Annotated in this window: 94 protein-coding genes (1 of these 94 only partly in view); 43 read left to right on the top strand and 51 right to left on the bottom strand. The window is 71.6% G+C overall.

Annotated elements, in window-relative coordinates:
- A partial coding sequence (locus K4G59_RS13955) for a helix-turn-helix domain-containing protein (protein WP_231251672.1) occupies positions 1-469 on the bottom strand: 469 nt, incomplete at its 3' end.
- Between the two features lie 137 nt (positions 470-606).
- Here K4G59_RS13955 and K4G59_RS13950 point away from each other — a divergent pair.
- Positions 607-1,347 carry a DsbA family protein gene (locus tag K4G59_RS13950; protein ID WP_231251671.1) on the top strand — a complete coding sequence of 247 codons (741 nt, stop codon included), beginning with the start codon at positions 607-609 and terminating at the stop codon, positions 1,345-1,347.
- Positions 1,344-1,856 (top strand): SRPBCC family protein, encoded by a 513-nt coding sequence (locus K4G59_RS13945; RefSeq protein ID WP_231251670.1) that lies wholly within the window; start codon positions 1,344-1,346, stop codon positions 1,854-1,856. The genes K4G59_RS13950 and K4G59_RS13945 overlap by 4 nt, the downstream gene beginning before the upstream one ends.
- Here the strand turns inward: K4G59_RS13945 and K4G59_RS13940 are convergent.
- Positions 1,798-2,088, bottom strand: coding sequence for a hypothetical protein (locus K4G59_RS13940; protein WP_231251669.1), 291 nt, complete (start codon positions 2,086-2,088; stop codon positions 1,798-1,800). The two genes, K4G59_RS13945 and K4G59_RS13940, sit on opposite strands and share 59 nt — an antisense overlap.
- A 38-nt stretch (positions 2,089-2,126) precedes the next feature.
- Between K4G59_RS13940 and K4G59_RS13935 the strand changes: the two genes are divergently transcribed.
- From K4G59_RS13935 to K4G59_RS13920, 4 genes are all read left to right on the top strand, one after another.
- Positions 2,127-2,975 (top strand): hypothetical protein, encoded by an 849-nt coding sequence (locus tag K4G59_RS13935; RefSeq protein ID WP_231251668.1) that lies wholly within the window; start codon positions 2,127-2,129, stop codon positions 2,973-2,975.
- Positions 2,976-3,020: 45 nt separating this feature from the next.
- Positions 3,021-3,293 (top strand): hypothetical protein, encoded by a 273-nt coding sequence (locus K4G59_RS13930; protein WP_231251667.1) that lies wholly within the window; start codon positions 3,021-3,023, stop codon positions 3,291-3,293.
- A gap of 28 nt (positions 3,294-3,321) precedes the next feature.
- Positions 3,322-4,470 (top strand): hypothetical protein, encoded by a 1,149-nt coding sequence (locus K4G59_RS13925; RefSeq protein WP_231251666.1) that lies wholly within the window; start codon positions 3,322-3,324, stop codon positions 4,468-4,470.
- Between the two features lie 256 nt (positions 4,471-4,726).
- Positions 4,727-5,821 (top strand): hypothetical protein, encoded by a 1,095-nt coding sequence (locus K4G59_RS13920; protein ID WP_231251665.1) that lies wholly within the window; start codon positions 4,727-4,729, stop codon positions 5,819-5,821.
- Positions 5,822-5,954: 133 nt separating this feature from the next.
- Here the strand turns inward: K4G59_RS13920 and K4G59_RS13915 are convergent, their stop codons facing one another.
- Both K4G59_RS13915 and K4G59_RS13910 read right to left on the bottom strand, forming a co-directional pair.
- On the bottom strand, positions 5,955-6,758 hold the full coding sequence (locus K4G59_RS13915) for an ABC transporter permease subunit (RefSeq protein ID WP_231251664.1): 804 nt from the start codon (positions 6,756-6,758) through the stop codon (positions 5,955-5,957).
- Complete coding sequence (locus tag K4G59_RS13910) at positions 6,755-7,654, bottom strand: ABC transporter ATP-binding protein (RefSeq protein WP_231251663.1); 900 nt, start codon at positions 7,652-7,654, stop codon at positions 6,755-6,757. The genes K4G59_RS13915 and K4G59_RS13910 overlap by 4 nt, the downstream gene beginning before the upstream one ends.
- Before the next feature lie 107 nt (positions 7,655-7,761).
- Here K4G59_RS13910 and K4G59_RS13905 point away from each other — a divergent pair, with 107 nt between their 5' ends.
- Both K4G59_RS13905 and K4G59_RS13900 read left to right on the top strand, forming a co-directional pair.
- Positions 7,762-8,901 carry a sensor histidine kinase gene (locus tag K4G59_RS13905; RefSeq protein ID WP_231251662.1) on the top strand — a complete coding sequence of 380 codons (1,140 nt, stop codon included), beginning with the start codon at positions 7,762-7,764 and terminating at the stop codon, positions 8,899-8,901.
- Complete coding sequence (locus K4G59_RS13900; RefSeq protein WP_231251661.1) at positions 8,898-9,560, top strand: response regulator; 663 nt, start codon at positions 8,898-8,900, stop codon at positions 9,558-9,560. The genes K4G59_RS13905 and K4G59_RS13900 overlap by 4 nt, the downstream gene beginning before the upstream one ends.
- Here the strand turns inward: K4G59_RS13900 and K4G59_RS13895 are convergent.
- Positions 9,557-9,775, bottom strand: coding sequence for a hypothetical protein (locus K4G59_RS13895; RefSeq protein ID WP_231251660.1), 219 nt, complete (start codon positions 9,773-9,775; stop codon positions 9,557-9,559). The two genes, K4G59_RS13900 and K4G59_RS13895, sit on opposite strands and share 4 nt — an antisense overlap.
- Before the next feature lie 136 nt (positions 9,776-9,911).
- Here K4G59_RS13895 and K4G59_RS13890 point away from each other — a divergent pair, with 136 nt between their 5' ends.
- Both K4G59_RS13890 and K4G59_RS13885 read left to right on the top strand, forming a co-directional pair.
- On the top strand, positions 9,912-14,450 hold the full coding sequence (locus tag K4G59_RS13890; RefSeq protein ID WP_231251659.1) for an ATP-dependent helicase: 4,539 nt from the start codon (positions 9,912-9,914) through the stop codon (positions 14,448-14,450).
- Positions 14,443-15,237, top strand: coding sequence for a DNA-formamidopyrimidine glycosylase family protein (locus K4G59_RS13885; RefSeq protein ID WP_231251658.1), 795 nt, complete (start codon positions 14,443-14,445; stop codon positions 15,235-15,237). Before K4G59_RS13890 ends, K4G59_RS13885 begins: the two co-directional genes overlap by 8 nt.
- A 19-nt stretch (positions 15,238-15,256) precedes the next feature.
- Here the strand turns inward: K4G59_RS13885 and K4G59_RS13880 are convergent, their stop codons facing one another.
- Both K4G59_RS13880 and K4G59_RS13875 read right to left on the bottom strand, forming a co-directional pair.
- Positions 15,257-15,565: a helix-turn-helix domain-containing protein gene (locus tag K4G59_RS13880; protein ID WP_231251657.1), complete on the bottom strand. Its 309-nt coding sequence runs from the start codon at positions 15,563-15,565 to the stop codon at positions 15,257-15,259.
- Positions 15,566-15,609: 44 nt separating this feature from the next.
- Positions 15,610-16,101 carry a CinA family protein gene (locus tag K4G59_RS13875; protein WP_231251656.1) on the bottom strand — a complete coding sequence of 164 codons (492 nt, stop codon included), beginning with the start codon at positions 16,099-16,101 and terminating at the stop codon, positions 15,610-15,612.
- 18 nt (positions 16,102-16,119) lie between these two features.
- On the opposite strand from K4G59_RS13875, the gene K4G59_RS13870 reads away from it, so the two are divergent.
- Positions 16,120-17,886 (top strand): glycoside hydrolase family 15 protein, encoded by a 1,767-nt coding sequence (locus K4G59_RS13870; RefSeq protein WP_231251655.1) that lies wholly within the window; start codon positions 16,120-16,122, stop codon positions 17,884-17,886.
- A gap of 69 nt (positions 17,887-17,955) precedes the next feature.
- On the opposite strand, the gene K4G59_RS13865 is transcribed toward K4G59_RS13870, so the two are convergent.
- The 4 genes from K4G59_RS13865 to rimO form a co-directional block, all read right to left on the bottom strand.
- Positions 17,956-20,286 (bottom strand): bifunctional metallophosphatase/5'-nucleotidase, encoded by a 2,331-nt coding sequence (locus K4G59_RS13865; RefSeq protein ID WP_231251654.1) that lies wholly within the window; start codon positions 20,284-20,286, stop codon positions 17,956-17,958.
- A gap of 149 nt (positions 20,287-20,435) precedes the next feature.
- Positions 20,436-25,898: an ExeM/NucH family extracellular endonuclease gene (locus tag K4G59_RS13860; protein ID WP_231251653.1), complete on the bottom strand. Its 5,463-nt coding sequence runs from the start codon at positions 25,896-25,898 to the stop codon at positions 20,436-20,438.
- 141 nt (positions 25,899-26,039) lie between these two features.
- Complete coding sequence (pgsA, locus tag K4G59_RS13855) at positions 26,040-26,663, bottom strand: CDP-diacylglycerol--glycerol-3-phosphate 3-phosphatidyltransferase (protein WP_231251652.1); 624 nt, start codon at positions 26,661-26,663, stop codon at positions 26,040-26,042.
- On the bottom strand, positions 26,660-28,108 hold the full coding sequence (rimO, locus tag K4G59_RS13850; protein WP_231251679.1) for a 30S ribosomal protein S12 methylthiotransferase RimO: 1,449 nt from the start codon (positions 28,106-28,108) through the stop codon (positions 26,660-26,662). The genes pgsA and rimO overlap by 4 nt, the downstream gene beginning before the upstream one ends.
- 276 nt (positions 28,109-28,384) lie before the next feature.
- On the opposite strand from rimO, the gene K4G59_RS13845 reads away from it, so the two are divergent.
- The 3 genes from K4G59_RS13845 (at position 28,385) to K4G59_RS13835 (ending at position 30,524) form a co-directional block, all read left to right on the top strand.
- Positions 28,385-29,845, top strand: coding sequence for an HNH endonuclease signature motif containing protein (locus K4G59_RS13845; RefSeq protein WP_231251651.1), 1,461 nt, complete (start codon positions 28,385-28,387; stop codon positions 29,843-29,845).
- Positions 29,846-29,955: 110 nt separating this feature from the next.
- Positions 29,956-30,417, top strand: a complete 462-nt coding sequence (locus K4G59_RS20675) for an NUDIX domain-containing protein (protein ID WP_372461817.1) — start codon at positions 29,956-29,958, stop codon at positions 30,415-30,417.
- Positions 30,369-30,524 carry a hypothetical protein gene (locus tag K4G59_RS13835; protein WP_231251649.1) on the top strand — a complete coding sequence of 52 codons (156 nt, stop codon included), beginning with the start codon at positions 30,369-30,371 and terminating at the stop codon, positions 30,522-30,524. Before K4G59_RS20675 ends, K4G59_RS13835 begins: the two co-directional genes overlap by 49 nt.
- Positions 30,525-30,553: 29 nt before the next feature.
- On the opposite strand, the gene K4G59_RS13830 is transcribed toward K4G59_RS13835, so the two are convergent.
- The 3 genes from K4G59_RS13830 to K4G59_RS13820 form a co-directional block, all read right to left on the bottom strand.
- Positions 30,554-30,808 (bottom strand): immunity protein Imm33 domain-containing protein, encoded by a 255-nt coding sequence (locus K4G59_RS13830; RefSeq protein WP_231251648.1) that lies wholly within the window; start codon positions 30,806-30,808, stop codon positions 30,554-30,556.
- A 142-nt stretch (positions 30,809-30,950) separates the two neighbouring features.
- On the bottom strand, positions 30,951-32,588 hold the full coding sequence (locus K4G59_RS13825; protein ID WP_231251647.1) for a helix-turn-helix domain-containing protein: 1,638 nt from the start codon (positions 32,586-32,588) through the stop codon (positions 30,951-30,953).
- Positions 32,588-35,212 (bottom strand): FtsK/SpoIIIE family DNA translocase, encoded by a 2,625-nt coding sequence (locus K4G59_RS13820; RefSeq protein ID WP_231251646.1) that lies wholly within the window; start codon positions 35,210-35,212, stop codon positions 32,588-32,590. The genes K4G59_RS13825 and K4G59_RS13820 overlap by 1 nt, the downstream gene beginning before the upstream one ends.
- A gap of 369 nt (positions 35,213-35,581) precedes the next feature.
- Between K4G59_RS13820 and K4G59_RS13815 the strand changes: the two genes are divergently transcribed.
- Positions 35,582-38,677: a M4 family metallopeptidase gene (locus K4G59_RS13815; protein WP_231251645.1), complete on the top strand. Its 3,096-nt coding sequence runs from the start codon at positions 35,582-35,584 to the stop codon at positions 38,675-38,677.
- Between the two features lie 71 nt (positions 38,678-38,748).
- On the opposite strand, the gene K4G59_RS13810 is transcribed toward K4G59_RS13815, so the two are convergent.
- Together K4G59_RS13810 and K4G59_RS13805 are read right to left on the bottom strand one after the other, a co-directional pair.
- Positions 38,749-39,612, bottom strand: coding sequence for a M56 family metallopeptidase (locus K4G59_RS13810; RefSeq protein ID WP_231251644.1), 864 nt, complete (start codon positions 39,610-39,612; stop codon positions 38,749-38,751).
- A gap of 13 nt (positions 39,613-39,625) precedes the next feature.
- A complete protein-coding gene (locus K4G59_RS13805; RefSeq protein ID WP_231251643.1) occupies positions 39,626-39,988 on the bottom strand; it encodes a BlaI/MecI/CopY family transcriptional regulator in 363 nt (120 codons plus the stop codon).
- Positions 39,989-40,097: 109 nt separating this feature from the next.
- Between K4G59_RS13805 and K4G59_RS13800 the strand changes: the two genes are divergently transcribed.
- From K4G59_RS13800 to cydD, 3 genes are read left to right on the top strand one after another with little or no spacing between them, the layout of a single operon-like run.
- Positions 40,098-41,543 carry a cytochrome ubiquinol oxidase subunit I gene (locus tag K4G59_RS13800; protein WP_231251642.1) on the top strand — a complete coding sequence of 482 codons (1,446 nt, stop codon included), beginning with the start codon at positions 40,098-40,100 and terminating at the stop codon, positions 41,541-41,543.
- 31 nt (positions 41,544-41,574) lie between these two features.
- Entirely contained in the window at positions 41,575-42,603 is a 1,029-nt protein-coding gene (cydB, locus tag K4G59_RS13795; RefSeq protein WP_231251641.1) for a cytochrome d ubiquinol oxidase subunit II, read from the top strand.
- A complete protein-coding gene (cydD, locus tag K4G59_RS13790) occupies positions 42,600-45,977 on the top strand; it encodes a thiol reductant ABC exporter subunit CydD (protein ID WP_231251640.1) in 3,378 nt (1,125 codons plus the stop codon). The genes cydB and cydD overlap by 4 nt, the downstream gene beginning before the upstream one ends.
- Here cydD and K4G59_RS13785 read toward each other — a convergent pair.
- From K4G59_RS13785 to dapA, 3 genes are read right to left on the bottom strand one after another with little or no spacing between them, the layout of a single operon-like run.
- A complete protein-coding gene (locus K4G59_RS13785) occupies positions 45,940-47,724 on the bottom strand; it encodes a GAF domain-containing sensor histidine kinase (RefSeq protein ID WP_231251639.1) in 1,785 nt (594 codons plus the stop codon). The genes cydD and K4G59_RS13785 overlap by 38 nt on opposite strands.
- Positions 47,725-47,783: 59 nt before the next feature.
- Complete coding sequence (locus K4G59_RS13780) at positions 47,784-49,469, bottom strand: ribonuclease J (RefSeq protein WP_231251638.1); 1,686 nt, start codon at positions 49,467-49,469, stop codon at positions 47,784-47,786.
- Between the two features lie 31 nt (positions 49,470-49,500).
- Positions 49,501-50,391: a 4-hydroxy-tetrahydrodipicolinate synthase gene (gene dapA, locus K4G59_RS13775; RefSeq protein WP_231251637.1), complete on the bottom strand. Its 891-nt coding sequence runs from the start codon at positions 50,389-50,391 to the stop codon at positions 49,501-49,503.
- Positions 50,392-50,472: 81 nt separating this feature from the next.
- Here dapA and K4G59_RS13770 point away from each other — a divergent pair, with 81 nt between their 5' ends.
- Positions 50,473-51,273, top strand: coding sequence for a nucleotidyltransferase domain-containing protein (locus K4G59_RS13770; protein ID WP_231251636.1), 801 nt, complete (start codon positions 50,473-50,475; stop codon positions 51,271-51,273).
- Between the two features lie 31 nt (positions 51,274-51,304).
- Here the strand turns inward: K4G59_RS13770 and K4G59_RS13765 are convergent, their stop codons facing one another.
- The 5 genes from K4G59_RS13765 to K4G59_RS13745 all read right to left on the bottom strand — a co-directional run bounded on the left by K4G59_RS13765 (position 51,305) and on the right by K4G59_RS13745 (position 54,451).
- Positions 51,305-51,709 (bottom strand): NUDIX hydrolase, encoded by a 405-nt coding sequence (locus K4G59_RS13765; RefSeq protein WP_231251635.1) that lies wholly within the window; start codon positions 51,707-51,709, stop codon positions 51,305-51,307.
- 264 nt (positions 51,710-51,973) lie between these two features.
- Positions 51,974-52,327 (bottom strand): GntR family transcriptional regulator, encoded by a 354-nt coding sequence (locus tag K4G59_RS13760; RefSeq protein ID WP_231251634.1) that lies wholly within the window; start codon positions 52,325-52,327, stop codon positions 51,974-51,976.
- Positions 52,324-52,824, bottom strand: coding sequence for a dihydrofolate reductase (locus K4G59_RS13755; RefSeq protein WP_231251633.1), 501 nt, complete (start codon positions 52,822-52,824; stop codon positions 52,324-52,326). Before K4G59_RS13755 ends, K4G59_RS13760 begins: the two co-directional genes overlap by 4 nt.
- 9 nt (positions 52,825-52,833) lie before the next feature.
- The gene (locus K4G59_RS13750; protein ID WP_231251632.1) at positions 52,834-53,628 is read right to left on the bottom strand and encodes a thymidylate synthase; all 795 of its coding nucleotides are present in this window, start codon (positions 53,626-53,628) and stop codon (positions 52,834-52,836) included.
- A 31-nt stretch (positions 53,629-53,659) separates the two neighbouring features.
- Positions 53,660-54,451, bottom strand: a complete 792-nt coding sequence (locus K4G59_RS13745) for a class I SAM-dependent methyltransferase (RefSeq protein WP_231251631.1) — start codon at positions 54,449-54,451, stop codon at positions 53,660-53,662.
- Between the two features lie 206 nt (positions 54,452-54,657).
- Here K4G59_RS13745 and K4G59_RS13740 point away from each other — a divergent pair, with 206 nt between their 5' ends.
- Entirely contained in the window at positions 54,658-55,641 is a 984-nt protein-coding gene (locus K4G59_RS13740) for a glycosyltransferase family 2 protein (RefSeq protein ID WP_231251630.1), read from the top strand.
- 14 nt (positions 55,642-55,655) lie between these two features.
- Here the strand turns inward: K4G59_RS13740 and K4G59_RS13735 are convergent, their stop codons facing one another.
- Genes K4G59_RS13735 through gcvT form a run of 3 tightly spaced genes read right to left on the bottom strand, consistent with a single transcriptional unit; the run spans position 55,656 to position 57,916 of the window.
- A complete protein-coding gene (locus K4G59_RS13735; RefSeq protein ID WP_231251629.1) occupies positions 55,656-56,516 on the bottom strand; it encodes a hypothetical protein in 861 nt (286 codons plus the stop codon).
- Between the two features lie 37 nt (positions 56,517-56,553).
- Positions 56,554-56,805, bottom strand: a complete 252-nt coding sequence (locus K4G59_RS13730; protein ID WP_231251628.1) for a hypothetical protein — start codon at positions 56,803-56,805, stop codon at positions 56,554-56,556.
- A 1-nt stretch (position 56,806) separates the two neighbouring features.
- Positions 56,807-57,916: a glycine cleavage system aminomethyltransferase GcvT gene (gene gcvT / locus K4G59_RS13725; RefSeq protein ID WP_231251627.1), complete on the bottom strand. Its 1,110-nt coding sequence runs from the start codon at positions 57,914-57,916 to the stop codon at positions 56,807-56,809.
- Between the two features lie 54 nt (positions 57,917-57,970).
- On the opposite strand from gcvT, the gene K4G59_RS13720 reads away from it, so the two are divergent.
- Entirely contained in the window at positions 57,971-59,479 is a 1,509-nt protein-coding gene (locus K4G59_RS13720) for a leucyl aminopeptidase (RefSeq protein WP_231251626.1), read from the top strand.
- 18 nt (positions 59,480-59,497) lie between these two features.
- Here the strand turns inward: K4G59_RS13720 and K4G59_RS13715 are convergent, their stop codons facing one another.
- On the bottom strand, positions 59,498-59,869 hold the full coding sequence (locus K4G59_RS13715; protein WP_231251625.1) for a hypothetical protein: 372 nt from the start codon (positions 59,867-59,869) through the stop codon (positions 59,498-59,500).
- Between the two features lie 97 nt (positions 59,870-59,966).
- Between K4G59_RS13715 and lpdA the strand changes: the two genes are divergently transcribed.
- The 4 genes from lpdA to K4G59_RS13695 all read left to right on the top strand — a co-directional run bounded on the left by lpdA (position 59,967) and on the right by K4G59_RS13695 (position 67,873).
- Entirely contained in the window at positions 59,967-61,394 is a 1,428-nt protein-coding gene (gene lpdA, locus K4G59_RS13710; RefSeq protein ID WP_425572358.1) for a dihydrolipoyl dehydrogenase, read from the top strand.
- A gap of 57 nt (positions 61,395-61,451) precedes the next feature.
- Positions 61,452-63,329 (top strand): 2-oxoglutarate dehydrogenase, E2 component, dihydrolipoamide succinyltransferase, encoded by a 1,878-nt coding sequence (sucB, locus tag K4G59_RS13705; protein WP_231251624.1) that lies wholly within the window; start codon positions 61,452-61,454, stop codon positions 63,327-63,329.
- A gap of 112 nt (positions 63,330-63,441) precedes the next feature.
- Positions 63,442-66,951: an ATP-binding cassette domain-containing protein gene (locus K4G59_RS13700; RefSeq protein WP_231251623.1), complete on the top strand. Its 3,510-nt coding sequence runs from the start codon at positions 63,442-63,444 to the stop codon at positions 66,949-66,951.
- A 31-nt stretch (positions 66,952-66,982) separates the two neighbouring features.
- Positions 66,983-67,873: a TIGR01777 family oxidoreductase gene (locus K4G59_RS13695; RefSeq protein ID WP_231251622.1), complete on the top strand. Its 891-nt coding sequence runs from the start codon at positions 66,983-66,985 to the stop codon at positions 67,871-67,873.
- On the opposite strand, the gene K4G59_RS13690 is transcribed toward K4G59_RS13695, so the two are convergent.
- Positions 67,819-68,409: a hypothetical protein gene (locus K4G59_RS13690; RefSeq protein WP_231251621.1), complete on the bottom strand. Its 591-nt coding sequence runs from the start codon at positions 68,407-68,409 to the stop codon at positions 67,819-67,821. The genes K4G59_RS13695 and K4G59_RS13690 overlap by 55 nt on opposite strands.
- A 113-nt stretch (positions 68,410-68,522) precedes the next feature.
- Here K4G59_RS13690 and lipB point away from each other — a divergent pair, with 113 nt between their 5' ends.
- A complete protein-coding gene (gene lipB / locus K4G59_RS13685; protein ID WP_231251620.1) occupies positions 68,523-69,251 on the top strand; it encodes a lipoyl(octanoyl) transferase LipB in 729 nt (242 codons plus the stop codon).
- A gap of 201 nt (positions 69,252-69,452) precedes the next feature.
- Here lipB and K4G59_RS13680 read toward each other — a convergent pair whose 3' ends face one another.
- Complete coding sequence (locus K4G59_RS13680) at positions 69,453-70,397, bottom strand: SPFH domain-containing protein (protein WP_231251677.1); 945 nt, start codon at positions 70,395-70,397, stop codon at positions 69,453-69,455.
- Between the two features lie 5 nt (positions 70,398-70,402).
- On the bottom strand, positions 70,403-70,873 hold the full coding sequence (locus K4G59_RS13675) for an NfeD family protein (protein ID WP_231251619.1): 471 nt from the start codon (positions 70,871-70,873) through the stop codon (positions 70,403-70,405).
- Positions 70,874-71,015: 142 nt separating this feature from the next.
- Here K4G59_RS13675 and K4G59_RS13670 point away from each other — a divergent pair, with 142 nt between their 5' ends.
- The 6 genes from K4G59_RS13670 (at position 71,016) to K4G59_RS13645 (ending at position 74,992) form a co-directional block, all read left to right on the top strand.
- Positions 71,016-71,438, top strand: coding sequence for an SRPBCC domain-containing protein (locus K4G59_RS13670; RefSeq protein ID WP_231251618.1), 423 nt, complete (start codon positions 71,016-71,018; stop codon positions 71,436-71,438).
- 195 nt (positions 71,439-71,633) lie between these two features.
- On the top strand, positions 71,634-72,113 hold the full coding sequence (locus K4G59_RS13665) for a hypothetical protein (protein ID WP_231251617.1): 480 nt from the start codon (positions 71,634-71,636) through the stop codon (positions 72,111-72,113).
- A 24-nt stretch (positions 72,114-72,137) separates the two neighbouring features.
- The gene (locus tag K4G59_RS13660; protein ID WP_231251616.1) at positions 72,138-72,800 is read left to right on the top strand and encodes a nitroreductase family protein; all 663 of its coding nucleotides are present in this window, start codon (positions 72,138-72,140) and stop codon (positions 72,798-72,800) included.
- A 118-nt stretch (positions 72,801-72,918) separates the two neighbouring features.
- A complete protein-coding gene (locus tag K4G59_RS13655; RefSeq protein ID WP_231251615.1) occupies positions 72,919-73,128 on the top strand; it encodes a hypothetical protein in 210 nt (69 codons plus the stop codon).
- A 160-nt stretch (positions 73,129-73,288) separates the two neighbouring features.
- Complete coding sequence (gene lipA / locus K4G59_RS13650) at positions 73,289-74,230, top strand: lipoyl synthase (protein ID WP_231251614.1); 942 nt, start codon at positions 73,289-73,291, stop codon at positions 74,228-74,230.
- 54 nt (positions 74,231-74,284) lie between these two features.
- Positions 74,285-74,992 carry a DUF4191 domain-containing protein gene (locus tag K4G59_RS13645; RefSeq protein WP_231251613.1) on the top strand — a complete coding sequence of 236 codons (708 nt, stop codon included), beginning with the start codon at positions 74,285-74,287 and terminating at the stop codon, positions 74,990-74,992.
- Between the two features lie 91 nt (positions 74,993-75,083).
- Here the strand turns inward: K4G59_RS13645 and K4G59_RS13640 are convergent, their stop codons facing one another.
- Positions 75,084-75,461, bottom strand: coding sequence for an RDD family protein (locus tag K4G59_RS13640; protein WP_231251612.1), 378 nt, complete (start codon positions 75,459-75,461; stop codon positions 75,084-75,086).
- Between the two features lie 181 nt (positions 75,462-75,642).
- Between K4G59_RS13640 and glnA the strand changes: the two genes are divergently transcribed.
- Entirely contained in the window at positions 75,643-77,064 is a 1,422-nt protein-coding gene (glnA, locus tag K4G59_RS13635; RefSeq protein WP_231251611.1) for a type I glutamate--ammonia ligase, read from the top strand.
- Between the two features lie 335 nt (positions 77,065-77,399).
- The gene (locus K4G59_RS13630) at positions 77,400-78,251 is read left to right on the top strand and encodes a universal stress protein (RefSeq protein WP_231251610.1); all 852 of its coding nucleotides are present in this window, start codon (positions 77,400-77,402) and stop codon (positions 78,249-78,251) included.
- 20 nt (positions 78,252-78,271) lie between these two features.
- Here K4G59_RS13630 and K4G59_RS13625 read toward each other — a convergent pair whose 3' ends face one another.
- The 9 genes from K4G59_RS13625 to K4G59_RS13585 form a co-directional block, all read right to left on the bottom strand.
- Positions 78,272-79,213 (bottom strand): sodium:calcium antiporter, encoded by a 942-nt coding sequence (locus K4G59_RS13625; protein ID WP_231251609.1) that lies wholly within the window; start codon positions 79,211-79,213, stop codon positions 78,272-78,274.
- A 43-nt stretch (positions 79,214-79,256) separates the two neighbouring features.
- Positions 79,257-81,947, bottom strand: a complete 2,691-nt coding sequence (locus K4G59_RS13620; protein WP_231251608.1) for a cation-translocating P-type ATPase — start codon at positions 81,945-81,947, stop codon at positions 79,257-79,259.
- Positions 81,948-82,205: 258 nt separating this feature from the next.
- Entirely contained in the window at positions 82,206-82,877 is a 672-nt protein-coding gene (locus K4G59_RS13615; RefSeq protein WP_231251607.1) for a universal stress protein, read from the bottom strand.
- 183 nt (positions 82,878-83,060) lie between these two features.
- Positions 83,061-84,200: an acetate/propionate family kinase gene (locus K4G59_RS13610; RefSeq protein WP_231251606.1), complete on the bottom strand. Its 1,140-nt coding sequence runs from the start codon at positions 84,198-84,200 to the stop codon at positions 83,061-83,063.
- Between the two features lie 4 nt (positions 84,201-84,204).
- Positions 84,205-86,658 (bottom strand): phosphoketolase family protein, encoded by a 2,454-nt coding sequence (locus K4G59_RS13605; RefSeq protein WP_231251605.1) that lies wholly within the window; start codon positions 86,656-86,658, stop codon positions 84,205-84,207.
- 66 nt (positions 86,659-86,724) lie between these two features.
- Positions 86,725-87,876, bottom strand: a complete 1,152-nt coding sequence (locus K4G59_RS13600) for an ABC transporter ATP-binding protein (RefSeq protein ID WP_231251604.1) — start codon at positions 87,874-87,876, stop codon at positions 86,725-86,727.
- Positions 87,876-88,703 carry an ABC transporter permease gene (locus K4G59_RS13595; RefSeq protein ID WP_231251603.1) on the bottom strand — a complete coding sequence of 276 codons (828 nt, stop codon included), beginning with the start codon at positions 88,701-88,703 and terminating at the stop codon, positions 87,876-87,878. The genes K4G59_RS13600 and K4G59_RS13595 overlap by 1 nt, the downstream gene beginning before the upstream one ends.
- Positions 88,700-89,536, bottom strand: a complete 837-nt coding sequence (locus K4G59_RS13590) for an ABC transporter permease family protein (protein WP_231251602.1) — start codon at positions 89,534-89,536, stop codon at positions 88,700-88,702. Before K4G59_RS13590 ends, K4G59_RS13595 begins: the two co-directional genes overlap by 4 nt.
- An 11-nt stretch (positions 89,537-89,547) precedes the next feature.
- Positions 89,548-90,786, bottom strand: coding sequence for an ABC transporter substrate-binding protein (locus tag K4G59_RS13585; RefSeq protein WP_231251601.1), 1,239 nt, complete (start codon positions 90,784-90,786; stop codon positions 89,548-89,550).
- A gap of 96 nt (positions 90,787-90,882) precedes the next feature.
- Here K4G59_RS13585 and K4G59_RS13580 point away from each other — a divergent pair, with 96 nt between their 5' ends.
- From K4G59_RS13580 to K4G59_RS13570, 3 genes are read left to right on the top strand one after another with little or no spacing between them, the layout of a single operon-like run.
- Positions 90,883-91,569 (top strand): TVP38/TMEM64 family protein, encoded by a 687-nt coding sequence (locus K4G59_RS13580; protein WP_231251600.1) that lies wholly within the window; start codon positions 90,883-90,885, stop codon positions 91,567-91,569.
- Positions 91,566-92,210, top strand: coding sequence for a CDP-alcohol phosphatidyltransferase family protein (locus K4G59_RS13575; RefSeq protein WP_231251599.1), 645 nt, complete (start codon positions 91,566-91,568; stop codon positions 92,208-92,210). The genes K4G59_RS13580 and K4G59_RS13575 overlap by 4 nt, the downstream gene beginning before the upstream one ends.
- A gap of 48 nt (positions 92,211-92,258) precedes the next feature.
- Entirely contained in the window at positions 92,259-93,002 is a 744-nt protein-coding gene (locus K4G59_RS13570) for a TVP38/TMEM64 family protein (RefSeq protein ID WP_231251598.1), read from the top strand.
- On the opposite strand, the gene K4G59_RS13565 is transcribed toward K4G59_RS13570, so the two are convergent.
- The 5 genes from K4G59_RS13565 to K4G59_RS13545 form a co-directional block, all read right to left on the bottom strand.
- Complete coding sequence (locus K4G59_RS13565) at positions 92,990-94,081, bottom strand: NAD(P)/FAD-dependent oxidoreductase (protein ID WP_231251597.1); 1,092 nt, start codon at positions 94,079-94,081, stop codon at positions 92,990-92,992. The two genes, K4G59_RS13570 and K4G59_RS13565, sit on opposite strands and share 13 nt — an antisense overlap.
- On the bottom strand, positions 94,071-95,513 hold the full coding sequence (locus tag K4G59_RS13560) for a dihydrolipoyl dehydrogenase family protein (protein ID WP_231251596.1): 1,443 nt from the start codon (positions 95,511-95,513) through the stop codon (positions 94,071-94,073). Before K4G59_RS13560 ends, K4G59_RS13565 begins: the two co-directional genes overlap by 11 nt.
- Positions 95,510-95,788, bottom strand: coding sequence for a zf-HC2 domain-containing protein (locus tag K4G59_RS13555; protein WP_231251595.1), 279 nt, complete (start codon positions 95,786-95,788; stop codon positions 95,510-95,512). Before K4G59_RS13555 ends, K4G59_RS13560 begins: the two co-directional genes overlap by 4 nt.
- A complete protein-coding gene (locus K4G59_RS13550; RefSeq protein WP_231251594.1) occupies positions 95,785-96,351 on the bottom strand; it encodes an RNA polymerase sigma factor in 567 nt (188 codons plus the stop codon). The genes K4G59_RS13555 and K4G59_RS13550 overlap by 4 nt, the downstream gene beginning before the upstream one ends.
- 188 nt (positions 96,352-96,539) lie before the next feature.
- Positions 96,540-97,082 (bottom strand): carboxymuconolactone decarboxylase family protein, encoded by a 543-nt coding sequence (locus tag K4G59_RS13545; protein ID WP_231251593.1) that lies wholly within the window; start codon positions 97,080-97,082, stop codon positions 96,540-96,542.
- A gap of 180 nt (positions 97,083-97,262) precedes the next feature.
- Here K4G59_RS13545 and K4G59_RS13540 point away from each other — a divergent pair, with 180 nt between their 5' ends.
- Positions 97,263-97,820: a TlpA family protein disulfide reductase gene (locus K4G59_RS13540; protein ID WP_231251592.1), complete on the top strand. Its 558-nt coding sequence runs from the start codon at positions 97,263-97,265 to the stop codon at positions 97,818-97,820.
- Positions 97,820-99,064 (top strand): DUF3179 domain-containing protein, encoded by a 1,245-nt coding sequence (locus K4G59_RS13535; RefSeq protein ID WP_231251591.1) that lies wholly within the window; start codon positions 97,820-97,822, stop codon positions 99,062-99,064. The genes K4G59_RS13540 and K4G59_RS13535 overlap by 1 nt, the downstream gene beginning before the upstream one ends.
- Here the strand turns inward: K4G59_RS13535 and K4G59_RS13530 are convergent.
- Both K4G59_RS13530 and K4G59_RS13525 read right to left on the bottom strand, forming a co-directional pair.
- On the bottom strand, positions 99,032-99,748 hold the full coding sequence (locus tag K4G59_RS13530; protein WP_231251590.1) for a haloacid dehalogenase type II: 717 nt from the start codon (positions 99,746-99,748) through the stop codon (positions 99,032-99,034). The two genes, K4G59_RS13535 and K4G59_RS13530, sit on opposite strands and share 33 nt — an antisense overlap.
- Positions 99,749-99,904: 156 nt before the next feature.
- Entirely contained in the window at positions 99,905-100,315 is a 411-nt protein-coding gene (locus K4G59_RS13525; RefSeq protein ID WP_231251589.1) for a PRC-barrel domain-containing protein, read from the bottom strand.
- Between the two features lie 136 nt (positions 100,316-100,451).
- Between K4G59_RS13525 and K4G59_RS13520 the strand changes: the two genes are divergently transcribed.
- The 3 genes from K4G59_RS13520 to K4G59_RS13510 are packed head-to-tail and all read left to right on the top strand — an operon-like array spanning position 100,452 to position 103,254.
- Positions 100,452-101,198 (top strand): response regulator transcription factor, encoded by a 747-nt coding sequence (locus K4G59_RS13520; RefSeq protein WP_231251588.1) that lies wholly within the window; start codon positions 100,452-100,454, stop codon positions 101,196-101,198.
- An 8-nt stretch (positions 101,199-101,206) separates the two neighbouring features.
- Positions 101,207-102,580, top strand: coding sequence for a HAMP domain-containing sensor histidine kinase (locus tag K4G59_RS13515; protein WP_231251587.1), 1,374 nt, complete (start codon positions 101,207-101,209; stop codon positions 102,578-102,580).
- Positions 102,577-103,254 carry a GerMN domain-containing protein gene (locus tag K4G59_RS13510; RefSeq protein ID WP_231251586.1) on the top strand — a complete coding sequence of 226 codons (678 nt, stop codon included), beginning with the start codon at positions 102,577-102,579 and terminating at the stop codon, positions 103,252-103,254. Before K4G59_RS13515 ends, K4G59_RS13510 begins: the two co-directional genes overlap by 4 nt.
- Before the next feature lie 66 nt (positions 103,255-103,320).
- On the opposite strand, the gene K4G59_RS13505 is transcribed toward K4G59_RS13510, so the two are convergent.
- Positions 103,321-103,770, bottom strand: coding sequence for an SRPBCC family protein (locus K4G59_RS13505; RefSeq protein ID WP_231251585.1), 450 nt, complete (start codon positions 103,768-103,770; stop codon positions 103,321-103,323).
- 139 nt (positions 103,771-103,909) lie between these two features.
- Between K4G59_RS13505 and K4G59_RS13500 the strand changes: the two genes are divergently transcribed.
- Positions 103,910-104,674: a SigB/SigF/SigG family RNA polymerase sigma factor gene (locus tag K4G59_RS13500; RefSeq protein WP_231251584.1), complete on the top strand. Its 765-nt coding sequence runs from the start codon at positions 103,910-103,912 to the stop codon at positions 104,672-104,674.
- 10 nt (positions 104,675-104,684) lie between these two features.
- On the opposite strand, the gene K4G59_RS13495 is transcribed toward K4G59_RS13500, so the two are convergent.
- Both K4G59_RS13495 and K4G59_RS13490 read right to left on the bottom strand, forming a co-directional pair.
- The gene (locus K4G59_RS13495) at positions 104,685-106,304 is read right to left on the bottom strand and encodes an alpha-amylase family glycosyl hydrolase (protein ID WP_231251583.1); all 1,620 of its coding nucleotides are present in this window, start codon (positions 106,302-106,304) and stop codon (positions 104,685-104,687) included.
- Position 106,305: 1 nt separating this feature from the next.
- Positions 106,306-107,571, bottom strand: partial view of a phospholipase D-like domain-containing protein gene (locus K4G59_RS13490; protein WP_231251582.1) — the 3' portion only. Its footprint extends 204 nt past the window's final position; 1,266 of the gene's 1,470 nt are visible here — the last part of the coding sequence; its start codon lies beyond the right edge, outside the window; it ends in the stop codon at positions 106,306-106,308.

Genomic DNA, 107,571 nt, shown 5'->3' with positions numbered 1-107,571 from the left:
TGTAGCGCCAGCCGCCGCCGTCGGGGATGTTGCCGAACTTGGTGACGTCGACATGGATCAGCTCGCCGGGCCGCTCGCGCTCGTAGCGGCGTGCTGGCTCGCCAGTGACCCGGTCGATGTGAGTGAGCCGATTGAGCCGACACCGAACGAGCACCGCGTGCACGGTCGAGGCCGGCATGCCCAGCTTGGCTGCGATCGGGGCCGGTCCGAGTCGTTGCTTCCAGCGCAGGTGCACGATCTTGCGCACTACCGGCCGTGGTGTCTTCGCGTGCTGGATGTGGCGGGCCGAGGATCGGTCGTTCATCCCGGCGGGTCCTTCGTCGCGGTAGCGCTGAGCCCACTTGTCCGCGGTGCGCCAGGTGACGTTGAAGAACTCGGCCGCTCGAGCCGGAGTCCAGCCGTCATCGACGATGAGCCGTGCCAGGCGGAGTCGGTGCTTCGGGGTCAAAGCCGCGTTAACGTGGGCCATGAAGGCCTCCCTCTGGAAGTGAAGTCCTAGACAGCTCCACTCCACACCGGGAGGCCTTCACCTATCTACGGCTCGCCGTGCCCGATCGCACAACGTGACTGGGCATCACAGCTAGGGGTGGGCCCTAGTCTCGATCCATGGCATCTGACATCCACTTCTACTTCGACCCGGTGTGCCCCTTCTGCTGGCTGACCAGCAAGTGGGTCCGGATGGTGCAGGCCGAGCGCGACCTGACGGTGGACTGGCGCTTCATCTCGCTGCGCCTGATCAACGAACACATCGACTACGACGCGCACTTCCCGCCGGAGTACGAGGCGGGTCACACCGCCGGCCTGCGCCTGCTGCGCGTCGCCGCACGGGCTCGTCACGAGCACGGAGCCGAGGCGCTGGACGCGCTGCAGGCCTCGCTGGGCGCCCACATCTTCGACGCCCCGCCCGCCGAGGACGCGGACGACGAGACCGATCGCCACCGGCACGGTACGCGGGAGTTCCTCGAGCCCGTCCTCATCGAGGTCGGCCTGCCCACCGACCTGGTCGACGCCCTCGACGACACCTCCTGGGACGACGCGATCCGTGCGGACGGCGACGAGGCGCGCGCGCTGACCGGCAAGGACGTCGGGACCCCGATCATCCACTTCGAGCCGCCGGACGGCGTGGCGTTCTTCGGCCCCGTGATCAGCCGGCTCCCCGAGCCCGAGCAGGCCGGCGAGCTGTGGGACCACGTGGTCGGCCTGGCCCGCTTCCCCGGCTTCGCCGAGCTCAAGCGCAGCCTGCGCGAGCGCCCGCAGCTGATCGGCTTCGGTGTGGACCCCGACACCATCGGCAAGCAGGAGGACTGGCACGGCGGCAGCCGTCGGCAGCGCAGTGAGCGCGGATGACGCAAGCACCACAGTCACGGACCCACCAGGACGGCGTGGTCATCGCGGCCTCCCCCGAGGCGGTCTACGACCTCGTCAGCGACATCACCCGCACCGGCGAGTGGAGTCCCGTCTGCACCGGCTGCTGGTGGGACGACGAGACGGAGGCGGGTCGCGTCGGGGCGTGGTTCACCGGGCGCAACGAGCTCCCGGACCGCACGTGGGAGACCCGGTCGCGGGTCGTGGCAGCCGACCCCGGCCGCGAGTTCGCCTGGGTCGTGGGCCAGGGCTTCGTGCGGTGGGGCTTCCTCCTCGAGGCTGAGGGAGCGGGCACGCGCCTGACCGAGACGTGGGAGTTCCTCCCCGCAGGTCAGTCGATGTTCGCCGAGAAGTACGGCGACAGCGCCGCGGACGAGATCGAGGACCGCACCCGGCAGGCCCACGCCGGGATCCCCCGGACGCTCGCCGCGATCAAGCAGCTCGCCGAGACCGGCGCTGGCCGAGCCGGAAGCCCACTCCCCCGGCGATGACCACCAGCCCCAGGGCCACGACCGCTGAGCCGGCCACCTGCCACGGCGTCACGATGAGCGCAGACCCGTTGCTCATGGGGTCGCTCCAGCCCATGTGCCAGTCGGGGTCGTCGCTGAGCGGGGTGTAGGCGAACCACCCGAAGTCGTCGGGACCGGCCTGGGCGGACAGCATGATCACGACGCCGCTGCACACCAGTACGAGGCCCAGGACCCACCACAGATGACGACGCATGCGGCGAGTATCGCCGACTGCCGTGGAATGCTGCGGACATGCGCCGCGTCGCCACGTTGCTCCTGCTCCTGGGTGCCACCGTGCTCGGGTGCGGTGCCACCGACGAGCCTGACGAGGCGCGGACGACGCCCTTCCCTGAGGGCCTCGCGGCGTACGTCGACCAGTCGCGGTTGCAGCGCGAGGGACGCACCCTCTTCGTACGCCTGGTGAACGACGCTGAGCGGCGCGTCACCGTCACCCACGCCGACATCGAGTCGCCGCGGTTCGGCACGATCACGTGGGCCGGCGAGAAGTCGTTCGAGAACGAGGCGGACCTCGAGTTCGAGCTGCCGACGTCAGGGTGCGGCACCGGGTCGGACGTTGAGGTCCGGTTGACCTACCGCATCGACGACGGACCCGAGCTGCAGTCGACCACCACGGCGACCGACCGCTACGGCGCCGTCGCCCTCTTCATGGACCGCGACTGCGCGGAGGAACGGCTGGGCGAGGCGGCGACCCTCGAGCTCGGGACCGTACGCATCGCCGGCGAGGGCAGGAACTCCGTCTACGAGCTGCCGGTGACCCTGACTCCCACCGGCGCGCAGGACGAGGTCGCGTTCGCGGGCTTCGAGGACACGGTGCTGTTCCGACAGGTCCCCGGCTCGGCCCACGTCGACGAGGGAGTCACATATCCCCTCGGTCCTGACGACCCTCCGGTGGAGGTCGTCCTGCGACTGATCCCCAGTCGGTGCGACCCGCACGCGCTGGCCGACGACAAGGTCGGCACCCTTGTTCCGGTACGCGTGACCGGACCCGACCTGCCGCCGGGCGCGGCGTTCTACCTGCCCATCGGTGACGAGCGTCGGGCCGCGCTGCGCGGGTTCGTGCCGACGTACTGCGGATGGTGACACGCGGCCCTTCCCACCGGGCGCGACGAGGCGCACCATGGAGGCATGGCCTTCATGTGGCTGCTCCTGGCGATCGCGCTGGGTCTGTGCGTCGGGACCGTCCGGGCCCTGTTCAACGACGGGAGGCCGTTGCGGCCCCCCGCCTCGCACCTGCAGGACCCGCTCTTCGTGGCTCCCGGCCGCCAGATCGAGCAGCCTCCCCGCGGCGCAGTCCTCTACTCCGACGCCTGGTTGCCGACGCAGAGGCCGGTGAGCTCGGTCGGTCCCCCGCCGGAGATCCTGCAGATCGGGCGGCACGGCCGGCGTGCGGCCCAGTGATCGTCGGGACCTCTTGATGGGGATGCGCGTGAGCGCGCTGGCGCTCGCGGTGCTCATCAGCGGGGCGGCACTGGGTTCCTGTGGCGCGGACCGACACCCGCCCGGGGCAGCAGAACCGAGCGGACGGCTCACGCCACCTGCGTTGGCGTGGCTGGTCGACGAGCACATCGAGGGTGAGGCCAGCAGCGCCGAGCCGATGACCGCCTCGACCCTTGGCCGGCTCGGGGAGGACGCCGTGGGCGTGCGGGTGAGGTTCCGTCCCTCCGAGGGCGACGACGGCGACCTCGTGGAGGTCTTCACGGCCCCGTGGGCCTCGCCGGGAATGCGTGAGTACCGCCCTCTGCGCTCCTGCGCATCCGCAGCCCTCAGCTGCGCCAGGATCCAGGGCGTCTCGCTCCGATGGGACACCGGCCATCCCGGGGAGGATCCCGGGAGCGTCATGGCGCTGCACCGATCGGGGTCCACTGCCGTGGTTGCGTCGTTCGCCGGCCCGATGATCACCGGCGACCCGCGCGAGCTCGATCTGCCGGTCTCTGTGGACGAGCTCGTCGGGCTGGTCACCGATCCAAGGGTCGCGCCAGTCACGACGACCGAGGCCTTGGCGCAGGGTGCTCGGTTCGAGGTGTACGACGACCCGGCCACCCCGGGCCGCGATCTGCCCGGCCCAGTCCTGAGCGATCCCGCCACGCCAGCCACGCTCGCTCTGCTCACGCAGGACCACACTGCCTGGGACGCCGCGACGGCCGGTCCCGACCCGCGGACGACTCCGCCGGAGGTCGGCATCATCATGCAGTTCCCGCCTCAGGGTGGTTGGGCAGCGACGACGCTGCGGGTCGCGTTGCGGCCGGCGCAGCGGGAGCTCCGGGGGGCAAGCCTTCGACGTGAAGCGCGCTGCGCCGAGAGCGACGGCTGCGCGCCCTCCGGCGGTGCACTGGTCGCCTGGACACATGCCGACGGCGCCGACCCCGGGAGCATCACTGTGACTCGCTGGCGCGCGGGCGTGATGGTGCGTGCATCCTGGACCGGGCACCCGGTCACGGGCGACCCTCGTCAGCTCGACGGACCTGTGCTGGTCGAGGAGATGGTGTCACTGGCCGGTGACCCCGGTCTCGGCATCGGCGCTCCCGCCGACCTCACCCAGCGAGCCGAAGACATGCCGGCCTGGTGGCAGTACTGACCCGATCCGGGCGGCGCCAGGGCAACCTCGTCGCCGGCTGAAGCGTCTCACGGCTATGGACGCACCACTTCGCTCGCGCCACGTACTTCTCGTGCTGGCTCTGTCCGTCGCCCTCGCAACCGGCTGCGCCGGCAGGGAGGGCGTAGACAGCATCAACGAGGATGGGGAGGCAAGAAGCTCGACACCGCCCACGTCCGCGAAGCCGAACGCCCCCAGCGACCCCGGACCGCAAAGGGCCCAGGTTCCCGCGGGCGCCGTGATTCCGTCCGACTTCGCGCTCGCCGAAGGTTGGCCCGGACCAGGCGAGGACGAGGGCGGACCGAACGGGCTCGAGGGGCCCTCACGGAAGCTCCCACCCCTGACCCTGACCGCCTGCGGAACCACGATCTTCGTCCCGAACGGCAGCGACCGGTTGTCAGCCGTGTGGACCAACCCCGAGGACCACCGCTCGCGAATGCTCCTCACCTTTGGCTCAGCGGTCACCGCACGCGAGTACGCAGCGTCGGTGACGGACCTCTACCGGAGCTGCCCGACGCAGGACACCGGCGACGGGTACACCACCCTGGCCGAAGTCGTGACGACCGATCTGACCGAGGACTCGGCGGCGGTAGTGCTCCACTACCTGATGGGCACCGAACCGGCCGTCGGTCTCGGTCTGGTGCAGGTCGTCCGGTCGGGCACAGCCGTGCTGGTCGAGACGGGCAGCAACGAGGGCGGGAGCGGGTCTCGTCCCGAGGAGCAACGCAGGCAGTACCTGCGCGAGAGCACCGCAGCGCTGCACGACGTGGTCGACGCGATGAGCGCATTCGGATCGACCGCGAACCGCAACGACCGTGCGGCCGCAGGGTTGCCCTCCTGGTCCCCCGCTGCTCCGGAGGGTCCGGACGGTGCACCCCTCGAGCTCGGCAACATCGTGCTCGGCGGCATCGAGCCGGTCGAGGTCGGCAGGCAGGTCTCCGGATACATCCGACAGGGCTACCTGGTGGCCGACCAGGACCCACCGTGCGAGGGCAACGACTGGCTGTGGCGCGGAGAGCTCTCCGACGGGTTGTACGTCTCCGCCGACCAGGACGGCACCATCAGCGCGCTCGGAACCGACGAGGACGGCTTGGAGACCGCCGACGGCATCGGCGTCGGCAGCAGCCACCGGGCCCTCATGGCGACCTACGGCGAGCTCTTGGCCCAGGTCCGGGCCGACGACCAGGGCGTGGGCTGGGTCTTCGTCAAGGAGGGCGCGGACTGGATCGCCTTCTCACTGGGGCCCGTCGAGCAGGTCACTGACACGAGTCGCGTGGACTTCATCGAGGTGGGCAGGGGCGAGGTCCTGCACCACTTCAGCGACGCCTGCTGAGCGCCCGGATCCGCCGACCCAGGTGTCCGCCTCGACAACGGGAACACCCCCACGACCGGCCCGGGTGGCCCGTCCGGCGAGCGCCCCGGGACAGGGGTTCCTACGGCACGCGGTGCCCGACGCCGAGCGCGCCCTACTTCACCTCTGACCGCCGCAGCGAGAGCAGCCCGATGACGAGGGGGACGACGATCCAGATCGTCGTGGTGGAGCCGAGCATCGCCCACTCCTCGCCGGTGTCCGTGGTGCCCTCGAAGAGCTTCACCTGGGTGTAGTTCCAGTCGATCCACGGCTGCAGGTCCAGGAACCAGTCTCGCACCAGCGCGAGCAGCTCGAGGATGCCGGGCAGCACGAGCGAGACCACGAAGTAGCCGACGATCGCCGCGGCCGAGGCACGCAGCACGACGCCGAGCGTGAAGCCGATCGCCATGCCGACCAGGTTGCCGAGCACGATCTGGGGTGCGGTGGACAGCGACATGTCCCAGACCGTGTCGACGCCGGCGAGAGCGGAGCCGGCCAGGTTGCCGACGGCGCCGACCGCGAAGGCGACGGCCATCGAGCCGAGGCCCACCAGGCCGGTCGCGATCGCCTTGGCGCCGATGACCCGTCCGCGGCTGGGCACGAGCGTGAACGTCGTGAGCCCACTGCGTTGGCTCCACTCGCTCGTGACGGCCAGGATCGCGACCACCGGCAGGATGACCGACATCGGCAGGCCGATCGCCGTCGCGAAGCTCTCGTAGGTGATGGCGCTGTCAGGGGCGAAGACGATGACGGCCCCGGTCGCGAGCACCGACAGGACGCCGATGCTGACGAGCATCCAGAACCCTGAGCGGGTGTCGAACATCTTGCGCAGCTCGACGCGGACGAGTCGCGCGAACGGGACGGGCCGCGCTGTCCGACGGACCGAGATGGAGGTCGGGGGGACGATCGTGGCGGTCATGCCGCGACTCCTTCGCGCTGGGTGTCGGCAGTGAGCGACAGGAACATGTCCTCGAGCCCGGCGCCCTCGGCGGACCGGAGCTCGGTGAGGGCGATGCCGGCCGTCAGCGCGACCGATCCCACCCGGGCGGGATCGGCGTCGGTCCGCACGGATCCGTCCCCGGCGAGCGTGCTGGGGATCCCGGCCTGCTCGAGCGCGTGGGCGAGGTCTCGCGGTGAGGTCGAGCGGGCCAGTGTCCCGGCGGCTGCGAGGAGCTCCTCCTTGGTGCCGGACGCGACGATCGCCCCGTTGCCGATCACAACGAGGTCGTCGGCGATGACCTCGATCTCGTGCAGCAGGTGCGAGGACAGCAGCACTGTGCCGCCCCGGCCGGCGAAGTCCGTCAGCAGGTCCCGCATCCACCGGATCCCCGCGGGGTCGAGCCCGTTGGCGGGCTCGTCGAGGATCAGCACCCTCGGGTCGCCGAGCAGGGCGGTGGCGATGCCGAGGCGCTGGCGCATCCCGAGGGAGTAGTTGCGCACGCGACGCCTCGCCTCGGTGGGGGTCAGGCTCACCAGCTCGATCATCTCGTCGACCCGGGTGCGGGGCAGGCCCATCGTGTCGGCGGCGATGGTGAGGATCTCGCGCCCGGTGCGACCGGCGTGCTGGGCGGAGGCGTCCAGGAGGACGCCGACCTCGAGGCCGGGGTTGGGCAGGTCGGCGAAACGTACGCCGTCGATGGTGGCCGAGCCGGACGTCGGAACGGTCAGACCGACCATGACGCGCATCGTGGTGGACTTGCCGGCTCCGTTCGGGCCGAGGAAGCCGGTCACGCGACCGGGCCGGGCGGTGAAGGAGACGTGGTCGACGGCGGTGAACCCGCCGTACCTCCGGGTCAGGGACTCAACTGTGATCATGCGTCCACCCTCGCGGTCCCGGGCCGCGGGCGTATCGGCTCGACGGCCGGTCCTGTCCTGGCCGAAAGTACGGCCCCCGCGCGGCGCTGCGTCCCTAGGCTGAGGGGGTGAGCAACCCACTGCGGTCCCTGCTGGAGGAGCCCCGGCCCTCGCCCCCGCCGGCGCGGGTCTGGCGCGACTGGGCGCTCCTCGGGCTCGTGACGGTCCTGGCGCTGCTGGAGTGGTCGCTGCGCGACGACCTGCCGCTGCCGGGGCTGTCGATGGCGCTGGCCATGGGACTGGCACCGCTGCTGCTGTGGCGGCGTACGCACCCGCTCGCCGTGGTCGTGGCCGCCTTCGGTGCGGTCACGGTCGTCGACCTCGGTGTGATCGCGTCCGGTGCGCAGACGCTCGACATCTACACGATGATCTACCTCCTGGTGCTGCCCTACGCGCTCGTCCGGTGGGGGTCAGGACGAGAGGCGGTGGCGGGACTGGCCGTCATCGCGGTCCCCGCCGTGCTGAGCATCGTCGTCAGCTGGAGCGGGGTGGGCGACGCGATCGGTGGGATCGCGGTCCTGATGGCCGCCTGCGCCCTGGGCTGGGCCGTGCGCTCCCAGGACGGCGCCCGGCACCGCAGGCTGGAGCAGGTGAAGTCGGAGGAGCGGGTCCTGCTCGCGCGCGAGCTGCACGACACGGTGGCCCACCACGTCTCCGCCATCGCCGTCCACGCCCAGGCCGGGCGCGCCCTCGCCTCCTCCAGCTCCTCGGCGCCGCTCGAGGCGCTGGAGGTCATCGAGGTGGAGGCATCGCGCACGCTCGCGGAGATGCGGGCGATGGTGCGCGTGCTGCGCAACGGGTCGCCCGCCGACTACTCCCCGCAGCCCGGCGTGGCCGACCTCGAGCGAATGGCTGGCGCGTCGCCCGTCGGGCCGCGGGTGGAGGTCGGGGTGTCCGGTGACCTCGCCGCACTCCCGACCGCGATCGACGCCGCCGTCTACCGGATCGCGCAGGAGGCGGTCACCAACGCCCTGCGCCACGCCCGCAACGCCACGCTGGTCGACGTACGCGTCGCCGGCGACCGGTCCACGGTCAGCCTCGTGGTCCGCGACGACGGCGACCCGGACCAGGCCGCCCACGAGGCGGGCTTCGGCATCACCGGGATGGTCGAGCGCGCACTGCTGCTGGGCGGCACCTGCCAGGCGGGTCCCTCCCCCGGTCGCGGCTGGGCCGTCACCGCGACGCTGCCGCGGCAGGTGCCGGCATGAGCATCCGGGTGCTGGTCGCCGACGACCAGGACCTCGTGCGGACCGGGCTGCGGCTGATCCTCGGCACCCTGGACGGCATCGAGGTCGTGGGAGAGGCGCGCGACGGGCAGGAGGCGGTGCGGCTGGTCCGCGAGCTGCGTCCCGACGTGTGCCTGATGGACATCCGGATGCCCGTCCTCGACGGCGTGGAGGCGACCCGCCTGCTGGCCGGCCCGGGCGTCGCGGACCCGGTCGCGGTCGTGGTCATCACCACCTTCGACCTCGACGAGCACGTCCACGGTGCGCTCGCGGCCGGGGCCACCGGCTTCCTGCTGAAGGACGCCGGGCCCGCGCTGCTCGGCGAGGCGATCCGGGCGGCCGTCCGGGGTGACTCGCTGATCTCGCCCAGCATCACCCGCCGGCTGCTGTCGACGTTCGCGCGCACCGGCCGGACAGCTCCTCCCGTCCAACCCGTCGACCCGCTCACCGAGCGCGAGGAGCAGGTGCTGCTGACCCTCGCGCGGGGACGTACGAACGCGGAGATCGCCGCCGAGCTGCACATCAGCCTCAGCACGGTGAAGACCCACATCGGCAGCCTGATGACCAAGCTCGGCGCCCGCAACCGGGTGGAGGTCGCGATGTGGGGCTACGAGACCGGGCGGGTCAGGGACCAGTGCTAGGCCCCGAGCCCCAGCTCACCGATCCGCGCCCGCAGGCTGCCCTCCGCCGAGCGCCAGAGCGTGGCGGAGTGCGCGTGGTGGTGGTGGACCATCGTCCCGGGACGCGCGCGGTCGCGCAGCACCTCCTGCTCGTGGGCGCGGGCCGCGAAGGCATCGGCGGCCTCGGCCAACGCGCTGACCACCGCCGTCCGTTCCTCACCCGCCAGCGCCGTCATGGACAGACCTTGCCCAACGGCGCTGTCGAGAAGGCCGCGGCGACGTGGGATTGACCCAAATTGGAGGCCGCTCGCCCCCACTGGTCCAGCCTTCGGGGCGGGGCGGGTGTCGTACCCCAGTGTCAGACTGCAACGCATGACCGCCCTCGATCGCTTCAGTGCGCCCACGCGTGCCTGGTTCGAGGCGTCGTTCGCCGGGCCCACACCCGCGCAGGAGGGCGCCTGGTCGAGCATCGCCGAGGGACACCACGCGCTCGTCGTCGCGCCCACCGGCAGCGGCAAGACGCTGAGCGCCTTCCTCCACGCCATCGACCGGCTGCTCAGCACCGATCGTCCCGACGACAAGTCCCGACGCACCCGCGTGCTCTACATCTCCCCCCTCAAGGCGCTCGGCGTCGACGTCGAGCGCAACCTCCGCGCGCCCCTCACCGGCATCCGCAACACCGCCGAGCGGCTCGAGACCGCCGTCCCCGAGGTCACGGTCGGGCTTCGCTCCGGTGACACCAGCCCCGCCGACCGCCGCAGGCTCGGCACCACGCCGCCCGACATCCTCATCACGACGCCCGAGTCGCTCTTCCTGATGCTGACCAGCCAGGCGCGCGAGACGCTGCGCGGGGTCGACACGATCATCATCGACGAGGTCCACGCCGTGGCCGGCACCAAGCGCGGCGCCCACCTCGGCATCAGCCTCGAGCGCCTCGACGGCCTGCTCGACAAGCCCGCCCAGCGCATCGGTCTCAGCGCCACCGTGCGCCCGCTCGACGAGGTCGCGCGCTTCCTCGGCGGCACCCAGCCGGTCGAGATCGTCTCCCCGCCCAGCACCAAGGAGTGGGACCTCCGCGTCGTGGTGCCGGTCGAGGACATGACGATGCCCGGCGACTACGACGAGGAGTCCGAGGACCCCGGTCGCGCCACCAGCATCTGGCCCCACGTCGAGGAGCACGTCGTCGACCTCGTCGAGCAGCACCGCTCGACCATCGTCTTCGCCAACTCCCGGCGCCTCGCCGAGCGCCTCACCGCCCGGCTCAACGAGATCGCCACCGAGCGCGCCGAGGAGCGCGACGCCGGCGACGGAGCGGAGGGCGGGCCGACGGGGCCGCCGGCTGAGGTGATGGCCCAGTCCGGCCAGAGCAGCGGCGCCGGCACGATCATCGCCAAGGCCCATCACGGCTCGGTCTCCAAGGAGCAGCGCGCGGTCATCGAGGACGACCTCAAGCGCGGGCGCCTGCCCTGCGTGGTCGCCACCAGCAGCCTCGAGCTCGGCATCGACATGGGCTCGGTCGACCTGGTCGTCCAGATCGAGTCGCCACCGAGCGTCGCGAGCGCGCTCCAGCGCGTCGGCCGCGCGGGTCACCAGGTCGGCGAGGTCAGCCGCGGCGTCCTCTTCCCCAAGCACCGCGGCGACCTCGCCCAGACGGCCGTGTCGGTCGAGCGGATGCGCAGCGGAGCCATCGAGAAGCTCTCCGTGCCCACCAACCCCCTCGACGTGCTCGCCCAGCAGGTCGTGGCGATGCTGGCGATGGACGAGTGGGACGTCGACGAGATGTACGCCCTCATGACCCGCGCCGCGTCCTACTCCCAGCTCCCCCGCTCCGCCTTCGACGCCACCCTCGACCTGCTCAGCGGCCGCTACCCCAGCGACGAGTTCGCGGAGCTGCGCCCCCGCATCGTCTGGGACCGTGTCACCGGCACCCTCAGCGGCCGTCCCGGCGCCCAGCGCCTCGCGGTCACCAGCGGCGGCACCATCCCCGACCGCGGCCTCTTCGGCGTCTTCCTCGTCGGTGAGAAGGCCAGCCGCGTCGGCGAGCTCGACGAGGAGATGGTCTACGAGTCGCGCGTCGGCGACATCTTCGCCCTCGGTGCGACCAGCTGGCGCATCGAGGACATCACCCACGACCGCGTGCTCGTCACCCCCGCCCCCGGCATCCCCGGCCGCCTCCCGTTCTGGAAGGGCGACGCCCTCGGCCGTCCCGCCGAGCTCGGTGCCGCCGTCGGCGCCTTCACCCGCGAGCTCGCCGCCATGCCAGCGGCGAAGGCGATCGCCAGCGTGCGCGAGCGCGGTCTCGACCTCAACGCCGCCACCAACCTCGTCACCTACCTCGGCGAGCAGCGCGAGGCCACCCAGGTCGTCCCCCACGACACCCAGGTCCTCGTCGAGCGCTTCCGCGACGAGCTCGGCGACTGGCGCCTGGTCGTCCACTCCCCCTACGGCACCCCCGTCCACGCCCCGTGGGCGCTGGCGATCAACGCGCGCCTGCGCGAGCGCTACGACGTCGACGGGCAGGCGGTGGCCTCCGACGACGGAATCGTGATCCGCATCCCCGACACCGACGCCGAGCCGCCCACCGGGGAGGTGATCGTCTTCGAGCCCGAGGAGATCGAGCAGCTCGTCACCCAGGAGGTCGGCGGGTCCGCGCTCTTCGCCAGCCGCTTCCGCGAGTGCGCCGCCCGCGCGCTCCTGCTGCCGCGCCGCGACCCCGGTCGTCGCAGCCCGCTGTGGCAGCAGCGCCAGCGCAGCGCCCAGCTCCTCGAGGTCGCCTCGAAGTACCCCGCCTTCCCGATCGTCCTCGAGGCGGTGCGCGAGTGCCTCCAGGACGTCTACGACCTCCCCGCGCTGGTCACCCTCCTGGGTCGCGTCCAGCGCCGCGAAGTCTCCGTCGTCGACGTCGCCACCACCTCGCCGAGCCCCTTCGCCCGCAGCCTGCTCTTCGGCTACGTCGCCCAGTTCGTCTACGAGGGCGACTCCCCCATCGCCGAGCGCCGCGCCGCCGCGCTGTCGCTCGACCAGGGCCTGCTCGCCGAGCTCCTCGGACGTGCCGAGCTGCGCGAGCTGCTGGACCCCGAGGTGCTCGCCGAGGTGGAGTCCGAGCTGCAGTGGCTGGCCGACGAGCGCCGCGCCCGCGACGCCGAGGCCGTCGCCGACCTGCTGCGCCTCGTCGGCCCGCTGTCCACCGAGGAGATCCGCGCCCGCTCGGTCGAGGGAGCCGACGTCGAGGGCTGGATGGCCTCCCTCGCCGACGTACGCCGTGTCGTGCAGGTCCGGATGGCCGGGGACGACCGTTGGACCGCCATCGAGGACATCGGGCGGCTGCGCGACGGGCTCGGCGTGCCGGTCCCCGTCGGCACCCCCGACGCCTTCCTCCAGCTGCCCGAGGACCCGCTCGGCGACCTCGTGTCGCGCTACGCCCGCAGCCACGGGCCCTTCACCACGTCCGAGGTCGCCACCCGGCTCGGCCTCGGTGAGGCCGTCGCCCGCCAGACCCTCCAGCGCCTGGCCCACCGCGGTCGGGTCCTCGACGGCGAGTTCCGACCCTCCGGCTCCGGCACCGAGTGGTGTGACGCCGAGGTGCTGCGCAAGCTGCGCCGACGCTCCCTGGCCCGGCTGCGCCAGGAGATCGAGCCGGTCGCCCACGACGCGGTCGCCCGCTTCCTGCCCGCGTGGCAACGCGTCGGAGGGTCCTTGCGGGGCGTGGACGGGGTCGTCGCGGCCATCGACCAGCTCGCCGGCTGCCCGGTGCCGGCCAGCGCGCTCGAGCCGCTGGTGCTCGCCGCGCGGGTCCGCGACTACGAGCCCTCCATGCTCGACGAGCTCACCGCCGCCGGTGAGGTCATCTGGACCGGGCACGCGCCCCTGCCCGGCAGCGACGGCTGGGTCAGCCTCCACCTCGCCGACCAGGCCCACCTCACCCTCCCCGAGGTCGAGGGCGACGAGCCCACCGGCGTGCAGCGCGCGGTGCTCGACCTGCTCGACGGTGGCGGCGCGTGGTTCTTCCGCCAGCTCGCCGACCGCGTCGGGTCCACCAGCGACGCCGAGCTCTCCACCGCCCTGTGGGACCTGGTCTGGCGTGGGCTGGTCACCAACGACACCCTCACCCCGCTGCGGGCCCTGGTCCGCACCGGCACGCCCTCGCACCGCACCCGGCGTACGCCGCCCCGGCTGGGGCGCACCACGGGCGGTCGGATGCCTGCGCGCACCGGACCACCCGAGACCGCCGGACGCTGGGCGTTGCTGCCGGAGCGGGACACCGACCCCACGCGCCGCGCCAAGGCCCGTGCCGAGCACCTCCTCGAGCGCCACGGCGTCGTCACCCGCGGCGCGGTCGTCAGCGAGCGCGTCGCCGGCGGGTTCGCCGGCGTCTACAAGGTCCTCAGCGCCTTCGAGGACACCGGACGCTGCCGCCGCGGCTACTTCATCGAGGGCCTCGGTGCCGCCCAGTTCGGCAGCGCCGGGGCGATCGACCGGCTGCGCACCTTCGCCGAGCCCGCCAGCGCCACGGGCGGCGCCAAGCCCGCGGTGGTCGCGCTCGCCGCGACCGACCCAGCCAACGTCTTCGGCGCCGCGCTCCCCTGGCCCGAGCCCCTCGATCCGGATCGCGCCGGCCACCGGCCCGGGCGCAAGGCAGGAGCCCTCGTCGTCACCGTCGACGGCGCCCTCGCGGTCTACGTCGAGCGCGGCGGACGCACCCTGCTGACGTGGAGCGACGACCCCGAGGTGCTCACCCCTGCGATGGCCGCGCTGGCCGACGCCGCTCGCCGCGGAGCCCTCGGAAAGCTCACCGTCGAGAAGGTCGACGGGCAGGCGCTGATCGGAAACGGTGGCGAGACGCCGATCCGTGTGGCACTGTCAGCGGCCGGGTTCATCGCAACACCGAAGGGGTTGAGACTGCGTGCCTGAGGGTGACACCGTCTGGCGCGCTGCCGCCAAGCTCGACCGCGCCCTCACCGGCCACCGGCTGACGATCTCGGACTTCCGGGTGCCGGGCTACGCCACATGGGACCTCACCGGCGGCACCGTGATCCGCACCCTCGCGCGCGGCAAGCACCTGCTCACCCGCATCGACGCGGACCGCGCCTGGACGCTCCACACGCACCTCAAGATGGAGGGCTCGTGGCACGTCTACCCCGAGGGCGAGAAGTGGCGCCGTCCCGCCGAGCAGGTCCGCGTGGTGCTCGGCATCGAGTCCCGCAAGGCCGTCGGGTTCTCCCTCGGGATCGTCGAGATCGTGCCCCGCCACGACGAGGCCGCGCTGGTCGCCCACCTCGGCCCGGACCTCCTCGGCCCGGACTGGGACGAGGACCTCGCGCTGCGCAACCTGCGCGCCGAGCCCGCCCGCCCGGTCGGCCAGGCCCTGCTCGACCAGCGCAACCTCGCCGGCGTCGGCAACATGTACATGGCCGAGCTGTGCTTCACCAGCGGCATCCACCCGGCGACGCCGCTGCACCTCGTGGGCGACCTGCCCCGCCTGGTGCGACGCGCCAAGCAGATGCTCGAGGTCAACAAGGAGCGCGCGATCCAGACCACCACGGGCGACCTGCGCCCGCGGGAGCGGATGTGGGTCTACCGCCGCGACACCTCGCCATGCCGACGCTGCGAGACCCCGATCCGCGTGGAGATGCTCGGCGAGCCCGGCCGTGAGCGCGCGGCGTACTGGTGCCCCAGCTGCCAGCCGGCTGGCTTCTGACCCGTCGAGCTCGGCAGCGTCAGGCGGCGGAGGCGACCACGTCGCCGGAGCGGCGTACGGCAGTGATGGGCGTCGTGACGATCTCCAGCGCGGCCTCCTCGACGGCCACCGCGTCGGCGACGTCACGCAGCACGTCGGACAGCGGCAGGTCCATCGCCTGGCACAGCGAGGCGAGCAGCTCGGAGGAGGCTTCCTTCTGGCCGCGCTCGATCTCGGAGATGTAGCCCAGGCTGACCCGGGCCTCGGCGGAGAGCTCGCGCAGGGTCATCCCGCGATGCATCCGCGCACCGCGCAGCACGTCACCGAGCAGACGTCGGAAGAGCACCATGCGCGAGTCCTTACTCTGGTCGAGGCAGGTCGTGAGGCTCAACGCTACCCGAGGGCTCCTTCTTCCCGCAGGTGGTCCACCAGCAGGGCCAGCACGGCCTCGCACGTCGCCTGCCGGATCATCAGCCGGTCCCCGCGCAGCTCGAGCCGGTGGGCGGCCACCAGGCCGGGGCCGGCGAGCGCCACCCACACCGTGCCGACGGACTGCCCCTCCTGCTCGTCGGGGCCGGCGACGCCGGTCGTGGCGAGGCCCCACGTGGCGTCCAGCCGTGCGCGTACGCCGCACGCCATCGCCTCCGCGCACTCCTGCGAGACGACCCCGTGCTGCTCGACCAGGTCGGCCGGCACGTCCAGGGCCGAGATCTTGATGCGGGTGGCGTAGGAGACCACGCCACCGACGAAGCTCCGCGAGGCGCCGGGCACGTCGGTGAGCAGCGCCGCGAGCAGCCCGCCGGTCAACGACTCGGCCGTCGCGACGGTCTCGCCACGTCGGGCGAGCGAGTCCAGCACGCGCACGGCGATCGACGGCTCCCACATGTCAGCGACACTAGCCGCATGGCACTCCCCATCGAGGACTATGCACTCATCGGCGATCGCGGCACCGCGGCCCTGGTCGGCAAGGACGGCTCCATCGACTGGCTGTGCCTGCCCCGCTTCGACTCCCCCGCCTGCTTCGCCGCGCTGCTGGGCACCGAGGAGCACGGACGCTGGCTGCTCGCGCCGGCCGAGCCGGTCGTGGCGACGCGCCGCCGCTACGTCGACGGCACGGCACTGCTGGAGACCACCTTCACGACCGCCGACGGCGAGCTGGTGCTGCTCGACGTGATGCCGACCGGCGACGGGCGCGCGGACGTCGTACGCCGTCTCACCTGCACCCGCGGCACCGTGCGGGTGCGTCACGACTGGGTCGTGCGCACCGACTACGGGAAGGTCCGGCCGTGGGTGCGGCACGAGGAGGCGCACGGAGAGGACGTCGTCATCGCCGTCGCCGGCCCAGACAAGTTCATCCTGCGAGGACCGCGCCTCCCGCACGGCCACCACGGTCACCACTCCGACGAGTTCGAGCTGTCGGCAGGTGAGGAGGCGACGTTCTCCACGACCTGGGTGCGCTCATGGCGCGACATCCCTGAGCCGGTGGGCTTCGACGGACCGATCGCGGCCACCGCGGCCCGCCAGCGCGCCTGGTCGCAGCGGTGCCCGGACGAGGTGCCGCACGCCGACATGGTGCGCCGCAGCCTGCTGACGCTGCTGCTGATGACCCACGCCGAGACCGGCGGCATCGTCGCGGCGCCGACGACCTCGCTCCCGGAGGACTTCGGGGGCGAGCGCAACTGGGACTACCGCTTCTGCTGGCTGCGCGACGCCGCGCTCACGCTCGAGTCGCTGCTCGGGGCGGGCTACGACACCGAGGCGCTCGCGTGGCGCGGCTGGCTGCTCCGCGCGGTCGCCGGGGACCCGGCGGACCTCCAGATCATGTACACCGTCGACGGCGGTCGCCAGCTGCCCGAGATGGAGCTCCCCCACCTCCCGGGCTACGCCGACAGCCTGCCGGTGCGCATCGGGAACGGTGCGGTCTGCCAGCGGCAGAACGACGTGCTCGGCGAGGTGATGATCGCCCTCGAGCTCGCACGACAGGCGGGCCTCCACGAGAGCACGAACTCCTGGGCCCTGCAGCGGGCGCTGGTCGACGACCTGGCCGAGCACTGGGGCGCTCCCGACAACGGACTGTGGGAGATCCGCGGCCCGCAGCGCCACTTCACCCACTCCCGCGTCATGGTCTGGGTCGCCTTCGACCGCGCGATCCGGGGCGTGGAGGAGCACGGACTGGAGGGCCCGGTGGAGCGCTGGCGAGAGCTGCGCGACCGGGTCCGCGAAGAGGTGCTCGAGAAGGGGTACGACGAGGAGCGCGGCACCTTCACCCAGCACTACGACACTGCCGAGGTCGACGCCTCGCTGCTCACCCTCCCCCTGGTGGGCTTCCTGCCGCCCGACGACCCGCGCGTGCTCGGCACGATCGACGCGGTCGTCGAGGACCTCATGCGTGACGGCCTGCTCCTGCGCTACCGCACCGTCTCGGGCGTCGACGGCCTGAGCGGTGACGAGCACCCATTCCTCGCCTGCTCCTTCTGGCTGGTCTCGGCGCTCGCGGCCGCGGGTCGTCGTGCGGAGGCCGAGGAGCTGATGGGGCGCCTGTGCGGCCTGGCCAACGACGTCGGCCTGCTGTCGGAGGAGTACGACGTCGCGCACGACCGGATGGCCGGCAACTTCCCCCAGGCCTTCAGCCACCTCGCGCTGGTGCAGGCGGCGCTCTCGCTCAGGTGAGGTGACGCACCGGGGCCCGGCCGTCGCGTACGACGACCGGGCCCCGGTCACTGCTCCAGGCGAGGGACGTCAGCTGCGACGCACCCGCACGGTGATGACCTGCTTGTCACCGCGGATCTTGCGGTTGCCCAGGTAGGACACCACGATCCGCTTCTTGCCGGTCTTCGCGAAGCGGTCCAGGCGCAGGAACGCCTTGCCCTTCTTGAGCTTGACCGTGTAGGTCCTGCCGCCGGCCTTCACCTTGACCTTGCCCGTCACCTTGGAGATGCCGAACGCCGAGGCCTTGATCTTGACCCGGGTGCGGGTCTCGCCGCGGACGATGCGACCGGGCTTCGTGCGAGCCTTGAGCACGCCCTTGGCCTTGCGCACGTCGATCGGCAGCGAGAACGTCGTGCCGGTCGTCGGGCCCGTGAAGGTCAGCATCTGCTTGCCCGTGCGGGTCTTGCCCTTGAGCTTGACGTCCACCGCGCTTCGCCCGCTCTCGTCGAACGGCGTGGCGTCGACGGTGTTGTCGACCGGCGTCGGGTTGAGCCTTCGGTCGCCCACCTTGACGTTGAGGAACGCGTCCTTGGCGTCGAAGACGGCCGTCATCGCGAGCGAGGAGAGCTTGAGCTCGACGTCCTGGCCGATGCGGTAGAACCGCGGCTTGTCGGCCGGCCACGTGGCACCCACCTGGCGCTGGTCGCTCTTGACCGCGAGCGGGGCCTTGGCGGCGAACGTGGCCATGTAGTCGACCATCGCCTGCAGGTCCACCTTGCCGGTGTCGCGGCGGGCGGTGCCCTTGGCGAACTCGCGGAAGTTGTCACCACCACCGGCGAGGAAGGAGTTCACCGTCACGGAGTACGACGTCGCGGGCTCGATGGCCTTGCCGTTGAGCGACATGCTGGTGATCCGGTCGCCCTCGGGGCGGCTCGCGTCATAGGTGGAGAGGAAGCCCTGCGAGGTGCCCAGACGAAGGAACGGGCGGCTCGGGACGGCGCCCTTGTCGTCGCGCTGCCACTGCTGCTCGAGGACCGTCTTGATCTGCGCGCCCGTCATCTTCATGTTGATGAGGGTGTTGGCGAACGGCTGGACGACCGCGGCCTGCTTGTAGGTCAGCGTGGCGGGGTAGCCGCCCGCGTTGTTGCCCACCATGTCCTGGCGCAGACCGCCGGGGTTCATGAAGGCGATCTGTGCCGCACCGGCCTCGGGCGTGCCGGTCGCCCAGCGCTGCACCTCCGCCACGAGGTTGCCGAGGGTGGACTCACCACCACGGTTCTCCGTGGTGCCGTTGGCCAGGCGCGCCCGGCCGAACGGGCCGGCGAGCTTGCCGAGCTCGACCGCACCGAGCACGTCCGCCCGGGCGACGGCCGCGTCGACGATCGACGTGACCTCGGCCTTCTTGTCGATGGCCGCCTGTGCGGTCAGCGGGAGCGACGACGCAGCGACGATCGCGTTGGTCTTGACGGTGACCTCGTCGGTCACGGGGTCGACGGTGAAGACCAGCTGGTTGAGGTTCGTGCCGTACTGGCCCGACGAGACGACCGGACGGCCGTTGATGAGGTGGTTGTAGGCCAGGTGCGTGTGGCCGGAGATGATCGCGCTGACGTCGCTGTCGACGCCGTTGACGATCCGGCTGAACGGGTTGTCGTTGGTGCTGGCGTCTGCCAGCGCCGTCGACGGTGCGCCCTCGTGGACGAGGAGCACGACCATGTCGGCGCCGTCGGCCTTGAGCCGGTCGGCCGCGGCGTTGGTCTCGGCGATGATGCTCGAGATCTTCACGTCGGCGATGCCGGTCGGGCTGACCAGCGAGGAGAGCTCCTCGGTGACACCACCGATGAAGCCGACCTCGACGCCACCCACGGTGGTCGTCCAGGTGCCGCCGTCGGAGGCGTCGTTGGCGTCGGGGGTGCGCGCGGTGATGTCGGGCAGCGCGTAGGAGCTGTCGGACTTCTTGCGCACGTTGGCCGCGATGTACTGCCACAGCGCGCCGCCGTACGGGTTGGTGGCGGCGTCGAAGGGCGCCATCACGCGGTTGACGAGGTCGCCGTAGCCCTGGTCGAACTCATGGTTGCCGGCCGCCGAGACGTCGAGGCCGGCCGCGTTGAGGGCGTCGAGCGTGGGCTTGTCCTGCTGGATGAAGGACTCGAAGGTGGAGGCGCCGATGAGGTCGCCGGCTGCGGCGAAGATCGTGTGGGGGTTGGTAGACTCGAGCTGGGCGACCGCGCCGGCGAACTGCGCGGCGCCTGCCTCGGAGCCGTTGGCGAGCAGACGACCGTGGAAGTCGTTCGTCGCGAGGATCTGGATGTCGACGGGAGCGGCCTGCGCGGGACTCGCCGTGATGACGGCGAGCGGCGCGGCGACCAGCCCTGTGAGGGTGGCGGCAAGGGCGACCTTGCGCCCGGATCGTGATGCTGACACGAAGTGGCCTTTCGCGAGAGAGCGTGTGAGTCGGCTCACCCTAACCCGCGCTGTCCGCGCCCGAATCCCCCTCTGGGCGTACATCCGAGCCGGAACGCCGGACGGCCCGGCCACCCCTTGCGGGATGGCCGGGCCGTCGTGTCGTCAGATCAACGACGCAGGATGTTCAGCCTCACCACCAGCTTGTCGCGCTTGATGCGGTCGTTGCCGATGTAGCGCACGACGACCTTCCTGGTGCCGGGCCGCTTGAAGGCGGGCAGCTTCACGATCGCCTTGCCGTTGCGGACCTTGAAGCGGTAGATCTTCGCCTTGCCCTTGACCTTGACCTTGAGCTTGCCGGTGACCGGCACGACAGCTGCCGAGGCACGCTGGGACGCCGGCTGGTCGACCTTGACCTTGACCTTGAACCGGACCCTTTCTCCGACCACGCCCGTGACGTTGAACGCCTTGAGCTCGGACTCGAGCTTCTCCGGGGTCGGAGTGGGCGTCGGCGTCGGGGTCGGCGTCGGCGTCGGGGTCGGCGTCGGCGTCGGCGTCGGGGTCGGCGTCGGCGTCGGCTTGGGCTTCACGGTGACCACGACGGTGCCCGACGACGCCGCGTGCTGGTCGTCACCCACATAGTTGAGCGGGAGCTCGTGCACTCCCACCGGCAGCGCGTCAGCCGCCAGCGCAATGGTCGCCTCGCCCGCGACGAGCGTGGCCTCCAGGGTCATCTGGCCGAGGCCGAGGACGACCTCACCGGTCGCCGTGCTCGGAGTGACCTGGACCGGCACGGAGCCGGGCTGCCCCTCCTCGATCGTGATGTCGGTGCCGGTCACCGTGGTGGCGATCAGCTCCTCGGCCTCGATGGCGATCGGGACCGTGGTGCTGGTGCCGGTGGTGGCGCCGGTGACGACCAGGTCGTACGTCGCGCCGCCATCGACCTCGGGGACGGTGAACGTCACCGTGGTCTTGCCGGCCTCGTCGTTGCTGTTCGCGTCACCGGCCGGGTTGGCAGTGTTGTCCACCGCGAACTCGTCGACGGGCTGGCCGTCGAACGTGGCGACGACCTCCGCGTCCTGCAGGTCACCCGTGCCGGTCATGGCGAGGGAGGACAGGTCCACCGTCACCGTGTCGCCGACGGCGTACTCGTCGGCCACGCCGGTGACACCGACTGCGCGCTGCGAGTAGTCGACGCCCAGCGGGTCGGCGTCGGTCGCGAAGGTGTCCAGGTAGTCCACCATCGCGGCCAGGTCGACCTTGCCGGAGTCACGCTTGCCGATGGCCTCGGAGAACGCGTAGAAGTTGTCTCCGGTGCCCGAGGCGAGGAACGCGTTGGCAGCCACCTGGTAGGTGGTGTCGGCGTCGATCGCCTCACCGTCGAGCCACATGCCGGTGATGCGGCTGCCCTCGGCCTTGGTCGGGTCGTAGGTGTACTCGAACCCGTCCGAGACGCCCAGCTTCAGGAACGGGCGCGAGGGAACGGTGCCGTTGGGCAGTCGCTGCCACTGCTGCTCGAGCAGCTTCTTGATCGAGGAGCCCTTGAGGCCCATGGTCACGATCGTGTTGGCGAACGGCTGCACGTCGGCGGCGTTCTTGTACGTCACCGTGCGCGGGTAGTCCGTGCCGGTGCCCAGCATGTCCTGGCGGAGGCCGCCGGGGTTCATGAAGGCGATCTCGGTGTCGGTCGACCAGCGCTGGACCTCGGCGACGAGGTTGCCCAGCGTGGACTCGCCACCGCGGTTCTCCGCGCCGCCGACGAACTTGGCCCGCGAGAAGCCGGCCTCGATCTTGCCGAGCGGCTGCGCACCGAGCACCGCCGCCTTGGCGTTGGCGTCGTTGACGATGGCCTGCGTCGCCGCGTCACCGGTGGCAGGGAAGCTGCCGAAGGGGACGAGGGTCTGCGTCTTCGCCTGGACGTCGCCGGTGGCGTTGTCGACGGTGAAGACCAGGTTGTTGAGGTTCTCGCCGTACTGGCCGGCCGAGACGACGGGGCGCTCGGTCACCGCGCGACCCTCGGTCACCCATGCGGGGACCGGGACCGAGTGGTTGTAGGCCAGGTGGGTGTGACCGGAGATGATCGCGTCGACGTCCGGGCTGACACCGTTGACGATGTCACCGAACGCGGTGCCCGGCGTGGTGGCCGACGCGAACGACGTGCCGCCCGCGCCCTCGTGGACGAGGAGCACGACGACGTCGGCACCCTCTGCCTTGAGCTCGGTGGCCGCCTCGTTGGTGGCGTCCACGATGTCGGTGACCTCGATGTCGGCGATGCCGCCGGCGGCGACCAGCGAGGGAAGGTCCTCGGTGACCGCGCCCACGAAGCCGACCTCGACCGCGCCGAAGTCGCGGATCCAGGTGCCCTCGAGGGCATCGGAACCGTCCGCCTTGAACTTGACGTTGGCACCGAGGTACTGCCACTCCGCGCCACCGTCAGGGTTGGTGTCCGCGTCGTAGGGCGCCATGATCCGGTCGACCAGGTCGTCGAAGCCGGCGTCGAACTCGTGGTTGCCCACGGCCGACACGTCCAGCCCGGCCTCGTTCATCACGTCGATCGTCGGCTTGTCCTTCTGGATGAACGACTCGAACGTCGTGGCACCCACGAGGTCACCCGCGGCCGCGAAGACCGTGTTCGGGTTGGCCCCACGAGCAGCCTTGACGTACGCCGCGAGACGCGGGCCCGCGGCCAGGCGGCCGTGGTAGTCGTTGCTGCCGATGATCTGCACGTCCGTCGTGGTCGCGTCGCTGGTGTTGATGCCGACGATCTCCGGGTTGTGGTCGGAGGACTTGAACGGCGTGCTGGTGTAGAGGTTGGTGACGTTGGAGTTGAACCGGCTGTACTCGTAGTAGACCGACTCGCTCGCGTTGATGTCCCAGATGTCGACGCCCGCGACGTCGACCAGGGCCGCGGCGTTGGCGAGGACGTGGTCGAGCGAACCGACCTGCCCGTCGAAGTTGTAGCTCTCCTCGTCGGGGTCGCTGGTCGACTCCAGGTTGGTGTAGCCCGCCGCGTTGAGGACCTGGATCGGGTCCTCGTGCGTGTAGGCGTTGAAGTCACCGGCGAGGAAGACGCGCGAGATCTGGCGAGCGGTCTTGAACTCGTCGGCGAAGGTCACCAGCGCCTCGGCCTGGGCCACGCGGTCGGGGTTGGCGTTGCCCTGCCCGGTGCCGTCGTTGACGCCGGAGCCCTTGGACTTGAAGTGGTTCACGATGACCGCGAACGCCTCGTTGTTGGGCGTACCGACCCGCTTGAAGGCCTGGGCCAGCGGCTCACGCGCGTTGCCGAAGGCCGCGTTGCCGACCAGGATCTTCGAGGTGCCGACCGTCTTCGCGACGGCGGGCTGGTAGATGAAGCCCGTACGGATCACGTCCTCCTCGGCCAGCGGCGGGAGGTCCGCACCCGTCGGCGAGGGCACGAACGCCCACTTGCCGGGCGTGCCCACGTTGAGCGCGTCGACGAGCTTGCCGATGGCGAAGTCGCGGTTCTTGCCGAACTTGGCCGAGTTCTCGAGCTCCTCGAGGGAGACGATGTGCGCGCCCGAGCCCTTGATCGCCGCAACGATCTTGTCCTGCTGACGGACCAGGTTGGCGGTGTTCGCCGCGCCACGGGGACCGTCGGGGTTGCAGGAGTTGACCGTGATGGGGTTGCCGGCGCGGTCGTTGTAGAAGGTGCAGCTGCGCCCCCCGCCCAGGGCGACGAACTCGTCACCGGTCGTCGGGAAGTAGTTCAGCACGTTGAACGTCGCCAGCTTGATGTCGCCGCCGACGTCCTGGGGGGCGAGGTTCTCCGCGCGGGTCTGCTCGACGTCGATCTGGCCGGTGGGGTCACCGACGATCTGCGACTGGGGCAGGATCCGCCAGGTGCCGAAGCCCTCGGTGAAGACGACCGGCTTGGGGAAGCTGATCTCCGCACCCACACGGACGCTGTGGTCCGCGGTGAACCACGGGAACGGCAGGTCCCTGTTCGTGCCTGAGGAGTAGGTCACGCTGGAGCCGTCGTCCATGACGATGCGGTGCGCGTTGTTGTACTTCACACGGTCGGCGATCTGGGCCGACGCCTGGGCGTCGATGACCTCGGTCGGCGTGACCAGGGGCATGTCGCTGTTGGCCGCGACGCCGATCTCACCGCGGAAGGCGGAGGAGAAGGACGTGCCCTGCCAGAAGGGGCTGCCGTCGTAGACGTCAGTCGCGGTCCACGGGGCGGTCGGCTGGAAGAGCTCGCTCTCGGTGACCTCACGGGCGGTGTTGAGCGCCGCACCCTCGAGGCAGTCGGTGCCGGGCAGGGCGCAGTCGGTGCCGGGGACAACGGTCTTCGGGGTGACGGTGCCGAGCAGATCGGCCGACGTGACGCCGGCGTTGTTGGCGATGATCTGGGTCTGGCCGGAGAACTCGGCCGCCTCACCCGTCACCTCGACGGCGTCGCCGACCTCGGGGTAGGTGGCGAAGCCGCTCGTGCCGCCGTAGACGAAGATCGCGTCCGAGGCGTCGGGGGTGTCAGCGCCCGGGGTCTGGATGTAGAAGCCGTTGAGGCCGCCCGTCGGGAAGGTCGCGGTGACGACGCCCTGGGTCCTGACGTCCTGACCGAGGAGCGGGGTGGTCGCGCCCTCGCCCTGGATCGTGGCGATCGGGGTGATCGCAGCCGGGTCGGTGACGGTCCACACGAAGGACTCGGTGTCGGTCACGTCGTCGGCGTCCGTCACGGAGACCTCGACGGTCGGCGTGCCGGCCGTCGTCGGCGTACCCGTGATCGCGCCGGTCTCGGTGTTCAGGGACAGCCCGGCGGGGAGGTTCGTCGCACCGAAGGTGTAGGGGCCCGTGCCGCCGCCGGCGGTGAGGGTCAAGGTGCTGATCGGCGTCCCCACGACGCTGCTCTGCGGACCGGGGTTCGTCATGGCCAGGGCGGATGTGCCGCCCTCCGCGGTGATCGAGATGTCATCGATCCCCACGAGCTCGTCGCTGCCGACAGCGTTGGTCGTCATCACCCGGACGAAGACGCTCGCCTGGTCCTCGACCGCGGCCGGGAGGGCGATGTCCCTCGCCGTCACCTGGGTCGCGCTGCCGGCGGTCGTCGCGTCGGCGATGTAGCCAGCCGGGATGTTGGTGAAGGCACCCGCCGCTCCCACGCGGTACTGCACTGCGACCTGCTGGACCGCGTCGTCAGCCGAGGCGTCCAGGTCCTTGGCGTTGAAGGCGAAGGACACATTGGTCTGGCCGGTCAGATCCAGGTGGAACGCCACATAGGGAGCGTCAGCGGTCGCGCTGCCCTGGATGGCGATGGTGTTGCCCTCGACCTCGACGACACCGCCGTTCGTGGCCGACGCAGAGGCATTGGCGACGACATCTGTGTCGTTCGCCAGAGCGCTCTCGCCGGTCAGCGTCTGCGGGTCGACACCCGTGGCCGTGGTGATGTCCTGACCGAGGTAGCCCTGGACGCCGCTGACACCAGACCAGTTGTCGTTGACCGTGATCAGCGCGGCGTTCGACCAGTCCTGCGAGTAGGGGAACGTGCCGATCTTCGTCGCAACGTCCGCGTTCGCGGGCGATGCTGCAATGGGGGTGAGTCCGGCCGCCAAGAGGGCCAGACCGGCTCCAGCCGCGATGCGTCGCGGCGAAGGGAGCGCGGGTGTGCGCATGTGTGCTCCGATGGTTCGGGTTGACGTGACCGACGCATCTTCACCCACGCGGACCCCCAAACGGAGTCCTGTGTCCAACTCTTTCCTGCGAGTGTTGCCAAAAGTTCACGTGCGACTTTGGCGAGACCTGAGGCCCGGATTTCAGTGGTGGTGTGATCCCCGCTGCTTGCGCACCTCGCGGACGAACTCCCAGCCCGACCACATCGTCATCACGACCGCGCCGGCGAGCATGATCTGACTCAGGTAGAAGAGCACCTCGCCCAGCGGTCCGGGCCAGAAGTCGAAGGCCCCGCCGTGAGCGTCACCGTGCGGCAACGGCCAGAGCAGGCCGGCGAGGGCGAAGGCCTGGAGGACCGTTTTGATCTTGCCGCTCTGCGCGGCCGGGATGACCACGGACTTCAGCACCGACAGCCGCAGCAGCGTCACGCTCCACTCGCGGAGCAGCACCACGACCGTCACCCACCACCAGATGTCGCCGACGATCGACAGCCCGATCAGGGCCATGCCGGTCATCGCCTTGTCGGCGATCGGGTCGGCGATCTTGCCGAAGTCCGTGACCAGGCCGTGCTTGCGGGCCAGGTCACCGTCCACCTTGTCGGTGATCATCGCGACCGCGAAGATCCCGAAGGCGATCCAGCGCCAGCCCGGTGAGTCCCCGCCGTCCTGCAGCAGCGCCCAGCCGAAGACGGGCACCAGTGCGATGCGCAGCACCGTCAGGACGTTGGCGATGTTGAGGTTCGAGACTTGCTCCTGCTCGGTGGTCATCGGGTGGCTCCGTCCGCTCGCGCGATCAGGTCGACGCCGTCGGTCCCGGTGACGGTGGCCGTCAGCAGGTCGCCGACCTTCGCACCCTCGGCGCCGGTGAGCAGTGTCGTACCGTCGACCTCGGGGCCCTGGTGCGCGGCCCGGCCCTCGACGGTGTCGGCGTCGACGTGCTCGACGAGCACGACGACCTCCTCCCCCACGCGCTCCTCGGCGCGCTGGGAGTTGAGCTCCTCGACCAGCGCGGTGACGTGCTCGGTGCGGGCGCGGATCTCGTCGTCGTCGAGCTTGAGGTCGTCGCCGAACGCGGCCGCCTCGGTGCCGTCCTCGTCGGAGTAGCCGAAGATCCCGGTGACGTCCATGCGCGCGGCCGCGAGGAAGTCGCAGAGCGTCTGCAGGTCGTCCTCGGTCTCGCCGGGGAAGCCGACGATCACGTTGGACCGCACACCCGCGAGCGGTGCGAGGCCGCGGATCTGCTCGAGCAGGCCCAGGAACGACTCGGGGTCACCGAACCGGCGCATCCGGCGCAGCACCGTGGCGCTGGCGTGCTGGAAGGACAGGTCGAAGTAGGGCACGACGCCCGGGGTGTCGGCGATGGCCTCGATCAGGCCCGGGCGGGTCTCGGCGGGCTGGAGGTAGGAGACGCGTACGCGCTCGATGCCGTCGATGCCCGACAGCTCCGGCAGCAGGGTCTCGAGCAGGCGCAGGTCACCGAGGTCCTTGCCGTAGGACGTGGAGTTCTCGCTGACCAGGAAGAGCTCCTTGACACCCTGCGTGGCGAGCCACTGCCCCTCCTGGAGCACGTCGCTCGGGCGCCGGCTGACGAAGGATCCGCGGAAGCTCGGGATGGCGCAGAAGGAGCAGCGCCGGTCGCAGCCGCTCGCCAGCTTGAGGGGTGCCATCGGACCGGCGTCGAGGCGACGGCGTACGGCGCGGGGTCCCGTCGCGGGCGCGCCGGCGCCGATGTCGGTCACGTCCGCGACCTCGACCTGGTGACCCGGCACCGAGATGGTGGAGGCGTCGCGCTCGGTCGGCGTGATCGGCAGCAGCCGGCGGCGGTCCGAGGGCGTGTGCGGGTGGTGCACCTCGCCGCCGACGATCGCACGCAGCTTGGCCGCGATGTCGGGGTAGTCGTCGAAGCCCAGCACCGCGTCGGCCTCGGGCAGCGAATCGGCGAGGTCCTTGCCGTAGCGCTCCGCGAGGCAGCCCACTGCGACGACCGCCTGGGCCCGCCCGCCGTGCTCGACCTTGAGGTCCGCGGCCTCGAGCAGCGTGTCGACGGAGTCCTTCTTGGCCGCCTCGACGAAGCCGCAGGTGTTGACCACCACGGTGTCGGCGTCCTCCGCGTCGTCGACGAGGACGAAGCCGCCGGCCTCCAGCCGACCGGCCAGCTCCTCGGAGTCCACCTCGTTGCGGGCGCAGCCGAGGGTCACCACGGCGACGTTCAGCGGGGTCGGGGTCTCGGCCTGGGGCTCGTGCTCGGTGGTCGTCATCGCACCCGTGAGTATGCCGGTTCCCTGCGCGTGGAGCCGCACTCCCGTGGCGGTGAGCCGACTCACCCGCGTGTTTCGTCCGAGCAGGCGAGCACATGGTCACCTCGGTGGTCGAACAGCGGTAGCCCAGCGAGGCGTGTCGGGACTCCTCATGACCCCACCCAGATCTTGACTGCTCCTCGTACTTCCCACCCTGGTTCCCTGTCGGACCACTTCCCTACAATCGAACGCATGATCGAGGCACTGGAAGCGGGAGCCGAGGCCGGGGCAGACGCCCTCGGTCCTGCAGCACTGCTCGCCTCGATCCGTTCGGCTCGGTCTGCTGAGGATGCTGCCGCGGCGGAGCAGCTCGACCTCGCCGCCCAGTGGGCCGACCTCCACCCGCCCGAGTCGATCCACACCGCCGCCACCTTCACCGTCGCGGGGTGTGAGCACGAGGAGCCCATCGCCGGCCCCGGCACTCCGCTGGTCGCGGAGTTCTGCATCGCCGAGCTCGGCACCGTCCTGGGCACCACCAGCGTGTCGGCGAAGAAGCTCATCGGTCACGCCCTCGAGCTCCGCCACCGCCTCCCCAGGTTGTGGGCGCAGGTGCATGCCGGACGCGTGCCCGCCTGGCGGGCGAGGGCGGTTGCAGAAGTCACCATCCACTCGAGTCCGGCCCTCACCCGGGAAGCAGCCGCGTTCGTCGACAGCCAGGTCGCCGCGGTCACGGGTCGGATCGGTCCCGCTCAGCTCGACCGCCTCGTCGCCGAGACCATCAAGCGCTACGACCTCGCGACCGCGGACCCGGCCACCGATCCCGAGGACGGTTACCTCCACGTCGACCCCCGCCACGTCACGATCCACGACCAGGACGTCCACTTCGCCGGCACCGTCCGGCTCGAGGCCGAGGTCGACCTCGCCGACGGCCTCGACCTCCACCAGGCCCTCGCCCACCGAGCCGCCACCCTCAAGGCCCTCGGGTCCGTGGAGTCGTTGGATGTGCGTCGGGCCAAGGCCCTCGGCGACCTGGCCCGGACGCAAACCGCGCTCGACCTCTTCCAGCACGGACACACCAACCGCTCGGACGACCGGCAAGCCCTGCCGGTCGCGCGGGAAGTCGTGCTCCACGCCCACATCGACGCCACCCTGTCCGGCGACACCACGATCTTCGGACCGACCGGCCGGCTCGAGGAAGGCCAACGCCTCCTCCTGCTCCACCAGCTCAAGGGCTGGTGCGGCGACTCCCGCACCACGATCACCGTCAAGCCGGTCATCGACCTCAACACCGAGAAATCCGCGCCCGGCTACGCGATCCCCGACCGGATCCGCGACCACATCACCCTCCGCGACCGCACCTGTGTTTTCCCGTGGTGCGGTCGCCCCGCCCGCGGGTGCGACGTCGACCACGTCACCGAGCACGACCATCACGCCGACGCAGAAGGCCGACCCCAACCCGGGCCGACGCACACCGACAACCTCGCGGCCCTGTGCCGCTTCCACCACCGGCTCAAGACCCACACCGCCTGGCACTACCGGATGACCGCGCCCGGAGTGTTCGAGTGGACCAGCCCGCACGGCCACCGCTACCGCCGCGACCGCGACGGGACCACCGCACTCGACCCACCCGCACTCGACCCACCCGCACTTGCCCCACCCGCACTCGACCCACCCGACCCCGGCCCACCCCGGATCCCGTCGCCTCGAAGATGACGCCGCCCCACACCCCGCCATCCACGTGATGGCGGGGCCACAGGCGCGTCCGGTTGGCATGACAACCGCGGGGCAGGCGATGTGCGCCGCACACGGGCACGCGGACTGACATGCTGAATCGGGTGGACCCCACGTCAGCTGACTGGCATGGCCGCTTTCCTCGACTCTTCGAGGAGACGTACGTGGACTATGCGGGCGCGAAGATTGCGTACTCCAGCGGAGTAGCGCCCGACGACCTCGTCGCGCGCTTGCACGTCATCGCCGTGACCGAGCAGCTCGAGGTCGTGGTGTGCCAGAGCGCCGAGGGATGGCGCTTCCTGCCGGGTGGAACCCGGGAGCCGGGCGAGTCCCTCAGAGAGCTCGCGCGGCGAGAGCTGCTCGAAGAGGCGGGTGCCGTCCTGGAAGGACCGGTGATCCAATTCTCCGCACACCGAGTCGCCAGCGAACGGGAGCACCCGTATCGACCACACCTTCCTCATCCGCTCGCCTACTGGGCCTACGCCGTCGGGCCAGTGCGAGTCGCGTGTCCGCCGGTCAATCCCCCGACGGCGAGACCGTGGCCGAGGTGTTGACCCTGCCGGCCCCACGAGCGGCGGCCTACCTCGACGCGGGAGAGGACCCCATCCACGCCGACGTCCTCCGACACGCCACGGCGCTGGGTCTGTTGGACGACTCCTAGCGATCGCCGTCTCCGCGTGCGGACGACGCTCAGACGTCCAGCAGCGAGTCGTCCTGCCGCACGTCGGTGTGACCGGGAGCGTAGACGAAGCGCGACCCGGCCGGGAGCTTGAGCAGCGGGTCCAGCTCAGGACAACGCTCCAGTGCATGAGCCACGTGCCAGGGCTGGAAGAAGTCTGCGTCCTGCTGCAGCTGCCCCGTCCAGAGGTGCCAGCCGGTGGTGTCACCCTGCGGCGGATGGCGCAGACCATGGAGCGGCCACTTCCAGACTCCTGCCTCGACCACCGCATGCGACGCTCCCAGCACACCTCTGGCAGTCACCATCCCGACACCGTGCCACGAGCCCTCGCCCGGAGACCAGCGCCCTGATTCGAGCTCCTCATGACCGACTGGGACCGCCCTGGCCTGAGGTCAACCGACGGATCGGTCAGGGGGCGACGAACGTGCCCTGACCGGACACGCCGGCCTCGCCGATCGCACGCGCCTCGGCGCCCGCGATCGACACCGTGACGGCACCGTCGGTCGACATCACCCGCACCGGCGGGGACGCCTCCATCTCGCGGCTCTGGCCTGCGGCCAGGGCGCCACCGAAGACCTCTTCGCCGGCACCGTCGCGCACGACGATGCGGGCGCCACCGCCCGGGGCACTGACCACGACCGCGACGGGTTCCGCGGGCGGCGCGTTGCCGGCACCCTGCGGTCCTCCGGACCCGTTGAGCACCGGGTTGGTCCCGCGCAGCTCGGGCGGGGTGTCCATCACGAGCCGGGCGATCGACCAGGCCAGCACCAGAGCCATGACGACGGCCACGAGCACAGACCAGTTCGGGCCACCGCGCGTGCCGCGGATCGAGCCGTTCACCCCCGTGGCGAGCTCAGCCTCGAAGACGCGCCGCGGGTTGATCGGGGCGTGGGCGTAGCGCTCGTCGTACGACGCCAGCAGCGGCGCCACGTCGATGCCGAGCACCCGGGCGAGGGTGCGCAGGTGGCCACGGGCGTAGAAGTCGCCACCGCAGGGCTCGAAGTCGTCGACCTCGACGGCCTCGATCACGTGCGGGCGGATGCGGGTCCGGTCGGCCAGCTGGTCGACCGTCAGGCCGAGCCGGGTGCGGGCGGCGGCCAGCTCGGGGCCGATGACCGGGTCCTCGGCGGGCTCGACCTCGAAGTCGTCGAGCACCAGCGGCTCGACCGGCTCGCCCGGGTGGGCGATGGCGCGGACGCGGTCGCCCCACGACTGGGTCTCCTCGACGAGGCTGACCCGGCCGGGACGACGGAGCTCACGGCCCTCCAGCTCGGCGACCTCGCTGTCGTCGATGTCGCGACGGACCTCCGAGCGTCGCCCGGCACCCGTCTCGCGCAGGGCCGCCGGCGTCGGGCTGGCCACCAGCTCCTCGACGGGCTCCTCCACGACGGGTGCCTCGGCGGAGGGCGAGTCCTCGGCAGCAACGTCGGCGACAGCGACGTCCTCCAACACGACGACCTGACCGGCGTCACGTGCGACGCGGACCAGTGCCTGCGACAGGTCGTCGCCGGCACCGACGACACGCGTCGAGAGCCCCAGCGGCACCGCGAAGGGTGCTCCGTGCAGCAGGCGCGAGAAGCTGGTGTGGCGCTTGCCAGCGCCGGTGAGCTCGGCCTCGATCAGCTCGAGGTTGTGCGGCACCACGACCAGGCGGCCGTCGTGCAGCAGGTCGCGGCGCGGTGTGTGCTCGACGTGGTGCACCGCGGTCCACGGCAGCCCGCGCCAGGTGCGCCCGAGGCGGATCCGGATGCCCTGCGCGTCGGCGACGAGCAGCGGGGTGCGCGAGTCGACGAGCCCGACGAGCCAGTAGGCGCCGAGCAGGCCCATCGCGACCACGAACGCCCAGTCCAGCGCGGACCCGCTCTGGGTGGCGCGGCCGAGGTAGGCGATGGCGACCGCGGAGGCGGTGAGCCCGACCCCGGCGGCGACTCCCGCGTGGCGGCGTACCTCCACGACGTCGGGCGCGACGCTCAGCACGTCACCGTGCCCGCTCCCCTGCCCCGTCTCGTCAGCGTGGACCTCGGTCTCGTGCATTGCGGCGCCCATCAGGCTCCCCCCTCCAGAGTGGCGATCACTGCGTCGATCTCGTCAGGCTTGACCAGCACGTCGCGGGCCTTGGATCCCTCGCTGGGACCGACCACGCCACGGCTCTCCATGATGTCCATCAGCCGCCCGGCCTTGGCGAAGCCGACACGGAGCTTGCGCTGCAGCATCGACGTCGAGCCGAACTGCGTGGAGACGACGAGCTCGATGGCCTGCACCACCAGCTCCATGTCGTCGCCGATGTCGTCGTCGAGCTCGCGCTTGGACTCCTTCGGAGCCGTCACGTCCTCGACGTAGGTCGGCTCGAGCTGGTCCTTGCAGTGCTTGACGACCTGGTGGATCTCGGCCTCGGTGACCCACGACCCCTGGACGCGCACCGGCTTGGAGGCACCCATCGGCAGGAACAACCCGTCACCCTGGCCGACGAGCTTCTCCGCGCCCGGCTGGTCGAGGATGACGCGGCTGTCGCCCAGCGAGCTGGTCGCGAACGCCAGTCGCGACGGGACGTTGGCCTTGATCAGACCGGTGACGACGTCCACCGAGGGCCGCTGCGTGGCGAGCACCAGGTGGATGCCAGCGGCACGAGCGAGCTGGGTGATGCGCACGACCGAGTCCTCGACGTCGCGCGGCGAGACCATCATCAGGTCGGCGAGCTCGTCGACGATGACCAGGAGGTAGGGGTACGGCGCCAGGACCCGCTCGCTGCCCGCGGGCACCTCGACCTTCCCGGCCCGCACGGCCTTGTTGAAGTCGTCGATGTGGCGGAAGCCGAAGTTGGCCAGGTCGTCGTAGCGCATGTCCATCTCGCGCACGACCCACGCCAACGCCTCGGCGGCCTTCTTCGGGTTCGTGATGATCGGCGTGATCAGGTGCGGCACGCCCTCGTAGGCGTTGAGCTCCACCCGCTTCGGGTCGACCATGATCATCCGCACCTCGTCGGGCGTGGAGCGCATCAGGACCGAGGTGATCAGCGAGTTGATGAACGACGACTTTCCCGAGCCCGTGGCACCGGCCACGAGCAGGTGGGGCATCTTCGCCATGTTGGCGACCACGAAGCCGCCCTCGACGTCCTTGCCGAGCCCGGCGACCATCGGGTGGTGGTCGTTGCGCGCGGTGGACGAGCGGAGCACGTCGCCGAGGGAGACGATCTCCTTGTCGACGTTGGGGATCTCGATGCCGATCGCGGACTTGCCGGGGATCGGGCTCAGGATCCGCACGTCGGCCGACGCGACGGCGTAGGCGATGTTCTTCGACAGCGCGGTGACCTTCTCCACCTTCACCGCGGGACCGAGCTCGACCTCGTAGCGCGTGACGGTCGGGCCGCGGGTGTAGCCGGTGACGGTGGCGTCGATGCCGAACTCGTCCATCACCTGCATGAGCCGCTCGACGACCGCGTCGCTCGCCTTGGACCGGGCCTTGTGCACCGATCCCGGCTTGAGCACCTCGTTGCCGGGCAGGGAGTAGGTGATGTCGCCGGACAGCGCCAGCTGCTCCACCCGCGCCGGCAGCGGGGTGTGCGGCGGCGGCTCGAGCGCCTCGGGCGCCGACGGGGCGTCCGGCACGGCCGGGCTGACCTCGGTGGGGGCGTCGGCGAAGAGGTCGATGCCGTAGTCCTCGAACGGCTCCTCGGCCGCAGGCTTGTTCTTGCGACGCTTCTTGAGCTCGCGGTCCGACAGCACCGGGCTGTCGTAGGCCGGGTCGCCCATCTCGGGGTCGACCTCGTCGTCGAGCGCCGAGCGGCGGCGGGTGCGCACCGGCTTGGTGGGCTGCTCGGCCTCGGGCTCGGCGTGGGTGCGGCCCAGCGCCTGGTCGCGCAGCGCGGCGAGGCGCGCCGGGACCTGGTAGACCGGCGTGGCGGTGATGATGAGGATGCCGAAGGTCGCCAGCAGCACCAGCAGCGGCACCACGACGTACGGCGTCTGCATGAGGTCGAGCAGCAGGCTCGAGGTGACGTAGCCGACCGCGCCGCCCGCCTCCTGGAGGTTCGAGGCGTCGCCGAGCACCGGCTGCGGGTTGCCGTTGGCGATGTGCACGATGCCGAGCAGGCCCAGCGCGAAGGCCGACCAGCCGATCACCTGGCGACCGGCGGGGCCGTTGCGCTCGGGGTCGCGCAGCGTGCGCCACCCGGCCCAGACGAGGAACAGCGGCACGAGCCAGCCGACCTTGCCGACCGCGCCGGCGGTCACCGAGCGGGCGAAGTCCATCACTCCGCCGGGCAGCTGCCACCACACGGCGGCCGCCGCGACCGTGGCGAGGCCGAAGAGGAACAGGCCCACTCCGTCGCGGCGGTGCTCGGGGTCGAGGTCACGCGCCGACTGCCCGATCGAACGGGCGAGCGCTCCGAGGGCGTGGGCCAGGCCCAGCCACACGGCGGCCACACCGCGACCGATCGCACCGAACGAGCGTGCGACCGGCCCCGGCCCGTTGCGCACGGCGCGGGGCGCAGGACGCGATGCGGGTCGGCGCGAGGACGCGCTCGAGCGGCTCCGCCCCTTCGCGGACGAAGAGGAGGAGCGTTTGTTGTTGCCGGTACTCCGTGATCGGGTGCTCGAACCCTTGGTGGTGCGCTTGGTTCCAGACGTGCTCGAGCTCCGCGACCCCGGCGGGGAAGACGTACGGGTCGCCATGGGCCGACCCTACGGCCACGTCACACCAGTCACAGGGACCACACGAGTGCGTGTCGTGTTGCTGCGCGCGTCCACATCGAGGGCGACTACACCCCTGAGGCGGAAGTTTGCGCCCGATAGTCGGTCGTCCCTTCCCGAAAGTCGGACGTCCTTCTTATGGTGTCCCAGATCACTCGAGCTCGGATCTCGGGTGCAGAAGGAGAGGTCACGCAGTTGAAGCGACTCACTCGAGGCCAGGGACTGTCCCTGGGCCTGACACTCATCGCCGCTGGGCTCGCAGTCCAGCCGCTGGTCGGCGCGCAGGCCGCGCCTTCCAGCCAAGCGGACCCGTCGGTCGTCAGCCGACTCCGCGATGCCGCCTCCGGGTCCGTGGACCTGCGAGCAAACCCAGCCACCGGACGCGTCGGCTTCGTCCGCGCCCTGGGCACCAACCCCGACCTGCTCCCCGGAGTCGCCGCTGAGGGGCGCCAGGGAGCCATCGAGAAGGCCACGACCTACCTCGACAAGTTCGCAGGCGCCTTCGGCGCCCGGGCCGGCGAGCTGACGCAGACCGAGGTCTACGCCGACAAGGCCGGCTGGTCGGTCACCTTCGAGCAGTCCTATCGGGGCGTGCCGGTCTTCGCCGCCGAGGTGAAGGCGCACGTGGACCGTGAGGGCGACCTCACGTCGGTCAACGGCTTCGCCGCACCCGGCCTCTCGCTCGACGTGGCGCCGCGCCTGTCCAAGGCGCAGGCGTCGGAGAAGGCCCTCGCCGCCGTCAAGGCCAAGCCTTCCGGCCACGAGGACGGCGGACCCGCCGGTTACCGCGACGGCCTCACGGTCCGCAACGCCGAGCTCACCGTCTACCGCACGGGCAGCACGCGCGGCATCGACGGCGAGGCCCGCCTTGCCTGGGCCGTGGAGGTCTGGAACAAGGCCACCATCCGCGAGTCGCTGATCATCGACGCCGCCACCGGCAAGCCGCTCAACCGCTGGTCGATGATGGCGCACGCGCTCGAGCGCCACGTCTACGAAGCCCAGCAGGAGGCGCCCTACGGTTACGACCGCGTATGGAGCGAGGGCGAAGCCTTCCCCGGCGACATGACCGAGGACCAGCAGAACGAGGCCCTCGGCGCCTCGGAGTCCTACTGGCTCTTCCGCAACACGTTCGGCTACAACAGCTGGGACGGCAACAGCGGCCCGATGTACACCATCAACAACGACCCGCGGATCAGCTGCCCCAACGCCAACTGGAACGGCTTCTCGACCAACTACTGCACGGGCGTGACCGGTGACGACACCGTCGCCCACGAGTGGGGTCACGCCTACACCGAGTCGACCTCGGGCCTGATCTACCAGTGGCAGTCCGGCGCGATGAACGAGGCCTACTCCGACATCTGGGGCGAGACCGTCGACATGCTCAACAAGCGTCAGAACGAGGGCGGCGAGACGCCGGGCGACCCCGTCTACCGCACGCCCGGCCTGTGCTCGGACTACACGCGGTCCGACATCACGATGGCGATCACCGCTCCTGAGAACGTGGCAGGACCGTGCACCGCAGCGCCCGCCTCCTTCGGGCCGACCATCGGGCAGACCCCGGTGACCGGCACCGCGGTCGTCGGCGTGGACGGCACGGGCACCCTGCCCGACGGAAGCGCTGACAACTCGACGGGCAACGGCTGCCTGGCGTTCACCAACGCCGGCGCCATCGCCGGCAACTGGGTCTACGTCGACCGCGGCGCCTGCACCTTCGGCACCAAGGCCGCCAATGCCGAGGCCGCTGGCGCCGAGGGCATCGTCGTGGGCGACATCGTCGCCGGTCGTGCGCCGATCTCGATGTCCGGCTCCGCCGACATCTACGGCGTGATGGTCACTCTCGAGGACGGCGCGAAGTTCAAGTCCGCCGGCGAGCCGGTCAGCTTCACCACGCAGGCCGTTGCCGCTGACACCGACGAGACCTACCGGTGGCTGTCCGGCGAGTCCGACCCGGCCTTCGGCGGTGCGATCCGTGACATGTGGAGCCCCAACTGCTACGGCGACCCGGGCAAGGTCTCGGACGAGGAGTACCACTGCACCAGCGACGACGCCGGCGGCGTCCACTCCAACTCCGGCGTGGTCAACCGCACGTTCGCCCTGCTGGTGGACGGCATGGACGGTCAGGGCACCGGCATCGGCCTGGACAAGGCAGCGTGGCTGTTCTGGCACACCCAGACCAACTACCTGACGCCGGCGTCCTACTTCCCGGACCTGGCCGACGGCCTCGAGGCCTCGTGCGAGGTGCTCCAGGGCCGCAGCCTCGAGGTGGTCACCCTGGGTGACCCGCAGCAGGCCGACGGCTCCGACGGCGGCGTTGTCGACCCGGAGACCTTCGGCGGGCTCGAGGAGGCCGACTGCGTCTACCTCAAGGACGTCATCGCCGAGACCGAGCTGCGCATGGACCCGACGGAGCAGTGCGACTGGCAGCCGCTGCTGGCCAAGGGTGCTCCCACGCTCGACTGCGGCAACGGCACCACCACCCAGACGGTCTTCTCGGAGGACTTCGAGGACGGTCTGGCGGGTTGGACCCAGGACGAGGAGCTCGGGTTCCCCGAGGCTTCGGGCTACGCATGGGAGGCGTCGAACGACGCGCCTGGCGGTCACGCCGGTGGCGTGGCCTTCGGCCCCGACCCCGTTGCGGGCGACTGCTCCGGCGGAGCGGGTGACATCACGAGCCGCAACGGCCTGATCACGCCCGCCATCACGGTCCCCCAGGGCACCACCCCGCGGATGTCGTTCGACCACTACGTCGCCACCGAGGCGACGTGGGACGGCGGCAACGTGAAGGTGAGTGTCGACGGGGGCGACTTCGAGCTCGTCCCGGCCGACGCCTACCTGTTCAACGCGCCCGGCGGCGAGCTGGACTCACGTCAGGGCCCGATGGGCGGCGAGCCCGCCTGGACGGGCACCGACGGCGGCCAGCTCAAGGGTTCGTGGGGCACGTCGATCATCGACCTCGGCGCGATCGCGTCGAAGGGTGCGTCGGTGAAGTTCCGCTTCGACATGGGCCGCGACGGCTGCAACGGCATCGACGGCTGGTACGTCGACGACGTGAAGGTCCAGGTGTGCGCCACTCCGGCGCCCACGCCCACGCCCACGCCGACGCCCACGCCGACGCCCACGCCGACGCCCACGCCGACGCCCACGCCGACGCCCACGCCGACCTATGACTCGACGACGAAGGCCAAGGTCTCCCCGAAGCGTCCCCGTGTCGGCAACGACTTCACGGTGATCGGCAAGGTCAAGACGGAGAACCGGGCCCTGCGGGGCAAGGTCATCTTCCGCATCGACGGCAAGCGCGTCGGCTCGCGGAAGATCCGCGAGGGCCGTGCAGTGATGACGGTCCGGAAGAACTACGGTGCCGGCAAGCACACGCTCGTCGTCATCTACCGCGGCACCGACGCGGTGGCTCCGAGCCGGGACAAGCTGAGGTTCCGGATCCGCCGCTGACCCTGGGGCAGCGACAGCACGAAGAGGGCCCCGGTGGAGCGATCCACCGGGGCCCTCTGCACGCCCTGGATTCAGCGCAGCCCCGCCAGCCAGGGCAGCACGACCAGCAGCGTGGGGAGCGCGAGGATCGCGGCGGCGAGCGCCAGCACCAGCAGGGCCTGCGCCCGGTGGGGGCGCGTGTCACGCAGGACCTCCACCCGGGCCGCGAGCGAGCCGGCCGACCCCAGCGCCCCGGCGGGAGCCGGGGAATCGGCCAGCTCGAGCAGCGCCGACACCAGCGCGCGGCGATCACCGGTGCGGCAGGCGGCCCGGTCGGCCAGCACCTCCACGAGCACCTCGACCTCGCGGCGCGCCGACCCGCTGGCCACCCAGCGAGGGAAGGCGCGGTGCAGCACGGCGAAGGCCTCGAGGACGAGGTCGTGGCGCGCACGCAGGTGCGAGCGCTCGTGCTCGAGGACTGCTGCCAGCTCCTCGGGCGCGAGGCGAGTCAGGGTCGGGCGGGACACGACGATCCGCGATCCGGTCATGCCCGGCACGCAGTAGGCGACCGGGAGGTCGTGCTCGAGCACCGACACCCCCCCGTCCGTGCGCGCCACCAGGTCGACCCGCGCACGGTGCGCACGACGCATCCGGCGCAGGGCGGTGCCGGTGCGGTGGCCGCTGAGCAGCAGCCGCGCCGCGACCACGACCGTCACCAGACCGGCGAGCGCCGCCACGACGACGTCACCCACGGCGACGGGCGCCAGCCAGAGGCGGTCGGTGGCCAGGGAGAGCCCGGCCCCGAGCGCGGCGAGGACCGCGGCCAGGGCGGTGCTCTGCCACAGCAGCATCGCCGCGGAAGGCGTACGCCTCAGGCCCGTCCAGCGCGACAGGGCCCTCGGCAGCGGACCGGCGAGCGCCACGGCGAGCGCCCCCAGCACGAGCGGGGTCAGCACGCGCGAGCCCCGGTCAGGTGAGGTCGGCGAGGGCGCGGCGCAGCGCCGCGAGGTCCTCGGCGCTGGCCTCGCCCACGAAGGAGACGAGGGCCTGGTCGCGGTCGGCGCCGGTCGCCTCGAGCGCCTCGCGCATCAGCTCGGCGGTCATCGCGGCGCGGCCCAGGCGCGGCGCGTAGCGAAAGGCGCGGCCGTCGCGCTCGCGGACCACGACGTCCTTGGCGACGAGGCGGTCGAGCACGGTCATCACGGTCGTGTAGGCGAGGTCGCGCCCCTCGAGACAAGCGTGCACCTCTCGCCCGCTGGACGGGCCATCAGCGTCCCACAGGGCGTCGAGGACGGCCTGCTCGAGCTCTCCCATCCGGGACCTTGGACTCATGGAACAGGAGTCTAGGGGCCCTGACCGAGGAAGTACGACATTGCGTAGTATCTACTACGATCTGTCGTAGTACTGCGCCACGGCGCCTGACCAACGCAAGGGTGTGCCCATGGACGTCCTCGACATCGCCCGGTGGCAGTTCGGGATCATCACCGTCTACCACTTCCTGTTCGTGCCGCTGACGATCGGGCTCACCGCCGTCATCGCCGGGCTCGAGACCGCGTGGGTGCGCACGGGCAAGGAGGACTACCTCCGCCTCACCAAGTTCTTCGCCAAGCTCTTCCTCATCAACTTCGCCATCGGCGTGGTGACCGGCATCGTGCAGGAGTTCCAGTTCGGGATGAACTGGTCGGACTACTCCCGCTTCGTCGGTGACGTCTTCGGGGCGCCGCTGGCGGTCGAGGGCCTCCTGGCCTTCTTCCTGGAGTCGACCTTCCTCGGCCTGTGGATCTTCGGCTGGGACAAGCTGCCGCGCGGCCTGCACGCGGGGTGCATGTGGCTGGTGCACCTCGGCACGCTGGCGTCGTCGTGGTTCATCCTGGCGGCCAACTCGTGGATGCAGCATCCGGTGGGCTACACCTACAACGCCGAGTCCGGTCGCGCGGAGCTGACCGACTTCTGGGCGGTGATGTTCAACAAGGTGCAGGTCGTGACCTTTCCGCACGTGATCCTCGCGGCCTACATGACCGCCGGCACCTTCCTGCTCGGCGTGAGCGCCTACCTCTACATGAAGAAGAAGCACGAGGCCGACCGCCCGATGTACCACCGCGCCATCCGCATCGGCGCCGTCATCACGCTGCTCGCCGGCATCGGCGTCGCGATCACGGGTGATCTCCAGGGCAAGGTGATGACCGAGGTGCAGCCGATGAAGATGGCGGCCGCCGAGGGCCTCTACGAGACCAGCGAGAGCTGCGCGCCGTTCTCCGTCTTCACCGTCGGCACGCCCGACGGCAAGGAGGAGAAGCTTGCCGTCACGGTCCCCTGCCTGCTGTCCTTCCTCGGCACCGGCTCGATCGATGGCACGGTCGAGGGCATCAACCCGCTGAGCGAGGACTACGTCGAGACCTACGGCCAGGACCCCACGTCGAAGGCCTACACCGAGGGTGACTACACCCCCGTCATCCCGGTCACCTACTGGTCCTTCCGCTTCATGATGGGCCTCGGCGCCTTCGCGGCCGCCGGCGCGGCGCTCATCCTGTGGCTGACCCGCACGGGGCGTACGCCGGGAGTGCGCTGGCTCGGCGCCCTCGGGATCAGCCTGCCCATCGCCACCACGCTCGCGAGCTCGTGGGGCTGGATCTTCACCGAGATGGGCCGCCAGCCGTGGGTGGTCTTCGGGTTGATGACCACCGAGTCGGGCGTCTCCCCCGGCGTCTCGGTCTTCGAGGCCGCCACCTCGCTCATCGTGCTGACGCTGCTCTACGCGCTGCTCGCCGTCGTCGAGGTCAAGCTCCTCATCACCTACGTCAAGAAGGGCGCGGACCCCTATCTGGAGCCGCCCCGGGTCAAGGTCGGCGGCTCCGACGAGGACAAGCCGCTCACCTTCGCCTACTGACCACCGACGACGTCACGACAGAGAGATCACCATGGAACTGACCACCGTCTGGTTCGCCCTCATCGCCGTGCTGTGGGTCGGCTACTTCTGCCTGGAGGGGTTCGACTTCGGCGTCGGGATGCTGCTGCCTGTGCTGGCCCGCGACGACACCGAGCGCCGCGTCATGATCAACACCGTCGGTCCAGTCTGGGACGGCAACGAGGTGTGGGTCCTGGTCGCGGGCGGTGCCACCTTCGCCGCCTTCCCGGAGTGGTACGCCACCCTCTTCAGCGGGTTCTACCTGCCGCTCCTGCTCATCCTGGTCGCCCTCATCGTGCGCGGGCTCTCCTTCGAGTACCGCCACAAGCGCGAGGAGACCGAGTGGAAGGGCCGGTGGGACCTCGCGCTCATCATCGGCTCCTTCGTGCCGTCGCTGCTGTGGGGCGTCGCATTCGCGAACATCGTCGCGGGGGTGCCGATCGACGCCGACAAGGAGTTCACCGGCAGTCTCTTCACCCTCCTCAACCCCTTCGGCCTGCTCGGCGGACTGGTGACCCTCACCCTCTTCGCCACCCACGGGGCGATGTTCGTCGCGCTCAAGACCGACGGCGAGATCCGCCGCCGGGCCCGCGACCTCGCCGTGCGCATCGGCGGTGTCGCCGCGGTCCTCGCGGTGGTCTTCCTCGTGTGGACGCAGCTCAAGACCGGCACCGCCCTCACCGCGGTCGTCTTCGCCGCAGCCGCCGCCTCGCTGGTGGCCGGGCTCGTCTCGGCCCGCGCCGGGCGCGAGGGCTGGGCCTTCGTGGGCACCTTCGTCACGATCGCGCTGGCCGTCGTCGGCCTGTTCCTGGGCCTGTTCCCCGACGTGATGCCGTCGAACACCGACCCGGCGTACTCGCTCACCACGGCCAACGCGGCGGCGACGACGTACACGCTGAAGGTGATGACGTGGGTCGCGGTGATCTTCACCCCGATCGTCCTGGGCTACCAGGCGTGGACCTACTGGGTCTTCCGCAAGCGCATCTCGGTGCGGCACATCCCCACGGCCGTCCTCGCCGGCTCGAGCGACACCGCGTCGTGAGGCCGCTCGACGCGGCCGTCCGCACCCACCTGCGACCCGCGCGCGGAGCGCTCACGATCGTGGTCGCGAGCGGTGTGCTCGGCGGCCTGGCGACGGTGGCGCAGGCGTTCGCGCTCGGCGCCCTGGTCGTGGCAGCGGTCAGCGGGAGCGACTGGACGAACGCCGCGTGGTGGCTGGTCGGGCTCGTGCTGCTCCGCACCGCGACGGCGTACGCCGGCCAGCTGGCGGCAGCACGCGCGGCCGGCGAGGTGTCCGGCGCGCTGCGCCTGCGGCTCCTCGACGCCGTACGCCGCACCGCGGACGTCGCGCCCGCCCGCCTGTCGGTGCTCGCGACCCGCGGGGTGGCCGGGGTCGAGCCCTACGTCACCCGCTACCTCCCGGCGCTGGTGCCCGCCGCCGTCCTGCCCGTCCTCACCCTCGTCGCGATCACCTGGCTCGACCCGCTGTCGGGACTGGTCGTCGCGCTGACCCTGCCGCTGGTGCCGGTCTTCGCGGTCCTGGTGGGCCTGACGACCCGCGACCGGGCGCGGACGCAGTGGCGCGCGATGGAGGCGCTGTCGGGCCACTTCCTCGACGTGGTGCGGGGCCTGCCGACGCTTGTGGCTCACCGGCGGGCCGACGCCCAGGTGGCGACCATCCGCTCGGTCACCCATCGCTACCGCCGGGCGACCGTCGACACGCTCAAGCTCGCCTTCGCCTCCTCGTCCGTCCTCGAGCTGGTCGCCACGCTGTCCGTCGCGCTGGTGGCGGTGACCGTCGGGCTCCGGCTGGCGTCGGGGTCGGTCGACTTCCGCGTTGCCCTCACCGTGCTGCTGCTGGCGCCGGAGGCCTACTGGCCGCTGCGCCGCGTGGGCGCAGAGTTCCACGCCGCCGCCGAGGGCACCGCTGCACTGGCCGAGGCCGACGCCCTGCTGGCCCGGGCCGCCTCACGGCCTCTCGGGACAGAGCGCCCGGCACGCGCGACACTGGGCCTGCACGGGCTCGTCGTCGGCCACGACACGCCCCTGACCGCACCCCTCGACCTCGACCTGCCCGAGCGCGGGCTCGTCGCGATCGCGGGGCCATCCGGCTGCGGCAAGTCGACCTTGCTCGCGACGCTGCGCGGCGAACTCGCGCCCCGCGACGGGGACGTCGTCGTGGGCGGCACCCCCCTGCCGCGGACCGACCCCGCGTGGTGGCGTGACCAAGTCGCCTGGGCGCCGCAGCGGCCGTGGCTGCTCGCCGACACGATCGCCGCCAACGTCCGCCTCGGGCGCCCCGGCACCGGCGACGACGAGGTGTGGTCCGCACTGGCCGCGGTCGGCCTGACGGACGTGGTGCGCGCCCTCCCGGAGGGCCTGGACGCGCCCCTCGGCGAGGACGGCGCCGGCCTCTCCGCCGGCCAGCGGGCCCGCGTCTCGCTCGCGCGCGTCGTGCTGGCCGCCCGACCCGTCGTGCTCCTCGACGAGCCGAGTGCGCACCTCGACGACGAGACCGAGCAGGTGCTGCTCGACACGATGACCGTGCTAGCCCACACCAGCCTGGTCCTCGTCGTCGCCCACCGTCCTGCCGTGCTTGCCGCCGCGGACCGGGTGCTGGAGCTGGCCCCCGCTGCCCCGCCGGAGGTGGCGGCACACGACAGCGGACGCCCGACCCTGGCGGCACACCGCTCCGAAACGGCCGCAACCCCTGTCCTGTGCCGCCACGCCCCGGCGACTTCGGCCACCGTCCCCGCACCTGAGGACGACCCCCACCCCCGCTGGGGCCTGCGCACCGCGACGCTGCTCGGATCGCTGTCGACCGCTTCCGGCGTCGCGCTCACGGCGACCGCAGGCTGGCTCATCACCCGCGCCAGCGAGCAACCGCCCGTGCTCTACCTGATGGTCGCGATCGTCGGCGTACGCCTCTTCGGGCTGGCGCGCCCGGTGCTGCGCCACGTCGAGCGGGTGCTGAGCCACGACGTCGTGCTGCGAGAGCTCGCCGACCGCCGGGCGCAGGTCTACGCCGACCTCGTCCCGCTCGTGCCCGGACGCCCCGGCCCCCGGCGCGGCGATCTCCTCACCCGCGTCGTCGACGACGTCGACGCTCTGCTCGACGACCGGCTCCGGGTGCGGCAGCCGGTCACCACGGCCGCGCTGGTGGGCTGCGGTGCGACGCTGCTCACCTGGCTGGTCGTCCCGGCCGGCGGCCTGGTCGTGCTCGGCGTATGTGCCACCGGTGGGCTTGCCTTCACACTGGCCCGTCGCGGGGTGTCGGCCGTCGAGCCGGACCTCCTCGCCGCGCGCGCAGCCCTCGGCACAGGCGTCGAGGAGGTCGCTGACGGCCTGCGCGAGCTGGAGCAGTGGGCCGCTACACCGCGAGCGCTGGCCGCGGTGCAGCAACAAGGAACCACTCTCGCCGTAGCCGTACGCCGCTCCGCGCGCGCCGTCGCCGCTGCCTCCGCCCTCGCCACCGCGGGCACCGGCCTGGGCGTGGTGCTCGTCGCCGCGACCGTGACGACCGCCCACGTCTCCCCGGCGCTCCTCGCGCTGCTGCTGCTGGTCCCCCTGGCACTCGCCGACGTGACCGGCGGTCTCGCCGACGCGGGCGCGCTGTCGGTGCGCGCCGGCGCCGCCCGCGAGCGCCTCGACCGGCTCGCGGCCACCACCCCGGCGGTCAGCGATCCGCAGTCCCCTGAGGCGCCTCCGCACTGCCACGCGCTCGCCCTCCGCGACGCGGAACTCGGCTGGACCCAGCGGCCCGTCCTGGCGCTCGACAGCCTGGACCTCCGCCCGGGCGAGCGCCTCGGGATCACCGGCCCTTCGGGCTCGGGCAAGTCGACCCTGGCCGCCACACTGGTGCGCTTCATCGACCCCGTGTCGGGCGTGGCCCTGCTCGGCGGCACGGACCTGCGCCGGCTGGCGCTGGACGACGTACGCCGCACGGTGGGCCTCGTCGACGACGATCCGCACGTCTTCGCCTCCTCCGTCGCAGAGAACGTGCGGCTGGCACGACCGCGTGCGAGCGACGAGCACGTGCGCGACGCACTGGACCACGCCTGGCTGGGCGCGTGGGTCGACGGCCTGCCCGACGGCATCCACACCCACGTCGGCGCCGGGTCGCGTGAGGTCTCGGGTGGCGAGCGCGCCCGCCTGGCGATGGCAAGGGCGCTGCTGGCCGACGCCCCGGTCCTGGTGCTCGACGAGCCCACCGCCCACCTCGACGCCGCCACGGCGCGGGCCGTCGCGGCTCAGATCCTCGACGCGGCCGGCCGTCCGGGGCGCTCGGTCGTGTGGATCACGCACGGCACGATCGGCCTCGAGGCGATGGACCGGGTGGTCCACCTCGACGCAGCCGGTCCCGACCGGACCGGTGTGCTCAGCCCTGCTCTCGCAGGGAGCGCAGCGGCAGGGTGAAGCGGAAGGTGCTGCCGTGGCCGAGCTCGGACCTCACCGAGAGCGTGCCGCCGTGGGACTCCGCGATCCGCTGGGCGATCGGCAGGCCGAGGCCGGTGCCCGGCACGGAGAGCGCGTTGGGGTTGGTGGAGCGGTGGAAGGCCGAGAAGACGTGGCCCTGGTCGGCCGACGAGATGCCGATGCCGGTGTCGGTGACCTCGATGCTCACCTCGTCCTCGCCCACCTCCATCGACACCGTGACCGAACCGTCCTCGGGCGTGTACTTCACGGCGTTGTCGACCATGTTGTCGATGACCCGAGCAAGCTCCTCGGGGTCGCCGAACACCACGACCGGGGCCGTCCCGGTGCGCTCGAAGGCCAGCCCGACGCCCGCCTGCTTCGCCCGGATGCTGAGCAGGTCGACGCTCGCCTCGCACAGCTCGGCGAGGTCGACCGCGCGGCGCACCGTCTCGCGGCGACCCTGGATGCGGGAGTAGTGCAGGAGGTTGGCGACCAGGTTGTTCAGGCGCTGGGCGTTGCGGATGATCGCGTCCAGCGACGTCATGTCCGGGTGGCGGTCGGCGATCAGCTCGGCGTGGCCGAGGATCGCGGTGAGCGGGGTCTTGAGCTCGTGGGAGATCGTCGCGATCAGCTCGCTGCGGTAGCGCGCGAGCTCGCGCAGCTCCTGGACCAGGCGTTGCTCGGTCTCCAGGACGCGGGAGGCGCGCACCGCCTGCGCGAGCAGACGCCCCACCTCCAGCACGGCGTCGGCCTCCGACAGGGTCAGCGGTCGGGCGTTGCGAGCGAAACCGAGCACGAGGTAGCCGACGAGGTCGTCCCGCGAGACGAGCGGGCACACGAGGGCACGCTGGACGCGCAGCGCTCGCATCAGCTGCTGCATCGGCTCGATGCTGGTCGGCAGCCGCACCGACGTGACGTCGTGGAGCCCCAGCTCGACCAGCACGGGCAGGTCGTCGAGCGCGGCGAGGTCCTGGCGGATCTGCGGCACGTCGTGGTCGGGGGTGAAGGGACGCGGGGTGCCCACGCCGATCTGGTGGCCCTGGGCGTCGCTCGGGAAGGTGCGTACGACGGCCTGGGTGGTGCCGAGCGCCTCCGCGACCGCCTCCACCGCCGTCGTCACCGCCTGGGCGAGCCCGCCCTGGACGCCGGCGCCGGCCGCCGCGACCGAGGTCAGCATCCGGTCGAGGCGGGCGCGGTCGGTGAGTCGCTCGCGCTCGCGGGCGTTGGACAGGGCCACGCCGGCCTGCACGGCGAACATCTCCAGCAGCTCGCGGTCGGCCTCGTCCGGCACCCGGCCGTCGGCAGGCAGGTCGACGGCCATGTTGCCGAGGAGCTCGCCGCCGGCGGAGTAGAGCGGGGCGTAGAGCGCGTGCTGGGGGTGCCAGGCGTCCGGGTCGTCGCTGGGCTCGACCTCGGGGATCCAGGCGGCGCGCAGTCGCGACTCCGACATCCGGCCGGCGGGGACGAAGCGCAGGATGCCCCACCGGTCGGCTTCTCGGAACTCGTCGAGGATCTGCTCGGCCGGGGTGCGGCGGTGCAGGATCTGCGCGACGACGTCGGGCGGGCCGGCGACGTTGGTCATCACCAGCACGTCGCCCTCGAGCCGGGCGATCGCCGCGACGCCGTAGCCGAGGACGTCGACCACGCCGTGCGCGATCTCCTCGAGGATCACCTCGGTGTCGGTGGACGAGTTGACGCGTCGCATCAGCTCGGCCAGACGACTCAGCGCGCCCTGGTTGCGCGGCATGCCCACCTCCCCACGAGGTCGTTCGGTGCCCTCCAGCCCCGTGACGGACTCTAGGGCGCTCAGGCCTCGATCACCACAGGAATGATCATCGGGCGACGACGGTGGGCGCGGTTGACCCAGCGGCCCACGACGCGGCGTACGACCTGCTGGAGCTGGTAGGAGTCGGTGGCGCCGTCGGCGATCGAGGCGTTGAGCGCCTCGATGATCGGCCCCTTGATGTCGTCGAAGGTGGCCTCCTCCTCGGCGAAGCCGCGGGCGTGGATCTCCGGGCCGGAGACGACCTTGCCGGTCACCGAGTCGACGACCACGATGACGGACAGGAAGCCCTCCTCGCCGAGGATCCGGCGGTCCTTCATCGAGGCCTCGCTGATGTCGCCGATCGTGGTGCCGTCGACGAAGACGTAGCCGACGTCGACCTTGCCGACGATCTTCGCGACGCCGTCGACGAGGTCGACCACCACACCGTCCTCGGCCAGCACGACGTTCTGCACGCCGGTGGCGCGGGCCAGGTCGGCGTTGGCGCGCATGTGCCGGACCTCGCCGTGCACCGGCATGACGTTGCGCGGCTTGACGATGTTGTAGCAGTAGAGCAGCTCGCCGGCGCTGGCGTGGCCGGAGACGTGGACGAGGGAGTTGCCCTTGTGGACCACGTTGGCGCCCAGGCGCGAGAGCCCGTTGATGACGCGGTAGACGGCGTTCTCGTTGCCCGGGATCAGGGAGCTGGCCAGGACCACGGTGTCGCCGGGCTCGAGGTGCACGAAGTGGTGGTTGTTCTGCGACATCCGGCTGAGCGCGGCGAGCGGCTCGCCCTGCGACCCGGTCGAGATGAGCACCTGCTTGTGCGGCGGGTGGTCGGCGAGCTCCTTGGCCTCGACCATCACGCCGGGCGGGACGGTGAGGTAGCCGAGGTCCTGCGCGATGGCCATGTTGCGCACCATCGAGCGCCCGACGTAGGCGACCTTGCGGCCGTGGGCCACCGCGGCGTCGAGCACCTGCTGGACGCGGTGCATGTGAGAGGCGAAGCAGGCGACGATGATCCGCTGCTCGCTCTTGGCGAAGACCCGGTCCAGGACCGGGCCGATCTCCTTCTCCGAGGTGGTGAAGCCCGGCACCTCGGCGTTGGTGGAGTCGGTGAGGAACAGGTCCACGCCCTCGTCCCCGAGGCGGGCGAACTCGTTGAGGTCGGTGATGCGGCCGTCGAGCGGCAGCTGGTCCATCTTGAAGTCACCGGTGTGCAGCACCACGCCGGCACCCGTGCGGATCACGACCGCGAGGGCGTCCGGGATCGAGTGGTTGACCGCGACGAACTCGAGCACGAAGGGCCCGAAGGTGATCGTCTGCCCCTCGGCGACCTCGTACTGCGCGGTCTCCTTCAGACGGTGCTCGCGCAGCTTGGAGCCGAGCAGCGCCAGGGTCAGCCGGGAGCCGACGAGCGGGATGTCGCCGCGCTCGCGCAGGAGGTACGGCGTGGCGCCGATGTGGTCCTCGTGGCCGTGGGTCAGCACCAGCGCCTCGACGGCGTCGAGGCGGTCCCGGATCGGGTCGAAGTCGGGCAGGATGAGGTCGACGCCGGGGTGGTGGTCCTCGGGGAACAGCACGCCGCAGTCGACGATCAGCAGCCGGCCGTCGTACTCGAAGACCGTCATGTTGCGACCGACCTCGCCCAGTCCGCCGAGCGGGATGACCCGCAGCCCTCCGGCCGGGAGGGGGGCGGGCGCGCTCAGGTCGAGGTGGGGATGGCTCAAGGGTTTCCTTCGTTCGTGAGGAGGGTGGTTCTCACAGGAGGCCGGCGGCGGCGAGCCCCACGCGGAGCGCGGTGACCTCGTCGTCGTCCAGGGCGACCAGTGGGCCGCGGACGCGGCGGTTGTCGAGCACGCCGAGGAGCTCGAGGGCTGCCTTGGCGGTGGTGGCTCCGTAGTTGGGCACGCCCATCACGGCGTCGAAGGCCGGGATGAGCGAGGTGTGGATCCGCAGGGCCTCGGCGTGGTCGCCGTCCGCCCAGGCGCTGAGCATGGACGCCAGCTGGTCGCCGGCGGCGTGGGCGACGACGGAGACCAGGCCGACCCCGCCGTAGGCGAGGTAGCCGAGGGTGTTGGCGTCGTCGCCGGAGTAGACCGCGTAGCCCATGTCGACGAGCTGGGCGGTGCGGGCCAGGAGACCGGTGGCCTCCTTGACCGACGTGACGTGGTCGTAGCGGCGCATCGCCTCGTAGGTCTCGAGCTCGATCGTCGTCGCGGTGCGGCCCGGCACGTCGTAGAGCATCACCGGCAGGTCGGTGGCCTCGGCCACCGCGCTGAAGTGGTGGCGCAGGCCGACCTGGCCGGGCTTGTTGTAGTAGGGGCTGACGAGCAGCACGCCGTCGACACCGACCTTGGCCGCCTGCTCGGCGAGCTCGACGGAGTGGGCGGTGGAGTTGGTGCCGACGCCCGCGACCACGACGGCGCGATCACCCACGGCGCCGTGCACCGCGCGCAGGATCTCCCCGTCCTCGGCGACCGAGGTGGTGGGGCTCTCCCCCGTCGTGCCGCTCACGACGAGGCCGTCGTTGCCGTGCTCGACGAGGTGGGCGGCGATGCGCGCCGTGGCGTCGAGGTCGACGGTGCCGTCCTCGTGGAAGGCAGTGGCCATCGCGGTCAGCAGCCGGCCGAACGGGACATGGGTACTCACGTGCGAAGGTTATCGCTCCCCCGGCCCCGAGTCGTCGGCGGCGACACGCGAGGCGCCGCCGGTCGTGCGAGCATGACCGGCGTGACGCTGGTCCTCGATCTTCCCGCCTGGCTCACCGCCGGGCAGCGGGACACGATCTCCGCCCTGGCCGAGCGCAACGACGCGGCGCACGGGGACGACCTCCTCGGTCTCGTGCTCAGCGGCTCGGCCGCCCGTGGCCTCGCCACCGAGCGCTCCGACCTCGACGTGGTGGTCGTGCTCACCGACGACGCCGCGGAAGGGCGCTCGACCGACAAGTCCCCCGAGGTGGACGAGATCGTCGACTCCTGGTCCGAGCTCACGACCGTCCCGCCCTTCGGCACCGAGCACTGGTGGTCCCGCTGGTCCTACGCGTGGGCCCCGGTGCTGCTCGACCGCACCGGCGGCGAGCTGGCGGCAGCCGTACGCCGCCTCGCGACGGTGACGCCCGAGGAGGCCGACGCGGTGCTGATCGAGCACGACCGGCTCGACGGCTGGGTGAACTTCGCCTACCGCGCGCTGAAGAGCGTCCGCGACGGGCGCTCGCTCGAGGCACGGCTGGACGCCGCCGAGTCGGTGCCGTGGCTGCTCGACGTGGTCTTCACGATGGCCGGGCGGGTGCGCCCCTACAACAAGTACCTGGCGTGGGAGCTGCGCACGCACCCGCTCGAGGACTGGCCCGCCGACGAGCTGCTCGGGCTGGTCGAGCGCTCGCTCGACGGCGACGCGGACGCGCTGCGCGAGACCTTCGCACGGGTGCGCGCTGCGTGTGCGGCGTACGACGATCGGCGCGGGCACACGCGCACCACCGACATGGTCGACGGCTGGCGCGACCAGCTGGCCGTCTTCGAGGACCGCGCCTAGCTGCATCCGACCCCGGCCCGGTGTCGCCAGGTCAGGGAGTCGTCGACGTGGCGCGGATCATCGGGAGCACGTGGTGCTCGAGCATCGGAGCGAGGTCGTCGGGGTGGTCGGTCACCGGGGTCCACCGCACCTCCGCGATCTCCGCCGCGGCCACCGGCTCAGCGTCGGACTCCACCCAGAACACCGTCGAGTGCAGGGTGTGCCCCGGCTCGTTGGCCGCCTCTGAGAGGAACTCGCCCAGCAGCGTCGCCGACGCCAGCACCAGGCCGACCTCCTCGCGCGCCTCGCGGAGCGCGGCGTCGTACGCCGACTCCCCCGGCTCGAGCTTGCCGCCGACGAGCATGAACCGCTCGGTCCCGCGCTTGCGGACCGTCAGCACGTGCCCGTCGCGCACCAGGGCGACGGCGGCGACCACGATGTCAGCGACCGGTTCCACGTCCGCGAGCCTGCCACGGACGGACTGGACAGCACGCAGCCACCCTGGCCGGGGCTTACCCGCGGGTGGCTGCGTGGTGCTGCTCGCCGGTCCGTCAGCCGCCTCTCGGCGTAAGGCCGCTCGCAGCGGCAAGGGGTGAGGCCCGGGGGCATGATGCGGAGCCAGCTGGCGGGTGCAACGAGGTCTGCGGCGTCGGCATTCCAGCGCACCCGGCCAGTCCGATGTGAGGTCGCGCACGCGCGGGACGGCCGCGCGGCGAGGGCGTCAGCCGGAAGCGAGCGCGCGGCGAGCGGCCTCGAGGGCGTCGGCCTCGGACACACCCAGCGTGCGCACCGTGGCGGCGTACGACGCCGCGGCCTCGCGCAGCGATCGCTCCACGCCACGGCCCGCGACGAACGTGCCGGCGCGACCGCGGGTCTCGACGACACCGAGCGCCTCGAGCTCCTTGTAGGCCCGGGCGACGGTGTTGGTGGCGAGGTCGAGCTCGGCCGCGAGCGACCGGACGGGCGGCAGGCGGAAGCCCGGCTCCAGGACCCCTGCGTCGACCTGGCCACGGATCGCCTCCCGAACCTGCTCGAAGGGCGGCACCCCCGAGGTCGGGTCGACGGCGAGCTTCATGCCGCGGGGTCCATCCGCTCGAGCCAGACGCGCTCGTAGCCGTCGAAGCTCTCGCGGGCGGTCTCCACCCAGTCCCCGGCGGCGTACTGCGGGTAGTGCACGTCCCCCGCTGGCTCGAGGTCCACCTCGGTCAGCACCTGGTGGGTGGCGTGGGGCAGGAGCGCGGCGTAGACCTCTCCCCCGCCGGCGACCATCAGGTCGCCGGCCTGCTGCGAGGCGAGGTCGAGCGCCTCGTCGACGGTGTGCGCGACCAGCACGCCCTCGTGGGACCAGTCGGCGTGGCGGGTCAGCACGATCGTCGTACGCCCCGGCAGCGGCCGGCCGATCGACTCGAAGGTCGTGCGGCCCATCAGCAGGGTGTGCCCCCAGGTCAGCTCCTTGAACTGCGCCTGCTCGCCGGGGAGCCGCCACGGGATGTCGGGGCCGTTGCCGATGACGCGGTTGCGGGCGTGCGCGGCGACCAGCACGACACGTTGATCTGGACGCGGACCGGTCACGGTGCCTCCTCAGACTGCAATGGGCGCCTTGATGCCCGGGTGGGGGTCGTAGCCCTCGACGGCGATGTGCTCGAGGTCGAAACCGTCGATCTCGGTGACCGTGGGATCGAGCACGAGGCGCGGCAGCGGCCGCGGGTCGCGGGCGAGCTGGAGCCGGGCCTGCTCGACGTGGTTGAGGTAGAGGTGGGCGTCGCCCATCGTGTGCACGAACTCCCCCACCTCGAGACCGGTCACCTGCGCGACCATGTGCGTCAGCAGGGCGTAGGACGCGATGTTGAAGGGCACGCCGAGGAAGGTGTCGGCCGAGCGCTGGTAGAGCTGGCAGGAGAGCCTCTCCTCTGCCACGTAGAACTGGAAGAGGGTGTGGCACGGCGGCAGCGCCATGTCGTCGACGTCGGCGACGTTCCACGCCGAGACGATGTGGCGGCGCGAGTCGGGGTCGGTGCGGATGCCCTCGACCAGGCGCGCGACCTGGTCGACGTGGCGGCCGTCGGGCGTGGGCCACGAGCGCCACTGGTGGCCGTAGACCGGGCCGAGGTCGCCGTCGTCGTCGGCCCACTCGTCCCAGATGGTGATGCCGCGGTCCTGGAGCCACTTCACGTTGGTGTCGCCGCGCAGGAACCACAGCAGCTCGCCGAAGACCGACCGGGTGTGCACCTTCTTGGTCGTCACGAGCGGGAACCCCTCGGCGAGGTCGAAGCGCATCTGGTGGCCGAAGACGCTCAGCGTCCCGGTGCCGGTGCGGTCGCTCTTCTCCACTCCCTCGTCGAGGATCCGCTGGAGCAGGTCGAGGTAGGCGCGCACGGGACGACTGTACGACGTCCGGCGACCCCTCCTAGGACCGCGGCACGCGCGCCTCGACGAGGACGCACTCGACGTCGAAGGCGAAGTCCCCGTCCTGGTCCCGATCCTCGCGCCACGGCGCACCCAGCGCGTCGTACGCCGTGCGCAGGCGGGTTCGCACGTCCTCGGGCTGGGCCCGCCACACCACGCCGAAGTTGCCGACGGTGGTGAGACCCGCCCACAGGTCGTCGGGCGCCACGCGCCACGTCCACGCCAGGGTGCGGGCTTCGGTCACGGCGAGCCCGGCCTCCTCCATCAGCCCTGCGAGCCCGCGGGGCGAGCGATCGAAGTCCCGCTCCTCCGGCAGACGAGGCGCGGGTGGGCGCTCGGCGCCGGCCTCGTCGAGGAGCCCGTTCCACATCACACCCTGCGGCGGCGGCGTACGCCCCCAGATCGTCGCGCGCACCATCCCGCCCGGCGCGGCGACACGAGCCAGCTCGCGCGCGCCTGCGCGGGGGTCATCGACGTGGTTGAGCACGAAGCCGGCCGTCACGGCGTCGAAGCCGTCATCGGCGAAGGGCAGGTCCGGAAGGCCACCGGCCACGACGTCGTCGCCCAGCCGCTCCGTCGCGAGGGCCGCCATCTCCGGGTCCGGCTCGACACCGATCGCCTCGAGTCCGCGCTCGCGCGCCTCCGCGACGAGCGCGCCCGTCCCGCAGCCGACGTCCAGGAGGCGGCCGCTGACCGGGAAGCCACCCACGACCTCCGGCACCACGCCCTCGCACAACCCCGCGAAGCTCTGCGCGTACGCCCGAGCCACACCTGTCCACAAAGCCTCAGCCACGGCCGGGAGGCTACGCGCTCACCTCAGGCGGACCGAGCCGTCCGCGCCGGGATCCAAGTCTATTCTCCGCTTCCGTCCGCGGGCCCAGCAGTTCCGGGCATAGTAGGGCGCGTGAGAAGCCAGAAGGGACGGGGCCCGTCCCATTGCCTCCTCGCCCGGGACACCGACGGTCGAGGACGAGGCACCCCGGCCCAAGGGATGCCGGCGTGAGCCGGGCAGACAGCGTCTCGGTGGTGATCCCGACCTACAACCGAGCTCACTGCATACGCCGGGCGGTCGAGAGCGCGCTCGACCAGAGTGCTCCCCCCGACGAGGTGCTCGTGATCGACGACGGCTCGACGGACGACACCGAGTCCGTCGTGAAAGCCATTGAGAGCCCGATTGTTCGATACGTCAAGAAGAAGAACGGCGGTGTCAGCGCCGCTCGGAACCTAGGTGTCGACCTGGCAACGGGGCATTGGATCGCCTTCCTGGACTCAGACGACACCTGGCGCCCCACGAAGCTCGAGCTTCAGCTGCGATGCCTGTCGGCCACCGGGAGTTCCGTCTGCTTCACCGGTGTTGCCGCCGAGGGCGGAGAGCGGCCGGACGGGATCGCTGAACTCGACCCGGACCTGCCGGCCGACGAGTGCCGCAGCTATCCACGGCCCGTCGAGTTCATCGCCCGCTCCCTGATCCACCCACTGGTCGTCTCTCTCATGATCAGCAAGGACGTTCTGATCGATGCTGGGGGCTTCGACGAAGACATGGTCGCTGCCGAGGATACGGCTCTGTTCTACGACCTGACGTGCAAGCACGACATTGCGCTGCTGAACACCCCGCTCGTCGACATCACGACCGATCGGGTCGTCGCTGGCCTGAGCGACCAGCGGAACGCCGGAGCGGCCGCCGCACGCCTGGACTGTGCCATCCGCGTGCAGGCGAAGGCACTCGGACACATCAGCGGACAAGCCCTCCATCCGGAGGAGCGCATGGCCTCGATGCGCATCGTGCGGAAGAGGCTGGCCTACTTCCTGAGCCGCCGCTCCGAAGTCGCTCATGCCATGGGTGACCACATCGCTGGCAAACGACTGGCCAAGGAGGCGATGAGCCTCGTTGGCGACAGACGCACCATGGCACGAAGCCTGATGCTGACGTTCGGCTACCGATGGCTGGTTCCACGACTGCGGAGGAAGTGGCCCAGCGACTGACCCCGCGCGACGGATCAGCGCAACCGGATGGTGCCTGCGGCGCCGACCACCGTCAACGGCGCGTCGCACGATGACACCGTGCGACAGACCAACACTGCTCGGCGACCCGACTCGGACTTCCGGATCGCCTCCTGGGTGCCGTACCGGCGTGACGAGTCGATCAGATGCGCCCACCCGCCCTCGGGGAGCGGGACGCTCTGGATGCGCACGTCGTAGCGCCCCGGCGGCAGGAATGCCGGGGCCGGGGTCGGCGCGTCGAGCTCGGCGGGGGCCTCGTCGAGCGGCTGCACCTCACCGTCCGGCTCGACCCGGAGGAGCTCGCCGTCGGACAGGCGCACCGCGACGTCCGGGCCGTCGGCGACGAACGCCTCGACGTCGGTCAGCTCGACCACCACGTCGGCGAGGTGGAGCTCGCCCTCGGCGTACCAGTTCACGGGAAGCGGGTTCGCCTCCTCGCGGACCGCGGGCGGTCGCGGCTGCGCCGCCCACCACGCCCAGCCGGCCGCGAGGACGGCGGCGACCACCAGCCCCGTGGCACCGCGTCGCAGGCCGCGACGTCGTCGAGCGCCACGCTGCACCTCCGCGCGCGCCAGCCAAGGGTCGGCCGCGTCCCGCGGGTCGAGGGGGCGTACGCCGTGGGGCGCGGGCTCGCCGGGACGTGCGGCCAGTCGCGCCCGCTCGCGCACCTCCGCCCACAGGCTGACGTCGACCTGCTCGTCGCGCACCCGCCGCGACCAGCCACGGCGGCTCGCCAGGAGCACCTCGGCGACGGCGAGCCGCGCCTCGTCGGGTGCGACGCCTTCATCCTCGAGCCCGCCGACCAGGTCCGGCCAGCGGGCAGCGACGTAGTGGTCGAAGTCGGCGTCGGCGCTCACATGAGGTGGTTCGGCACGACGACGGTCCGCGGATGGCTCAGGCGCTCAGCGACATGGGGCCGTAGACCTGGCGGTCGTGCTCGAAGAGGGTCACTGCGGCCACGCCGTGGTCGGCGAGCTCGGCCCAGATCTCCCCGACCCACGACTCGGCGTCGCCCTGGGTGGAGAAGCGCTGGTCGGCGTGCTCGGCCACCTCGACCGTCGCACCGTCGGCGTCCTCGAGGCGCCACCACCACGGACGCTCGGACGCCGACGGCTGGCGGAAGGTGGGCGGCTGTCCGGGGAGCACGTCAGGACTCCTTCACCGACGGGTCGACGAACGGCGGCTTGACCAGCTGGAAGATCTCGCGGCGGCCCCGGACGTCGACCCCGACCTGGGCGTCCTCGGCCACCGTGGTCGGGATCAGTGCGAGCCCGATGCCCTTCTTGAGCGTCGGGGAGAACGTGCCCGACGTGATGTCGGCGAGGGGGACGTCGTGGGTGAGGGTCACGCCCATCCCGGGACGCGGGATCCCGCGCCCGACGGCGACCAGCCCGCGCAGGCGGCGCTTCGGGCCCTCCTCCTTGACCTCGAGCACCGCGTCGCGGCCCCAGAAGGCGTCCTTCTTCCAGCCCACCGCCCAGGACAACCCGGCCTCGACCGGGTTGGTGTCGAGGCTGATGTCCTGGCCGTGGAGGGGGTAGCCCATCTCGGTGCGCAGGGTGTCGCGCGCACCCAGCCCGCAGGCGGTGATCCCCCACTCCTCACCGGCCGCCATCAGCTCGTCCCACAGCTGCCCGGCGGTGTCGTTGACGACGACGAGCTCGTAGCCGCGCTCGCCGGTGTAGCCCGTGCGGCACACCACGACGCCGACGCCGGTGTCGCCGAGCTCAGCCTCGACGAAGGACATGTAGCCGTGGCCGGTCGGGAGGCCGACCTTCTGCAGCACCTCGTCGGAGCGGGTGCCCTGCACGGCCAGCACGGCGTAGTCGTCGTGGTGGCTGACGACCTTCACGCCCTCGGGAGCCTGCTCCTGCAGGCGGCGCACGACCTCGGCGGTGTTGGCGGCGTTGGGGATCAGCAGCACGTGCTCGTCGTCGTGCCAGTAGGCGATGAGGTCGTCGACGATGCCACCGGACTCGTCGAGGCAGAGCGTGTACTGCGCCTTGCCGGGCTCGATCTTGGCGAGGTCGTTGGACAGGGTCGCGTTGACGAACTCGGCAGCACCCGGTCCCGACACCATCGCCTTGCCGAGGTGGCTGACGTCGAAGATCCCGACGGCCTCGCGCACCGCCGTGTGCTCCTTGACCACGCCGGTCGGGTACTCGAGGGGCATCGACCACCCGCCGAACTCGGCGAACTTCGCGCCGAGGGCCTCGTGACGGTCGTGGAGGGGCGACTGCTTCAGCGATCCGGCCATGGCTCGAAACCTACCGCAGCCTGCGGACAGCCAGACCTCCCCTAGCATGCCCGGGTGACCTCGTACTCCCTGCGCAGCGCCAGCCCCGCCAAGACCCGCGCCGACGCCGTCGTGGTCGGCGTCGTCGCCACCTCGGACGGACCGCGGCTGTGCGACGCGGCCGACGACGTCACCCAGGCCTACGGCCGGCGGCTGCGCGCGTTCCTGTCGACGATGGGCGTCACCGGCAAGGCCGGTGAGGCGGTCAGGACTCCGACCCGCGACGAGGTCAACGCACCCCTCCTGGTCTTCGTCGGGCTCGGCGACGACGCGACCGACCCCGTCGCCGTACGCCGTGCTGCGGGCGTCGCCGCCCGCAGCGTGCCCAACGCCGCGTCGGTCGCCCTCGCGCTGCCGGCCGAGACCCCCGAGCTGGTCGCCGCGGTCGTCGAGGGCCACCGTCTCGGCGGCTACACCTTCACCGCCTACAAGTCCGCGAACAAGGCCGAGACCACCGAGCCCGCCGACGTCGTGGTGCTCACCCCGATCGCCCGTCGCACCGAGGCCGTCGCTGCGCTCGAGAAGGGGGAGGTCCTCGCCGATGCCGTCGCGCTGACCCGCGACTGGGTCAACACGCCCCCGATGGACTGCACGCCCCCGCTGCTGGCCGACCTCGTGACGAGCGCCCACAAGGCCGTCACCAAGGGACGCGGCGCGCCGAAGGTGAAGCTCGAGGTCTTCGACCACGAGCAGCTGGAGGAGATGGGCTGCGGCGGCATCCTCAGCGTCGGCAACTCCTCCGCGTCGCCCTCGCGCCTGGTGAAGCTCACCTGGGCGCCCAAGGACGCCGTGGCGCACCTCGCGCTGGTCGGCAAGGGTGTCACCTTCGACTCCGGCGGCCTCACGATCAAGCCGTCGTCGAGCATGGTCAACATGAAGGGCGACATGGCCGGCGCGGCCAGCGTCGTGGCCGCCACGCTCGCGATCGCCCGCCTCGGGCTGCCCGTCAAGGTCACGACCTTCGCCCCGATGGCCGAGAACATGGTCTCCGCGACCTCCACGCGCCCCGGTGACGTGATCACGATGCACAACGGCACGACCGTCGAGATCGCCAACACCGACGCCGAGGGCAGGATGCTGCTGGGCGACGTGCTGTCGCTGGCCGTGCTCGAGGAGCCCGACGTCGTCATCGACATCGCCACCCTCACCGGCCACATGCAGCTCGCACTCGGTGACAAGGTCGGCGCCGTCATGGGCACCGACGACCAGGTCCCCGCCGTCCTCGCCGCCGGCGAGGCAGCGGGCGAGCAGCACTGGCCGATGCCGATCCCCGAGGAGATGTCGGAGCGGATCACCAGCTCCAAGGTCGCCGACCTGCTCCAGCACGACTGGGTGCGGTGGGGCGGTGGCCTCTACGCCTCGGCGTTCCTGCGCGAGTTCACCGGTGGCCTGCCGTGGGCGCACCTCGACATCGCGGGCAAGGAGATGAACCTCGCCAGCCCCTACGGCCACGTGCCGTCGGGCGCCACCGGCTTCGGCGTCACGACACTGGTCGAGATCGCCCGGTCGCTGTCCGAGGCCTGAGCCCGGCTCGGGTCCCGCTCAGATCCCTTCGGCCTTCTTGCGCTTGTTGTAGTCGCGCATCCGCTGCGGCACGCCCACGACCGCGGCGTCGTACGACGGCACCTGATGGCGGTTGGCGAAGTCGTGGGCCCACTTCACGCTGGGCACCCGGCGACGCGTCCACTCACCGTCGTGCGCGACGAGGAGGATGGTGACGTCGCTGACCGCGGTGCGCGGCTCGACGAAGCCCTCGACCCCCTGACGAGTGGTCACGAAGCTCTCGAGGTGGCGCGCGTCAGCACCGTCGGAGGCGCGCACACGGGTGGAGCCGGTGCGGGCGGCGTCCCGCGCCGGAGCACTCGTACGCCCACCCGTACGCCCCTTGCGGCGGAATCGATCGAACAAACCCATGGCACACATTCTGCCCGGACGGTCCCCACCGCGCCCGCGGATCGCCGACGCCGACCCGCACCGACCGGGTGTGGACAGGCTCACGAAGAGTGCAAGGATGGGCGAGCCCATGCACGTGGTGTGCGAGTCGGAAGTGTGGAGGGAATCTGTGGCGGACGGTGAGTTCGACGTCCTCGTCCTCGGGGCAGGTTCGGGCGGATACGCCTGTGCCCTGCGAGCAGCCCAGCTGGGGCTGAAGGTCGGGCTGGTCGAGAAGGGCAACCTCGGGGGCACCTGCCTCCACGTGGGTTGCATCCCGACGAAGGCCCTGCTCCACGCCGCGGAGGTCGCCGACTCGGCTCGCGAGGCCGCGCAGTTCGGCGTCTCGGCCACCCTCGACGGCATCGACATGGGCGGCGTCAACGCCTACAAGGACAAGGTCGTCGACCGGCTCTTCAAGGGTCTCACCGGACTGATCACGTCGCGCGGCATCACCGTCATCGAGGGCACCGGCACGCTGACCGGACCCCGGGAGGTCACCGTCGACGGCACGGCGTACGCCGGCAGGGCCGTGGTCCTCGCGTCCGGCTCCTACAGCAAGTCGCTGCCCGGCCTCGAGGTCGACGGCGAGAGGGTCCTCACCTCCGAGCACGCCCTGCGCCTCGACCGCGTCCCTGCCTCGGCCATCGTGCTCGGCGGCGGCGTCATCGGCTGCGAGTTCGCCAGCGTGTGGAAGTCGTTCGGCTCCGACGTCACGATCATCGAGGCCCTCCCGCGCCTGGTCGCGGCCGAGGACGAGGCGTCCTCGAAGGCGCTCGAGCGCGCCTTCCGCAAGCGCAAGATCTCCTTCCTCACCGGCACGCCCTTCCAGAGCGTGAAGACCACCGACACCGGCGTCGCCGTCACCGTCGAGGGCGGCGACGTGATCGAGGCCGAGATCCTCCTCGTCGCGGTCGGTCGCGGCCCGTCGACCGACGGTCTGGGCTACGCCGAGCAGGGCGTCGAGATGGACCGCGGCTTCGTGCTCACCGACGAGCGCTGTCGCACCAACGTCGAGGGCGTCTACGCCGTCGGCGACATCGTGCCCGGCCTCCAGCTCGCGCACCGCGGCTTCCAGCAGGGCATCTTCGTCGCCGAGGAGATCGCCGGGCTCGACCCGCGCCCGATCGACGAGTCCGGCATCCCGCGCGTGACCTACTCCCACCCCGAGATCGCCTCCGTCGGCCTCGACGAGGCAGCGGCCCGCGAGCTGCACGGCGACGCGGTCACGACCGTGACCTACGACCTCGGCGGCAACGGCAAGAGCCAGATCCTCCAGACCCAGGGATTCGTCAAGCTCGTCGGGCTCACCGACGGCCCGGTCCTCGGCGTCCACATGGTGGGCGATCGCGTCGGCGAGCTCATCGGCGAGGCGCAGCTCATCTACAACTGGGAGGCACACGCCGAGGACGTCGCGCCCCTGCTGCACGCCCACCCCACCCAGAACGAGGCGCTCGGCGAGGCGCACCTGGCCCTGGCCGGCAAGCCCCTGCACGCCCACTCCTGACCCCCAGCTTTTCAGCTCTGGCCCCACACCTACCTACACGCGAGCGAAGGAACACCAATGGCCTCCGAAGTCACCCTCCCCGCCCTCGGCGAGTCCGTCACCGAGGGCACCGTCACCCGCTGGCTCAAGCAGGTCGGTGACACGGTCGCCGTCGACGAGCCGCTGCTGGAGGTCTCCACCGACAAGGTCGACACCGAGATCCCCTCCCCCGTCGCGGGCACCCTGCTCGAGATCACCGCCAACGAGGACGACACCGTCGAGGTGGGCGCGGTCCTGGGCGTGATCGGCGAGGAGGGCGAGTCCGCGGGCGACGCCTCCGACACCGCCGAGCCCGAGGCGCAGCCGCAGGACGAGGAGGAGTCGGAGAAGAAGGCCGAGCAAGAGGAGCAGGTCGCCGAGGAGACCGGCGAGCTGCCGCCCGGCGACGAGACCCCCGAGTCCGAGAAGGACGAGACCCCCGAGTCCGAGCCCGCCGCCGAGAAGGCGTCCGGCAGCTCGGGTGGCTCCGGTGGCGGCTCCGGCACCTCCGTCACGCTCCCCGCGCTGGGCGAGTCGGTGACCGAGGGCACCGTGACCCGCTGGCTCAAGCAGGTCGGTGACGAGGTCGCCGTCGACGAGCCGCTGCTCGAGGTGTCCACCGACAAGGTCGACACCGAGATCCCCTCCCCCGTCGCCGGCACGCTGCTGGAGATCAAGGCCGAGGAGGACGAGACCGTCGAGGTCGGCGCCGAGCTCGCGGTCATCGGCTCGGCCGACGACGCGCCCGCCCAGGCCGAGCCCGAGGCGCAGCCCAAGGACGAGGAGCAGGCGGAGCAGAAGGCCGAGCAGGAGGAGCAGGTCGCCGAGGAGACCGGCGAGCTGCCGCCCGGCGACGAGACCCCCGAGTCCGAGAAGGACGACGCCCCCGCCGAGGAGCCCGCCGCGAAGCAGGAGGAGCCGAAGCAGGAGGAGCCGAAGCCGGCTGCCCCCGCCGCGCCGGCGCAGTCCGAGGGCGGTCGCGACCAGACGGCGTACGTCACCCCGCTGGTGCGCAAGATGGCTGACCAGCACGGGGTCGACCTCGGCTCGGTGCAGGGCACCGGTGTCGGTGGGCGCATCCGCAAACAGGACGTCCTCGACGCCGCGGCCGCGGCGAAGGAGGCGTCGGCTCCGGCTGCTGCCCCGGCCGCGCCGGCTGCCGCCGCGCCCGCCGCGTCGGCTCCCGCCTCGTCCAGTCCCTCGCCGCTGCGCGGCACCACCGAGCCGCTCTCGCGCCTGCGCAAGGTCATCGCGACCCGCATGGTCGAGTCGCTCACCGAGGCCGCCCAGCTCACCCAGGTGATGGAGGTCGACGTCACCTCGATCGCCCGTCTGCGCGAGGCGTCGAAGGCCGACTTCCTGGCCCGTGAGGGCGTGAAGCTCACCTACCTGCCGTTCTTCGCCAAGGCCGCGATCGACGCGCTCAAGGTGCACCCCAAGCTCAACGCGGCGATCGACGCCGACAAGGGCGAGGTGACCTACTACGACCGCGAGAACATCGCGTTCGCGGTGGACACCGAGAAGGGCCTGCTCACGCCGGTCGTCAAGGACGCGGGCGACCTGTCCATCGCCGGGATCGCGAAGAAGATCGCCGACGTGGCCGAGCGCACGCGCACCAACAAGATCACGCCTGACGAGCTGTCCGGCGGCACCTTCACGATCACCAACCTCGGCAGCTTCGGGGCGCTCTTCGACACCCCGATCATCAACAAGCCGCAGGTCGCGATCCTCGGTCCCGGTGCCGTGGTGAAGCGACCGGTCGTGATCGACGACGCCAACCTGGGCGAGACGATCGCGGTGCGCCACATGGTCTACCTGTCCCTGACCTACGACCACCGCCTGGTCGACGGCGCCGACGCGGGCCGGTTCCTGCAGGAGGTCAAGAAGCGCCTCGAGTCGGGAGCCTTCGAAGTCTGAGGTTCGCCGTACGACGCCCCGTCCGCCACGTGCGGGCGGGGCGTCGCCTCGTCCTGCCCCCTCGGAAAACCACAGGCGCACTGTCAGTCCCACCACCTAGCCTGAAGGCACCGTGACCCTCACCGACACCACCCGGCCCACCGACGCGACCACCTCCTCGTCGGGCCTCCCTGCGCACCGTCGGCCGGTCGACTGGCGTCGCGTACGCCGCCCGCTGACCTACCTGTGCTTCTCGATGTCCCTCGTGGGCGCGATCGCCTCCGCGCTGGGCTCGATGGTCGCCGGTCGCCTCGCCGACGGCCCGACCGAGACCTTGCTGCTCCTGCTGGCGCTGTGCGTGGTGGGCGGCGCGGTCATCGACACCGTCGCCAAGACCATCTGGGCCACGATCTGCGACCGTGCCGAGGGCCAGCTCCGCTCGGACCTGCTCGACGCCGCGATGGCGCAGCCGCTGTCCGAGCTGTCCGAGCAGGCCGTCGGCGAGGTGCTCGACCGCATCGACGACGACACCTGGGAGGTCGGCCAGCTGATGCGCTGGGGCGTGTGGCAGGCCGCGCGCACCCTGCTGGCGTCCGGTCCGCTGTGGGTGGTCGCGTCGCTGACCTGGTGGCCGGCGGCCTTCCTCTTCCCCGTCACCGCGGTCGTCACCTTCCTCTCCATCCGCCGGCTCCTGCCGGAGGTCTCGGAGAAGAAGGTCATCGAGGAGGCTGCCTGGACCGACCACGCCGCCTCCACCGAGGAGGGGGTCGCGGCCCGCGACGACCTGCGCACGTCGTTGGGGCAGGCCCACGTCCTGCGCCGCAACGCCCACCTCGCCTCCGTCGTCCACCGCACGCTCGACGCCGTGCTGGCCGTCGAGGTCCGCATCACCCGTCGCAGCGGCGGTCTCCTGCACGGCGCGCTCGCCGCGGTCGGCGTGATCGGGGTCGCGCTCGTCCTGGGCGGCGACCTCTCCACCGCACGGCTGGTGACGCTCTTCCTCGTCACCACGATGTTCGTCGGCGGCGTCGACATGCTCGCGCGCCACCTGCCCGACCTGCAGGAGGGCTTCGGCGCGGTGCTGCGCCTGCGCGGCATGATGGCCGCGGCCGCCGAGCCGACGGGTGGCCGGCCGGTGCCCGAGGGGCCCCTCGACGTCGAGTTCCGCCACCTCGACTTCAGCTACGGCACCGGCACCTTCGCACTGCGCGACGTCGACCTGCTGCTGGCTGCCGGGCACACCTGCGCCCTCGTGGGCCGCACGGGCTCGGGCAAGTCCACCCTGGCCTCGTTGCTCTCGCGGGCCGTCGAGCCGCCGCGGGGCTCGGTGTTCCTCGGCGGGGTCGACGTCCGCGACCTCGACCTCCAGCAGCTGCGCTCGGCGGTGGGCGTCGTCACCCAGCGCACCGAGGTGCTGGCGGGCAGCCTCGCCGACAACATCGCCCTCTTCGACGACGTGCCCCGCACACGGGTCGAGGCAGCGGTCGCCGAGCTCGGACTGACGGACTGGGTCGCGGGACTCCCGGCCGGCCTCGACACGGTCCTCGGCCCGGGCGGCACGAGCCTGTCCGCGGGCGAGGAGCAGCTGGTCGCCTTCGCCCGTCTGCTCGTGCGCGACGTGAGCGTCGTCGTCCTCGACGAGGCGACGGCCCGGATGGACCCGGTCACCGAGGCGCGTGTGGTGCGCGCGGCCGACCGCCTCATCTCCGGACGCACCGGCATCCTGGTCGCCCACCGTCTCTCCACCACCGAGCGCGCCGAGCAGGTCGCGGTGATGGAGTCGGGCCGCGTCGTCCAGCAGGGTGCGCGCGCCCGGCTCGCCGAGGTGGACGGCCCCTTCCGCACCCTGCTCGAGGCCGCCGCCCACGAGTCGGTGATCGAGGAGCACCACCACGACGCCTCCACGATCGGGTCGGTGCGGCGCAGCACGACTCCCCCGCCCCCGCCCGAGCTTGCCCGCACCCCGAGCCTGGCGCGCCAGGTCCTGCACGCCATCAGCATCCAGCCGCAGTGGGGCCTGCTGGGCGCGTTCCTGTTCCTGGCCGCCTCGCTGACCGGTGCGTTCGGCGCCGTCACCGGGTGGATCTGGGGACTCGTCGTCACCGACCTCCAGGCCGGCGAGGACCCCGGCCTCCTGCTGGTCGCGCTCGTCGCCTCGCTCGTCATCGCCCCCTTCCTGCTGTCCCAGGCCTTCCGCACCTACCCCCACTGGTGGGTCGAGGTGCGCCTGCGGGTCAGGGCCGCCGTGCTCCACGGCCAGACCTCCCAGCGTCGCCTGCTCCGTACGCCTCCGGGCGAGGTCGTCGCCCGCACCATGGACGCCGACCGGCTCGCGCGCTACACCGACCGCTGGGTCGACTTCGTCAACGGACTAATGGTCGCCGCGATGACCGCGCTGATCGCCCGGACGTGGGTTGCCGGCGCGGTCCTGCTCACGGTCATGGTCGTCTCGGCCCTGGCCTCGACCCTGGGCCGCCGGGTGGCCGGTCGCTCGGCCGCCGCCGCATCCACGGCTCGCGCGCGGTTCGGGCAGTCGCTCGTGTCGGCGCTGGAGTCGGTGCGCACCGTCAAGCTGGCCGCCGCCACCCCGCAGGTGCACCAGCACCTGCGCGACGTCGACAGCGGCCGCGTCGACGCCGCGGTGCGCGAGCACCGCGTGCAGGCGCTGCTCGACGGCGTGCCCGTCGTGATGGTCCAGCTCGGCGTCGTCGCCGCCTGGGCCGGCCTGCTCACCGGCCGGTGGGAGCTCGCCACCGCGCTCCTGGTCGCCAACGCGGTCAGCGGCTTCGACTGGTTCGGCCGCGTCGCCGGCTCGGTCGTCACCGAGGCGCCCGGCACCCGCGCCTGGATGAACGCCACCAGCGAGCTCGCCGGCGGCGGCGACCTGATGGACCTCCCGCCGGGCGTCGACCTCGTCCGCGGCACCGGCCCGGACCCGGCGCCGGCACACCGCGACCCGCTGCGCACGCTCAGCCTGCGGGGGCTCGACGCGGTCCACGACGACGGCACCCTCGGGGTGCAGGGCGTCGACCTCGAGGTCCACGCCGGCGAGCTGGTGCTGCTGCTCGGGCAGGTCGGCTCGGGCAAGTCCAGCCTGCTCAGCGCCCTGGCCGGCCTGGTCACCAGCACCGGCGAGATCCGCTGGAACGACCAGGTCGTCGCCGATCCGCAGACCGCGCTGCGGCCCGGACGCGTGGCCCACGTCGCGCAGGTGCCGCGGGTGCTGTCGGGGACCTTCACCGGCAACGTCGCCCTCGACCACGCCGAGCGCGCTGTGCTTCCCTCCCTCGAGTCCGCCCGGATGGGGCGCGACGTGGCGGAGGCGGGCGGGCCGGACTCCCTCGTCGGGCACCGCGGCGTACGCCTCTCCGGCGGGCAGGTCCAGCGCCTGGCGCTGGCGCGGGCACTGGCCGCCGAGGCCGACGTGCTGCTCGCCGACGACGTGTCCTCGGCGCTCGACGCCGCCACTGAGGTCGAGCTGTGGCAGGCGCTGCGGGCGCGCGGCACGGCCGTGATCGGCGCCACCAGCAAGGCCGCTGCCCTTGCCCAGGCCGACCGCGTGGTCGTCCTCGACGCGGGGCGGATCGTCGAGCACGGGCCGTGGCACGAGCTGTCCGCCCGTTGGGGGCACCTGGCCGGGTGAGGGCTTTGGCCCCCGCTGGTTGGGTGGAGGCATGCGCGTCCTCATCGCCGGTGCCTCAGGGTTCCTCGGCACCCATCTGGCCACGCACCTGCGGGTGCACGGGCACGAGGTGACCGCGCTCGTGAGGCGCGAGCCGACCTCGGCCCACGAGTCCCGCTGGGACCCGAGCACCGGAGACATCGACGCCGCCGCAGTCGCCCGCACCGACGCCGTGGTCAACCTGGCCGGCGCCACGATCGCGGCCAACCCGCACTCGAAGAAGTACGCGCGGGAGGTGATGGACTCGCGCGTCTCGACCACGCGCGTCCTCGCGGAGACGATCGCGGCGGTCGAGCGCCCGCCCGCCTTCCTCGCCGGCAACGGCATCAGCTGGTACGGCGACCACGGCGACCGGCTCGTCACCGAGGACTCCGAGACCAGTGGCGACGCCTTCCTCACCCGGGTGGCGCGCGAGTGGGAGGAGGCGACCCGTCCGGCGCAGGAGGCCGGCGCCCGGGTGTGCGTGCTCCGCACCGCCCCCGTGATGGACCGCACCTCCCCGCCGCTCAAGCAGCTGCGGTTGCTCTTCCAGCTGGGCGGTGGAGCCCGGCTCGGGTCCGGCGAGCAGCACATGCCGATGATCTCGCTGCGCGACTGGGTCGGGGCCGTGAGCTACCTGATCGAGTCCCGCGACGTCTCGGGCGCCTTCAACCTCTGCTGTCCGCGCACGCCCACCAACGCCGAGTTCACCCGCACCTTGGCGTCCGCGGTGAAGCGCAAGGCCTTCCTCGCCGTGCCGGCGCCGGTCATGAGGGTCGGCGCGGGCTACCTGGCCCCCGAGCTCCTCGGTTCGGTCAACGCCCGCCCGGCGGCCCTGGAGCGGGCCGGCTACGACTTCGAGGACGAGGACGTCCGCGAGGTGCTCGCCGCGGCGCTCGCCTGATCGCGGGCCTCCGCGACCAGCCACGCCCGCCCCGGACGTACGAGCACGACCCTGCGCGTGGACGCCCGGTCCGTGGGCAGCGCCACCGGCCGCGTCCCGCCGACCGCTTGACCGGCCACCACCCGATCGGTGACGTCCAGCACCAGGCGCCGCTGCTCGCGTCGCACTACCGCGACCGCCAGGAGCTGCGTCGTGAGCCCCTCCACGGTGAGGCCGCGGTCGCGGTAGTGCCGGAGCAGGCGCACGTCCGCCGCCCCCGTGCGCGAGCCATCCGCGTAGAGCCCGGCCAGCGCATCGACGTCGCCAGCAGCCCACGCCGCGGAGCGGCGCGCGTCCCAGGTGGCGAGGACCGCGGACGCGCTGCCGGGCCCGGGCGTCCGCGCCGCCGAGGGCCGCGCCTCAGCGGGCCGGGCGGCCGCCGGACCGGACGAGCCGGTGGGGGTCTCCCCCGGCCGCGCCACCGTGACGACCAGGGTCGCCACGACACAGGCGCACGCGAGAGCGGTGAGCACGGGGAGCAGGCGTCGTGGGTCCACCCGACCACCCTCGCCGATCCTTGCGGGCGGCGTGGGCGTCATCCACAGGCGCCCCGCCCACCCCGCCGCCCGCTCCTGCGTCGCCGCCGGCTCACCGGGCGTAGGCTCGGCGCATGCCGCTGGACTTCGAGATCGCCGGTCTCGGCGAGGACGCCGTCGACTACCTCGCCGCGTGGGACGCACAGCGTCGCGTGCACGAGGCCGTGGTGGCGGGAGAGCGCCCCGACTCGGTGCTGCTGCTGGAGCACCCGCCTGTCTTCACCGCCGGCAAGCGCACCGACCCCCACGAGCGCCCGCTCGACCCGGGCGGTGCGGACGTCATCGACGTGGACCGCGGCGGCAAGATCACCTTCCACGGTCCCGGCCAGCTCGTCGGCTACCCCATCGTGCGCCTGCCCGACCACGTCAAGGTCGTCGACTACGTACGTCGTGTCGAGGAGGCCCTGATCGCGGTCTGCCGCGACCTCGGGGTGGCCACCGCCCGGGTGCCGGGCCGCAGCGGGGTGTGGCTGCGTGCCGACGACCGGGGCCCCGAGCGCAAGATCGCTGCCATCGGGATCCGCGTCAGCCGCGGCGTGACCATGCACGGCTTCGCGCTCAACTGCGACGTCGACCTCCGGTGGTACGACCGGTTCGTCCCCTGCGGCATCGCCGACGCCGGCGTCACCTCGCTGACCGAGGAGCTGGGGCGCGACGTCACGGTCGCCGACGTGCTGCCGGGCGTGCGCGAGCACCTGTCGGCGTACCTCCTCTGGGAGCCCTACGTGGCGACCCCCGACTACGAGCCCCGTCCCGAGCCGGGCCACGGTCCGCGCATCCAGCTGGTCACCCCCGGTCGCTGACCGGCGCGCCTCCGCGCCGCCCCCGGCCCACGCCTGCCAGAGTCGCCCCCACGGGGAGGGCGTCGCGTCGGCGCCCCCGCGGACACGCGCGGTCGACGAGACCCGCTTGCGACGGTACCCAACTCAGTGCCGGTCACGGCGATGTTCTCCCGGCGCGACGGCATCGTGGCCCCGACCCCGACGTGCGGGCAGCTGGCGCCCTCAGGCACCCAGCGGGCGCCGTCGTACCTGCTCGGTGTTGAGCACCGGCTCTCCGTTCGCCACCTCTTCCTCGGCCTTCGCGCGCTCCGCGGAGAAGGCCGACGTCACGGTCCGCATGGCCTCGCTGAGCTCGCCGGGGATCACGAAGTAGCCGTTGCCGTTCTCGGCCAGACGGGGCAGCATCTCGAGGTACTTGTAGGCCAGCACCTGCGGGTCGGCGTCGTTGTCGTGCACCGCCTGGAACACCCGCTCCAGCGCTTTCGCCTCGCCATCGGCATCCAGCACCTTCGCCTGCTGGCGTCCCTCGGCCTCCAGGATCATCCTGGCGCGGGTGCCCTCCGCGGTGAGGATCAGGGACTGGCGCTGGCCCTCGGCCTGGAGGATCACGGCACGCTTGTCGCGCTCGGCGCGCATCTGCTTCTCCATCGCCTCCTTGATGCTGCTGGGCGGGTCGATCGCCTTGATCTCCACCCGGTTGACCCGGATCCCCCACTTCCCGGTCGCCTCGTCGAGCACCTCGCGCAACCGGACGTTGATGGTCTCCCGGGAGGTCAGCGTGCTCTCGAGGTCCATCGACCCGATGAGGTTGCGGAGCGTGGTGACGGTGAGCTGGTCGATCGCCTGCAGATAGCTGGTCACCTCGTAGGCGGCCGCCCGTGGGTCGGTGATCTGGTAGTAGAGGACGGTGTCGATCGCGACCACCAGGTTGTCCTCGGTGATCACCGGCTTGGGGTCGGAGGAGTAGACGTGCTCGCGCACGTCGAGCTTGGTGTTGACCCGGTCGACCAACGGGATGAGCAGGTTGAGCCCCGGTTGCAGGGTCCGCTGGTAGCGGCCGAACCTCTCGATGTTGTAGCGCCTGGCCTGCGGCACGATCCGGATCGTGGAGGCCACCAGGAACGCCACGAGGACGGCCAGCACGGCCAGCGGCACCCAAACTTCCATCACACTCACGTCTCTCTGGGTAGGGATTCGGTCAGGGGGTCGGTCAGGGGGTCGCGGGGGTGCACCAGGACGGTCGCGCCCTCGATCTCGAAGACGTCGACGCGCACTCCGGCCGGGATCACCAGGTCCTCGTCGTAGGGCCGGGCCGACCAGTCCTCACCTGACAGGTGCACCAGACCACCCGTGGAGCTGACCTCGCGCGTCACCACCGCGGATCGTCCGACCAGGGCGTCGCTGCCGTCGCGTGAGAGCGGTGGGAGCGCGAGATGCCGCCTCGCGATCGGACGGACGGCCACCATGCCGACACCGCCCGCGACGACGAAGGCGATCAGCTGGAGGGGGACAGAGGCACCCAGCCCGGCGGCGACTGCCGCGACGAGCGCCGCGCCTGCCAGCAGGCCGAACGCCAGCGTCAGGGTGAAGAACTCAGCCGCGCCCAGAAGGACGGCGACGACCAACCACACAGCCCACCACATGAGGTCCTCCCTCCTCCGCGAGGGGGCATCCTCAGCCTACGCCGATGGCGGTAGAAGTCGATCGAGCTCGCGCTCGTCCCGGCGAGGGGAGGATGATCGGTGCCCAGGCGACACCCGAGCGATCCAGATGAGAGGTAGTTCGATGACGACGACCACCAGCACCACCGTCCAGATCGACGCACCGGCCGAGCGGGTCTGGCAGCTGGTCACCGATCCGGACTGGTGGAACCGCGCCGACAACGGGGTGGTCGAGGTCACCGGCCGCATCGAGCAGGGCGAGAAGATCAAGCTGGTCTCGGAACTGCAGCCCAAGCGCGGCTTCACGCTGTCCGTGGCCGAGATGCAGGCTCCTCAGCGGATGACCTGGACCGGCGGCATGCCAATGCGGCTGTGCACCGGTCGGCGCACGTTCGCGATCGCTTCAGAGGGAGACCGCAGCTGCACGTTCACGATGGCGGAGGACTTCACCGGGCCGCTCGCGCCCCTCATCGTGAAGTCGATGCCCGACTTCCAGTCCTCCTTCGACGGGTTCGCCGCGGCGCTCAAGAAGGACAGCGAGGCCTGACCTGAGCGGGCGCTCTACCCAGGAGCGGCTGACGACGGACAACCGTGAGCAGGCAAGCAGACCGGGACCTCGGACCTCGGGTGGGTGACGGAGAGGTACGGCTGAGCCATGGCGGGGAACCAACAGGTCGTGGCGTATGAGAGCGGGGTCGCGCCCGTGGAGCGCGTCGCCCGCCACCCACGCATGAGGAGCACCTTGGCACTCTCCACACGGCCCCGCCTCCGGCTCGTCGCCGCCGCGGCGGCGACGCTCGTCGCGCTCGGCGCGTGCGGGAGCGACAACGGCGCCGGTGCCGGAGCCGGCAGCAGCGGGAGCGCCACCTCGCAGAGCTCCTCCGAGGCGTCCGGGACCACCGGGTCCACGGCGGACGCCGACTTCCCCGACGTCATCGCGGTCGAGCTGCGCGACGACGGTGACACCTACTCGCTCGACGTGACGATGAGCTCGGAGTACGACAGCCCGGAGCGCTACGCCGACGGGTGGAGGGTCCTCGACCCCGACGGCAACGAGCTCGGCACGATGGAGCTCGCGCACGACCACGCGGGCGAGCAGCCCTTCACCCGCTCGCAGAGCGGCCTGGTGATCCCCGACGGCGTGGAGACGATCACGGTCGAGGGCCACGACCTGGAGAACGGCTACGGCGGCGCCACCGTCGAGGTCGACGTACCGTCCTGACTCCTGCGGGCTAACCTCGCGGCCATGACCACTCCTGACCCGCTCCCCAGGGTCGAGGCGCCCCGCCTCGGCGTGCCCGAGGAGGAGGCGCTCGACCGGGTGCGGACGTTCGCCGACGACCTGGCGCGGCGGCGGTCGGTGCGTGACTTCGACGACCGGCCCATCCCCGACGGCGTGCTCGAGGAGGCGATCCGGGTCGCAGCGACGGCGCCGAGCGGCGCCCACGTGCAGCCGTGGCGATTCGTGGTCGTGACCGATCCGGATGTGCGAGCGCGGCTGCGGGAGGCGGCCGAGGCGGAGGAGCGGGAGTTCTACGGACGGCGTGCCTCGGCCGAGTGGCTGGCCGCGCTGGGACCGCTCGCGACCGACGCCGACAAGCCGTTCCTGGAGACCGCGCCCGCGTTGATCGTCGTCTTCGAGGTCCACCGGGGCCCGAACTCGCCGCTCCCCTACTACGTCAAGGAGTCCGTCGGCATCGCCGTCGGCTTCCTGCTCGCAGCGCTCCACCTCGCCGGCCTCTCCACGCTGACCCACACCCCGAGCCCGATGCGCTTCCTCAACGAGATCCTCGGCCGTCCCCCGGAGGAGCGGGGGTTCCTCGTGGTGCCGGTCGGATATCCGGCGTCCACGGCGACCGTGCCCCTGCTGGACCGCAAGCCCCTCGACGAGGTGATGGTCCGACTCTGACCGGCGCCCGGCCGGATGCTGACGTCCGGCAAGGTCGAGGACCTGCTGGGCCGTACGTCGTACCGGCTCCGCGTCCACGACCCCACCGCGGCCGCCGAGGTGCTCGAGGCTGCCCACGATGCTGTTCCGCAGCACGGTCGCCACGCTGTCGCTGATGTTCGGCGTCGCGATCGCGGGGTCGCTGCTCGTCGTCGCGATCCTCGGCGACAACGCCGCCCGCTGGCTGCTGCCCACCGACTTCCTCACCTTGGTGCTCGGTGGCTTTCTCCTACTAGGACCCGAGCGCCTGCACCCAGTCCCCCGAGGGGTCGGTCACCGGGAGCTGTGAGGCGACGCTGTCCGCCGTCGACGGCGGGGTCGTGCTGGCGGCGCTCGTCGTGGTCTCGGTGGGACTGTCGGTGTGGGCGACGCACCAGTGCGACGTGCCCTGGGCGGGCTGCCTCGACCATGAGTTGGGAGCCCCTCACCACCGTCGTAGAGTGAGGCGTGTGACTGCCGCTCCCGCACCTGAAGGACGCAAGCTCCTCCGACTGGAGATCCGCAACGCGGAGACCCCGATCGAACGTAAGCCGGAGTGGATCAAGACCAAGGCCAAGATGGGCCCTGAATACACAGCGCTGCAGAACCTCGTGAAGTCCGAGGGCCTCCACACCGTCTGCCAGTCCGCCGGCTGCCCCAACATCTTCGAGTGCTGGGAGGACCGCGAGGCCACCTTCCTCATCGGCGGCGACCAGTGCACCCGCCGCTGCGACTTCTGCCAGATCGATACCGGCAAGCCCCAGCCTCTCGACCGCGACGAGCCGCGCCGCGTGGCGGAGTCGGTGCAGAAGATGGAGCTCAAGTACGCGACCATCACCGGCGTCGCCCGCGACGACCTGCCCGACGGCGGCGCCTGGCTGTACGCCGAGACGGTCCGCGCGATCCACGACCTCAACCCCGGCACGGGCGTGGAGAACCTGATCCCCGACTTCAACGGCAAGCCCGATCTCCTCCAGGAGGTCTTCGAGTCGCGGCCCGAGGTGCTGGCCCACAACGTGGAGACCGTGCCGCGGATCTTCAAGCGGATCCGTCCGGCCTTCCGCTACGACCGCTCCCTCGACGTGATCACCCAGGCCCGCGCCTTCGGCCTGGTCACCAAGTCCAACCTCATCCTCGGCATGGGCGAGACCCGCGAGGAGGTCAGCCAAGCCCTGCGCGACCTGCACGACGCCGGCTGCGAGCTGATCACCATCACCCAGTACCTCCGCCCCTCCCCGCGGCATCACCCCGTCGAGCGCTGGGTCAAGCCCGAGGAGTTCGTCGAGCTCAAGGCCGAGGCCGACGAGATCGGCTTCGCCGGCGCCCTGTCGGGGCCGCTGGTCCGCTCGTCCTACCGCGCCGGGCGGCTGTACGGTCAGGCCATGGACGCGCGCTCCGCCGCCACCGTCTGACCCGCTCCACGACCCGCGTACCCCACCTCACCTCCCAGCTGGACAAGGCCACCTATGTCGACCCCCGCCTCCACGCCCACCACGCGCCGTGGGCAGATCATGCAGACCTACACGATGGCCAAGCGGACCGACCCGCGCCTGGGCCTGATCATCCTGGGTGTCTTCGTGCTGGGCGCGGCGATCGGCTTCGGCCTCATGTGGCTGCTGCCCGGCGACGGCTGGATCTCGCTGGTCCTCTCCATCGTGGTCGCGTTCATGACCGGCATGCTCGCCGCGCTGCTGGTCTTCGGCCGCCGCGCCCAGAAGGCGGCGTACAAGCAGATGGAGGGCCAGCCCGCCGCGGCCGCCGGCGCGCTGCAGATGCTGCGCCGCGGCTGGAAGGTCGACCCGGTCGTCGGTTTCACCAAGCAGCAGGACGTCGTGCACCGCGTGGTCGGCCCGCCCGGCATCGTCCTGGTCGGCGAGGGCACGAGCCAGGCTCGCGTGAAGCAGCTGATGGTCAACGAGCGCCGCAAGCACGAGCGCGTCGCCTACGGCGTGCCGATCCACGAGATCATCGCCGGTCGCGGCGAGGGTGAGGTGCCGATCCCCAAGCTCGTGCGCCACGTGCAGAAGCTCGGCCGCAACGTGAAGCCCGCCGAGATCACCGACATCCTCCAGCGCCTGAAGGCGCTCGATGCCCAGCGCGGCAAGCTGCCGCTGCCGAAGGGTCCGGTCCCCACGTCGATGAAGGGCATGCGCTCGCAGCAGCGCGGCCGCTGAGCCAGCTCGTAAGCCGCACGCCCGGCAGCGCAGGAGACAGGTTCCGAGCACCGAGAACGTGCGTCACGCACCGCTCGGACGGAGGGTGGCGTCAGATCACGACGGTCCGCGTGCCGGCGACGACGTCGTGGAGCCCGCGCTCGTCATAGGTGAGCAACGGCGGGAGGATCAGGAAGGTCAGCACCGTCCGGACCAGCGCGCGGAGCAGGCCCACCGGACGCGACGGATCGTCGTGCCGCACCACGCGGATGTGCATGACCAGCTTGCCGAAGGAACCGCCCAGGACGGCCGTGAACAGCGCCATCTCGGCGATGATGATGATCGTGCCGGGAGTCCCCGAGTCGGGCACGAGGTCGAGCTCGATCAGCGCGAGAGCGAAGGCCCAGCTCGTCGCGAAGTCGATGAGGAGCGCCAGCAGGCGCCGCCCGAAGGTGGCGGCCTGCGGGTCGACTGTTACAGCGCTGGTCACGCGTCAAGCCTAGGCAGGCTCCGCCCGCCCGCCACCTGCCGGGCACTTGTAACACGGGCGAAACAAACGGGATACGGTCTAGAAACTGCTCCCGCCTAGCGTGACGACCACGGTGCAACGAGGCCCCGTTCCGTGACGCTGCAACTTGGACGTGCGCTGGCCGCCGTCGAGGAGGAACCGAATGTTCAACAACTCCGATGAGCTGCTCAAGTTCATCAAGGACGAGGGCGTCGAGATGATCGACGTCCGTTTCTGTGACCTGCCGGGCATCATGCAGCACTTCACTGTGCCGGCCTCGTCCTTCGACCAGAGCGTCTTCGACGACGGCCTCGGCTTCGACGGCTCCTCGATCCGTGGCTTCCAGGCCATCAACGAGTCCGACATGTCGCTCTTCCCGGACCCGACGACGGCGTACCTCGACCCGTTCCGCAAGTCCAAGACCCTGAACGTCAACTTCTTCATCCACGACCCGATCACCGGCGAGGCCTACAGCCGCGACCCGCGCAACATCGCGCGCAAGGCTCTGGCCTACCTCGACTCGACCGGCATCGCGGACACCGCCTACTTCGCCCCCGAGGCCGAGTTCTACATCTTCGACAACGTGCGCTACTCCACCGGCGTCAACGAGGGGTACTACCACATCGACTCCGTCGAGGGCTGGTGGAACTCCGGCAAGGACGACGGCCAGAACAAGGGCTACAAGACGCGGCTCAAGGGTGGCTACTTCCCCGTCGAGCCCTACGACCACTACAGCGACCTGCGCGCCGACATGGTCAAGAACCTCGAGGCCAGCGGCCTGCTCGTCGAGCGCGCCCACCACGAGGTCGGCACGGCCGGCCAGGCGGAGATCAACTACCGCTTCGACACACTGCTCAAGGCCGCCGACGACGTGATGAAGTTCAAGTACCTCATCAAGAACACCGCCTGGGAGCAGGGCAAGTCGGTCACCTTCATGCCCAAGCCCATCTTCGGCGACAACGGCTCGGGCATGCACGTCCACCAGTCGCTGTGGAAGGACGGCGAGCCGCTGTTCTTCGACGAGACCGGCTACGCCGGCCTGTCCGACATGGCGCGCTGGTACATCGGCGGCATCCTCAAGCACGCCCCGTCGCTGCTGGCCTTCACCAACCCGACGGTGAACTCCTACCACCGTCTGGTCCCCGGCTACGAGGCACCGATCTCGCTGGTCTACTCCTCGCGCAACCGCTCCGCCTCGGTCCGCATCCCGATCACGGGCGCGAACCCGAAGGCCAAGCGCGTCGAGACCCGCTTCCCCGACCCGTCGGCGAACCCCTACCTCGCCTTCGCGGCCCTCATGCTCGCCGGCCTCGACGGCGTCCAGAACAAGATCGAGCCCGCGGCCCCGATCGACAAGGACATCTACGAGCTGCCGCCGGACGAGATGGCCGAGATCGACCAGGTGCCGACCAGCCTCGGCGCCGTCCTCGACGCGCTCGAGGAGGACCACGACTACCTGACGGCCGGCGGTGTCTTCACCGACGACCTGATCGAGACGTGGATCCACTTCAAGCGGACCCAGGAGATCGCTCCGGTCCAGCTGCGGCCGCACCCGCACGAGTTCGAGCTCTACTACGACATCTGATACGTGAGCCCCTCCTGTCATTAGGCAGGGTCAGGCGCCGCCGGTCCGTGTGGGCTGGCGGCGCCTGCTTGGCGGGCGATGGGACCGACGCTCTGACGAGAGTCAACGCCGGGACAGACCCCTCTGACCGCCGGAACGCCGCCGATCGGCCTCGCAGTCCTTCGGCGGCGTCTTCGCATGTCCTGGCACTGGCTCGTTGCACCCGTGGCACGGGGGCCGGCCACGCTGTTCTCACTCAGGACCGAGGGCCCTTGTCGACTCTGCTCGAGGTGGCGATGCTGGAACGAGGGGGACAGCACCACCGCGTCCCCTGCTGGAGGAGCGAAGGAGACGTCATGAGCGACGTGGACCCGGATCCGACGCCGTCCCCACCCACCCCGTCGTCCGAGTCGCCCGCCCCGAGGCTGGTGTTCGGCGACGACGGTTCTGCTGCCGCAGACGTGGTCTGGTTGTGGATCAACAACCACCACTGGCCAGGTTGGCGCATCTCCGTCGTCACGGCCGCGCTTCCCGGCATCGGTGCGCCGGTGGGAAGTGAGCGCAGCACGCTGCATCCGTGGGACCCGGCCCACCCGCGGCGGCTCTTCACCGACGATGCCGAGGTCGAGCACCTGTACGCCGAGACCGACCCGCGCCTGGCGATCGACTCCTGCAGCGACGCGGCACTGGTGGCTGTCGGTCCTCGCGGGCACGGGGTGTGGAAGAAGCTGCACATGGGGAGCACGACGGACTGGCTCGTCGGGTCACACCGGCCCCTCGCGCCCGTGGTCATCGTGCGTTCGGCGAGGGCCACCCAGAAGGTGCTGCTCTGCACGGACGGTTCGGACCACGCCGCTGCCGGTCTCCAGGCGCTGTTCGACCTGCCGTGGGTCGACGGCTGCCGGGTGGGCGTGCTCGGCGTCGACGACGTCAACAACCGCACGCAGGACGCTGTGGTGGATGCCGTGGAACAGCTGCGTGCACACGGTGTCTCGCACGTCACGCACGACGTGGTGTCGGCCGTACCGCACACCGCGACCTTCGACGTCCGGTCCACCATCCTGGCGTCGATCGCCGAGCAGTCACCAGACCTCGTCGTGGTGGGTGCGCGTGGGACCGGCGGCCTCAGGGGGCTGCTCGTGGGCTCGGTCGCTGCAGCTGTCGTGAACCACACCGCGTGTTCGGTGCTGGTCGCCAAGTCGAGCTGACCAGCGACCACGACGGGGTCTCACACCCCGATCAGCACGGTGCCGAGCAGGTAGGCGGCGGCAACGAGGAGCAGGAGGACGCCGCGGACCTTGCCCATCGGTGCCGTGCGGGCCGGGGTCACCAGCGCCAGCGCCAGGAGGCAGGCGACGACAGCGAGCAGGACCTCGCTCACGTCAGCCCGGATCGGATGGATCAGCGCCGCGACGCCGACGATCCACAGGTTGTTGAACACGTTGCTGCCCAGGAGGGTGCCCACGCCGACCTCCACGTGTCCGCGCCGCCGCGAGATGATGACCGTGGCCAGCTCGGGCGTCGACGTGCCCAGAGCGACGAACGTGGCGCCGACGATGAAGGGGTCGAGGCCCAGGTCGGCACCGATGCCCTTGGCCGCCACCACGATGAGGCGCCCCGCCAGCACCAGCAGGGCCAGGCCCGCCACAGCACTCACGAGCGCCGCCCAGCGTGTGCGCGTACCGAGTTCGTCCACAGAGCTCTGTCGTGCCTTCCGAGCCGCGTTGACGACCAAGGCGAGCCACCCCGCGAACACTCCGAGAAGAGTGGCAGCCTCGACGGAGGCCAGCACCCCGTCCACGAGCGTGACGAGCGTGAGCAGCGGCGCAGCCACAGCAAAACCCAGCTCGCGGCGCAGGTCCCGCCTGGCGACCACGAGCGGCCCGGTGACCAGGACGATCCCCAGCACGCAGGCGATGTTGATCACGTTGCTGCCGAGTGCGTCGCCGAGCGCGATTGCCGGAGTGCCGCTCATTGCGGACTGCACCCCGACCGAGAGCTCGGGGCTGGATGTGGCGAAGGCAGCCACCGTCGCGCCGATGATGCCTGCCGGCACCCTCGCCCACGCGGCAAGTCCCACAGCCCCACGCACGAAGAGCTCACCCCCGGCGGCCGCAGCGACGACGCCCGCCGCCAGCGCCAGCAGGTTCATCGTCGGCCGATGCGACACGACACGCACGAGGCGCCTGTCGCCCGTGGGAACCGAGCTGGATTCACCACGGCCGCGTGTTCCCCACGTCCGGAGTCGTGGCCCCACGACGGCGCACGGCCTTGTCGATCTCGCCGGTGAGCAGCGCCAGAGACGCCACTGCGGCCGCGGCAGCCCAGTGGAGCGGGTCGAGAGCGACGGTGCCGAAGAGACCCTGCATGAACGGGACATGGACCACCAGCACCTGCAGGCCCACCACCAGCAACAAGCTACCGATCAGGGCGCGGTTGTGCGGGACGGCGCGGGAGAACGCCGACTCGAGCTCCGAGCGGACGTTGAACGCGTTGGCCACCTGGAACAGCACGAACGTGGTGAAGGCGAACGTGACGGCGTACGGGATGCCGCGGCTCTCGTCGACCGACGCCAGCGCGGAGAGGGTGCCGGCTGCCATGACCGTCGCGACCAGTGCCATCCGGGTCAGCCTCGGGCCCGACAGGATCTTCTCCCCCGGCGGACGCGGTGGCCGGTCCATGATGCCCTGACTCGGACCGTCCAGGCCGAGCGCCAGCGCGGGCGGTCCGTCGGTGATGAGGTTCACCCACAACACCTGGACCGCCGTCATCGGGGCGGGAAGCCCTGCCAGGACGGCTGCGACGAACGTGAGGATGGCAGCGATGTTGGTGGTGAGCTGGAAGCGGATGAACTTGACGATGTTGTCGTAGATGCCACGGCCCTGCCGGACGGCGCGGACGATCGTGGCGAAGTTGTCGTCGGTCAGAACCAGGTCCGCGGCTTCCTTGGTGACGTCGGTACCGGTGCGGCCCATGGCGACGCCGACATCCGCCGCGCGAACGGCCGCGGCATCGTTCTGGCCGTCCCCCGTCATCGCGGCCACGTGACCGTTCGCGGTGAGTGCGGCGACGATGGCGACCTTGTGGGCCGGAGTGACCCGGGCGAACACGCCGATGTCGTCGACAACCGCGTCGAGCTCCCCACGGTCCATGGCGTCGAGCTGCGCCCCGGTCACTGCACGACCGGCGATGCCGACCTCCCCTGCGATGGCAGCCGCGGTTGCGACGTGGTCGCCGGTGACCATCTTGACCGCGATGCCAGCTCGGCGGCACAGTGCGACGGCCTCGACCGCTTCGGGGCGAGGGGGGTCGGCGATCCCGGCGAACCCCAGGAAGACCAGGTCGTCGACCGATCGGGCGAGGGTCTGCGCCGTCCACTCCTGCGGGCCCGAGACAGCGTGCGCGTCGGCAGCTGCCAGCACCCGCAGACCGGCCGCGGCCCTCGCGTCCACCGCATCGAGCAGCTTCGCCCTGAGCTCGTCGTCGAGGGCGATGGTGGCGCCGTTGACCAGCGCGTGCCCACATCGCGGCAGGAGCACGTCCGGAGCGCCCTTGACGGCAAGCGCGATCGTCCCGTCGGCGCTGCGATGCGCGGTCGCCATGAACTTCGCCTCGGCGGAGAACGGCAGCTCCGCGACCCGCGGTGTGCGATGCCGGGTCGTCATGACGTCGACACCGTGGCTCGACGCAGCGGCCACGAGCGCGACCTCCATCGGGTCCCCGACCGCACGGGCTTCGGTACCAGCGGCGTCGTTGCACAGCACGAACGCGGACAGGAGGCGCCGGGGGTCACGAGGGTCGTCCACGGGCTGTCCGAGTGCGCACGCCGCGGGGACGAGCTGCCGTACGGTCATCCGGTTGCGGGTGAGGGTGCCGGTCTTGTCGGTGCAGATCACCGTGGCTGACCCCAGGGTCTCCACTGACGCCAGCCGTCGCACGATCGCACCGTGGTCCGCCATGCGGTGCACCCCGACGGCCAGGACGAGAGCCAGGACCGCCGGAAGTCCCTCGGGCACAGCAGCCACAGCCAGAGCAACGCCGCGCAGGGCGATGTCGGCCAGCTCGTCGCCGCGCAGTGCGGCCGCGGCTGAGTAGAGGACCACCGCGACGATGCCGATCACTGCGATCCGACGCCCAGCGACGTCGAGCTGCCTCTGCAGTGGCGTGCGGGGGGTGCTGCTGCTCAACAGCATCCCGGCGATCTGGCCCACCTCGGTCGCCATGCCGGTGGCGGTGACCAGGAGCTCAGCGCGCCCACGCACCACCACCGTGCCCGCGTGAAGCATGTTCGCGCGGTCTGCCAGAGCCACCTCGCCAGTCATGGTCTCGGCGTGCTTGGCGACCGGAACGGACTCCCCGGTCAGCGAGGACTGGTCGACCGCGGTGTCGTGGGCCACCAGCAGTCGCCCATCAGCCGGGACCCGGCTGCCCGCGTCCAGCATCACCACGTCGCCCGGCACCAGGTCGGCCGACGGCAGTGTCACCAGTCTGTCGTCGCGACGGATCGTGGCCGTCGGCACCAGCAGCCCCTTGAGCGCTGCAAGGCTCCGGGTCGCCTTCCGCTCCTCCACGAATCCGATGGTGGCGTTGATCAGCACGACCGCTCCGATGATGGCGGCGTCCGTGGCGTCACCGACCAGCGCAGCCAGTCCGGCCGCGACGAGAAGGATCAGGAACAATCCGCTGCGAAGCTGGTCGGCGAACACCTTCCATCCGGGACGGGGCGGCTGCTCCCTGAGCTGGTTCGGACCGAACTGCTCCAAGCGCGCGGTCGCCTGCACGTCGGTGAGCCCTCGCACGAGGTCGACCGCCAGCGTGTCGGCGATCGCGTCCGGGTCGAGCAGGTGGCACTCGGAACCCTGCGGCCGCGTGATGCCCGGATCGCGAGAGCGCGAGGCGCTCATCCCGGACCCCGACCGCATCGGCGAACAGGCCGGTGGGGCCCGCGCAGCGTCTCCCGTGACAGAGCCGCGGGGGGTGCGCTCGCCGCGACGCCGCCGGCCAGCGGGGCGATCTGCCGGCCAGGTGAGGGATACATGATGACCCTGTCAGTCGTGTGTGATGCCTCCAGCGTTCAGCACCCTGCCCGCGTGGCCAATGGGCCGAAGGTCCCTCAGCAGATGCCCTTCGTCGGCCCATGGCATGGGAGGGACCTCGCTCGACTAGACGGTCTGCGGGGATCGCTCGGCCTCGGGCGCGGTCGGCAGCGGCGAGGTGGGATCGACGACGAGCACCGGCAGGTGCGACCGACGAACCAGGTCACCTGAGACACTGCCGAGCAGATGTGAGGTCAGCCCACAACCGCGGCGCCCCACCACCAGCAGGTCCATGCCCTGATCGTCGGCGAATCGTCGCAGAGCCTCGCCCGGTGGTCCGGCCAGCACCTCGAACTGCACGTCGACCCCGGTCTCCCCCACCTCGGCGGCCGACACTGCCAGGCGCTCTGCCGCTGCCTCGATCTCGGACTGTGCATCACGCTCGGTCGCGTCGTAGGACACGACTTCGGCCAGCATGAGCAGGCTGCATCGTTCGCCGAGCAGATCCATGGCTTGGGTCAGTGCCCGACGGGACTCCGCAGATCCGTCCAACCCGACCAGCACTCTCGGCCCGGTGACGGCCTGATCCTCTCGTTCCCCGAGCGCGTCGGGACCGGACGCCGCCAGCCGGGGGACCCGCTCCACCAGCTCCAGCGCGATGGGCACGAACACGGGACCGAGGACCACCGCTATGACCGTCCAGCGCGGGTCGTGACCGCGACGCACCATCCACAGCCCCACGAAGAGCCCGAGACTCACCCAGCCCGCCACGACGATCAGACTCACGATCGGATCCATGCCTCCACGCTCACCGATGCGGCACCTTGCGCACAGGGTCCCAGGACCTCGACACTCCGGCCCAAGGTCCTGCGCATCCCCGCTGGTGGGAGCAGCTGGGGGGACGGGCTCGCTCGACCCGCATCTCCCCTCGCGCACGTGGACAGCACCCCCTGCGGGAACGTCCTCGCGCCGAGACGGGGCTCACGCAGGGGTGGCCGGAGCGTCTGGAGGAGCCGGACCGAGGTCGGAGCGCCCGAGCACCCGTCTCGTCTCGCGTGCGATCTCCGAAGCCTCGGACGCGGTGACCACGACCGTGCGTGCCCGAGCACCGGGCTCGCTGATGTCGCCGTCGGAGTCGGCCACCGCGTTGACCTGCTCGTCGATGGACGCCCCGAGGTGGTGGGCACCGTACACGGCAAGGGACCTGACCTCGGCCTGGTGCTCGCCGATCCCCCCGGTGAAGACGAGCAGGTCGAGCCCGCCGCTGCTCGCGGCCATGGCGCCGATCTCGCGTCGTAGCCGGTGGATGAACACGTCGAACGCCAGCGCCGCGTCGGCGTCACCGCCGTCCCTGGCAGCCAGCACGTCGCGCAGGTCCCCCGACGTGCCTGAGAGGCCCTTCAGACCTGACCGGTGCTCGACGACGTCGGAGAGGCCGGCCGGGCTCTGGCCGCCGTGCTGCAGCAGCCAGAGGAGCAGGCCCGGGTCGACCGACCCGCAGCGGGTGGCCATGACCAGGCCCTCGACGGGGGTGAACCCCATCGTGGTGTCGACGCAGCGACCGTCGCGCAACGCAGCAAGTGACGCACCCGCTCCCAGGTGGCACGAGATCACCCGCAGGTCTGCGAGGTCCCTGTCGACGAGCTCGGCTGCTCGGCGTACGGCATGGGCGTGGCTGAGCCCGTGGAAGCCGTACCGCCGAAGCCCCCACCGCTGGTTCCAGGCCTTGGGGAGCGCGTAGGTGTGGGCTGCGGCGGGGAGGCCGCTGTGGAACGTGGTGTCGAAGCACGCGACCTCGGGGACGTCCGGCAACAGCTGACGCATGACGCGGATGCCCGCGACCGCTCGCGGGTTGTGCAGGGGCGCGAGGTCCTCGATCGAGTCGAGGTAGGTCAGGACGTCCCCATCGAGGGGCACGGACTCCGTCAGCCGTGGCCCGCCGTGGACGATGCGGTGCCCGATGGCATCGACCGTGCCGACCTCCTCGACGAACCCGGCGATCGCAGCGAGGTCCTGCTCGCCGTCCCATCGCTCCACCGTGGTGGCTACGACCGGGCGGTCGCCGTCCATCACGGCGAGCTTCAGGCTGCTCGAGCCGGCGTTGACCACCAGCACCCGCACCGGTTCAACCCTCGGGGGCGTCGCGGGCGGGGTCCTCGGTCGTGAGGTCGGGACCGACCGTGGGGGTCCACCGCCAGCTCCGGATCTCCTCCAGGTCCTCACCGTGCGAGCGGACGTGGATCTTGTGCTCGACGAGCTTGTTCTTCAGCTGCTCGCGCGCCGCTCCCGACGTGGCCTGCAGTCGCGGCACCCGGTCGATCACGTCCATCGCGAGGTCGAACCGGTCGATCTGGTTCATCACGGTCATGTCGAAGGGGGTCGTGGTGGTGCCCTCCTCCTTGTAGCCGCGCACGTGCAGGTTGGCGTGGTTGGTGCGCCTGTAGGTCAGTCGGTGGATCAACCACGGGTAGCCGTGGTAGGCGAAGATGATCGGCTTGTCGCGCGTGAACAACGCGTCGAACTCCGCCTCGGACAAGCCGTGAGGGTGCTCGCGCTCGTCCTGGAGGCGCATCAGGTCCACGACGTTGACGAACCTGATCCTCAGGTCGGGGAAGAAGTCTCGGAGCAGGGAGACAGCGGCCAGCGCCTCCATGGTCGGTACGTCGCCGGCGCAGCCGATGACGACGTCGGGTTCCTGGCCCTGGTCGGTGCTGGCCCAGTCCCAGATCCCGATGCCCTTGGTGGCGTGGACGATGGCCTCGTCCATGTCCAGGTACTGGGGGGCGGGCTGCTTGCCGGCCACGATGACGTTGACGTACTGCTTGGACCGCAGGCAGTGGTCGGCGACCGACAGCAGGGTGTTCGCGTCCGCGGGCAGGTAGACGCGGACGACCGAGGCCTTCTTGTTCATCACGTGGTCGATGAAGCCGGGGTCCTGGTGGGAGAAGCCGTTGTGGTCCTGGCGCCACACGTGCGAGGTGAGCAGGTAGTTCAGGGAGGCGATGGGGCGGCGCCAGGGGATGTCGTTGGTGACCTTGAGCCACTTCGCGTGCTGGTTGAACATCGAGTCGACGAGGTGGATGAACGCCTCGTAGCAGGAGAACAGCCCGTGTCGCCCGGTGAGCAGGTAGCCCTCGAGCCAACCTTCGCAGGTGTGCTCGGAGAGGATCTCCATGACCCGGCCGTCGACGGCGAGGTGGTCGTCGTGGGGCAGGGACACGGCGTTCCAGGTCCGATCAGTCACCTCGAGGACGTCCTGGAGACGGTTCGAGTTGTTCTCGTCCGGGGAGAACAGGCGGAAGTTGTCCATGTTGCGTGCCATCACGTCCCGGAGGAACGTGCCGAGGACTCGGGTGGACTCCACCGAGCCGGTGCCGGGCGCTTCCACGGCGACGGCGTAGTCGCGGAAGTCGGGCATCCTGAGGTCGCGCAGGAGAAGGCCGCCGTTGGCGTGCGGGTTGGCGCTCATCCGACGATCTCCGGCGGGGTGGAGCGCCGCGATCTCCGGCACCGGGGCGCCGTCGGCGTCGAAGAGCTCCTCGGGCCTGTAGCTGCGCATCCAGGTCTCGAGCACCTCGCGGTGCGAGTCGTTGCCCCGGGCATCGGCGAACGGCACCTGGTGGGAGCGCCAGGAGTCCTCGATCCTCTTGCCGTCGAGCTCCTTGGGTCCGGTCCAGCCCTTCGGGGAGCGCAGCACGATCATGGGCCACGGACGACGTGACACCGCACCCGTGCGCCGACGCGGGGCACGGGCCTCGGCCTGGATCTCGCGGATCTCGTCCAGGCAGTGGTCCAGGGTCGCGGCGAACGCCTGGTGCATCTCGGCCGGTTCGGACCCCTCGACGACGTAGGGCGTGTGCCCGTAGCCGCGCATCAGGGACGTGAGCTCGTCCTGCCTGATGCGCGCCAGCACGGTCGGGTTGGCGATCTTGTAGCCGTTGAGGTGGAGGATCGGAAGCACGGCACCGTCGCGGGCGGGGTCGATGAACTTGTTGGAGTGCCAGCTCGTCGCGAGCGGGCCGGTCTCGGCCTCTCCGTCCCCGACGACGGCGGCGACGACCAGGTCGGGGTTGTCGAAGGCGGCACCGTAGGCGTGGGAGAGGGAGTAGCCGAGCTCGCCACCCTCGTGGATGGAGCCCGGCGTCTCGGGGGCGACGTGGCTGGGGATGCCGCCGGGGAACGAGAACTGGTGGAACAGCCGCCTCATGCCTTCGGCGTCCTGGGTGATGCCGGGGTACACCTCGGTGTAGGTGCCCTCCAACCATGCGGAGGCGACCAGCCCGGGACCACCGTGACCCGGGCCGATGATGTAGATCATGTCGAGGTCGCGCGCGGTGATCACCCGGTTGAGGTGGGCGTAGAGGAAGTTCAGGCCGGGGGTGGTGCCCCAGTGGCCGAGGAGACGCGGCTTCACGTGCTCGGCCACCAGGGCGTCGCGCAGCAGCGGGTTGTCCATCAGGTAGATCTGGCCCACCGAGAGGTAGTTCGCCGCGCGCCACCACGCGTCGATGCGCCGGAGCTCGGCTCGACCCAGAGGGCGTCCGGAGACGGTGCTGGTCGTGACGCTGCGTCGGCTCATGCCCCTCGACGCTAGCGCCGAGTCATGGCCGCGTCGAGTGCTTCGCGCATCATCGCGGCGCCCAGGTCAAGCAGGTCCGACGGAGCTCCTCCCGCCGTCGACCACAGGGCGGCGCGTGTCCTCCTCGGGCTCCCCCGCCAGCGCCGGCGCGGCACTCCCGGGTCGCTCGTCCCGCACTGCCCACTGAGGCGCACGCCTGTCGGACAGCACGACCCGGAACCGGGCGCCCGGCCGGACGTCCTCACCGACCGGGAGCTCCACCTCCAGGGGCGAGTCGTCGTCGCCCACGAGGGAGACCACGACGCGCGTGCCGATGGGACGCCGGCGTACGACACGGGCCCCGATCCCCGGTCCGGCGCCGAGGTCGGCGTCCACCTCCAGACGCAGCGCCTCGCGACGCACCAGGAGCACCGCGGCACCGTCCCCCGCTCCCTCGGCGGCGACAGGGAGCCGTCCCCAAGCGCAGTGGTGCACACCGTCGCGGACCGTGCCGGCGATCTCGGTGAAGCCGCCCAGCAGGCGGGCGACGGCGACTGTCGCCGGCCGCCGGTAGATCTCGGTCATCGGCGCGTGCTGGTGCACGCGCCCGTCGATGAGCACGACGCTCGACTCGGCGAGCGCCGCCTCGTCGAGGTCGTGGGTGACCATCAGGATGGTCGGCGCCAACGCGGCGCGCACCTCGACGAGCAGGTCGTGCATCGAGGCCCGGAGCTCACGGTCGAGGGAGCTGAAGGGCTCGTCGAGGAGCAGGGCGCCGCGCTCGGCCGCCAGCGCCCGGGCGAGCGCGACCCGCTGCTGCTGGCCACCGGACAGCGACGCGACGTCGCGCGAGTCCATTCCCTCGAGGTGGACCAGGCGCAGGTAGCGCCGGGCACACCGGCGGGCCTCGCGACGTCCGGAGCCGGCCAGCCGAGGGGCGAAGGCGACGTTGCCGGCGACGTCGAGGTGCTCGAAGAGCAGCGGGTGCTGGAACATCACCGTGAGGTCGCGCCGCTCGGTGGGCTGGTCGGCGACGTCGCGGCCGTCCACCAGCACCTCGCCGGAGGTGGAGCGCAACAGGCCCGCAGCGACGCGCAGGAGGGTGCTCTTGCCGGACCCCGAGGGTCCGACGACGGAGACCATCTCGCCGTCCGCGACCGCGACGGATGCGCCCCGGAGGGCAGGGGCGTCCGCGTCGGGGTAGCGGTGCCACACGTCGCGGACCTCCAGCGTGCTCATCAGCGCATCCTCTCGTGGTCGGGCACGGGCTCGGGCAGACGGTCCGCCGGCGCGGTGCGACCGCTGCCTCGGACCCGGAGGGCGGCGACGGTCACCAGGACCACGGGTGGCGCGACGGTGGCCAGCGCCATCGCGGCGACCGTCGCATCGTTCCCGGAGCCGGACGCCGCGGCTCCCAGCAGGACGGGCGCGGTCACGAGCTGCCCGCCACCCACCAGCAGCGTGACGACGTAGTCGCTCCACCCGACCAGGAAGGCCAGCAGCGCCGCCACGAGGATGCTGCCGCGCACGGCGGGCAGCACGACCCGCAGCCGCGCCTGGCGGGGCGTCGCCCCCAGGGCCCGCGCCTGGGCCTCCAGCTCCGGCGACGTCCGCGCGAACGCGGTCGCGCTGGTGTACGCCGTGTAGGGGATCGCGACCACGGACAGCAGCAGCACCACCGATACCAGCTCGTGCAGCCCGACCCGGATCAGCACCACGTCGAGGCCCATGGCCACGGCGAAGGGCGGCAGGACCAGCGGGACAAGCAGCAGGGCGACCACCATCCGGGGGCGCCCGGTGAGGCGCCAGCCGAGCACCCGTCCGGTCATCACCCCCAGCGGAGTCGCGACGGCAGCAACCGCGAGACCCAGCACGAGCGAGCGCAGCAGCGCGAGCGGAAGTCCGGCGGAGGCTGCCTCGCGCCATCCCGACACCCCCCAGTCGCGAGGAAGCAGGTCGGGGAAGCTCCAGCGCTCCGCCCCCGCCCACACCAGCACGGGGGCGAGCGGCACGACCAGCCAGAGCAGCGCCAGCACCAGGCCGGCCGTGCGCACGACCCGCGTCACGGCGCACCGCCCGTCGAGAGTGACCGCAGTCGCGGCAGTGCCGCGAGCGCTGGCACGGCGACGCAGAGGGCCAGGGCGGAGCCGGTCACTGCAGCCGCCGCGGCAGCCGGTCGGTCGGTCAGCTCGATGGAGCCGAAGAGCCGGAAGGCCAGCACCGGCAGGGGTTCGGGGACCGCACGCCCCAGCAGCCACGCCACCTCGTAGGACCCGATGGCGTAGACGAGCGTCACCAGCGAGGCAGCTCCGACAGCGGGTGCGGCCGTGGGCACCAGCACCCGGAGGACCCGTTGCACGGGGCGTGCCCCCAGACCCGCCGCGACCTGCATCCGCATGCGATGGCCCGGCGCGACCGCGGCCAGGACGACGAGGGCGACGAACGCCGACTCCTTCCACGCCAGCTCCAGGACGGTCGCGACCGGCCACGGACCGCCGACGAGTGCCGGCCAGCCGTCGCCCCCGGCCGGCGCTGCGAGCCGGGCGGCGACTCCCCCGTCGCTCAACAGCAGCGACACCGAGGTCGCTCCCACCAGGTGTGGCACCGCGAGCACCGCGAGGCACGCCAGGCGTACGACGGACGCCGCCCGGCCACCGCCGAGCATCAGCGCCGCCAGGAGGAAGCCGACCAGGGCCGCGAGCACCGTCGCCGGCAGCGCGATCAGCAGCGACTCCCCGATGCCGGCCACCAGGTCGGGCGCCGCCGAGCGCCAGCCGTCGAGGCTCGGCGCGGGCTTCCCGTACAACGGCATCAGCCCGACCGAGGTGGCCACCACCGCAGCCATGCCGGTGCCCGCGACCACGGTGATGGCCACGATCCCGGGCGCGGCACCGCTCACCCCCGGGCTCCTCATGGGCGGCCGAGGACCTCGCGTCGCCAGCCCTCGTCGAGCGGAGTCACCCACGACGAGGAGAGCTCCGGCTGCGCGTTGCGGGACAGCTCGTCGTACGCCGGCACCACCGGTGAGTCCGGCAGCCGGTCGAAGGCATGGGCCGCGTCGTCCTCGAGCAGCGCGATGTCGAGGACGGTGAACTGTCCCCACACGTCGGGGTCGGCCTTCGCGACCTGCTGCTCGGGCGACAGCGCGAGGTCGGCGACGGCCATCGCCCCGGCCTGGTCCGGCGAGCTGGCCGGGATGGCGAGGAAGCTGGCGTTGCCGATCGTCCCGTCCTCCACGGACAGCACGCGGGTGGTCGGCGCGAAGGTGCCGTCCTCGACCAGCTCGGTGAGGGTCGCCGGACCGTAGGTCATGGTGAAGTCCACCTGGCCGTCGGCGAACAGCCGGTCCAGCGCGACCTGGTCGCGCGGGTGCGTGCGCCCCTCGCGCCACAGCGCGGGCGCGAGGTCGCGCAGCCGCTCCCACAGCGCCGGCGTGAGCTCGTCGTACGCACCCTCGTCGAAGGCCGCCGGGACTCCCTCCGCTCCGCCGGACAGCGCGTAGAGGGCCTGCCGGACGAACACCGAGCCGGTGAAGTCCGGCGGCGCGGGATAGGTGAAGCGACCGGGGTTGGCCTCGGCCCAGTCGAGGAGCCCGGCGACCGTGGCCGGCGGATCCGTGACCCGGGCGGAGTCGTAGGCGAAGGTGAACTGCGCCTTGTGCCACGGCGACTCGCACCCCTCGACCGGCACGCCGAAGTCCTCGCTCACCAGGGGGTCCTCGTCGCTGACGTAGCGCATGTTCGGCAGGTCGTCGGACCAGCCGCACAGCCACGCACCAGCCTCCTGGCCGGTGGCGAAGTTGTCGCCGTTGACCCAGACCAGGTCCACGGAACCCTCGTCCTCGCCGGCGGCCCGCTCGGCGAGCAGACGTCGCATCGCGTCCTTGGTGTCCGCCACCGGCACCCTCCGCACCGTGACGCCGAGGTCGGCGGCCGCCGGGGCCAGCACGTCGTCGACGTAGGCGTTGCCACGCTCGTCACCGCCGTACATCCACAGGTCCACGGTCTGGCCCTCCGCTTCAGCCAGCACCTCGTCCCACGGGCGGTCGGCCGAGGTCGCCGGGCTGTCGGCGGCGGGTGCTGCGCAGGCACTGACGAGCAGGGCCGAGGCCAGCGCGGTCGCTGCCAGGCTCACGGGACGGGCACTCACGGCGGGGTGTCTCCTCGGGCTGACGGGCTGTCGGGGCGATCTTGCCGCAACGGGAACACGATGGGGGTCTCGCGGACTTCCCTCCCCGTGGACCCGATGCGCACGCCGAGCCGATTCTGGGCGTGGGCACGACTCGGCGCACTCGCGACGGTCCTGCTCGCGGTGTTCGTCGTCGAGCAGCGCCGTGGATGGGACGACGTCCGGCTGCTCCGCGAACAGGTCGACGGCACCGGTCCGTGGGGGGCCGCCGCCTTCGTCGCCGGGTACGCCCTGCTGTGCCTGCTGCCGGCACCCAAGGCGCTGCTGACCGCCCTGGGCGGTGTGCTGTTCGGGCTGTGGCTCGGCGCCCTCCTGTCGTGGCTCGCTGCCCTGACCGGGGCCGCGGCGACCTTCGGGCTGGGCCGCGCACTGGGTCGGGACGCGGTCGACCAGCTGACACGGGGACGTGTCGAGCGGGCGGACCGGCTGCTGGCCGACCACGGGTTCGGCGCGGTCCTCGCCGTGCGGCTGACTCCCGTGCTGCCCTACACCGTGATCAACTACGCCGCGGGTCTGACCGGCGTGCGGTGGCGCGACTACCTCCTCGGTTCGGCGCTGGGCATGGTGCCGGGAAGCCTGGCCTACGCCGCCCTGGGCGCGTGGGGCGCCGACCCGTGGGGGGTCTTCGCCGGGGTCGCGGCCCTGGTGGCCCTCGTCGTGATCGGCACGTTCGTCGGCCGACGCCAGCTGGGCCATGATGGCGGCGCTGCGCCCGCGCCGGCCCCCGACGCAAAGGAGACATGATGTTCGACGCCGTGCTCCGACGTCGTCTCGACGGCCCGCTGGCCTCGGTCGCCGGACGGATCGACCGGTCGTGGGTGACGCCCGACCGCCTCACCGTGTCCGGGCTGGCGCTCGGTCTGGCCAGTGCCACGCTCGCGGCGGGTCAGCTGTGGGGCTGGGCGCTCCTCGCGTGGCTGCTCTCCCGTGCCCTGGACGGCCTGGACGGTCCCCTGGCCCGCCGGCGCGGCACCGGGCGTGGCTCCCCCGCCGGCGGGTACCTGGACATCACCGCGGACTTCGTCGCCTACGGCGCGACCGTGGTCGGGGTCGCCGTCGGCACGGTCGGAGCCTCGGCCCCGCTCACGGAGTGGTTGCCCTTCCTCGCCGTGCTCCTGGCCTACTACGTCAACGGCACGGCGTTCCTGGCCTTCTCCTCGATCGCCGAGCGCACCGGGCACCGCATCGACGACGGCCGGTCGTTGAGCTTCCTGGGCGGGATCGCCGAAGGGGCGGAGACGATCCTCGTGCACTCGCTCTGGTTGCTCGTCCCCGCGTACGCCCCCCAGGTCGCGACGGTGTGGGCGGGTGTGGTGGGGATCAGCGCCGCCCACCGGATCGTCACCGGCTACCGCACCCTGCGCGAGCCGTCCCCGGGCACGTGACCCGGACCCGTCGGGAAGTCGCGAGGGCGGTCGGTGGGTTCCTCCCACATGACGACCCCACCAGCTCGTGACGACGTGGCGGACAACGTGGCCGACGACGTGATCGGCGACGCAGGTGCGCCCTCGGGTGCGGCCGGCCTGCGACTGGCGGCGCTGGTCCTGGCCTTCGCCGCGGCGTCGGTCGCGCTGCACCTGAGCGGCTGGAACGGACCCGAGCGTCTCCAGGCCCTGGTGGAGTCAGCAGGCTGGGCGGGAGCGGCGGTGTTCGTGGTGGGGTACGCCGTCCTTGTGCTCGTGCCGGCACCGGCATCGTTGCTCACGATCCTCGGCGGTGCCCTCTTCGGGCTGTGGTGGGGCACCCTGCTCGCCTGGACAGGCGCCCTGCTCGGCGCCTTCGGCGGCTTCCTGCTCGGCCGACGGCTGGGCCGCCCGGCCGTCGACCGGATGCTCCGCGGACGGCTCCAGCAGGCCGACCAGGTGCTGGCTCGCCACGGGCTGGCCGCCGTGCTCGCCGTCCGGCTCCTGCCGCTCTTCCCCTTCACCCCGATCAACTACGCCTCGGGCCTGCTGGGGGTCCGTGTGCGCGACTACGTGCTCGGCACGGCGATCGGCATCGTGCCCGGGGCACTGGCCTACGCGGCGGTCGGCGCCTCGGGAGCTGACCCACGCGGCATCGTCATCGGCGTCGGCGGGCTCCTGGTCCTCACGCTGCTCGGCGGCACGGTGGGGCGCCGCCTGGTCAGCAGCGCGCGCACACCTGTCGACGACGACGCTGCAGGTCAACCGCGGTAGGTGGACAGCCAGCGTCGGTCGATACGGCTCTTCAGCGCCAGGCTCGAGGGGCCCAGCCACCACCACCGACCGCGCACCGCGAGCGCCGTGCCGCCCCCGAGGTCGAGGATCGACAGCACCCGCCGCTGCGGGCGGTAGACCGGGGCCGGGGCACCGCTCGCGCGCGCCTCGAGTGCCGCGAGCAGCACCGGCCCCTGGCGTACGCCGTGGACGCCGAGGCGTGGAAGGGGCGACGGGAGGAAGTCGGCGCAGTCGCCGGTGGCGTACACGTCGTCGTGGTCGCGGTGCTGGAGGGACGCGCGCACCGGGAAGCCACGCGGACCGCCCAGTGGCGACCGCCTGGCCAGCGGTGGCGGCGCGAGGCCGGTGGCCACGACCAGGATGTCGTGGGGCAGGCGGGTCCCGTCGCGCACCACCAAGGTGTCCGCCTCGCTCCGGACGGGGCCGGCGTCCGTCACGATCCGGACCCCCCGCGCCTCGAGCAGGCTGACGAGTCGTCGTGCCGCGCGCTGCGGGAGGAAGTCGCCGACGCGAGGGCCCTGCTCGACCAGGTGGACACGGTCCGTGTCGGCGCGCGCGGCGAGGTGCGCGGCGAGCTCGAGCCCGCTGGCGCCGCCGCCGACCACGGTGACGTGGTGCCCGCGCCCTGTCGGCGCGACCTCGAGGCGCTCACGCAGTCGGGCCAGGCCGCTGAGCGGCTTGACCTCGACGACGGTGTCAGCGCTGCCCAGGACCGGAGGCACGTCGACGACGCTGCCGATGTTGAACGACACCACGTCCCACGCGAGCCGTGACCCGTCGTCGACGGTCGCCGTCCGCGTCAGCGGGTCGACGTCGGTGACCACACCCTGCCTGTGGTCGACCCGGTGGCGTCGGGCGAGCGCGGCGACGTCGATCAACCCCTCCGCAGGGTCGCGGTGACCGGCCGCGATCCCCGACGCGGCCCCGCTGTAGTCGAACCGTGCGGGTGCCACCAGCGTCGTGCGATAGCCGGCGGCGTCGAGGCGCGACGCATGGCGCAGGAGGTGGAGGTGCGCGTGGCCGGCGCCCACCAGCAGCAGGCGGCGCTCAGGCGGCACGGCGCTCGAGCCACCAGCGACGGGTCCGCGCCAGCGTGTGCAGCGCGCGCCGCGTCGCCGGGCGGTCGAGCTGCGTCCGGACGTCGGCGACCGCGGCGTTCCACGGCCCGTCGTTCCACGTCGGGTAGGCGTGCGTGATGCCGGCCAGGTCGCGCGTGCGCAGCCCACGCCGGACGGCGATCGCGAGCTCGCCCAGCGTCTCCCCCGCCCGGGGTCCCACGACGGTGGCTCCGAGGATCCGACCCTTGGCGTCCACCGCCAGGCGGGTGAGCCCGTCGGTGTGGTCCTCGGTCACGGCACGGTCGACGTGGCGGTGGTCCAGGGTGAGGATGCGGATCCCGTCGCGCTCGCGTCCGGTGTCGACGCCGACTGCGGCCACCTCGGGGTGGGTGTAGGTGACCCGTGGCACGGCCGAGGTCTCCACCGCTCGACGTACGCCGAGCACCGCGTTGCCGGCGGCGAGACTGCCGTGGACGCCGGCGACGTGGGTGAACTGCGGATGACCCGTCAGGTCACCGGCAGCCCAGATGCGGGGGTTGGTGGTCCGCAACCGTGGGTCGACGACCACGAACCCGCGCTCGTCCACCTCGACGCCGACCGTGTCGAGGCCGAGACCCGTCGTCCGGGGCTGTCGTCCCACAGCGACCAGCAGCCGGTCGAAGGCGACCTTGTCCCCGTCGTCGAGGACCAGCCACCCCGACTGCGGGTCCGACGCGATGACCGACGCCACCGACTGACCGGTCAGGATCCTGACGCCGTCGGACTCCAGCGCGCGGTGCACGACGGCGGCAGCCGAGGCGTCCTCCCGTGGCAGCACCCGTGGCGCTCCCTCGACGATCGTCACCTCGATGCCCAACCGCGACAGCCCCTGTCCGAGCTCGCAGCCGATGCTCCCCCCACCGAGGACCGCCACCCGGCGTGGAGCCTCGGTGAGGTCCCACACCGTGTCGCTGGTCAGGTAGTCGAGGTCTGCCAGGCCGGGGACCGGCGGCACCGCGGGCGCCGCTCCCGTGGCGACCACCGCCTGCGTGAAGCGGACGGTCTCGCCGTCGAGGTCGAGCGCGCCCTCACCGACGAACCTGCCGTGTCCGGTGCGCACCGTCACGCCGGCCGCCTCGAGAGCCTCGATCGAGTCGACGGGAGCGATCTGCCGGACCGCGCCGTGCACGTGCTCCATCACCTGCGCGAAGTCCACCCGCACCTCGTCGACCGTGACCCCGAACCGTCCCGCGCGACGTACGCCTGCGGCGGCCTCGCCTGCGGCGAGCAACGCCTTGGACGGCACGCACCCGGTCCACAGGCAGTCGCCACCGGTCCGGTCGCGCTCCACGAGGAGCACCCTCGCACCGAGACGCGCCGCCGTCTTGGCCGCGACGATCCCGGCGGTGCCGCCGCCGAGGACCAGCAGGTCCCATCGCTGCGTCGTGCTCACCGCTGATGCCCGTCGACCAGGTCGTCGAGGACGGCGCGCATCCGGTCGACCGAGGCCTGGTCCACCGGGCGGCGTCCCGACCACAGCGACAGGGCGCGGTGCAGCAGCCGGTGCTGGCGCATGACCTCGCTGCACCTCGCGCAGGTGGCCAGGTGCTCCTCGAGCCGGGTGACCTCGCCCGGTGTCAGGGGTGCCGCCGGATCGGCGTCCAGGTAGCGCTGGATGCGGCGTGCGGTCCAGTGGCAGGTGATCATCTGCCGGAGCGCTCCACTCATGACTGCTCCCCTCGGGTGGTGGTGAAGGTGGGGCCGAGTGCCCTGCGCACGCGTTCGCGAGCGCGGCTCAGCCGGGACATGACGGTGCCGACGGGCACGTCGAGGACGGCGGCTGCTTCTGCGTACGACAGGTCGTGGACGTCGACGAGCACGAGCGCTGAGCGGAACTTCGGGTCCAGTCCCGAGATGGCCACCTGGAGCGCCCCGTCGAGCTCGTCGGCGACGTACACCTCCTCGGCGGCAGGGGACTCCACCGACCCGAAGGCGGGACGGGAGGCATGGATCAGCTCCCAGTCGTCGACGGCGATCGGCCGGCGCCTGCGGTGCATGTTGACGTTGGTGTTGCGCACAATCGTGAGTAACCACGCGCGGGGGTGGCGGCCGTCGAACCGGTCGATGGCCCGGAAGGCGCGTACGAGCGACTCCTGGACGAGGTCCTCTGCGTCGGCGGTGCTCCCGGTGATGCTCCGTGCCACCCGCAGCATGACCTCGATCTCCGGCTCGACGATCTCCGCGAAGGCACGCCTGCGCGCGGCATCGGCGGGAGCGCTCGTCTCACTCATGCCACGGGAACCCGTCGACGGTCCGGATGTCTTCCGGACACGGCATGGATCCTCGCGGTCGGGCACGGCGCAGACAGAGGTTCAGCATGCGGCGAGCCTTGCACGTGCGTCCCGAGCAGCGTGCTGGCCGGACGGCGCGAGGGCCGACGCCCGGTCGGCACTCGGCCCTCGAACGGGCGCTCCGGGCCTCAGACCTCGGGTGCCTGGGGCACGTCGAGCTCGGTGTGGACATGGTGGTTGAAGTAGTTCGTCAGCAGGTTCAGCGTCACGTGGGCCGAGAGCTCGGTCAGCTGCTCCACGCTCCAACCGGTGTCCAGTGCTGCCTGCCACGCGGCGTCGCTGGTGTTGCCGACCTTCGCGGTGTACTCCCGTGCCAGGGTGAGCAACGCGTCCAGGGCAGGGTCGAAGTCAGCCTCGCCGCGGCGGATGGCGATCATCTCGTCGTCGCCGAGGCCTGCGGCCTTGCCGCCGCCGGTGTGGGCGGACTGGCAGTAGGTGCACTCGTCCTGGTTGCCCACCGCCAGTGCGATCGCCTCGCGGGTCCTGGCGTCGAGCAGCGCGTGCTCACGGATGACGTCCTGCAGGGCGACGTAGGAGTGCAGGACCGCCGGTGAGTGCGCCATCTCGCCGTGGATGTTGAGCACCTTGCCGTAGGTCGCCTCGAGCTGCTTGAGCGCGTCGCGGCTGGCCTCGGGTGCGTTGTCCGTGGTGTGGACGGGAATGCGGGGCATGTCTCCTCCAGGAGATCGGGTCAGGTTGTCCCTGCGGCAACCCGGCCACGACGGGGCACGATTCCGCACGAGGGTGTGGATGGGGTCACGTACCTCCTCTCGGCCGATCGGGAAGGAACCCGATCCTTCGCCGGGTTTCGTGAGTGAGCACCCAGTCTCCGACCCGGCAGGGAGGTCATCATGAAGGCAGTGAGTGCCCACACCTGGACTCGATCTCTCGTCGGGCTGGTCGCGCTTCTCGTGCTGCTGGTCTCGGGATGTGGCACCGGCGCGCGGAACGCCACCGCCGACGAGACAGCGACCGACGACACCTCGACCACCACAGCAGGCACAGCGACGCCTGCGGTGCTCGACTTCACCTCCGAGACCGTCGACGGTGACGCCTTCGACGGCAGCACGCTCGCCGGCAAGCCGACCGTCTTCTGGTTCTGGGCGCCGTGGTGTCCCACGTGCCGCGCCCAGATCTCCGGTGTCGGCGAGCTCGCCGAGTCCTACGGCGACCAGGTCAACGTCGTCGGTGTCGGATCGCTCGACGAGCAGGCGGCCATCGAGGGTTTCGCCGCCGAGGTGTCCCCCGACGTCACGCTGCTCGCCGACCCCTACGGCGCGGTGTGGCGCCAGCTCGGCGTGACCGCCCAGAGCACCTACGTCGTCCTCGACGAGACCGGGGCGGAGCAGGCGTCGGGCTACCTGGACGACGGCGAGCTGGTCGCCCTCGTCGAGGACCTGGTGGGCTGATGTCCGCGGGACGAGCGGCCGCAGCGGGCGTGCTGGTCCTCGTCCTGGGCGCCTGTGCGAGCGCCACGGACGAGCCCGCCGCGCCCACCGGGGAGGACCGGTCGCCCACGTCGGCGACCAGCGACAGCGCGCCGGGTGGCGAGAAGCCGCCGTCGGCCCTCGACGATCCGGCACATCCCGACTTCCCCGACCCGCTGATCGACCTCGACGACCTCCTCCCCGGTGGTCCGCCTCCGAACGGCATCCCGTCCATCGACTACCCGCTCTTCGAGCCGGTGGCGGAGGTGGACTGGCTCGACGACGACGAGCCCGTGCTCTCGCTGACGATCGACGGCAGGACCAAGGCCTACCCGATCCGGATCATGATGTGGCACGAGATCGTCAACGACCGGCTCGCCGGCGTCCCGGTGGCGGTGACCTACTGCCCGCTGTGCAACTCCGGCGTGGCCTTCGAGCGCATTGTGGCCGGCGAGACGACCACCTTCAAGGTCTCCGGCCAGCTCTACGCCGACAACCTGGTGATGTACGACCGGCTCACCGAGTCGCTGTGGCCCCAGCTGACCGGCCGGGCGTCGGTCGGCGCACTGACGGGCACCCGGCTCGAGAGCATCCCGGTCGGAGCGGTCGGCTGGGGGCAGTTCCGTGACGAGCACCCGGACGCGCGGGTCCTCAGCAGGTCGACAGGACACGACCGCGACTACCTCACCAACCCCTACGTCCGCTACGACGACCCGGACTCCGAGCCGCTCTTCGCGCTCCCGGCAGACCCGGACTCCCGACTGCCGGTGAAGGCTCGCGTGGTCGGGGTCGGCGAGGGGAAGGACGCGGTCGCCGTGTCCCGGGACGTGCTCGCGGACCGAGGCGTGCAGCACGTGGAGGTGGGCCGGGACCGGGTCGTGCTCTGGCACGCTCCGGGCCAGGTCTCGGCGCTCGACGCCCGCGAGATCCCCGACGGCGCCGAGATCGGGTCGGTCGCTGCCTTCGCCGCGGAGGTGGGCGGGAGGGCCCTGGACTTCGCTCGAGCACCCGACGGCACGTTCCGCGACCGACAGACCGGGTCCGGGTGGAACCTCTTCGGCCGCGCCGAGAGCGGGCCGCTCGCCGGCGAGCAGCTCACGGCCGTCGAGCACCTCGACACCTTCTGGTTCGCCTGGGCCGCCTTCCAGCCGGGCACGAGGCTCGTGCCCGGGGGCCGACAGACCGCCCGGACGTCACGCCAACGCGTCGGCGAGCGCCTCGAGTGACGCCGCCGTGACATCCGGCGCCGCGAAGTACGACGGGTAGGGACCGCCTGTCCGGTTGATCCAGGCGGTGGCCAGTCCGGCACGGCTCGCGCCGTCGACGTCCCACGGGTGCACGGCGACGAGCATGGCGTCCTCGGGCCCCACTCCGCACTCGACCAGCGCATGGGCGTACGCCCCCGGGGCCGGCTTCCACACGCCTGCGTCCTCGACCGTGAGCAGTCGCTCGAAGCGGTCGCGCACACCGGCCCCCTGCAGCAGGGCGTCGGCGACTCCCGCGGACCCGTTGCTCAGGGTCACCAGCCGGATCCCGAGGTCACCCAGGACGCGGACACCCGCGACGACGTCCGGGTGCACCTCGAGCTCGGAGAACCCCTGCATGACGTGGTCGACGGCGTCCTCGAGCGGACGGTCGAGCTGCTGTCCGTGCAGGCGCACGCGCAACGCCTCGGCGCCCACCGCGGCGAACGGCCGGAGGTCACCGGCGACCGTCAGGGCGAACCCGTCACGCAGCAGCTCGGCGAACCAGAGCTTCGCGAGGTGCGCGGGTGCGCCGACGTCCTCGAACCGCGCCGACAGCGGCGCCATGTCCGACAGCGTCTCGTTGACGTCGAAGACCAGCAGCCGCGGACGCCGGGGCCCGTCCGGGCTGACCGGGTGGTCGGAGCTCGGCGGTGCGTCGGTCATGGGGCCTCCTCGTCGGTCGACGCGCTCCGGTCGCGCGCGACGACCTCAGTGTGACCCGCGGCCCGACCGCGCACCACCCCGGGACGTGACGACGTCCCCGGGGCCCCTGACCCCGGGGACGTGCGTTCCCCCACTCCCCCGTAGCTCTGTGTGCCGTCACCCGCGACGGTCGAGGAAGTACGGCTCCCGGTAGCCGTCCTCCCAGAACGGCGTGTAGCCGAAGTAGTTGTAGACCGCGCGGTAGTCCACCGGACCGGGGAGGTCGGGGTCGTAGTCGAAGCCCGACTCGACGTGCAGGTCGCTGCGCTCGAGGCGCACGTGGGCCCGCACACCCGATACCGCGTCCACGGGCACCAGCCGGTGGTGGTCGCCGAGCCCCAGGACGCCGCCCGACGCGACGACGAGCATCCGAGCACGGCGCTCGTCCGCGTCGAGCAGGATCTCCTCGACCTCACCGACACGGTGGTCGCGCACGTCGAGCACGGTCATCCCGCGCACGTCGTCTTGGTCATCGGCGAGGCCGAAGCCCGTCCCGGCGAGCGGGAGCAGCTCGAGGGTCCTCGTCATCGGTGACTCCTTCCGGGGGGCGCTGGGCGTCAACCCTCGCAGCGGAGTGTGACGATCACGCGTGGGTCCGCATTGCAGTTGCGTGACATTGTCGGGCGGCACTCCGCGGTGGCCGGGACCCGGCGACGATGCGACGATGGACGACATGCCCACGCGAGTGCTGGTCCTCGAGGACGACCCCGGGCTCCGTACGTCGCTCCGGATGGTGCTCGAGGACGACGGCTACGAGGTGGTCGAGGCGCACGCTGCCGATCGGGCCCTGGAGCTGGTCGACGCGGGCGTCGACCTGATGCTCGTGGACCTGATGCTCGGCGGGGTCGACGGGTTCACCTTCATCCGGCGCGCCCGTCCGGTGACCGAGGCCCCGATCGTGGTCATCAGTGCGCGTGACGGTGTCGAGGACATCGTCTCCGCGCTCGAGGCCGGCGCTGACGACTACGTGACGAAGCCCTTCGACGTGGAGGAGGTGCAAGCGCGCATCCGCGCGCTGCTGCGGCGGCCGGCCCTCGCCTGTCCGCCGACGATCGACGACGAGGCGACGCACCAGCCGGACGGTGGCCCGTCGCAGGACGAAGTCGTGCTCGACTCCGCCGAGGGTCCGCTGGTCTTCCGTCCCGCCGCGGCACAGCTGCTGCGCGGCGATCGGGAGATCCACCTCACGATGACCGAGTACCGGTTGCTCTCCGTCCTCGTCGACCACCTCGGCCGGGTGCTGAGCCGTACGGCGCTGCTGGAGCACGTCTGGGACAGTGGCTTCTTCGGGGACGAGCGCATCGTCGACGTGCACGTGCGACGGCTGCGCAAGAAGCTGGAGCTCGATCCCACCGAGCCGCGGAGCATCGTGACCGTGCGGGGACTCGGCTACCGGCTCGACGGACGATGACCCCGCGGGTGCGGCGACCGGGGCTGCGCTCGTCGGTGACGGCTGCCTTCGCGATCGGGGCGCTCCTCCTGTCGGTCATCCTGTCCGTGGGGACGTACGTGTCGGCACGTCACCTGCTGGTGGAGCAGCGCGAGCGCACCGCCCTGCGCCAGGCGTACGCCGACGCCGCGCTCGTCCGGGACCGCTTGCGGACGCCCGGCACCGGGGTGGCCGAGGCTCTCGGGGCCGTGGCGCCGCCGTCCGGCGCGACGATGCTCGTGCGGCGCCAGGGGACGTGGTACTCCTCCAGCCTCGACCAGTCGGGCGACGACCTGACCGCGGTGGTGCGGCCCGCCGTCGCGGACGGCGGGGTCGGACTCGGGTGGACGGCGCGCACCGATCCCCACTCGGTCGTGGTCGGCATCCCCCTGCCCGCGGTGGGCGCCGAGTACTACGAGGTGGCGGTCGCGGACGAGCTGGACGCCACGCTGCGCACCCTCGCCGTGGCGCTCCTCCTGGGTGCCGCGCTCACGACCGTCGCCGGCGCCGGGCTCGGGCGGCTGGCGAGCAAGCGCCTCCTCGCCCCGCTCGCCGAGGTCACCCGCGCGGCTGGGGAGATCTCCGCCGGGAATCTCGGCACCCGACTGCAGGACACGCACGACCCGGACCTGGGTTCCCTGGTGAGCTCGTTCAACCACATGGTCGATGCGGTCCACGAACGCATCCAGAGGGACGCCCGGTTCGCCGCCGACGTCAGTCACGAGCTCCGGACCCCGGTCACCACCCTCACCACCAGCCTGGCACTGCTCCAGCGGTCGGATGAGCTGGACCCGCGCTCGCGCCAGGCCGTGGGGTTGATGGCGGACGAGCTGTCCCGATTCCGACGGGCGCTCGAGGACCTCCTCGCCCTCGGCCGCCTCGAGGCCGGGCTGGACGACTCGCGCGTCACGGTGACCGGGGCCGGCGAGCTCGCCCGCAAGGCCCTCGCGGCCAGCGGTCGCAGCGTCGACCTCGTGGTCGCGGGGAGCACGGGCCAGGGTCCGGACCCGCTCGTGGACGTCGATCGCGCGCAGATGGTCCGGGCCCTGGTCAATCTCTACGACAACGCCGACCTCCATGGCGAGGGACTCGTCGGTGTGGAGGTCCGGACGTGTGACGACCGCGTGGAGATCCGGGTCCTCGACCGCGGGCCGGGCGTGGCCGACGAGGACCGGACGAGGATCTTCGAGCGCTTCGCGCGAGCCGGCTCGTCCAGGCCCGGGACCGGCAGCGGCCTCGGGTTGAGCCTGGTCGCCGAGACGGTCCAGCGGCACGACGGGCGCGTCAGGTGCAGCTCGACCGGTCGCGACACGGCGTTCGTGGTCGACCTGCCGCTCGTGACCCCGCGAGGTGAGGAGGCATGAGGCGCCCGTGGAGCCGTCGACGCGCCATCGGACGGTCCCTGCTGTCGCCACTGGCACCGGCACTGGCACTGGCGCTCGCGGGTTGCGGGCTCCCGGGTGAGGAGCGCACCCGCACCGTCGACGCCCCCGTGCCGTACGAGCTGCTGGACAGCGCTCCGGCTGCCGGGGACGGGGTCCGTGACGGCGCGCCGCTGCGGAGCGTGCCCGTCGTCCTGTGGCTGAGGGGCGACGACGTGCTGGTGCCAGCACCCGTTGCAGCCTCGTGCGAGGATCCGCCCTCCGAGGTGGTGGAGGCCACGCTCGGCACGCTGGCCGCCGCTCCCTCGACGGAGGAACGCGACGCGGGGTTGTCCTCGGCCCTGCCTCCGTCGGCCCGTCTCCGGCTGGTGGCGATCAGCAACGGCCTCGCCCGCGTGGACGTCGACCTGATCGACCTCGGAGATCCTGAGAGACTGCCGTTCGCGGTCGGCCAGCTGGTGCTGTCGGTGACCTCCGCGCCCGAGGTCGACGCGATCGAGATGGTCACGTCCGGTCGCCCCGTCGAGGCACCCCTGCCCGGCGGTGCGCTCGCGGACGGTCCGGTGACGGCGGACGACTACGCCGACCTGCTCCCCGGGCACGAGGAGTCCCCCGGGGCGCCGCCCGGCCTCGGCTGCCCGGACCGGAGCCGTTGATCCCGGCCGCGGTGGGGAGTCGCCTGACGACTCGTGCGGAAGCGTCGCTGACCCGGTGACCTCCCGTCAGGAGCCTCCGAGCCGCTCCCCGAGCCGCGCCAGGTCCTTGGTCATCGCCGCCCTCATGGCGCGGCGCACGACCGGAGCGCCGACCTTTGCGAAGCCGGTGGGGGTGCCCCGGTTGCGCAGCCGCATCAGCGTCCCGCCGGCGACGTCGGACCAGGTGTAGGTCGTCTCCATCGGGAACGGTCCGTCGGCGGTGCGCATCACCAGCCGCTCGCCGGGCACCAGCTCGGCGACCTCGTAGGTGTAGGCGAGCCGCCGGCCGAGGAACCTCGCCCCGAAGTCGATCCGAGAGCCCGCCGCCACGGGCGGGGGCGTCCGCCAGCGCACCGAGTCGATGTTGGCGTACCACTCCGGCGCCCGGGCGGGGTCCCCGGCGTAGGCCGCCACCTGCTCGCGGGGGAAAGGCAGCACGGCTTCCACCTCGACATCGACGTCCGCGTCCTTCGACATGGGACGAGTATGCGCCACCGAACGCTGTCCACCCTTTGTCCAAGGTTTTCGTTTTTCGGCTGTCGACCCGTCCCTGCTCCCGACACACTCGGTGCACGCTCACGTCGAGCAACCACCTGAGACTTGTCAAGGAGATCTCGTGACCACCCTCGCGATCGTCCCCCAGCAGGCAGAGCAGCAGCTCCTCGCCCGCCCCGCCCAGTCGAGCGACCGCCAGCGGCAGGTCCACGAGCTCATCGAGGGGCACCTCGCGGTCGCCCGCTCGATGGCCGCGCGCTATCGCAACCGCGGCATCGACCTGGAAGACCTCGAGCAGGTCGCACTCGTCGGACTCACCAAGGCCGCGCAGCGCTTCGACGCCCGCGTGGGTGAGGACTTCCTGGCGTACGCCGCCCCGACGATCCGCGGCGAGCTCCGCCGCCACTTCCGCGACGCCGGCTGGATGATCCGGGTGCCGCGGCGGGTGCAGGAGATGCAGGCACGGATCGCCCGGGCCGAGCAGGACCTGCTCGCGGCGCTGGGGCGCTCCCCGCGTCCCACGGAGGTCGCGGCCCACCTCGGCGCCGACCTCGACGACGTGGTCGAGGCGCTCTCGGCGGACGGGTGCTTCCGGCCCACGTCGATCGACACCACCGCCGGGGAGGGCGACGACACGATCGCGAGCCTCATCGGGTGGCACGACCCCGGCCTCGCGTCCGTCGAGGCCAGGCTCGTGCTCGGCACTGCGCTGGCGGACCTGCCGGAGCGCGAGCGGCGGATCCTGCACTGGCGCTTCGTCGACGAGCGCACACAGGCCGAGATCGCCGAACTCCTGGGTCTCACCCAGGCGCAGGTCTCGCGCATCCTCTCGCGCATGCTCCGCCAGCTGCGGGCAGGCCTGTCCGAGCCGCTGCCCGCCGCCTGAGGACGGGCCGTCACATGCTCGGCGCCCCCAGTGCGAACACGCCGTAGCCGAAGCCGTCGACGCTCAGGCGCTCGCCCTGCACCGTCGCACCACTGCCCAGCAGCAGGTCGGCACCGCGCAGAGCGGCAAGGTCCAGGAACGCCGGTTCCTCCCGGGGGTTGACCACGACCACGTGCCCCTCGCCTCGCTGGTAGGCGAAGGGGTAGCCCGGGTGCAGCACCGTTGTCGCGCTCCGGCCGCCGAGCTCGGGGCGCGACCTGCGCAGGGCGACGAGCCGCCTGACCAGGTGGAGCGTGGAGTCGGGGTCGGCTTCCTGCGCTGCCACCGTCGGCCGCGCGGGGTCGTCGTCGACGGGCAGGTAGAGGTCGGCGGGGTCCGCGGTCGAGAAGCCGGCGTTCGGCCCGTCGTCCCACTGCATCGGGGTGCGGCACCCCGCCCGGTTGTAGCCCGGGTCACAGCGCGAGCCCTCGACCTCCGGCATGTCAGGCAGGTTCCGCATCCCGATCTCGTCCCCGTAGTAGAGGCACGGGACCGTGCCCCAGGTCAGGAGGAAGGTCAGGGCCGCACCGAGCTGCTCGGGAGTCCGCGCCCCCGCCCTCAGGCGCGAGTAGTCGTGGTCGGCCGTGGACATGATGACGGGGCGCGTGGGGTCCGGGCCGCGGACCGAGTCCCAGCTCGCGAGGAAGACATCGGTGCTGCCACGGCCGGCCCCGTCGAAGAACGGCTCCCGGGGCGGCTGCCAGGGCAGGACGCCGGCGGCGTGGTTGTCGAACAGGCTCGCGTGCTCCTCGTGGATGACCAGGAAGAAGTCGGCGTGGAACGCCGGCCGGTCCCCGGCACGCGGCTCCTTGCCCTCGGGGATGATCACCGCGTCGGGGTGGTGCTCGTCCAGCCACCGGCGCACACCACCCCACAGCGCGGCCGTCAGGGCCTGCGCGCGCTCGGGATCGACGTCGTCCTTGACCAGGGAGAAGGCCATGTCGATGCGAAACCCCGCGACGCCCCTGTCGAGCCAGAAGCCCATCACGTCCTTCAGCGCCTCGACGTTGCGCCGCGGCCCCGGGTCGTCGACGGAGTCACGCCACGACTCGCCGTCCCGAGTGCTCGCCCAGCCGAAGTTGAGGGCGGGCTGCTCGTCGTAGAAGTTCTTGAGGTACCACCCCGGCCGCGGCCCCGGAGAAGGCACCCACGCGGGGGTGCCGGGAAGGTCGTCCGCCCAGGCAGACCCCGGCGGGTCGGTGCGCCAGACGTAGCGATCGCCTTCGGGAGACGGGCCGGTGGCCCGCAGCTCGCGCTGGAACCAGTCGTGCTCGATCGAGGTGTGCCCGGCGACGAGGTCCAGCAGCACCCTGATCCCGCGCGCCCTCGCCTCCGCCACGAGCTCCTCGAGGTCCGCGTTCGTGCCGTAGCGAGGCGCGATCCGCAGGTAGTCCGAGACGTCGTAGCCGGCGTCGACGAAGGGCGAGGCGAAGCAGGGGTTGAACCACACGGTGTCCACGCCGAGGGAGGCGATGTGGTCCAGGTGGTCGATCACCCCGCGCAGGTCCCCCACGCCGTCGCCGTCGGAGTCGGCGAAGGACTGGGGGTAGACCTCGTAGAGGACCGCGTCGTGCAGCCATTCGGTGCCCATGTCAGTCGTCCTCCCAGTAGGGGCCCTTGCGGTAGTGGTCGCGCTCGATCGTGGTGACCGGGCGACGCTCGGTGACCCAGACCCGACGCCGCGTCCCGTCCGCGTCGACCACGGTGCGACGTACGCGGAAGTTGGCGTACGACGTCGTGTAGGCGTTGCGCGAGTTGCGGGCGTTGTTCCACTGGTAGTCGAAGTTGGCCAGGTACTTCTTCGCCACGACCGCGCCGCGCACGGTGAACCAGACCTCGTCGTTGGCGCTGCTCAGGCTGGACCAGTTCACCGAGCCGGTGAGCACCATCGAGGTGTTGGGGACGCCGTTGTAGGTGCCCTGGACGACCAGGTACTTCTGGTGGCTGTAGTAGTCGAGGATCAGGTCGTCGACGCCGTCGTTGTTGAGGTCGAAGTTGTCCTCGGTGTCGAAGTCCAGCCCCGTGGAGCGCAGCGGGATCCGGCCGCGGGCGGTGGGCGCGCCGAGGACGCCCTTGGTGTGGTAGCCGATGAGGCCGTAGCTGACCCGCACGTCGCAGCCCTGGACGTACTTCTTGCGGATCGCGGCAGCGAGGTAGTCACCGCGCGCGCCGCGCATGGTGTGCATCGACAGCGCGAGCCGCGTGCGGGTGACCTTGCCGGTGACGGGGTCGACGTTGCGGCACTGCACCCGGTCGAGCAGGGTCAGCACGAGGTCGTTGCGCGGACCCGACGCCCGCGGGAAGGCGACGACCGTGTGCTTGTCGACCGAGTCGTCGCAGACGCCGAGGAGCGGCGTGCCGCAGAACGCGAGGGGCTCCTGGCGGGTGTCGTAGTCCTTGCGCATGTCGTTGAACAGCCCGACGAACTGGCGGAACAGCTCGTGGTCGCCGTCGGTGAAGTAGAGGTCGTTCCACTGGTGGATCGCAGCGTTGCGCGTCATGTTGGCCGAGCCCACGGCCACGACGTCCTTCGACCGGCCGGCCTGGCTGAAGAGGTAGAACTTCGAGTGCAGGTTGTTGACGTCGCTGGCCGCGCCACGGCAGCTCTGGCGGCACTTGTAGATGAAGCTGTTGCGCCTCGGGTTCTTCCCGATCTCGGCGCGGATCATCCTCAGCGCCGCGTTCTCCCAGTGGTCGTTGAGCAGCATCTGCACCTGGACGCCCCGCCGGTGGGCAGCCACCAGGGCACTCGCCACGTTCATCCGGTCCAGCGAGTAGATCGCGATCCGGATCGTGGAGCCCTTGGGCGTGCGGTTGATCGTGTCGATCACCCGGCGCTCGATCTGGAAGTGCCCCTT

The sequence above is a fragment of the Nocardioides furvisabuli genome, assembly GCF_021083185.1.
Taxonomy (GTDB): domain Bacteria; phylum Actinomycetota; class Actinomycetes; order Propionibacteriales; family Nocardioidaceae; genus Nocardioides; species Nocardioides furvisabuli.
This window is presented reverse-complemented; position numbering and strand designations above follow the sequence as displayed.

Coding starts and splice junctions, on each gene's coding strand:
- K4G59_RS13550 (WP_231251594.1), bottom strand. CDS start 96,351: ATGAGTGAGACGAGCGCTCCCGCCGATGCCGCGCGCAGGCGTGCCTTC.
- K4G59_RS13675 (WP_231251619.1), bottom strand. CDS start 70,873: ATGTGGTGGGCTGTGTGGTTGGTCGTCGCCGTCCTTCTGGGCGCGGCT.
- K4G59_RS13540 (WP_231251592.1), top strand. CDS start 97,263: ATGAAGGCAGTGAGTGCCCACACCTGGACTCGATCTCTCGTCGGGCTG.
- K4G59_RS13945 (WP_231251670.1), top strand. CDS start 1,344: ATGACGCAAGCACCACAGTCACGGACCCACCAGGACGGCGTGGTCATC.
- K4G59_RS13555 (WP_231251595.1), bottom strand. CDS start 95,788: ATGAGTGGAGCGCTCCGGCAGATGATCACCTGCCACTGGACCGCACGC.
- K4G59_RS13930 (WP_231251667.1), top strand. CDS start 3,021: ATGGCCTTCATGTGGCTGCTCCTGGCGATCGCGCTGGGTCTGTGCGTC.
- K4G59_RS13570 (WP_231251598.1), top strand. CDS start 92,259: ATGACGACCCCACCAGCTCGTGACGACGTGGCGGACAACGTGGCCGAC.
- K4G59_RS13910 (WP_231251663.1), bottom strand. CDS start 7,654: ATGATCACAGTTGAGTCCCTGACCCGGAGGTACGGCGGGTTCACCGCC.
- K4G59_RS13630 (WP_231251610.1), top strand. CDS start 77,400: ATGAGCGACGTGGACCCGGATCCGACGCCGTCCCCACCCACCCCGTCG.
- K4G59_RS13940 (WP_231251669.1), bottom strand. CDS start 2,088: ATGCGTCGTCATCTGTGGTGGGTCCTGGGCCTCGTACTGGTGTGCAGC.
- K4G59_RS13505 (WP_231251585.1), bottom strand. CDS start 103,770: ATGTCGAAGGACGCGGACGTCGATGTCGAGGTGGAAGCCGTGCTGCCT.
- K4G59_RS13580 (WP_231251600.1), top strand. CDS start 90,883: ATGCGCACGCCGAGCCGATTCTGGGCGTGGGCACGACTCGGCGCACTC.
- K4G59_RS13950 (WP_231251671.1), top strand. CDS start 607: ATGGCATCTGACATCCACTTCTACTTCGACCCGGTGTGCCCCTTCTGC.
- K4G59_RS13575 (WP_231251599.1), top strand. CDS start 91,566: ATGATGTTCGACGCCGTGCTCCGACGTCGTCTCGACGGCCCGCTGGCC.
- K4G59_RS13530 (WP_231251590.1), bottom strand. CDS start 99,748: ATGACCGACGCACCGCCGAGCTCCGACCACCCGGTCAGCCCGGACGGG.
- K4G59_RS13800 (WP_231251642.1), top strand. CDS start 40,098: ATGGACGTCCTCGACATCGCCCGGTGGCAGTTCGGGATCATCACCGTC.
- K4G59_RS13680 (WP_231251677.1), bottom strand. CDS start 70,397: ATGGAAGTTTGGGTGCCGCTGGCCGTGCTGGCCGTCCTCGTGGCGTTC.
- K4G59_RS13520 (WP_231251588.1), top strand. CDS start 100,452: ATGGACGACATGCCCACGCGAGTGCTGGTCCTCGAGGACGACCCCGGG.
- K4G59_RS13605 (WP_231251605.1), bottom strand. CDS start 86,658: ATGAGCCGACGCAGCGTCACGACCAGCACCGTCTCCGGACGCCCTCTG.
- K4G59_RS13845 (WP_231251651.1), top strand. CDS start 28,385: ATGATCGAGGCACTGGAAGCGGGAGCCGAGGCCGGGGCAGACGCCCTC.
- pgsA (WP_231251652.1), bottom strand. CDS start 26,663: ATGACCACCGAGCAGGAGCAAGTCTCGAACCTCAACATCGCCAACGTC.
- gcvT (WP_231251627.1), bottom strand. CDS start 57,916: ATGGCCGGATCGCTGAAGCAGTCGCCCCTCCACGACCGTCACGAGGCC.
- K4G59_RS13875 (WP_231251656.1), bottom strand. CDS start 16,101: ATGTGGGAGCCGTCGATCGCCGTGCGCGTGCTGGACTCGCTCGCCCGA.
- K4G59_RS13805 (WP_231251643.1), bottom strand. CDS start 39,988: ATGAGTCCAAGGTCCCGGATGGGAGAGCTCGAGCAGGCCGTCCTCGAC.
- sucB (WP_231251624.1), top strand. CDS start 61,452: ATGGCCTCCGAAGTCACCCTCCCCGCCCTCGGCGAGTCCGTCACCGAG.
- K4G59_RS13615 (WP_231251607.1), bottom strand. CDS start 82,877: ATGGATCCGATCGTGAGTCTGATCGTCGTGGCGGGCTGGGTGAGTCTC.
- K4G59_RS13935 (WP_231251668.1), top strand. CDS start 2,127: ATGCGCCGCGTCGCCACGTTGCTCCTGCTCCTGGGTGCCACCGTGCTC.
- K4G59_RS13535 (WP_231251591.1), top strand. CDS start 97,820: ATGTCCGCGGGACGAGCGGCCGCAGCGGGCGTGCTGGTCCTCGTCCTG.
- K4G59_RS13510 (WP_231251586.1), top strand. CDS start 102,577: ATGAGGCGCCCGTGGAGCCGTCGACGCGCCATCGGACGGTCCCTGCTG.
- K4G59_RS13655 (WP_231251615.1), top strand. CDS start 72,919: ATGCTGTTCCGCAGCACGGTCGCCACGCTGTCGCTGATGTTCGGCGTC.
- K4G59_RS13915 (WP_231251664.1), bottom strand. CDS start 6,758: ATGACCGCCACGATCGTCCCCCCGACCTCCATCTCGGTCCGTCGGACA.
- cydB (WP_231251641.1), top strand. CDS start 41,575: ATGGAACTGACCACCGTCTGGTTCGCCCTCATCGCCGTGCTGTGGGTC.
- K4G59_RS13600 (WP_231251604.1), bottom strand. CDS start 87,876: ATGAGCACGCTGGAGGTCCGCGACGTGTGGCACCGCTACCCCGACGCG.
- lipB (WP_231251620.1), top strand. CDS start 68,523: ATGCCGCTGGACTTCGAGATCGCCGGTCTCGGCGAGGACGCCGTCGAC.
- K4G59_RS13760 (WP_231251634.1), bottom strand. CDS start 52,327: ATGAAGCTCGCCGTCGACCCGACCTCGGGGGTGCCGCCCTTCGAGCAG.
- K4G59_RS13670 (WP_231251618.1), top strand. CDS start 71,016: ATGACGACGACCACCAGCACCACCGTCCAGATCGACGCACCGGCCGAG.
- K4G59_RS13620 (WP_231251608.1), bottom strand. CDS start 81,947: ATGAGCGCCTCGCGCTCTCGCGATCCGGGCATCACGCGGCCGCAGGGT.
- K4G59_RS13820 (WP_231251646.1), bottom strand. CDS start 35,212: ATGGCGACCCGTACGTCTTCCCCGCCGGGGTCGCGGAGCTCGAGCACG.
- K4G59_RS13895 (WP_231251660.1), bottom strand. CDS start 9,775: ATGACGGCGCTGGCGGGTGAGGAACGGACGGCGGTGGTCAGCGCGTTG.
- K4G59_RS13825 (WP_231251647.1), bottom strand. CDS start 32,588: ATGGGCGCCGCAATGCACGAGACCGAGGTCCACGCTGACGAGACGGGG.
- K4G59_RS13645 (WP_231251613.1), top strand. CDS start 74,285: ATGTCGACCCCCGCCTCCACGCCCACCACGCGCCGTGGGCAGATCATG.
- K4G59_RS13525 (WP_231251589.1), bottom strand. CDS start 100,315: ATGACGAGGACCCTCGAGCTGCTCCCGCTCGCCGGGACGGGCTTCGGC.
- K4G59_RS13900 (WP_231251661.1), top strand. CDS start 8,898: ATGAGCATCCGGGTGCTGGTCGCCGACGACCAGGACCTCGTGCGGACC.
- K4G59_RS13495 (WP_231251583.1), bottom strand. CDS start 106,304: ATGGGCACCGAATGGCTGCACGACGCGGTCCTCTACGAGGTCTACCCC.
- K4G59_RS13545 (WP_231251593.1), bottom strand. CDS start 97,082: ATGCCCCGCATTCCCGTCCACACCACGGACAACGCACCCGAGGCCAGC.
- K4G59_RS13880 (WP_231251657.1), bottom strand. CDS start 15,565: ATGGTGCTCTTCCGACGTCTGCTCGGTGACGTGCTGCGCGGTGCGCGG.
- K4G59_RS13785 (WP_231251639.1), bottom strand. CDS start 47,724: ATGCCGCGCAACCAGGGCGCGCTGAGTCGTCTGGCCGAGCTGATGCGA.
- lpdA (WP_425572358.1), top strand. CDS start 59,967: ATGGGCGAGCCCATGCACGTGGTGTGCGAGTCGGAAGTGTGGAGGGAA.
- glnA (WP_231251611.1), top strand. CDS start 75,643: ATGTTCAACAACTCCGATGAGCTGCTCAAGTTCATCAAGGACGAGGGC.
- K4G59_RS13660 (WP_231251616.1), top strand. CDS start 72,138: ATGACCACTCCTGACCCGCTCCCCAGGGTCGAGGCGCCCCGCCTCGGC.
- K4G59_RS13715 (WP_231251625.1), bottom strand. CDS start 59,869: ATGGGTTTGTTCGATCGATTCCGCCGCAAGGGGCGTACGGGTGGGCGT.
- K4G59_RS13870 (WP_231251655.1), top strand. CDS start 16,120: ATGGCACTCCCCATCGAGGACTATGCACTCATCGGCGATCGCGGCACC.
- K4G59_RS13695 (WP_231251622.1), top strand. CDS start 66,983: ATGCGCGTCCTCATCGCCGGTGCCTCAGGGTTCCTCGGCACCCATCTG.
- K4G59_RS13890 (WP_231251659.1), top strand. CDS start 9,912: ATGACCGCCCTCGATCGCTTCAGTGCGCCCACGCGTGCCTGGTTCGAG.
- K4G59_RS13860 (WP_231251653.1), bottom strand. CDS start 25,898: ATGCGCACACCCGCGCTCCCTTCGCCGCGACGCATCGCGGCTGGAGCC.
- K4G59_RS20675 (WP_372461817.1), top strand. CDS start 29,956: ATGCTGAATCGGGTGGACCCCACGTCAGCTGACTGGCATGGCCGCTTT.